At 24.3% G+C, this 115,343-nt stretch carries 110 protein-coding genes, 2 tRNA genes, 1 other RNA gene and 5 pseudogenes (2 of these 118 only partly in view); 107 read left to right on the top strand and 11 right to left on the bottom strand.

Going from position 1 to position 115,343, the window contains the following annotated elements; genetic code table 4:
- Window positions 1-301, top strand: partial view of a rod shape-determining protein gene (gene mreB / locus STAIW_RS01455; protein WP_020834093.1) — the 3' portion only. 710 nt of this gene lie to the left of the window's left edge; 301 of the gene's 1,011 nt are visible here — the last part of the coding sequence; the start codon falls outside the window, past its left edge; it ends in the stop codon at window positions 299-301.
- 171 nt (window positions 302-472) lie between these two features.
- Window positions 473-1,521: pseudogene (mreB, locus tag STAIW_RS01460) on the top strand (rod shape-determining protein MreB).
- Here the strand turns inward: mreB (STAIW_RS01460) and STAIW_RS01465 are convergent.
- Window positions 1,508-1,690 carry a ferredoxin gene (locus STAIW_RS01465; RefSeq protein WP_020834094.1) on the bottom strand — a complete coding sequence of 61 codons (183 nt, stop codon included), beginning with the start codon at window positions 1,688-1,690 and terminating at the stop codon, window positions 1,508-1,510. The pseudogene mreB (STAIW_RS01460) and the gene STAIW_RS01465 sit on opposite strands and share 14 nt — an antisense overlap.
- Window positions 1,691-1,786: 96 nt before the next feature.
- On the opposite strand from STAIW_RS01465, the gene STAIW_RS01470 reads away from it, so the two are divergent.
- From STAIW_RS01470 to STAIW_RS01495, 6 genes are read left to right on the top strand one after another with little or no spacing between them, the layout of a single operon-like run.
- Entirely contained in the window at window positions 1,787-2,464 is a 678-nt protein-coding gene (locus tag STAIW_RS01470) for a hypothetical protein (RefSeq protein WP_041618802.1), read from the top strand.
- 16 nt (window positions 2,465-2,480) lie between these two features.
- Complete coding sequence (gene cmk / locus STAIW_RS01475; protein ID WP_020834096.1) at window positions 2,481-3,143, top strand: (d)CMP kinase; 663 nt, start codon at window positions 2,481-2,483, stop codon at window positions 3,141-3,143.
- 16 nt (window positions 3,144-3,159) lie between these two features.
- On the top strand, window positions 3,160-4,473 hold the full coding sequence (gene der / locus STAIW_RS01480) for a ribosome biogenesis GTPase Der (protein ID WP_020834097.1): 1,314 nt from the start codon (window positions 3,160-3,162) through the stop codon (window positions 4,471-4,473).
- Between the two features lie 4 nt (window positions 4,474-4,477).
- Window positions 4,478-5,482 (top strand): NAD(P)H-dependent glycerol-3-phosphate dehydrogenase, encoded by a 1,005-nt coding sequence (locus tag STAIW_RS01485; protein ID WP_020834098.1) that lies wholly within the window; start codon window positions 4,478-4,480, stop codon window positions 5,480-5,482.
- 19 nt (window positions 5,483-5,501) lie between these two features.
- Window positions 5,502-5,777, top strand: a complete 276-nt coding sequence (locus tag STAIW_RS01490) for an HU family DNA-binding protein (RefSeq protein WP_020834099.1) — start codon at window positions 5,502-5,504, stop codon at window positions 5,775-5,777.
- Window positions 5,778-5,828: 51 nt separating this feature from the next.
- Window positions 5,829-6,380, top strand: a complete 552-nt coding sequence (locus tag STAIW_RS01495) for a DnaD family protein (RefSeq protein WP_020834100.1) — start codon at window positions 5,829-5,831, stop codon at window positions 6,378-6,380.
- Here the strand turns inward: STAIW_RS01495 and STAIW_RS06465 are convergent.
- Window positions 6,369-6,842: pseudogene (locus STAIW_RS06465) on the bottom strand (Holliday junction resolvase RecU). The gene STAIW_RS01495 and the pseudogene STAIW_RS06465 overlap by 12 nt on opposite strands.
- 93 nt (window positions 6,843-6,935) lie before the next feature.
- Here STAIW_RS06465 and STAIW_RS01505 point away from each other — a divergent pair.
- The 7 genes from STAIW_RS01505 to STAIW_RS01530 all read left to right on the top strand — a co-directional run bounded on the left by STAIW_RS01505 (window position 6,936) and on the right by STAIW_RS01530 (window position 13,056).
- On the top strand, window positions 6,936-7,265 hold the full coding sequence (locus STAIW_RS01505; RefSeq protein WP_020834101.1) for a DivIVA domain-containing protein: 330 nt from the start codon (window positions 6,936-6,938) through the stop codon (window positions 7,263-7,265).
- 27 nt (window positions 7,266-7,292) lie between these two features.
- Window positions 7,293-7,646, top strand: an RNA gene (rnpB, locus tag STAIW_RS05780) — RNase P RNA component class B.
- A gap of 34 nt (window positions 7,647-7,680) precedes the next feature.
- Window positions 7,681-8,136, top strand: coding sequence for a CinA family protein (locus STAIW_RS01510; RefSeq protein ID WP_020834102.1), 456 nt, complete (start codon window positions 7,681-7,683; stop codon window positions 8,134-8,136).
- Between the two features lie 50 nt (window positions 8,137-8,186).
- Window positions 8,187-9,224 (top strand): recombinase RecA, encoded by a 1,038-nt coding sequence (recA, locus tag STAIW_RS01515; RefSeq protein WP_408640667.1) that lies wholly within the window; start codon window positions 8,187-8,189, stop codon window positions 9,222-9,224.
- Between the two features lie 103 nt (window positions 9,225-9,327).
- Complete coding sequence (gene rny / locus STAIW_RS01520; protein WP_020834104.1) at window positions 9,328-10,860, top strand: ribonuclease Y; 1,533 nt, start codon at window positions 9,328-9,330, stop codon at window positions 10,858-10,860.
- A 66-nt stretch (window positions 10,861-10,926) separates the two neighbouring features.
- Window positions 10,927-12,273 (top strand): signal recognition particle protein, encoded by a 1,347-nt coding sequence (gene ffh / locus STAIW_RS01525; RefSeq protein ID WP_020834105.1) that lies wholly within the window; start codon window positions 10,927-10,929, stop codon window positions 12,271-12,273.
- A 63-nt stretch (window positions 12,274-12,336) separates the two neighbouring features.
- Window positions 12,337-13,056, top strand: a complete 720-nt coding sequence (locus tag STAIW_RS01530) for an SDR family oxidoreductase (protein WP_020834106.1) — start codon at window positions 12,337-12,339, stop codon at window positions 13,054-13,056.
- A 22-nt stretch (window positions 13,057-13,078) separates the two neighbouring features.
- Here the strand turns inward: STAIW_RS01530 and STAIW_RS01535 are convergent, their stop codons facing one another.
- Window positions 13,079-14,017, bottom strand: a complete 939-nt coding sequence (locus tag STAIW_RS01535) for a hypothetical protein (protein ID WP_020834107.1) — start codon at window positions 14,015-14,017, stop codon at window positions 13,079-13,081.
- A 55-nt stretch (window positions 14,018-14,072) separates the two neighbouring features.
- Here STAIW_RS01535 and STAIW_RS01540 point away from each other — a divergent pair, with 55 nt between their 5' ends.
- The 50 genes and pseudogenes from STAIW_RS01540 (at window position 14,073) to STAIW_RS01785 (ending at window position 66,362) form a co-directional block, all read left to right on the top strand.
- The gene (locus STAIW_RS01540; RefSeq protein ID WP_020834108.1) at window positions 14,073-14,537 is read left to right on the top strand and encodes a 23S rRNA (pseudouridine(1915)-N(3))-methyltransferase RlmH; all 465 of its coding nucleotides are present in this window, start codon (window positions 14,073-14,075) and stop codon (window positions 14,535-14,537) included.
- Window positions 14,538-14,582: 45 nt separating this feature from the next.
- A complete protein-coding gene (gene ylqF / locus STAIW_RS01545; protein WP_020834109.1) occupies window positions 14,583-15,542 on the top strand; it encodes a ribosome biogenesis GTPase YlqF in 960 nt (319 codons plus the stop codon).
- Window positions 15,536-16,177: a ribonuclease HII gene (locus STAIW_RS01550; protein ID WP_020834110.1), complete on the top strand. Its 642-nt coding sequence runs from the start codon at window positions 15,536-15,538 to the stop codon at window positions 16,175-16,177. The genes ylqF and STAIW_RS01550 overlap by 7 nt, the downstream gene beginning before the upstream one ends.
- Complete coding sequence (locus tag STAIW_RS01555; protein ID WP_020834111.1) at window positions 16,158-17,837, top strand: phospho-sugar mutase; 1,680 nt, start codon at window positions 16,158-16,160, stop codon at window positions 17,835-17,837. The genes STAIW_RS01550 and STAIW_RS01555 overlap by 20 nt, the downstream gene beginning before the upstream one ends.
- 118 nt (window positions 17,838-17,955) lie before the next feature.
- Entirely contained in the window at window positions 17,956-19,290 is a 1,335-nt protein-coding gene (locus tag STAIW_RS01560; protein WP_020834112.1) for a CoA-disulfide reductase, read from the top strand.
- A 15-nt stretch (window positions 19,291-19,305) separates the two neighbouring features.
- Window positions 19,306-21,069 carry a dicarboxylate/amino acid:cation symporter gene (locus STAIW_RS01565; RefSeq protein WP_020834113.1) on the top strand — a complete coding sequence of 588 codons (1,764 nt, stop codon included), beginning with the start codon at window positions 19,306-19,308 and terminating at the stop codon, window positions 21,067-21,069.
- A gap of 385 nt (window positions 21,070-21,454) precedes the next feature.
- Window positions 21,455-22,210 (top strand): annotated as a pseudogene (locus STAIW_RS06470) (DNA-processing protein DprA).
- A gap of 191 nt (window positions 22,211-22,401) precedes the next feature.
- A complete protein-coding gene (locus STAIW_RS01580; protein ID WP_020834114.1) occupies window positions 22,402-24,384 on the top strand; it encodes an ABC transporter ATP-binding protein in 1,983 nt (660 codons plus the stop codon).
- A 92-nt stretch (window positions 24,385-24,476) separates the two neighbouring features.
- Window positions 24,477-25,793, top strand: coding sequence for a methylenetetrahydrofolate--tRNA-(uracil(54)-C(5))-methyltransferase (FADH(2)-oxidizing) TrmFO (gene trmFO, locus STAIW_RS01585; RefSeq protein WP_020834115.1), 1,317 nt, complete (start codon window positions 24,477-24,479; stop codon window positions 25,791-25,793).
- 31 nt (window positions 25,794-25,824) lie between these two features.
- Entirely contained in the window at window positions 25,825-27,420 is a 1,596-nt protein-coding gene (locus tag STAIW_RS01590; RefSeq protein WP_020834116.1) for a hypothetical protein, read from the top strand.
- Between the two features lie 50 nt (window positions 27,421-27,470).
- Window positions 27,471-27,547 (top strand) — tRNA-Arg (locus STAIW_RS01595).
- An 87-nt stretch (window positions 27,548-27,634) separates the two neighbouring features.
- Window positions 27,635-28,414, top strand: coding sequence for a GNAT family N-acetyltransferase (locus tag STAIW_RS01600; protein ID WP_020834117.1), 780 nt, complete (start codon window positions 27,635-27,637; stop codon window positions 28,412-28,414).
- 300 nt (window positions 28,415-28,714) lie between these two features.
- A pseudogene (gene rpsP, locus STAIW_RS06745) lies at window positions 28,715-29,002 on the top strand (30S ribosomal protein S16); the annotation flags it as partial.
- A 128-nt stretch (window positions 29,003-29,130) separates the two neighbouring features.
- On the top strand, window positions 29,131-29,394 hold the full coding sequence (locus tag STAIW_RS01610) for a hypothetical protein (protein ID WP_020834119.1): 264 nt from the start codon (window positions 29,131-29,133) through the stop codon (window positions 29,392-29,394).
- Window positions 29,384-29,878: a ribosome maturation factor RimM gene (locus STAIW_RS05625; protein ID WP_020834120.1), complete on the top strand. Its 495-nt coding sequence runs from the start codon at window positions 29,384-29,386 to the stop codon at window positions 29,876-29,878. Before STAIW_RS01610 ends, STAIW_RS05625 begins: the two co-directional genes overlap by 11 nt.
- Window positions 29,878-30,609 (top strand): tRNA (guanosine(37)-N1)-methyltransferase TrmD, encoded by a 732-nt coding sequence (trmD, locus tag STAIW_RS01620; protein WP_020834121.1) that lies wholly within the window; start codon window positions 29,878-29,880, stop codon window positions 30,607-30,609. The genes STAIW_RS05625 and trmD overlap by 1 nt, the downstream gene beginning before the upstream one ends.
- A 1-nt stretch (window position 30,610) precedes the next feature.
- Window positions 30,611-31,009, top strand: coding sequence for a 50S ribosomal protein L19 (rplS, locus tag STAIW_RS01625; RefSeq protein ID WP_020834122.1), 399 nt, complete (start codon window positions 30,611-30,613; stop codon window positions 31,007-31,009).
- 106 nt (window positions 31,010-31,115) lie between these two features.
- Window positions 31,116-31,859, top strand: coding sequence for a DUF3196 family protein (locus STAIW_RS01630; RefSeq protein WP_020834123.1), 744 nt, complete (start codon window positions 31,116-31,118; stop codon window positions 31,857-31,859).
- A gap of 11 nt (window positions 31,860-31,870) precedes the next feature.
- Window positions 31,871-32,218, top strand: a complete 348-nt coding sequence (locus STAIW_RS01635; RefSeq protein WP_020834124.1) for a hypothetical protein — start codon at window positions 31,871-31,873, stop codon at window positions 32,216-32,218.
- 18 nt (window positions 32,219-32,236) lie between these two features.
- Window positions 32,237-33,526: a GTPase ObgE gene (obgE, locus tag STAIW_RS01640; protein WP_020834125.1), complete on the top strand. Its 1,290-nt coding sequence runs from the start codon at window positions 32,237-32,239 to the stop codon at window positions 33,524-33,526.
- A gap of 3 nt (window positions 33,527-33,529) precedes the next feature.
- Entirely contained in the window at window positions 33,530-34,258 is a 729-nt protein-coding gene (gene nadE, locus STAIW_RS01645; RefSeq protein WP_020834126.1) for an NAD(+) synthase, read from the top strand.
- Between the two features lie 74 nt (window positions 34,259-34,332).
- Entirely contained in the window at window positions 34,333-34,824 is a 492-nt protein-coding gene (locus tag STAIW_RS01650; RefSeq protein WP_020834127.1) for a hypothetical protein, read from the top strand.
- A 97-nt stretch (window positions 34,825-34,921) separates the two neighbouring features.
- Complete coding sequence (locus STAIW_RS01655; RefSeq protein WP_020834128.1) at window positions 34,922-35,188, top strand: TIGR04561 family membrane protein; 267 nt, start codon at window positions 34,922-34,924, stop codon at window positions 35,186-35,188.
- Between the two features lie 36 nt (window positions 35,189-35,224).
- Complete coding sequence (locus tag STAIW_RS01660) at window positions 35,225-36,766, top strand: MSC_0882 family membrane protein (protein ID WP_020834129.1); 1,542 nt, start codon at window positions 35,225-35,227, stop codon at window positions 36,764-36,766.
- Window positions 36,748-37,860 (top strand): radical SAM family heme chaperone HemW, encoded by a 1,113-nt coding sequence (hemW, locus tag STAIW_RS01665; RefSeq protein ID WP_020834130.1) that lies wholly within the window; start codon window positions 36,748-36,750, stop codon window positions 37,858-37,860. The genes STAIW_RS01660 and hemW overlap by 19 nt, the downstream gene beginning before the upstream one ends.
- Window position 37,861: 1 nt before the next feature.
- Entirely contained in the window at window positions 37,862-38,371 is a 510-nt protein-coding gene (locus tag STAIW_RS01670) for an isochorismatase family protein (RefSeq protein ID WP_020834131.1), read from the top strand.
- Between the two features lie 51 nt (window positions 38,372-38,422).
- Window positions 38,423-38,620, top strand: a complete 198-nt coding sequence (locus STAIW_RS01675; protein ID WP_020834132.1) for a hypothetical protein — start codon at window positions 38,423-38,425, stop codon at window positions 38,618-38,620.
- Between the two features lie 241 nt (window positions 38,621-38,861).
- Window positions 38,862-39,122 carry a hypothetical protein gene (locus STAIW_RS01680; RefSeq protein WP_020834133.1) on the top strand — a complete coding sequence of 87 codons (261 nt, stop codon included), beginning with the start codon at window positions 38,862-38,864 and terminating at the stop codon, window positions 39,120-39,122.
- 184 nt (window positions 39,123-39,306) lie between these two features.
- Window positions 39,307-41,454 (top strand): ATP-dependent Clp protease ATP-binding subunit, encoded by a 2,148-nt coding sequence (locus STAIW_RS01685; protein WP_020834134.1) that lies wholly within the window; start codon window positions 39,307-39,309, stop codon window positions 41,452-41,454.
- Between the two features lie 60 nt (window positions 41,455-41,514).
- Window positions 41,515-42,537 carry a heat-inducible transcriptional repressor HrcA gene (gene hrcA / locus STAIW_RS01690; protein WP_020834135.1) on the top strand — a complete coding sequence of 341 codons (1,023 nt, stop codon included), beginning with the start codon at window positions 41,515-41,517 and terminating at the stop codon, window positions 42,535-42,537.
- A gap of 1 nt (window position 42,538) precedes the next feature.
- Window positions 42,539-43,165 (top strand): nucleotide exchange factor GrpE, encoded by a 627-nt coding sequence (locus tag STAIW_RS01695; RefSeq protein ID WP_020834136.1) that lies wholly within the window; start codon window positions 42,539-42,541, stop codon window positions 43,163-43,165.
- A 20-nt stretch (window positions 43,166-43,185) separates the two neighbouring features.
- On the top strand, window positions 43,186-44,982 hold the full coding sequence (gene dnaK / locus STAIW_RS01700; RefSeq protein ID WP_020834137.1) for a molecular chaperone DnaK: 1,797 nt from the start codon (window positions 43,186-43,188) through the stop codon (window positions 44,980-44,982).
- Window positions 44,983-45,037: 55 nt separating this feature from the next.
- Window positions 45,038-46,180, top strand: coding sequence for a DnaJ C-terminal domain-containing protein (locus STAIW_RS01705; RefSeq protein WP_020834138.1), 1,143 nt, complete (start codon window positions 45,038-45,040; stop codon window positions 46,178-46,180).
- Between the two features lie 127 nt (window positions 46,181-46,307).
- Window positions 46,308-47,612 carry a hypothetical protein gene (locus STAIW_RS01710; protein ID WP_020834139.1) on the top strand — a complete coding sequence of 435 codons (1,305 nt, stop codon included), beginning with the start codon at window positions 46,308-46,310 and terminating at the stop codon, window positions 47,610-47,612.
- An 11-nt stretch (window positions 47,613-47,623) separates the two neighbouring features.
- Complete coding sequence (gene mnmA / locus STAIW_RS01715) at window positions 47,624-48,748, top strand: tRNA 2-thiouridine(34) synthase MnmA (protein WP_020834140.1); 1,125 nt, start codon at window positions 47,624-47,626, stop codon at window positions 48,746-48,748.
- Window positions 48,749-48,804: 56 nt separating this feature from the next.
- The gene (locus tag STAIW_RS01720; RefSeq protein ID WP_020834141.1) at window positions 48,805-49,416 is read left to right on the top strand and encodes a hypothetical protein; all 612 of its coding nucleotides are present in this window, start codon (window positions 48,805-48,807) and stop codon (window positions 49,414-49,416) included.
- Window positions 49,417-49,473: 57 nt separating this feature from the next.
- Entirely contained in the window at window positions 49,474-51,573 is a 2,100-nt protein-coding gene (locus tag STAIW_RS01725) for a DUF2779 domain-containing protein (protein WP_020834142.1), read from the top strand.
- Window positions 51,563-52,513: a methionyl-tRNA formyltransferase gene (fmt, locus tag STAIW_RS01730; protein ID WP_063623131.1), complete on the top strand. Its 951-nt coding sequence runs from the start codon at window positions 51,563-51,565 to the stop codon at window positions 52,511-52,513. The genes STAIW_RS01725 and fmt overlap by 11 nt, the downstream gene beginning before the upstream one ends.
- 59 nt (window positions 52,514-52,572) lie before the next feature.
- A complete protein-coding gene (gene efp, locus STAIW_RS01735; RefSeq protein WP_020834144.1) occupies window positions 52,573-53,130 on the top strand; it encodes an elongation factor P in 558 nt (185 codons plus the stop codon).
- Window positions 53,131-53,153: 23 nt separating this feature from the next.
- The gene (locus STAIW_RS01740) at window positions 53,154-53,444 is read left to right on the top strand and encodes an MMB_0454 family protein (protein ID WP_020834145.1); all 291 of its coding nucleotides are present in this window, start codon (window positions 53,154-53,156) and stop codon (window positions 53,442-53,444) included.
- A gap of 129 nt (window positions 53,445-53,573) precedes the next feature.
- Window positions 53,574-55,427, top strand: a complete 1,854-nt coding sequence (locus STAIW_RS01745) for a hypothetical protein (RefSeq protein ID WP_020834146.1) — start codon at window positions 53,574-53,576, stop codon at window positions 55,425-55,427.
- Between the two features lie 96 nt (window positions 55,428-55,523).
- A complete protein-coding gene (locus tag STAIW_RS01750) occupies window positions 55,524-56,912 on the top strand; it encodes a hypothetical protein (RefSeq protein WP_020834147.1) in 1,389 nt (462 codons plus the stop codon).
- 33 nt (window positions 56,913-56,945) lie between these two features.
- Entirely contained in the window at window positions 56,946-57,341 is a 396-nt protein-coding gene (locus STAIW_RS01755) for a hypothetical protein (RefSeq protein ID WP_020834148.1), read from the top strand.
- Window positions 57,342-57,518: 177 nt separating this feature from the next.
- Window positions 57,519-57,665, top strand: coding sequence for a hypothetical protein (locus tag STAIW_RS06170; protein ID WP_020834149.1), 147 nt, complete (start codon window positions 57,519-57,521; stop codon window positions 57,663-57,665).
- 290 nt (window positions 57,666-57,955) lie between these two features.
- Window positions 57,956-58,423, top strand: a complete 468-nt coding sequence (locus tag STAIW_RS01760) for a hypothetical protein (RefSeq protein WP_148285964.1) — start codon at window positions 57,956-57,958, stop codon at window positions 58,421-58,423.
- A 44-nt stretch (window positions 58,424-58,467) separates the two neighbouring features.
- The gene (tig, locus tag STAIW_RS01765; protein WP_020834151.1) at window positions 58,468-59,757 is read left to right on the top strand and encodes a trigger factor; all 1,290 of its coding nucleotides are present in this window, start codon (window positions 58,468-58,470) and stop codon (window positions 59,755-59,757) included.
- A 101-nt stretch (window positions 59,758-59,858) separates the two neighbouring features.
- Entirely contained in the window at window positions 59,859-62,240 is a 2,382-nt protein-coding gene (gene lon / locus STAIW_RS01770) for an endopeptidase La (RefSeq protein ID WP_020834152.1), read from the top strand.
- A 95-nt stretch (window positions 62,241-62,335) separates the two neighbouring features.
- Complete coding sequence (locus STAIW_RS01775; protein WP_020834153.1) at window positions 62,336-64,237, top strand: ABC transporter ATP-binding protein; 1,902 nt, start codon at window positions 62,336-62,338, stop codon at window positions 64,235-64,237.
- A 56-nt stretch (window positions 64,238-64,293) separates the two neighbouring features.
- Window positions 64,294-65,544, top strand: a complete 1,251-nt coding sequence (locus tag STAIW_RS01780) for a replication-associated recombination protein A (RefSeq protein ID WP_020834154.1) — start codon at window positions 64,294-64,296, stop codon at window positions 65,542-65,544.
- Between the two features lie 23 nt (window positions 65,545-65,567).
- Complete coding sequence (locus STAIW_RS01785) at window positions 65,568-66,362, top strand: hypothetical protein (protein WP_020834155.1); 795 nt, start codon at window positions 65,568-65,570, stop codon at window positions 66,360-66,362.
- Here STAIW_RS01785 and STAIW_RS01790 read toward each other — a convergent pair.
- Window positions 66,340-68,757, bottom strand: a complete 2,418-nt coding sequence (locus STAIW_RS01790; RefSeq protein WP_020834156.1) for a hypothetical protein — start codon at window positions 68,755-68,757, stop codon at window positions 66,340-66,342. The two genes, STAIW_RS01785 and STAIW_RS01790, sit on opposite strands and share 23 nt — an antisense overlap.
- 96 nt (window positions 68,758-68,853) lie before the next feature.
- Between STAIW_RS01790 and STAIW_RS01795 the strand changes: the two genes are divergently transcribed.
- Together STAIW_RS01795 and STAIW_RS01800 are read left to right on the top strand one after the other, a co-directional pair.
- Window positions 68,854-74,079: an ABC transporter permease gene (locus tag STAIW_RS01795; RefSeq protein ID WP_020834157.1), complete on the top strand. Its 5,226-nt coding sequence runs from the start codon at window positions 68,854-68,856 to the stop codon at window positions 74,077-74,079.
- Window positions 74,080-74,174: 95 nt separating this feature from the next.
- Window positions 74,175-74,699, top strand: a complete 525-nt coding sequence (locus STAIW_RS01800; protein WP_020834158.1) for a hypothetical protein — start codon at window positions 74,175-74,177, stop codon at window positions 74,697-74,699.
- A 26-nt stretch (window positions 74,700-74,725) separates the two neighbouring features.
- On the opposite strand, the gene STAIW_RS01805 is transcribed toward STAIW_RS01800, so the two are convergent.
- On the bottom strand, window positions 74,726-75,148 hold the full coding sequence (locus tag STAIW_RS01805; protein WP_020834159.1) for a hypothetical protein: 423 nt from the start codon (window positions 75,146-75,148) through the stop codon (window positions 74,726-74,728).
- A gap of 73 nt (window positions 75,149-75,221) precedes the next feature.
- Here STAIW_RS01805 and STAIW_RS01810 point away from each other — a divergent pair, with 73 nt between their 5' ends.
- From STAIW_RS01810 to rbfA, 17 genes and pseudogenes are all read left to right on the top strand, one after another.
- Window positions 75,222-75,797, top strand: a complete 576-nt coding sequence (locus tag STAIW_RS01810; protein ID WP_020834160.1) for a DJ-1 family glyoxalase III — start codon at window positions 75,222-75,224, stop codon at window positions 75,795-75,797.
- Window positions 75,798-75,895: 98 nt separating this feature from the next.
- Window positions 75,896-76,111 carry a PTS glucose transporter subunit IIA gene (locus STAIW_RS06660; protein ID WP_053228503.1) on the top strand — a complete coding sequence of 72 codons (216 nt, stop codon included), beginning with the start codon at window positions 75,896-75,898 and terminating at the stop codon, window positions 76,109-76,111.
- Entirely contained in the window at window positions 76,071-76,751 is a 681-nt protein-coding gene (locus STAIW_RS05630; RefSeq protein ID WP_053228504.1) for a PTS glucose transporter subunit IIA, read from the top strand. Before STAIW_RS06660 ends, STAIW_RS05630 begins: the two co-directional genes overlap by 41 nt.
- A 59-nt stretch (window positions 76,752-76,810) precedes the next feature.
- The gene (locus STAIW_RS01820) at window positions 76,811-77,233 is read left to right on the top strand and encodes a hypothetical protein (RefSeq protein WP_041618813.1); all 423 of its coding nucleotides are present in this window, start codon (window positions 76,811-76,813) and stop codon (window positions 77,231-77,233) included.
- 5 nt (window positions 77,234-77,238) lie between these two features.
- Window positions 77,239-78,021: a PTS transporter subunit EIIC gene (locus STAIW_RS01825; RefSeq protein ID WP_148285965.1), complete on the top strand. Its 783-nt coding sequence runs from the start codon at window positions 77,239-77,241 to the stop codon at window positions 78,019-78,021.
- 45 nt (window positions 78,022-78,066) lie between these two features.
- Window positions 78,067-78,207: a hypothetical protein gene (locus STAIW_RS06175; protein WP_169522259.1), complete on the top strand. Its 141-nt coding sequence runs from the start codon at window positions 78,067-78,069 to the stop codon at window positions 78,205-78,207.
- 486 nt (window positions 78,208-78,693) lie between these two features.
- Window positions 78,694-79,476 (top strand): glucose PTS transporter subunit IIA, encoded by a 783-nt coding sequence (locus STAIW_RS01830; protein WP_041618817.1) that lies wholly within the window; start codon window positions 78,694-78,696, stop codon window positions 79,474-79,476.
- A 24-nt stretch (window positions 79,477-79,500) separates the two neighbouring features.
- Window positions 79,501-79,842, top strand: a complete 342-nt coding sequence (locus STAIW_RS01835; protein ID WP_148285966.1) for a hypothetical protein — start codon at window positions 79,501-79,503, stop codon at window positions 79,840-79,842.
- Between the two features lie 248 nt (window positions 79,843-80,090).
- Window positions 80,091-81,101, top strand: a complete 1,011-nt coding sequence (locus STAIW_RS01840; protein ID WP_041618820.1) for a hypothetical protein — start codon at window positions 80,091-80,093, stop codon at window positions 81,099-81,101.
- A 274-nt stretch (window positions 81,102-81,375) separates the two neighbouring features.
- Window positions 81,376-82,773: pseudogene (locus STAIW_RS01845) on the top strand (glycoside hydrolase family 1 protein).
- Between the two features lie 229 nt (window positions 82,774-83,002).
- Complete coding sequence (locus STAIW_RS01850; protein WP_020834162.1) at window positions 83,003-83,698, top strand: SPE_1075/MLC_0560 family membrane protein; 696 nt, start codon at window positions 83,003-83,005, stop codon at window positions 83,696-83,698.
- 85 nt (window positions 83,699-83,783) lie between these two features.
- Entirely contained in the window at window positions 83,784-84,434 is a 651-nt protein-coding gene (locus STAIW_RS01855) for an MBL fold metallo-hydrolase (protein WP_020834163.1), read from the top strand.
- A gap of 155 nt (window positions 84,435-84,589) precedes the next feature.
- The gene (nusA, locus tag STAIW_RS01860) at window positions 84,590-85,936 is read left to right on the top strand and encodes a transcription termination factor NusA (protein ID WP_020834164.1); all 1,347 of its coding nucleotides are present in this window, start codon (window positions 84,590-84,592) and stop codon (window positions 85,934-85,936) included.
- A gap of 14 nt (window positions 85,937-85,950) precedes the next feature.
- Window positions 85,951-86,223 carry an RNase P modulator RnpM gene (gene rnpM / locus STAIW_RS01865; protein WP_020834165.1) on the top strand — a complete coding sequence of 91 codons (273 nt, stop codon included), beginning with the start codon at window positions 85,951-85,953 and terminating at the stop codon, window positions 86,221-86,223.
- Complete coding sequence (locus STAIW_RS01870; RefSeq protein ID WP_020834166.1) at window positions 86,214-86,522, top strand: L7Ae/L30e/S12e/Gadd45 family ribosomal protein; 309 nt, start codon at window positions 86,214-86,216, stop codon at window positions 86,520-86,522. Before rnpM ends, STAIW_RS01870 begins: the two co-directional genes overlap by 10 nt.
- 22 nt (window positions 86,523-86,544) lie before the next feature.
- Window positions 86,545-88,407, top strand: a complete 1,863-nt coding sequence (gene infB, locus STAIW_RS01875) for a translation initiation factor IF-2 (RefSeq protein ID WP_020834167.1) — start codon at window positions 86,545-86,547, stop codon at window positions 88,405-88,407.
- Window positions 88,408-88,411: 4 nt separating this feature from the next.
- Window positions 88,412-88,756, top strand: a complete 345-nt coding sequence (gene rbfA / locus STAIW_RS01880; protein WP_020834168.1) for a 30S ribosome-binding factor RbfA — start codon at window positions 88,412-88,414, stop codon at window positions 88,754-88,756.
- Window positions 88,757-88,784: 28 nt separating this feature from the next.
- On the opposite strand, the gene STAIW_RS01885 is transcribed toward rbfA, so the two are convergent.
- Window positions 88,785-89,450, bottom strand: a complete 666-nt coding sequence (locus STAIW_RS01885) for a hypothetical protein (protein ID WP_020834169.1) — start codon at window positions 89,448-89,450, stop codon at window positions 88,785-88,787.
- A gap of 106 nt (window positions 89,451-89,556) precedes the next feature.
- Here STAIW_RS01885 and STAIW_RS01890 point away from each other — a divergent pair, with 106 nt between their 5' ends.
- From STAIW_RS01890 to STAIW_RS01900, 3 genes are read left to right on the top strand one after another with little or no spacing between them, the layout of a single operon-like run.
- Entirely contained in the window at window positions 89,557-90,267 is a 711-nt protein-coding gene (locus STAIW_RS01890; RefSeq protein ID WP_020834170.1) for an RsmE family RNA methyltransferase, read from the top strand.
- Between the two features lie 13 nt (window positions 90,268-90,280).
- The gene (locus tag STAIW_RS01895; protein WP_020834171.1) at window positions 90,281-91,438 is read left to right on the top strand and encodes a hypothetical protein; all 1,158 of its coding nucleotides are present in this window, start codon (window positions 90,281-90,283) and stop codon (window positions 91,436-91,438) included.
- A 9-nt stretch (window positions 91,439-91,447) separates the two neighbouring features.
- The gene (locus STAIW_RS01900) at window positions 91,448-92,782 is read left to right on the top strand and encodes a hypothetical protein (protein ID WP_020834172.1); all 1,335 of its coding nucleotides are present in this window, start codon (window positions 91,448-91,450) and stop codon (window positions 92,780-92,782) included.
- 4 nt (window positions 92,783-92,786) lie between these two features.
- Here STAIW_RS01900 and STAIW_RS01905 read toward each other — a convergent pair whose 3' ends face one another.
- On the bottom strand, window positions 92,787-93,314 hold the full coding sequence (locus STAIW_RS01905) for a hypothetical protein (RefSeq protein WP_020834173.1): 528 nt from the start codon (window positions 93,312-93,314) through the stop codon (window positions 92,787-92,789).
- A 118-nt stretch (window positions 93,315-93,432) separates the two neighbouring features.
- Between STAIW_RS01905 and truB the strand changes: the two genes are divergently transcribed.
- From truB to STAIW_RS01945, 8 genes are all read left to right on the top strand, one after another.
- Entirely contained in the window at window positions 93,433-94,353 is a 921-nt protein-coding gene (gene truB, locus STAIW_RS01910) for a tRNA pseudouridine(55) synthase TruB (RefSeq protein WP_020834174.1), read from the top strand.
- Window positions 94,346-95,092, top strand: coding sequence for a nucleotidyl transferase family protein (locus STAIW_RS01915; protein WP_020834175.1), 747 nt, complete (start codon window positions 94,346-94,348; stop codon window positions 95,090-95,092). The genes truB and STAIW_RS01915 overlap by 8 nt, the downstream gene beginning before the upstream one ends.
- 121 nt (window positions 95,093-95,213) lie before the next feature.
- Complete coding sequence (rpsO, locus tag STAIW_RS01920; RefSeq protein ID WP_020834176.1) at window positions 95,214-95,480, top strand: 30S ribosomal protein S15; 267 nt, start codon at window positions 95,214-95,216, stop codon at window positions 95,478-95,480.
- A gap of 267 nt (window positions 95,481-95,747) precedes the next feature.
- The gene (locus tag STAIW_RS05635; RefSeq protein WP_020834177.1) at window positions 95,748-96,302 is read left to right on the top strand and encodes a hypothetical protein; all 555 of its coding nucleotides are present in this window, start codon (window positions 95,748-95,750) and stop codon (window positions 96,300-96,302) included.
- Between the two features lie 201 nt (window positions 96,303-96,503).
- The gene (gene miaA / locus STAIW_RS01930; RefSeq protein WP_020834178.1) at window positions 96,504-97,433 is read left to right on the top strand and encodes a tRNA (adenosine(37)-N6)-dimethylallyltransferase MiaA; all 930 of its coding nucleotides are present in this window, start codon (window positions 96,504-96,506) and stop codon (window positions 97,431-97,433) included.
- A gap of 25 nt (window positions 97,434-97,458) precedes the next feature.
- Complete coding sequence (locus STAIW_RS01935; protein ID WP_020834179.1) at window positions 97,459-98,214, top strand: MurR/RpiR family transcriptional regulator; 756 nt, start codon at window positions 97,459-97,461, stop codon at window positions 98,212-98,214.
- Window positions 98,215-98,278: 64 nt separating this feature from the next.
- Window positions 98,279-98,352 (top strand) — tRNA-Gly (locus tag STAIW_RS01940).
- A gap of 71 nt (window positions 98,353-98,423) precedes the next feature.
- Complete coding sequence (locus STAIW_RS01945; RefSeq protein WP_020834180.1) at window positions 98,424-99,128, top strand: DxFTY motif-containing membrane protein; 705 nt, start codon at window positions 98,424-98,426, stop codon at window positions 99,126-99,128.
- Here the strand turns inward: STAIW_RS01945 and STAIW_RS01950 are convergent.
- Window positions 99,121-99,906, bottom strand: a complete 786-nt coding sequence (locus tag STAIW_RS01950) for a phosphotransferase family protein (protein WP_020834181.1) — start codon at window positions 99,904-99,906, stop codon at window positions 99,121-99,123. The two genes, STAIW_RS01945 and STAIW_RS01950, sit on opposite strands and share 8 nt — an antisense overlap.
- A 64-nt stretch (window positions 99,907-99,970) precedes the next feature.
- Here STAIW_RS01950 and rdgB point away from each other — a divergent pair, with 64 nt between their 5' ends.
- From rdgB to STAIW_RS01980, 6 genes are all read left to right on the top strand, one after another.
- Window positions 99,971-100,576 (top strand): RdgB/HAM1 family non-canonical purine NTP pyrophosphatase, encoded by a 606-nt coding sequence (gene rdgB / locus STAIW_RS01955; protein WP_020834182.1) that lies wholly within the window; start codon window positions 99,971-99,973, stop codon window positions 100,574-100,576.
- Between the two features lie 23 nt (window positions 100,577-100,599).
- Complete coding sequence (locus tag STAIW_RS01960) at window positions 100,600-101,118, top strand: tRNA (cytidine(34)-2'-O)-methyltransferase (protein ID WP_020834183.1); 519 nt, start codon at window positions 100,600-100,602, stop codon at window positions 101,116-101,118.
- 35 nt (window positions 101,119-101,153) lie between these two features.
- Complete coding sequence (locus STAIW_RS01965) at window positions 101,154-102,521, top strand: DEAD/DEAH box helicase (RefSeq protein WP_020834184.1); 1,368 nt, start codon at window positions 101,154-101,156, stop codon at window positions 102,519-102,521.
- Between the two features lie 69 nt (window positions 102,522-102,590).
- Complete coding sequence (locus STAIW_RS05640; RefSeq protein WP_020834185.1) at window positions 102,591-104,129, top strand: AAA family ATPase; 1,539 nt, start codon at window positions 102,591-102,593, stop codon at window positions 104,127-104,129.
- A gap of 23 nt (window positions 104,130-104,152) precedes the next feature.
- A complete protein-coding gene (locus STAIW_RS01975) occupies window positions 104,153-105,808 on the top strand; it encodes a vWA domain-containing protein (RefSeq protein WP_020834186.1) in 1,656 nt (551 codons plus the stop codon).
- 17 nt (window positions 105,809-105,825) lie between these two features.
- Window positions 105,826-106,188, top strand: coding sequence for a hypothetical protein (locus STAIW_RS01980; RefSeq protein ID WP_020834187.1), 363 nt, complete (start codon window positions 105,826-105,828; stop codon window positions 106,186-106,188).
- A 186-nt stretch (window positions 106,189-106,374) separates the two neighbouring features.
- On the opposite strand, the gene STAIW_RS06335 is transcribed toward STAIW_RS01980, so the two are convergent.
- From STAIW_RS06335 to STAIW_RS01995, 3 genes are read right to left on the bottom strand one after another with little or no spacing between them, the layout of a single operon-like run.
- A complete protein-coding gene (locus tag STAIW_RS06335) occupies window positions 106,375-106,500 on the bottom strand; it encodes a helix-turn-helix transcriptional regulator (RefSeq protein ID WP_020834188.1) in 126 nt (41 codons plus the stop codon).
- Between the two features lie 34 nt (window positions 106,501-106,534).
- Window positions 106,535-107,017, bottom strand: coding sequence for a hypothetical protein (locus STAIW_RS01990; RefSeq protein WP_020834189.1), 483 nt, complete (start codon window positions 107,015-107,017; stop codon window positions 106,535-106,537).
- 26 nt (window positions 107,018-107,043) lie between these two features.
- A complete protein-coding gene (locus STAIW_RS01995) occupies window positions 107,044-107,667 on the bottom strand; it encodes a DUF1700 domain-containing protein (protein ID WP_020834190.1) in 624 nt (207 codons plus the stop codon).
- A 238-nt stretch (window positions 107,668-107,905) separates the two neighbouring features.
- Between STAIW_RS01995 and fib the strand changes: the two genes are divergently transcribed.
- The 6 genes from fib to STAIW_RS02025 form a co-directional block, all read left to right on the top strand.
- Window positions 107,906-109,447 (top strand): cytoskeletal motor fibril protein Fib, encoded by a 1,542-nt coding sequence (gene fib / locus STAIW_RS02000; protein WP_020834191.1) that lies wholly within the window; start codon window positions 107,906-107,908, stop codon window positions 109,445-109,447.
- Window positions 109,448-109,623: 176 nt separating this feature from the next.
- The gene (locus tag STAIW_RS02005) at window positions 109,624-110,967 is read left to right on the top strand and encodes an SGNH/GDSL hydrolase family protein (protein WP_020834192.1); all 1,344 of its coding nucleotides are present in this window, start codon (window positions 109,624-109,626) and stop codon (window positions 110,965-110,967) included.
- An 83-nt stretch (window positions 110,968-111,050) separates the two neighbouring features.
- Window positions 111,051-111,488, top strand: coding sequence for a hypothetical protein (locus STAIW_RS02010; RefSeq protein WP_020834193.1), 438 nt, complete (start codon window positions 111,051-111,053; stop codon window positions 111,486-111,488).
- A 97-nt stretch (window positions 111,489-111,585) separates the two neighbouring features.
- Window positions 111,586-113,214, top strand: coding sequence for a YitT family ABC transporter (locus STAIW_RS02015; RefSeq protein WP_020834194.1), 1,629 nt, complete (start codon window positions 111,586-111,588; stop codon window positions 113,212-113,214).
- 105 nt (window positions 113,215-113,319) lie between these two features.
- Entirely contained in the window at window positions 113,320-113,595 is a 276-nt protein-coding gene (locus STAIW_RS02020; RefSeq protein WP_020834195.1) for a hypothetical protein, read from the top strand.
- A gap of 8 nt (window positions 113,596-113,603) precedes the next feature.
- Window positions 113,604-115,343 carry the start of a protein translocase SecDF, variant type gene (locus tag STAIW_RS02025; protein WP_020834196.1) on the top strand. 2,019 nt of this gene lie beyond the right edge of the window, so 1,740 of the gene's 3,759 nt are visible here — the first part of the coding sequence; its start codon is at window positions 113,604-113,606; its stop codon lies off the right edge, out of view.

Here is a 115,343-nt window from a genome sequence, read left to right on the forward strand (position 1 = left end):
AAGAGAGATAGAAATAACTCCTCAGGAATTAAGAGAGGTCTTAAAAATTCCTTTATCAAGAATTATTGATTTAGTAGTTCAAGTTTTAGAAGAAACTCCCCCAGAATTGGCAGGAGATATTTTTAGAAATGGAATTACTTTATGTGGAGGTACAGCATTAATTAAAGGAATTGATAAGTATTTTGGTGATACTCTTCAATTACCAACAAAAGTTGGTGAACAACCTTTATTGGCTGTTATTAATGGAACTAAGAAATTTGAATCAGAAATCTTTGAACAATTGAGAAATAGACAAGAGTAATAGAAATTTAAAATATTTGTTTTATAAAACAAATATTTTTTTTATTTTAAAAATTAAAATAATTTACTGGTAAAAAAATTCTATTTGTTTTTATAAAAGACAATTTTTTTTATATAGAATGTTAGAATAATATTCGTTATAGGTCACCTATAATTTGAAATATAGGTTTTTATGAAAAAGGATGTTAAAAAGTTTGTATCCATAGATTTAGGTACTTCAAATACTTTGATTTATATAGAAAATCAAGGTATTGTTTACAATGAACCTTCAATTGTAGCTTATAAATTTAAAGAAAATCGTATTGTTGCAGTAGGTGAATCTGCATATAAAATGATAGAAAAGGGAATAAAACATTAAAAATTATTAGGCCAATGGTCGATGGAGTTATAACATATATAAAAAGTACTGAAGCACAATTAAAGTATATATTTTCAAAATTAAGAATAAATAAATTTTTAAAAGATTCAGTAATGTTGTTAGCTTGTCCATCAGCAATTACGGAATTGGAAAAATCTGCTCTTATAAAAATTGCACAAAATTTGGGAGCATCAAATGTATTTATTGAAGAAGAAGTAAAAATGGCCGCTCTTGGTGGTGGTGTTAATATTTTTACGCCTTCAGGAAAATTAATTGTTGATAGCGGAGGTGGAACAACTGATGTTGCAGTTCTTTCAGCAGGAGATATTGTTTTATCAAAATCAATTAAACAAGCAGGAAATAAATTTAACGATGAAATTCAGAAATTTATGAGGTCTCAATATGGTTTGGATATTGGGATTAAGTCAGCAGAAATAATAAAAGTAACTATTGGATCACTTGCAAAATATCCAGATGAAAAACGAATGAAAGTTTATGGACGTGATATTGTTTCGGAATTACCAAGAGAAATTGAAATTACTTCACAAGAAATTAGAGAAGTTTTAAAAGTTCCTGCTTCAAGAATTATTGATTTAATAGTTCAGGTATTAGAAGAAACTCCCCCAGAATTGGCAGGAAATATATTTAAAAATGGTTTAATTTTGTGTGGAGGAAACTGTTTGATAAAAGGAATGGATAAGTATTTTGCAGATACTCTTCAATTACCAACAAAAGTTGGTGAACAACCTTTATTGGCTGTTATTAATGGAACTAAGAAATTTGAATCATATATTTATGATTTGTATTTACGTAAAATGAAAATTAAAAAAGGTTTTTTAAAAACCTTTTTTAATTTTCATTAACTTTAACTGCACCAGTTGGACAAACCATTTGACATTCAAATAATTCTAAATCATTTTCTTTTGCTTCAGCGAATCCATCATCATCCATAAATAATGTTTCAGTTTCATCCATTTCTACACAAGCCATGCAACCAATACAAATTGATTTATCAATTCAGGTTTTTTTCATATAAAAACTTTATCTCCTTTTATAGTATTATAATAACAATAATTTTAATTATTTATAGAATTAATTTATAATATATAAGACAATGGGGTGAATAACTTGGCTATTGAAGCAAGAATGGAGCGAAATAAAGCTTTACATGAAAAAATAAAAAAAGAAATTATTTATAAAAGAACTATTCAAGATGAAAAATCAATTATAAATTCTACTTTTGAAAAATTAAAACAAATTGACTTAAATTTTTTTAAAGAAAAATTAGATATTTTTGATAAAAAACACCAAATTGAAAAACCCTATTTAGATAAAGATAAATCTAACACTCTTTTTCCTGAAGAATTAAAATATGATATAAAAAGAGAAATTTCGGAATTAAAAAAAATTAAATTAGTGGAACCTTTACAAGAAAATCATGATGATGAAGAAGAAAAAATTTATTTTAAAAATGAAAAATATGCAAGATATTTTAATGAACTTCAAAAAAATGAATTAAATTTTCAAAAGAATATTAGTAAATTAAAAGAAAAGCAAAGTAAAAAAAATATAATTAACAATGATGATATTCCAATGACAATAGTTCAACAAATTAGAAGTAAGGATAATAGAACAACTCACCAAATGTTAGTTGAAGTTCAAGATAAAGTTGAAAAGTCTCAAAATAGATTGTTAAAAACTTGAAAAGGTTATGATTCAAAATTTAGATTTAAATGAGCTAATTTTATTTTAATAATTCTAATTTTAATAATGCTTGTTTCAATAATATTGCCAATTTTTATATAATAAAGGAGTTTTTTATATGTTAAAAAAAATTAATATTGCCGTGGATGGAACTGCAGGAAGTGGTAAAAGTTCTGTAATGAATGAAGTTGCTAAAGTATTAAAAATGAATTTTATAGATACAGGTGTTATTTATAGAGCATTTACAAAATTTTGTGTTAAAAATAATATTAATTTTTTTGAACCTAAAGAAATTGAATCTCAAATTGATTTATTTAGTTATAAATATATAAATGAAAATGAAATTTTAGTTAATGGAGAAGATTATGGACCATACATTTTTGATTATGATGTTGTAGAAAATATAAAGTATATTGCTCAAAATGTAAAAGTAAGAGAATATATGGTAAATTTACAAAGACAAATGGTAATAGAAAAAAATAATATTGTAATTGGCCGAGATATAACAACTGTTGTTTTACCCGATGCTGAATTAAAAATATATTTTGATTGTTCAGTTGAAGCAAGAGCAAAAAGAAGATTTGAACAAAATATCAAGAATAATATCTTACCCAATGTATATGAAGATATTTTAAGACAAATTAAGCAAAGAGATGATTTTGACAAAAATAGAAGTACTGGTCCACTTAAAATAGATAAAGGAGCTTGAATTTTAGATACAAGTAATTTAACTTTTGAAGAATCAATGAAAGTAATTTTAAATAAAATAGAGCAAATTTAAAAAAAGGAGTAAATTTATGGTTAGAAAAGGAATTGTTGCAGTTGTTGGAAGACCAAACGTTGGTAAATCTACACTTTTTAATAGAATAATAAAAGAAAAAAAGGCAATTGTTGAAGATAAACCTGGAGTAACTAGGGATAGAATGTATGGTAATACTGAATGATTAACAATGCCTTTTATTATTGTAGACACTGGTGGTATTACATTGCAAAATACAATTTTTTCAAAAGAAATTAAAATGCAAGCTGAAATTGCAATCAAAGAAGCAGATGTAATAGTTTTTGTAATTAATTATAAAGAGGGTATTACAATAGAAGATGAAATGGTTGCAAAAATTTTGTATAAAACAAATAAGCCAGTTATTTTAACTGTAAATAAATATGACAAAAAAGAACAATATGATGAGTCATATTCTTTTATGAGTTTAGGATTTGGAGAACCTTTTTTAATTTCTTCAACTCATGGAATTGGTATTGGAGATTTATTAGACAAGATAATAAATTCAATACCAAAGTTTTCAAATCAATTGAATGAAAATGATTTAAAATTAGCAATTGTGGGTAAACCAAATGTTGGTAAGTCAAGCTTAGTTAACTCAATGATTGGTGAAGAAAGAATGATCGTTTCAGAAATCGCAGGAACCACAGTTGATGCAGTTGATAGCAAAGTAAAATTTAATAATAATGAGTATATAATTATTGATACTGCAGGTATGAGAAAAAAGAAAAAAATATATGAAAATCTTGAAAAATATAGTTATTTAAGATCTCTTTCAAGTATTAACAAATCTGATATAGTTTTATTAGTTTTAGACTCAAGTCAACCAATTACAGATCATGATACAAATATTGGAGGGTTTGCTTTTGAAGAAAATAAACCTATAATAATTATAGGAAATAAATGAGATTTAATTGAAAATAAAGAATCAAATACAATGAAGAAAAAAGAAGAAGAAATAAAAGCTTATTTTAAATATTTGAGTTATGCAAAAGTACTTTTTTTATCTGCAAAAGAAAATAAAAGAGTTCATAAAATTTATGAAATTGTTGAACTTGTAAAAACTAATATTAAGAAAAGAATTCGTACAAGTTTATTAAATGAAATTTTTAATAAAGCTCAATTAATTAATCCTGCTCCAAATCATAATGGGGGTAGATTAAAAATTTATTATGCATCACAAGTAGAAGCATATTTGCCAACCTTTGTTTTATTTGTTAATAACCCAGAATATGTACATTTTTCATATAAAAGATTTTTGGAAAATCAAATAAGATCACAATTTGATTTTACTGGTGTGCCAATAACAATTATTTTTAGAGAAAGGAAATAAAAGTATGATTAAAGAAAAAATTGCAATTATTGGAACAGGAGCTTATGGTACAGTTTTGGCAAATGTATTAGCTGATAATGGGCATGACGTAATTATGTATGGAATTGAAGAAACACAAGTGGATGATATAAACAATAATCATTTAAATTCAATGTTTTTTTCTGATTTATTACTTAATACTGAAATTAAAGCAACAATGGATTTTGCAGAAGTTATGGAAAAAGCACAAATTGTTATTTTAGGAGTTCCTACTTTTGCTTTAAATTCTGCTATTGAAAATATTATCAAATATGGAAAAAGAGAAATGCATATAATAAATGTTGCTAAGGGCTTAGATGAAGAAAATTTGGATGTTTTAAGTAAAAAAATTAAGAAAAAATTTGAAGGTACAGGTGTAATGAAAAGTTATGGTGCAATATATGGGCCCTCAGTTGCAATTGAGGTTATTATGAGAAAACCTACTTGTGTAATGAGTTGTAATGAAAATGAGCAAATTGCATTATATATGGCAAATATTTTTTCAAATGAATATTTTATAGTTAAGATATCAACAGATGTTATTGGTTGTGAAATTTCTGCAGCTTTAAAAAATACTGTCGCAATTGCAGCAGGAATGCTTCATGGTTTTGCAGGAGCAGACAATGCAAAAGCAAGTTTAATTACAATTGGAAATGCAGAAATATATACTATTGCAAAATCTTTTGGAGCAAAATTAGAAACTTTTATGAACTTTGCTACTTTAGGGGATTTAATTTTAACAGCTTCATCTTCAAAATCTAGAAATTTTTCACTTGGTGTTGAAATTGCCAAATTAGATAGTGCAGAAAAAGTTTTAAAATCTCATAAAAAAACTGTTGAAGGAGTTGCGGCTTGTAAATTAGGGTATGAAATAGCAAGAAAACAAAAAATAAATGCACCAATATTTGAAATAATGTATAGAATACTATACAATAATGATAAGCCTAGTGTATTAATCAATGAATTTTTCAAGTGCGCTAAGGTAGTATAGAATATAAGGGGTGTATACCATGACAAAAAAAGAATTGTCTGAAAAATTATCAGTTGAATTTGGTAGTACAAAATCAGAAGCTGAAAAAATGATAAATTTTATATTTGAAGAAATGACAGATGCATTAGTAAAGAAAGATGAAGTTTCAATTGCAGGATTTGGTAAATTTGTTACTTCAGAAAGAGCTGCTCGTGATGGAGTTAATCCAGCAACTGGTGCAAAAATTAAAATTCCAGCGACTACTGTAGCTAAATTTAAAGTTGCAAAACAACTAAAAGATGCTGTTGCTAAATAATAAAAAAATTAAAAGTTGCAATTGCAACTTTTAATTTTGTAAAATTTAAAAATGTTAGAATTATTTCAATCTGGAATTATAAATAAAAAAAGTTTATTAATATTAAATTATTCAAAAATTAATTTAAATGAAAAACAGTTAGCTATAGTATTAATAATTATGGAATTATCAAGTTATGAACAAAGAAATTTTACACCATCCCAAATTGAAAATTATATGAATATTACAAAGCAGGAAATTGAACAAGAAATTGCAGATTTATTAAAAAATAGATTTATTAAAATTGATCAAAAAGGAAAAAAAACAGTTTTAGATCTTTCCCCTTTATTTAATAGACTTCTTGTAAAACTTGAAGAAGAACATTCAATTCTTAAAGTAGATAGTGAATATAATTTTTTAGAAAAAATATTTAATAATAAGCTAGTAAAAGAAGAAATTTTAAAATTTGATGAATATATTGAATCAGGTATTTCAAAACCAAAAATTTTAGAATATATTCATCAGTATAGCATTACTAATGTAAAAGATTTACTTTTGAAATTAGAAGAAAAATCTAAAAAAAGCTCAGTTAAAATTACAATGTATAATTGGCTAAATGATTAAAAATATCTTCAAAATTAATAAAAATACCGTTAAGTTTAACTTCTTTAAAATTTTCAATAAAAAAGTTAAAAGGTATTTTTTATTTTCTAATTTTAATATTTCATTTATAGTAAGACAAAAGCACTTATCAAATTTATGAAAATATATAATCACAAATGCTATACTATTGTTTTGATTTACTAAAATCAATTTTTGTAATTGATTTTTCTTAATATTGTTAGTATTAAAATATTCTAGTTATGTTTCTTTTGCTTCAAATTCTAGGTAAGCGCCATTTCATAAATCTATATAATCACAAAAAAAATTTTTATTTAATTTTGATTCAACAATATTATTTTTTATTGAAATAATTGAACTATTGAGTGGCATTTTTTGAATAACTGCAGTATTTTCAATTAGTAATTTTTCAATAGTATTATTAATAATTGTTTCTAAAAACATTCCTTTATTTTTTAAAATCATTAAATCACCTCAAAATAATAATCGATAAATTTTAAAAAATGTATAAAAAAAATAAATATATCTATAAAATTAAATTAAAAGGAGAAAACTTAAATGGCAGATTATATAAAATTATCAAAACAAGAAATTTTGGATAAAGATTTTGAAGTTGAATATAAGGGTTATAAAGTAGAAGAAGTGGATTCTTTTTTAGATATGATTGCAGAAGATTATAGAATTTTTTTAGAAAGAGATAGACAAAAAGATAAAAAAATTTCTGATTTAGAAAATAATTTAAAAGTACTAAGTAATGAATTAAATGAAACTTTGGCAACTTTAAAACTAAGTGAAAGTCAAATGGAGCAGCTTGCAAGAGCAGGTTTAAATTCTTCGGCAATAATTCAAAGAATATCAAAATTAGAAAAAGAAAATTTTAATAAATAAAATAGTATAAAATAATTAATGAGATTAATTTTGAATCAACTGCTATATTTGAAAAATAATATAGAGGAAACTCCACGCTTGTACATTCTGAGATGAATGTAGTGATTGTGCTAGAGAAAAAAATAACTCTAGGTATCATATAATGATAACGACTTGAGTCAAATCTAAGGAATATTTATTCTATGATAAAACTCTTTAAAGTGCCACAGAGACGAGTAACTAGAAATAGGGAACTGGAACGGGTAAACTCCACAAGCAAGAAACCCAAATTTGGTAGGGGAACTAGAAAATCAGAAAATGAACTGAATTTTTTGGATCACATAAGTGATAGATAGATAGTTGATGCACATTTAATTGTGTTACAGAACGTGGGTTATGATAAATTAATTTCACTATATTTTTTAAGGATTTGTATATGAGAAAACTTTTAAAAAAATTATTACAAAAAAAATATACAATATCAGCTTGTGAATCATTTTCTGGTGGTATGTTTTCAAATGAAATAACAAATATAAAAGGATCAAGTGATTGATTTATGGGAAGTTTTGTTTGTTATTCAAACGATTTTAAAAATAATATTTTAAATATAGATATAGAAATAATTAAAAAATATAGTGCTGTATCATTTCAAGCAATAAATTTAATGTTAGATAATACTTTTAAATTACTTAATACAGAAGTTGTATTTGCTTTTACTGGTTATGCTACTCCAATTGATATAACAAATGGTAATTCAGGTTTAAGTTATATTGGTTTTAGATTCGAAAACAAAAATCATATATATAAATTTGAAATTAAAAAAAATATATCAAGAAAAAGATATAAAAAAATGGCAATAAAATTTATTATAAAGAAATTTTTATATAAATAATTTTATTTTTTCATAAATTCACCGATATATAAATTGAGGAGGAAATTATGTTAGAACAAGAATTAAATAAAAATAAAAATGAGGTAATTTTAAATATGGATAGAGAAAATATATATGATGATCCAGCTTTTAAATCTGTCTTAAAAGATATTGAAAAAACTTTTGGAAAAGGTTCAATTATGAAACTTGGAGATGATAATATAGTTAGTATTGAAACTATATCATCTGGAAGTTTTTTATTAGACAGGGCAATTGGAATTGGAGGATATCCAAAGGGAAGAATAATTGAAATTTATGGTCCAGAATCATCAGGAAAAACTACTTTATCATTACATGCAATTTCAGAGGCACAAAAAAATAATGGTAGAGCAGCATTTATTGATGCAGAGCACGCACTAGATCCAAGATATGCAAAAAATATTGGAGTAGATATTAAAAATTTAGTAGTAGCACAGCCAGATTCTGGTGAACAGGCACTAGATATTTTAGAAATGCTTGTAAAATCAAATACTATGGATATTATAGTCATTGATTCTGTCGCAGCACTTGTTCCAAAAACCGAACTTGATGGAGAAATGTCAGATCAACAAATTGGTTTACAAGCAAGATTAATGTCAAAAGCTTTGAGAAAACTAAATGGAATAATTTCAAAAACAAATACAACAGTAATTTTTATAAATCAATTAAGAGAAAAGGTTGGAGTAATTTTTGGAAATCCAGAGACTACTCCTGGGGGTAGGGCATTAAGATTTTATTCTTCTGTTAGATTAGAAGTAAGAAAGGGAGAAATAATAACAAATAACGGTGAAGCAACAGCTAATAAAGTAAAAATAAAAGTTGTTAAAAATAAAGTTTCTTCTCCTTTTAAAACTTGCCAAATTACAATTGGTTATAATAGGGGAATTGAAAGAGATTTGGAAATTGTGGAAATGGCTACAATTTATAATGTACTTTCAAAATCAGGTGTTTGATACTCATATAGTGATGAAAAAATTGGACAAGGGAAAGAATCAGTTAGGGAATGATTTAAAGTAAACCCTGAAAAGTATGAAGAAATTCAAAATAAATTAAAAGAAATAATAGAATAAGAATTAAAAAACTTGGAAAATTTCAAGTTTTTTTTATATTTTAATGTAGAATGATATTGTTGCAATTGCAACGTCCACAGTTTTCCAAGAATGGAGAATTTAATTGTTAGGGACAGAATTTTGAGAAAATGCATTTATTGTTGCGGTTACTTTATTAATTGTAATAATAGTTGTACTATGTACAATTATTTTATATTTAATATTATCTCGTCAACGCAATAATATTTTAAAAAAAATAAATGACGAAGGAAAAAGAATTCAAATGAAAATTATTGCAGATGCTAAAGCAGAAGCAGCAATTTTAAAATTGAATTTGGAAAATGAAATGAAAGTAAAAAATGAAAGTTTACTTTTACTTGAAAAAGAATTAAAAAATAAAAAAGATGAATTATATTTGGAAATTGATGAAATAAATAAAAAAGAACAAGATTTTATTAATGAAAAAGTAGAATTAAATAAACTAAAAAAACAATTTGAATTAGGTAAAAAAAATATTCAAATTTTATTAGAAGAAATTTCTGGGATGAGTTTTTTAGAAGCTAAAAAGGAATTATTAGATTTAGTGGAAAGCCGATATTTAAAAGATTTATCAGAAGAATTAAAAAAAGCTGAGGAAAATTTAAAATATCAATCGTATAAAAGAGCATCTAGAATATTGATTGATGCAATGCAAAAAAGCGTTGTTGAAGTCACTACTGATAAAAATACAACTTTTTTTGAAATTGAAGATGACTCTTGAAAAGGAAAAATAATTGGTAAAGAAGGAAGAAATATTAAAACATTTCAACTATTTTGTGGTGTAGATATTATGATTGATGATACACCAAATAGAATTTGAATATCTTCATTTAATCCAATTCGCAGAGAAATTGCATATTTATCTTTAACAGAACTTGTTAAAAGTGGAAGAATACAACCTGCAACTATTGAGGAGCAAATTTTAATTCAAACTGAAAAATTGGAAAAAAGCTTTTTGGAAATAGGTTATAAAACTGTAAGTGATTTAAAAATTTATGATCTTCCCGAGGAAATAGTTTATTTACTAGGCAAAATGAAATTTAGACACAGTTATGGACAAAATGCTTTACAGCATTCACTTGAGGTTGCAAGATTTTCAAGTTATATAGCAGGTCAATTAAACTTAGATGAAAATATTGCACTAAAAGCAGGTTTATTACATGATATAGGAAAAGCTGTGGATTTTGAAGTTGAAGGAACACATGTAAAACTTGGTGTAAATATTTTAAAAAAATATAATATTGATAATTTAATTATTAATGCAGTTGAGGCTCATCATAATGATGTAGAAAAAGAATCTTTTTATGCTGAAATTGTTGCAATTGCAGATACCATGAGTGCAGCAAGACCTGGAGCAAGAAATAATGATGCAAATGAATATTTTTCAAGGATGAAGCAACTAGAAGATACTTGTCTTGGAGTTGAAGGAGTTTTAAAAGCTTATGTTTTGCAATCTGGGAGACAAATAAGAGTTATGGTTAATCCATCAATAATTGATGATTACAAATTAAAAAAGTTAGCGATTATTTTAAAACAAAAAATTTCTTCAATTAATAAAACCCCAGGTGAAATAGTTATTACATTGATTAGAGAAAAAAGAGAATCGATAAAATTATAAAATATACCAATATTAATTGGTATATTTTTCTTATGCTATAATTATTAAGTGATTGGAGTTGAAAATATGGGATTTGGAGATTTTTTAAGCAATAGAATGAAAAAATCTATTGAAAAAAATTTAAAAAAAACAACTTTAAATGAAGAAAATATAAAAGAAGTTCTTAGAGAAATTAGATTAGCATTACTTGAGGCAGACGTAAACATTGAAGTGGTTAAAAAATTTATTAAGAATATTGAAACAAAAGCTTTAGGTAAATTTATTGAACAGGGTGTTAGAGCAGACCAACAAATGGTTAAATTAGTTCATGAAGAATTAGTTGAAATTCTAGGAAAAACTAATAAGCCATTAGAAATTAATAAGAAACATTCAATAATAATGATGGTTGGATTACAGGGTGCTGGAAAAACTACAACAGTAGGAAAATTATCTAATTTAATTTCAAAAAAACATAAGAAAAAAACATTAATGGTAGGATTAGATATTTATAGACCAGGTGCTATTGATCAATTACTTGAATTAGGAGAAAAAAATAATTTAGATGTTTTTGAAAAAGGAAAACAAGATCCTGTGAAAACAGCTAAACAGGCAATTGATTTTGCATCAGAGAATGGTTATGAAGTAATAATTTTAGATACTGCTGGAAGATTACAAATTGACAAAGAACTGATGAAAGAATTAAATAATATAAGAAAAATCTGTTCACCACAAGAAATTATATTAACTGTTGATGGTATGACAGGACAAGATATAATTAATGTTTCACAAGAATTTAATAAATTATTAAAATTATCAGGTGTAATTGTTACAAAATTAGATGGAGATGCTCGTGGGGGAGCAACACTTTCAATTACTGACATCACTAATTTACCAATTAAATTTATTGGTGAGGGTGAGGGAATTAATGCACTTGCTGAATTTCATCCAAAAAGAATGGCAGATAGAATTCTTGGGATGGGAGATGTTGAAACATTATTTGAAAAAGCAGCTGATGTTGTTGATCAAAGAACAATGGAAAAAACCATGAAACGAATGTTTGCAGGTCAATTTGATCTTGAGGATTTAAGAAATCAACTTGAACAAGTTGCTAAAATGGGAAATCTTGGTGGAATTATGAAAATGATGCCTGGAATGAATGGTAAAATTTCAGAACAACAAATTAATCAAGCACAGGATAGATTAAGAGTCGCTACAATTTTAATGAGTTCAATGACTATAAAAGAAAGAAGAGATCCTAGATTATTAAAGGCAATTACAAGAAAACAAAGAATAATAAAAGGTTCAGGAAGAACAGAAAAAGAATATAATGAATTAATTAATCAATTTGATAAAGGTAAAAAACAAGTTTTGGAAATGGCAAAAACTTTAAAGTCAGGAAGAATGCCAAATTTAGGTGGATTTGGAAAATTTTAAACTAGATTTAATCTAGTTTTTTTATTTTTTAATAAGAATATAATAATAGTAAGGAGAAAAATTATGAAAAAATTAGTTGTTATTACTGGAGCTTCAAGTGGGATTGGAATGCAATTGGCAAAAAAATTTGCAAAAGAAGGACATCCAATATTGCTTTTAGCAAGAAGAAAAGAAAAATTATTAGAACTAGAAATTTCAAATGCGATTTGTGAATCTGTTGATGTAAAAAATTTTAATGATTTTAAAAATGCCATTGATAGAGCAGAAAAAAAATATGGAGATGTAGATTTATTAATTAATAATGCAGGAATTATGCCATTGGATAAAATTTATTCATTAGCCATAGAAACTCAGCATGAAATGGTAGATATTAATGTAAAAGGTGTTTTGAATGGAATTAATATAGTAATAAAAAAAATGAAAGAAAAGAAAACTGGAACAATAATTAATGTAAGTTCTGTTGCTGGAAGATGAACTTCTGAAAATAGAGCAGTATATAATGGTACAAAATTTGCAGTTCATGCAATTTCTGAACAAACAAGAAAAGAGCTTGCTCCATTTAATGTTAGAGTTTTAACTGTTGCTCCAGCATTAGTGGATACAAATTTAATTAATACTACAGAAAATTCTGAAATTATTGAAAATTATTATGATTTTAAAAATAAACTTGAGGGTGGGTTAACTGCTGAACAAGTCGCAAATATTATAATTTACATGTATAATTTGCCTCAATCAGTATCTTTAAAAGAAGTAGTTTTGAGTTCAACCCAACAAGAAATATAAAAAACTAGTTATTTATAAATAACTAGTTTTTTAGTCCTATTTTTTTAACTTCTTTTTCTTTTAAAGAAATAGCTTGTAATTTTCTATTTGCTTCTTCAATTGTTTTTTGAGTTAATTCATATTCAATTCTTCTTTTTTCAGCGTCTTTAATTTCTTTTCAAAGTTCCATTTTCATAGTATCAGACATTAATAATACCATTAACATTGCAATATTAAATAAATCATCAATATTTTTTTCAACAAATTTCTTATCTTTTGGTGTAAGTTTATCTGATTTTAATTCCATTAAAATTTTTACATTTTTAAAATATTCTTCTGCAAATTCTTTACCAAATTTTTGAAATAATAATGCTTCACCTTCACGTAAAAACAATGCAATATTTTTAAATAAAGTTAATTTATGTTCTATTTCATGTTTTGCAGATGACCTAAATTGACCAATTATATTATTCAGTCTATCATCATGATATTGATCAATTAGTTCTTCTGTTACAATTCTTGAGGTTGTACTTACCAGTTTTAGAACTGGTTTTTTAGTTGCTGTTTCAGTTTCAATAAATTTATAATTCATTGCGCAAATATATTTTTTTATACGTAAAGGTAAAATGTACATATCATATGCAATATATTCAGAATATCTTCATTTTCTACTAACAATTTGTGTAATTATGTTATAAACCATTTCTAATACAGTTAAATTTAATGATCTTTCATTTAACTTAAATTCTAAATTATTTAATCTTAACAATTGAAAATATTCATATCCATAATATTCCATTGCAATCATATTAAAGTATGTTTGAATAGTTGAATTATTCATAATTGCAGAGTATGAAAATTGTATATCTGGAACTAAGGCATCCATAATATTTTCAAATTGTGGTCTATAATCTAAGATTGATTGAAATTGTTTTTTTTCGGCCATTGTATTTCCCCCAAAATCATATTTATATTTTATCATATTTTTAAATAATTATTTGCTAAGTAGTATAATAATAATAATTTAGGAGAAAACTGTGAAAATAAAAATTGTATGTTTTAATAAAATTAGTAAAGAATTTAAGGATGCATATAATATGTATTTAGAAAAATTATCAAAACATTCTAAAATTGATGTTATTCAAATTCAAGAAGTTGATTTTGGAGATATTAAATCAAATAGAGTAAGAAATGAACAAAATATTTTGGAAAAATTAAATATTTTAAATGGTTTTGAAATATTTTTACTTGATATTAATGCTCGTCAATATAGTTCTGAAGACATTGTTTCAATTTTGAAAAGAAATCAAAATTATAATTCTGCAAAATTATGTTTTATAATTGGACCAAGTGACGGTTTTAGTTCTGAATTTAGAATTAAATGGCAAAATAAATTAAGTTTTGGTCCATTAACTCTTCCTTATAATCTTGTAAGAATTATTTTATTGGAACAATTATATAGGGGATTTAAAATATCAAAAAATCAAAAATATCACAAATAGTGTTTAATTATATTAAAATAATATTGCACTACTTAAGGAGGAACTATGTTCAACGAAAAATCTAGTTTTAATTGATTTCCTGGGCATATGAATAAAAGTATTAAAGAAATTGAATCTAAAATTTCTATTGTAGATTTAGTTATTGAAATAGTGGACGCAAGATCTCCTTTTTCAACACAAAATTCTTTATTTAGAAAACTTTTAAACAAAAGACCTAGGTTAATTATTATGTCAAAGTTTGATTTAGCAGATGTTGAAGTAACAAATCAATGATTTAATTACTTTTTATCTTCTGGAAATAAACCATATTTAATTAAAGATAAACAAGCAGATATATATAATGACATTTTAAAGTTAATAAATGAAATGACAAAAGAAAACCAAAATAAACAAATTAAGAGAGGTATAGAAAAACCTCAATTAAATGTGCTTGTTGTTGGAATTCCAAATGTTGGAAAATCTACAGTTATATCAAAACTTTCAAAAGGTAAAACAGTAAAAATTGGAAATAAACCTGGAGTAACTCGTGGTTTACAAAGGATTGTAATGACACCAAATATAACTCTAATTGATACTCCAGGAATTCTACCATCAAAATTTGAGAATGAAACAATTGCATGCAATTGTGCTGCAACAAATTCTATAAAATTGGAAGTTGTTCCCAAAGAGAGACTTGCAACAAAACTTATGAGATATATTTACAATTCATATCCAGATTTAATTGAAAATACATATAAAATAAATAAAAATATTTTAAGGCCAATAAACTATGATGATACATTTATAATTTTTGAAGAAATAGCAAAAAGAAATAAATTTACAATTTTTGATAATATGGCAGATGTTGAAAGAGCAATTGAATTATTTGTTCATGATATTATAAATAATAATTTGGGGAGAATATCTTTTGAAAAACCAATTGAAATATCTGAAATAAATAAAAAAACTATTGATGAAACAGATTTGGATTTTACAGTAGAAAGTGATCTAACAGTTGAATGATAGAAAATTTAAGATATTTATTTGATAAAAATATTAAAGATAAATATAAAGTAAAATTAGTTTCAGGCTCATATGAAGTTGGAAGAAGTGCTATGGCTGGACCAATTGTTGTTGCTTCAGTAATATTAAAATTAGATTATTCAAATTTATTAATAAGAGATTCAAAATTATTATCAGAAAAACAAAGAGAAAAACTATATGATGAAATAATTGATAATTGTATTTCATATAGTATTTGTGAATATGATTCTGAGTTTGTTGATAAATTTAATCCAAAGCAGACAAGTAGAATTGGAATGATTGAAACAATTAAAAATCTAAAAGTGAAACCTGAGTTTTGTTTAATAGACGGAGAATCAATTGAATTACCAGAATATAAATGTTTAAAAATAATTAAAGGGGATAATCTAAGTTTAAGTATTGCTGCTGCAAGTATTTTAGCAAAAGTTTATAAAGATAGAATAATGATTAATTATCATTCTAAATACCCTGATTATAATTTTATAAAACACAAAGGATATTGTACAATTGAACATCAACTAAAAGTACAACAATTTGGAATATTAAATTTTTATAGGTTATCTTATAAATTAATTATGAAAATAAAAGGAGAAAATAATGAATTTTGACAAAAATAATACTATTTATCAAGAGTGAATCACTTCACAACATTTGGAAACAGAATTAAAAGAGGAATTACTAAATGCAACAGATGAAGAATTAAATGCTGCATTTAATATTAATTTAGAATTTGGAACAGCAGGAATTCGTGGTATTTTAGGTGCAGGTCCTGGTAGATTTAATTTATATACTATAAAGTTAGTTACAATAAGTTATGCCAAATTATTAATTTCAAAATACCCTGAAGAGTTAACTAGAGGTGTTGTAATTGGCCATGATAATAGAAAATTTTCAAAAGAATTTTCACAATTAGCTGCAGAAATTTTAACTAGTTTTGGTATTAAAGCATATCTATTTGAAGATAATAAAATGAAACCAACTCCAGTTGTTTCATTTTCAACAAAAGATTTAAATGCAATTGGTGGAATTGTAATTACAGCAAGTCATAATCCAGCAATATATAATGGTTATAAAATTTATGATGAATTTGGTTGTCAATTAATTGATGAAGAAACTGAAATTATTGCAAATCATATGTCTGAAATTTCAAATATTTTAAATTGAAATTACAAAGCTGATCATTCATTGATAGAAAATATTAATAATAATGTTTTAAAAAACTATAAAAAAATGATTAGTAATTTACAATTTTATAAAGATCAATCAAGAGATGGATTCAAAATGATATATTCAGCCGTTAATGGAACAGGAACAGAATTTACACCTCCACTTTTAAAAAAATTTGGTTATGAAGTAATTGAAGTGGAAGAACATGCATTTGAAGATTCTACTTTTAAAAATGTTGGAAATCCAAATCCTGAATTTGAACCAGCATGAAAAATTCCATTAGAATATGGAAAAAAACATAAAGATGCTTCTATTATAATAATTCAAGATCCAGATGCAGATAGAATTGGGTGTGCAATAAATCATAATGGTGAATGAATTAGAATTGATGGAAATCAAACTGGACCAATTCTAATTGAATGAAAATTAAGTCAAATGAAATTAAATAATTCTACTCCTCAAAATCCAGCTATGTATTCTAGTTTTGTAACAAGTGATTTGGGAGATAGAATTGCTAGTGAAACTTATGGAGTTAAAGTAATTAAGACATTAACAGGTTTTAAATGAATGGGTTCAGAAATTTTAAAAGAACCAGAAAGATTGTTAAATTTTGTTTTTGCTTATGAAGAAAGTTATGGATATGTATTAGATTCATCAACAAGGGACAAGGATGGAATTCAAGCAACAGTAATGCTTGCTGAAGCAGCATGGTATTATAAAAAACAAAACAAAACCTTAATTGATGTTTTAGATGATTTATATAAAAAATATGGCTATTATTATACATATACTGAAAATTTAAATTTTAAACCTGAAGAAATAAAATCTAAAGTGGAACCAATAATGAAAAAACTTAGAGATAATTCTTTTGATCATTTAGGTGATTTAGAATTAAAATATGCAGAAGATTATATTTATGGACTATTCGGAATGCCTGGTCAAAATTTATTGAAATTTTATTTTACAGATGGAAGTTGAATTGCAATTAGACCCTCAGGAACTGAACCTAAAATCAAAATATATTTTGTGTGTATTGATGCAAATGAATTTAAAGCTAAACAAAAATGTGAATCACTATTTAAAAATTTAAAAAAATTTTTGGAAATTTAATAAAATAAAAAAATCTTATAGTTATAATAAAGATTTTTTTATTTTTTAAACAAAATTCAATATTATACATATAATATAAATGGTATTAAAGTACCATTCTAGATATTTAGGAGTTAAAATGAGAACAATAATTATTGGTGGTAGTGCAACTGGAATGGGAGTTGCAGCAAGATTAAAAAGAAATTTACCAGATTCAGAAATAATTGTTTTTCAAGAAAAAAAATATGTTTCTCTTGGCGCTTGTGGTTTGCCATATTTTGTGGCAAATAATTTTACTGATGAAAATATATTAATAGCAAGAACAAAAGATGATTTTGAAAAGACAGGTATAAAAATTTATTCAAATATAAATGTTAATACAGTAGATTTTGAAAATAAAAAAGTTTTTTTTAATAATCAACAATTAGAATATGATAATTTGGTTATTGCTGTTGGTGCAAAACCAATTATTCCAAATATAAAAGGAATAAATGGTAAAAGTGTTTTTACATTAACTACTTTAGAAGATGGAATTATGCTAAAAAAGAAAATGGAAGAAGATAATAAAATAAAAAAAATTGCTGTAATAGGGGCAGGTTTTATTGGTTTGGAAATGTGTGAAACTTTTCGTGAATTAAATAAGGAAGTATATTTAATTGAAATGGAGAAAAGAATTTCTTCAAAGGCATTTGATGAAGAATTTTCTGATTTAATTCTTGAAAAATTAAATCAAAAAAGTATCAATGTTTTATTAAATCATCAAGTGAGTGAAATTTTATTAAATACTAATGATGAAGTTAATGGTATTTTGCTAAAAAATGGAGAGAAAATAAATGTTGATGCTGTTTTAATGGCAGTTGGATTTAAACCAAATACAGAAATTTTTAATAATTCAAAATTGGCAATTAATTCAAAAGGGGCTATCATTGTAAATACAAAAGGTGAAACAAATATTAGTTCTGTTTATTCAGCGGGAGATTGTACAACATCAAAAAATTACTTAACTGATGAAGATATTTATTCTCCACTAGCAACAGTTGCCTCAAAATTTGCCAGAGTTATTGCAGATAATATATCAGGTAGAAATGAAAATTTTGTTGGTTCAATTCAAAGTGCAATGATAAGAATTTTTGATTTAGAAGTTGCAAGAACTGGATTATCTGAAAATGATGCAAAGGAAAGAAACATAAATTTTAAATCAGTATTAATAAAGGATAAAGATCACACAGCATATACAACTAATCAAAAAGATTTATATTTAAAAATAATTATGAATAATGATTCAAAAGAAATCATTGGTGCTCAAATGGCAGGAAGTAATAATTCAATTTTAAGAATTAATGCATTATCTGCTTTGATTTGACAAAAAGCAAAATTAGATTCAGTTTTAGAACAAATTGATTTTGCATATGCACCACCATTTTCAAAAACAACAGATATAGTTCATATTGCTATGTCTAAATTAAAAAAATAGGAAAGGAATGAAAAAATGCTTTTAGCAGAAACAAATGACTTATTAAGAAATTTTCTTGCAATTAGTAGTTGACAATCGGCTGTTGCAATTTTATTTTTTTTGGCATTACAAATTGGTTTTTGATTTTTTCTAAAACGATATAAGATTGCTTTTATGTTCAGAGTTATATCTGGGATGGTAATTGGGTTAGTTTATGGAATAATATTACAAGCAATTATTGGGTTTCCAACAGGAGATGAATTTAGCAGTTTAACAAATGAAGATAATTCAATTAATTATGATAATAGATTATACTGAATAATGGAATTGAATATATGGGCTTCATTATTCAAAAATATATTTATAAATGGAGTTTACTTATTAACAGTACCAATTGTCTTTCTGGCAATTTTCAAAATTACTTCAAAACCAGGGGAAACTGGTCTTGCAAGAATTACATTAAAAGGGGTTGGTTTATTACTTTTTAATGTTGCATTAATGTTTACTATTACATTTTTCTTAGGAGTGGTTTTTAAAATTGGGAATGGTTTTGATCTTGAAGAAGGAGCTTCAATTACAGGTGCGGGAAGAGATAATGTACCAATACCACAACTTATTTGAGGATACATTCCTAACAATATTGTTGGGGCGTTAGCAAAAAATTCAATATTACCTGTAATGGTAATTGGTGCACTTACTGGAGGTTCTGTAAAAATTCTTTCAAAGAAAAAACAAGTTGAAATGGAAGCAGTAAGAAAAGCTATGAATACTGGCTGAGATATTATGATGTCAGTATTAATGACATTTATGAAAATAATGCCTTTAGCTGTTATGTCAATGATGACAGTTTCTCTTACTTCAAGAGAAATTGGAGCGCTTATAACAATAGGTAAAATTATAGGACTTGGATATTTGGGAGTTTTTATTGCAATTGGATGATTAACATTATTAATATTCTTATCAGGAGTAAAAGTTGGAAAATGATGAAAATTTGCATGAAGACCTTTAGTACAAGGATTTTCAACACAATCATCAAATGCAACACTTCCAGTAACAATGAAAACATTAAATGAAGAAATGAAAGTTGGAAGTAAACCAACAAATACAATTGCTCCGCTTTCAACAACCATGGGACTAATTGCTTGTGCTGGAGTTCAATCTGGTTTAGCAACAAGTATTTTATGAACTGCGTCAACAACAGATAGTTCAATTCATAGTATGGGATTATTTACATTTTTTATTTTGGCATTATTTGTAACAGTAATTGCATCAATTGGAATTGCAGGAGTTCCTGGTACAGCAACAGTTGTTACAGTTGGAGTTTTAGGTGGATTAGGTTTTGGAAGTTATACAAGTAGTGTATTAAACATTATTTTACCACTAGATGGATTATTTGATATGGGAAGAACTGGAGCTAATGTTTTGGGTGGAGTTGCAGTATCAACAGTTGTTGCAAAGTCTGAGGGATTAATTGAAGAAGGATCGCAATTATTAAATGAACTTGGTATTGCAAAACAAAAAGCAATAAAAATGTTAAAAGAGTCCAGAGATATTTATATTGAAAAAATTCAAACTATGAAAAATGAAATTTTTAAAAAAATAAGAATAAAAGGTATTGAAATTGAAGAAAAAAAACAATTAAATTTAAATTTAAAAGAAAATTTAAAAAAATCTAAAGAAGAGTTTTTAGCAAAAAAAATAGAAATATCTGAATCATTTAAATCTTTTAAAAAACAGTTTAATTTAAATAAGAAAAATTCAATAAAATCTATTGATACAAAATCAAAAAGAGAAAACTAAATTTGTAAAAAAATTATAATTTATTATAATTTTTTTTATTTTTTATAAAAAGATCGATATATATAATGGAGGAAGAAAATATGAATAATGTCACAATTATTGCCAATTAGAAGGCATACCACAACTTGTATTTAATACAAAAGATGGTAAAAAAAATTATATAAATTTATTATAAAAGTTCCAAGAACTTATAAATCAAAAACGGGTAATCAATTAGAAGATTATATAAATGTAAAAGTTTGGAATAATGTTTTAGGAGATGAATATGAATATTTTGATCAATCCTTTATTGGTGTTGAAGCAAAAATAGTTTCATTTGGTAATTTAGAATCAAATGGTTATGGTAATGAACTTGTTGCTAACAAAATAATTCATTTAAATTAAAATGGAAAATGTACTACTTTATTTTTCACTTAAATACAATGAAACTTGAGATAAAATTTATCAAGCATTGGAATCAAAAGAAAAAATAACTTATAAAGAGCTTGAAGATGTTACAACTAGAATTAGTAGTGATTTTATAACTATTTTAAGCCCTTTGTATCCAAACTATTTAAAAAATACTCACAAACCACCATTTGTAATTTATTACAAGGGAGATATTTCATTACTTAGCAAATATACTAAAACAGTGGCAATGGTGGGTGGTAGTGAAATTAATGATTATAGTAAAAATAATATTGAAAAATTAATTAAAGATTTTTCCAAAAATTAAATTATTATTAGTACTTTGGAGAGAATTGGAATTAATTTAGAAATATTAAACTATAGTATAGAAAACAAAAATCAAATTATTTTAGTATTAAAAAGTGATATGCAAAGTTATGTTGAAAAAAATTTAGATTTAAAAGAAAAACAAAATTTTTTAGTAATTACAGAGATATATGAGAGCGGAAAAGATTTTACTAATCAAATTGATGATTATTCATCAAGACTTATTTGTGGAATTTCAAAGGGCATTGTTTTTATTCACATTAAAAACAATGATTCATTAAATAAATTATTTTCATTTGCAATAAATGAGGGAAAAGAAATTTTTGCAATACCAGATTCATTAAACGGTTTAGATGGAACTAATAAAATGATAAAAAATGGTGCAAAATTAATAGAAAATGCAAAAGCTGTGTTAAATGATTTATAAAGTGTTATAATCAAATTGTGATAGAGATATCACACTTGTAAGGTTAAAGCCTAAACTAAATAAATTAAACTAATCATTTTATTCCCGACACACAAATGATAGAATAATTTTAATTTGGAGAGATAATTTTTATCTCTCTTTTTTATTGTTGGTGTATAATAATAATTAATGAAATTAGAAAGGGAAATTATATGAAAAAAAATAGTGAAATTAATAATTTAAATGAAACTATTAATACTGAAAAAAATTTGAAAAATAATCAGGAACCTAATTTTAATTCAAAAAAAAATAAAGGCAAAACTTTTAACGGTATAATTTTTGATTATCTAAAAAAACATCCATTTTTGGCATTTTTTTTAGTATTTTTTACACTAGCATCATCATTTACAACAATTTTAGGACCTAAAATTATTGAAAATATGATGTCATTATTAATGGCACCAGGTTCATTACCACAAGAAGGTGCAACAGAAGAAACAATAAAGCAATGATTAGCAGAATTAAATAAAACAGGAAATATATTTTTGTATGTTGATTTTTTAGAAGGAAAACCTGTTTTTTCTTCATCATTTTTGGGACTACATTTGACTTGACAAGAGTGAATATATGTACAGATTTCTTTATTTGGAGCTCTTGCAATATTTACATTTTCTTCAAACTATCTAGCAGGTTTAATGGGAAAAAATATTGAGATAAGCTTAAGAAATAGAGCATTAGAGAAACTTGTAAAACAAGATATGAGTTATTATTCTGATAAAAAAATTGGAGAAATATTGACAAAAATTGTTTCAGATACACAGATCATTGGAGATCAAGCACAACAAGTTCCAGTAACATTAATGTCTGCAACTTTTACATTTTTTGGTGCACTAATAATGATGACAACAATAAATACAAATCTAACTCTTGTTGTTGTTGTTACAATGTCAATAATTATTGCAATAATGTTTTTAACATTTGGAGTTGTGAAAAAACTTTTATTTAGAACAAGAGATTCAATTACTTCAATCAATGGAGATGTAACTGATAGAATTGGTACTGTAAGATTAATTAAAGCATCAGGTACTGAAAGTTATGAAACTAAAAGATTTAAAGAAATTCATGAAGATTATTACAAGAAATCAAGTAGCTTAATAAAATTACAATCAACAGTAATTACAGTTATGGTAGCTGGTGTTAGTTCAATTCAAATGGTTATTGTTATTGCAGCAGCACTATTGTATAATGATGAACCTCATCAATTATCAATTGTATTATCTTCATTTATAAGTAGTGTTGGAACTATGGTTGGACCATTAATGCAAGTAGCAAGAGTAACTGCAGGATTAGCTCAAGCTTCAACATCTTCAACAAGAATTGATCAAATTCTTGTTTCTGTGCCAAGAATTGATCCGCACTACAATGATAATGAAGGAATATATATTGATTCAATTGATGGAGATATTAAACTAGAAGATATTGAATTTAGATATCCAGAAAAACCTTCAAAAGTTATTTTGCCTAAATTTAGTTTTACTTTTGAAAAAGGAAAAAGTTATGCTTTTGTTGGAGAAACAGGAGCTGGGAAATCAACAATTGCAAAATTATTACTAAGATTTTATGACCCATATGAGGGAAAAGTTTTAATTAATGGGAATATTGATTTAAAAGATATTCACCTGTCAAGTTATTTAGATAAAGTAGGTTATGTTGAACAAGAACCTCAAATATTATTTGGAACAGTTATTGATAATATAAAATACGGAAGATTTGATGCAACAGATGAAGAAGCACAAGAGGCGGCTAAAAAAGCTGAATTACATGATTTGGTTATGACTTGACCAGATGGTTATGACACAATTTTAGGTGAACGTGGTTTTATGTTAAGTGGGGGTCAAAAACAAAGATTAGTAATAGCTAGAATGTTTTTAAAAGATCCACAATTACTTATTTTAGATGAAGCTACAAGTGCTTTGGATAATATTGTTGAAAAAGAAATTCAAGTAAAATTAGATGCTTTAATGGGTGGTAGAACTACAGTTACAATCGCTCATAGATTAAGTACAATTAAAAACGTTGATCAAATTATTGTTCTTGCACGTGATAAAGGAATTGCTCAAATTGGTACTTTTGATGATTTAAAATCAAAACCAGGTCATTTTAAAAAACTATATGATGCAGGTTTAATAGATTAAAAAAAGAAAGAACTTTAAAGTTCTTTCTTTTTTTTAATACTAAACTTTTAAAATACTAGTAATGATATTTTATTTTTTGTTATAATAAACAAATGGAAAAAATAGTAAATATAATTGGTGCTGGTTTAGCAGGTTGTGAAGCTGCTTGACAACTTGCAAATAGAAATATTAAAATTGTACTTTTTGAAAAAAAAAATCTTGAAAGAAATTCAGTTCAAAAGCTAGAGTATTTTGCTGAATTAGTTTGTTCAAATACACTAAGATCTACTGACTTAAAAAATGCTGTGGGAACTTTAAAAGAGGAAATGGGATTATTTAATTCTTTAATACTGGAAGCTGCACAATTTGCACAAATACCTGCTGGTGGAAGTTTAGCAGTTGATAGAGAAATTTTTTCAAAGTATATTACTGATAAAATTAATAGTCATAAAAATATTACAGTTTTACAACAAGATGTAGAAAAAATAGATAAATCAAAATTAACTTTAATTGCATCAGGACCGTTAACATCAAAAAAACTTCAAAAGGAAATAATAAACTTAATTGGTGAAGAATATTTTTATTTTTTTGATGCAGTTGCACCAATTGTAAAGAAAGATTCACTAAATATGAATATAGTTTTTAGAAAAAATAGATATGACAAAGGTGAAACAAAAGATTATATTAATTGCGGAATGAATAAAGAACAATATGAAAAGTTTTATAATGAATTAATTAATGCGGAGCTTGCAAAAATGCATTTAGATTCTGAAAAGCAAATGAAATATTTTGAAGGTTGTATGCCAGTTGAAGCAATGGCAAAAAGAGGTTATGATACATTGAGATATGGACCTTTAAAACCTGCAGGTCTTAAAAATTTAGATAATACAGAAAATTTTGCAGTAGTACAACTAAGACAGGATAATGCTATTGATGATTTATATAATATGGTTGGTTTTCAAACAAATTTAACATGTTCAGAACAAAAAAGAGTTTTTAAATTAATTCCAGGTATGGAAAATGCTGAATTTGTACGATATGGTGTAATGCATCAAAATAATTTTATTAATTCACCAAAACTTTTAAATCACTTTAATCAATTAAAAAATAATGAAAATATTTTTTTTGCTGGACAAATCACAGGAGTTGAGGGATATATTGAATCAACATCTTCTGGTATAATCGCAGCAATTAACATTGAAAAATTTTTAAATAATGAAAATTTAGTTAAATTTCCTCTTGATACAGTTATGGGAGGATTACAAAATTATATTATTTCAACTAACTCAAAAAATTTTCAACCAATGAAAGCAAATTGGAGTATTGTTGAAAATTTAGAGCTTTTTAATAAAATTAAAAAAGAGGAAAAGAAGGAATTATACTCAAAAAGAGCAATAAGTTCTATGAAAAAATTTATAAAAAATATATAGTTAGTTTAAAATTATATATAGAGAGGTAAAAATGAAAGAAACTGATAAACAAAGCATTTTTTGATATGGTTTACATAAAATTGCTTATGAAAATGCGCAATTCAAATACTATATAACTACTCAAAAAGAATTGATCTCAAAGTTATATCCAATTGTCTATATTGGAGTAACTCAATATACTCTTTATAGAGGAATAACAATTAATGAGATACCTGTTGATGAATTAAATACATATACAAGTTATATAATGGAAAATTATGAACAAATTTATAAAATAAAGTATAGATTTGTTAAAGAAAAACCAAAAAAACTTAATTTTAAGGAAAAACAAATTTATGATTTGAGTTGAGAAATAATAGCAGGTCTACTTTTGCCTTATATAAATGAATTTTGTTTTAAAAATTATGAACAATGAAAAAATTTAACGAAATCTTACATTAGAGAATGTGCAATAATTTATGAATATGATATTAATCATGAAGCAGAAGATGGAAAAATAAAAACTAGTATTGCATATCCATTTATTTTTACTTTAAATTTAATCAAAATTTATGAAAAACAAGGTTTATATCAAAGAATACAAAAATGTTATCAAAAAGAAATTTTATTAAAAAAATTTAATTCAGGAAGAGAGTGAAAACAAAAGGAACTTGATTATTTGCAAGAAACTTATGAATTAATTCAAAATGATGAAGAATGATCAATGTTTTTGAGTAATTTTTCAAATTTAAAATGAGATAGTTTTGATCTCAAAGAAAGATTTAAAGGATTATTTCAATTAACAAAATTGACAACAATTTTAATGAAAGATGAAATTTCAGCTGTTACTATGCTAGACGATGGTGCTGAATTATATGAATTAATTGAAAATTATTTACCATTATTTATTTTTGAAGATAAAATAAAAAATTCAAGTAATAATTTAAATCAAGAGTATAAAAACTCAAAAATAAAAGTTTTATCTCCTTTTAATTATCAAAATATAAATATTGAGACTTTAATTCCTTATGTTTGTTCAAAAGGTGAAAGATTTGTTGAAATTGATAAGGAGCAATTAAAAAGTTGTTCGGAGATTATTGCATCAGTTTTTTCTAATTTAAGAATGACTTTACTAATTCATGAATATCTGCCACAGTTTATTGATTCAAGAATAATAGTTCAAAAAAAACTATTAGTTAATGTTTTGAAAATATTTGAAGAAGTAAAAGAAAATAGATTTAAAAGAAAGATTGATGTTGAAAATCTTCTTGAATCTGATTTCTTTATTTCAGAAGAAGAAATAATTGATATTATTGAATTACACAGAAAAAATTTACCTGAATTTGGTGAAAATAGTTCTTTATTAAAAGTTGGGAAAATTATGAGTCTAATGTTAGGGATTGAACCAAAAACTGCTTCAAGTGTTAATTATGACTTGAGACAATTAATAAAAAATATTTTAATAATTTTTGGACCACATCCCCTAGATCATACAGTACAAACAAGAGAAAATATTAATTTTATATCAACTATTTTTGAAAAAATATGTAGAGAATATGAAAAAAAAATGAATTTAAATGACTTAGATAATCAATTTTCAAATGCATTTGAATTACCATTAAAGTTATTAAATTGAAAAAAAGACTAATAATATAGTAAAAATATAAAAAATTTGCTATTATTATCTTGTCTAATTTTGCCCACGTAGCTCAGTAGGATAGAGCATGCGCCTTCTAAGCGTAGGGTCAGAAGTTCGAATCTTCTCGTGGGCGCCATTTTAAGAAATTTATGTTAGTGTGAAAAACTAGCATTTTTTTTATTTTTTTGTAGTATCTTTTATAGTAGGAATAGGAGATGAAAATATGAAAAAAAGAATTAGCTCAAGAGTTATTGAAAATAAAAAATTCAATATTGCAGCAACAGTTTATTTGAATTACTATGTAGACCCCTTACATAAAACTATTGAAGAACAAAGTTTTGAAAATTTTATTTTTTTAAAATTTTTTACTTATCCTTCAATTATTGCATTAACAAATTGAAATAAAAAATTTAAAAATGAATGCATTAGTAAAATAAACTTATATAAACCAAATTTTTTAATTAATTTTGCGACAAGTATAAATAATGATTTTAAACTTCCACAATTAATTAGATTTAAAGTAAGATATAAATTTATGGCATTAAATTTAAAACAGTTAAAGAAATTTGTTATTGATGAAAAACCTTCATTAGATATTTTAGAAGTAAATGATGAGGAAAATTTAAATGAATTTGTTAAAGTTATAAGTGATACTACAACACTTCAAGTTTCTGATAAAGAGAAATTTTTTGGAATGTTCGAATTAAACAAAGAAGAAAAAATTAATTACTTATTGCTAGCAAAATATAACTCTGAATATTCTGGAGTAGGTCATTTGATTTATTATAATGAAAAAATAGGGATGATTGATGATATCTCAGTTAAAGAAGACTTTAGAAATAATGGTATAGCAACAATCATTATGAAATCACTAATTAATAAAGCAATTGATGATGGTTTAGATGAACTTTATTTATTTGCAAGTGAACAAGCAATTGAAATTTATAAAAAATTAGGTTTTATAGAAGATGATTTTTGGTTAGAACAATATAACATTTTATAAAATTAATTTTTGAAAAATGAATAAAAATTGAATTTAAAATAAAAAAAATAAAGGACATTAATTTAATAAAATAGATATATAATGAAAAATAAATTTTTAAAAAATCCTGCTTTAGATGTAATTTAAAAATTAATGAAGTAGAAGAATATAAAATTGATAAAAGAGAAGATATTTTTGGAAATATAGTCTACTATTATTCTCATATTAATTGTCCAAAAAATAGGTTTGTTAAGTAAAAATACTTGACAAACCTATTTTTTAGTTTAATATAATTTATGTTCTTAAATAAAAGGAGGAAATATGGTTAAATTAAGATTAAAAAGAGCAGGTAAAAAAAGAGCTGCATTTTATAGAATTGTTGCAGCAGATTCTCGTATTAAGCGTGATGGTGAATATATAGAATTAGTTGGTACATATAATCCAATAAATGGTGAAGTTAATGTTAAAAATGAAATTGCACTTAAATGATTGCAACAAGGTGCACAACCAACTGAAACTGTTAGAAATATTTTTTCAAAACAAGGGATTATGACAGAATTACATAATGTTAAATTGGAAAATAAAAAAAATGAACCAAAAACAGAAAAAAAGATAAAAAAAGTTGCTTCTAAACTAACAGTAGCTAAAAAACAAGTATCAGGAAAATCAGCAGTTGCTAAAAAACCATCTGCAACTAAAAAAACAGAAATAACTTCTGTTGAATAATTTTAAATTTTATGAAAGAAGTTTTTAATTCAGTTAATACTTTGCTAAATAATATTGTGCCTAAGGAAATTAATTATGTATTTAAGGAAAAATTTGAGACTGAAAATACATTCGAATTTATTTTATTAATAGAAAAAAATAATTTAAATTTTTTTGGAAAAAATCAAAGTGAGGGTTTATTAGAAATTATTTTAACAATTTTAAATTCAGAAATAGGCAAGTTTAAAAAGGAAATAATTATTACACTAGAGGTATTTGAAGATTATGTTTGATAATTTAATAAAAATAGGAAAAATTGTTTCTACTCATGCAATAAGAGGAGAAGTAAAATTTTTATTAGACAATAAATATTTATTATTAAAAGAAATAAAAAATATTAAAATTTTTCTTGAAGATAAGCAGGGAAAAATTGATGTCTATGAAATTGAAAAGTCATATTTTATCAATAAAAAACAAATTTTAAAGTTAAAAAATATTAATAATATAAATGAGGCTAAACCATTAATTAATAATATTGTTTATATAATTAAAAATGATGAATTAATTGAAATTAAAGAAACTTTTATAGAATTTGAAGCATTTTATAAGGAAAGCAAATATGGAATAATAATTGATGAAATGTATAATGGAGCACAAGACTTAGTGAAAGTTAAAAATCAAAAAAATGAATTCTGAATTCCTTGTGTAGAAGTTTATATTGAAAGTATAGATTATGGTAGAAAAATTATTTTTTTTAAAAATATTGAGGGTCTATTTTAATGAAATTTTCAATAATAACTTTATTTCCAAATTTGATAGAAAATTATATATCGCAATCAATTATTAAAAGAGCAATTCAAAAAAAATTTATAGATATTGAAATATTAGATATTAGAAATTTTACAAATTATTCTCATAATCAAGTTGATGACTATCAATTTGGTGGAGGAAAAGGTATGGTATTAATGGTAGAACCAATTGTAAATGCAATTGAAAGTTGCAAGACAATTGATAGTTTAATAATTTTAACAACACCTCAGGGTAAAACTTGAAATCAAAAATTTGCAAGATCATTTTCAACTGAATATAAACATTTGATTATTATTTGTGGACATTATGAAGGGTTTGATGAAAGAATCTTAAAATATATTGATCTAGAAATTTCAATTGGAGATTATATATTAACAGGAGGTGAACTTGCAAGTTTGTGTTTAATTGATTCAATTACTAGAGTAGTTGATGGTGTAATTTCAAATGAATCTCATTTAAATGAAAGTTTTGAAAATAATTTATTAGATTATCCAGTTTATACAAAACCACTTAATTTTAGAAATCAAAAAGTTCCAGAGGTCTTAACTAGTGGGCATCACGCAAAAATTGAAAAATTTAGACAAGAAGGTAGAATAAAAAACACTTATATCAAAAGACCAGATCTTTTAAAAGAAAATCAATTATCTAAAAATGAATTAACATTTTTAAAAGAATTAAAGAAATCGAAAGGAGAAAATTAAGATGAACATGTTAACAAAAAATACAAAATCATTAATTGATGAACAATTAAATTCTAATATTCCAGACTTTAGTTCAGGAGATACAATTAAAGTTAATGTAAAAATTAAAGAAGGGGAAAAATACCGTATTCAAGCATTTGAGGGTGTTGTAATAAAAACACAAGGTAGTGGAATATCATATTCTGTTTGTGTAAGAAAAAACTCAGGTGGTATTTTTGTTGAAAGAACTTTTCCAATTCATTCACCAATTATTGACTCAATTGAAGTGATTAAACGTGGTCGAGTGAGAAGAGCAAGAATTTATTACATTAGAAAATTATCAGGAAAAGCGGCACGTATTAAAGAAGTTATTAATAATAAAACAAAAGAAGTATCTGTAAAAAAAGCAATAAAGCAATAAAGAAATAAAAAATATTATTAAACCCTAAAAATATTATTTTTTTGAAGGGTTTTTTTTATCTAAAATTCATAAATAAATGTACAATATTGGTAAAAGTAGGTAAAATATGAAAAATTACTATGAAGAATTAATTAAAGAAATAGATTTAGAAATCGCAAATAAGAATTTTGAAAATGCTTTAAATTTGATTAATGAAGAATTAAATGCCCCATATATTCCTGTTGAATTTGAGAATTATTTAAATGATAAATACATAGCTATATTGGAAAATACGGAAAATAATAATTTTATAAATGAAAGATGAAATTTTGATAAAATTTTAAAATCAATCAGTCAAGTAGAAGACCAAGAAATTCACTTAATGGCATTTGATGCTTTAAGAACTATGAATATTAGAAAAATTTTACAAAACTTAAAAGAGTATTTGTTAAATGAAAAAATAAAACCATCTAATAAATCTTTTTTATTATTAATTTTAATTGAGCAATCAATAAATCAAGAAATTTTTGTTAATAAAAATGGAAATACTATTTCAATTAACCCCTCAAATTTTGATCTAATGAATTCACAAAAAATTTTAAAGAATATTGAGTTAAAATTAGAAAATTTAGTTTATGATACAAATCCAAGTCTATTTAAAATTTCGAAACATATTGCAAATAATTATTTTTATTATGTTTTTCCTAATCTAAATTTTAAAAATTACTCTTTAAATGATTTATGTGCAGCAATTATAATAAAAGCAAATGAAGCACTTGGAACAACTCTGGAAAAAGAAATTGAAGAAAAAATAATTTTTAATAAAGAAAATACAATGTTATTATTAAATGAGTTAACAGAAGTTGTTTAGGAGAAAAAAATATGCAAAAAATAGTTTTTACAGAAGAAGATTTTATTAAATTCGAAGATAGAAAAAATATAATGATGCAAATATTTGGGATTACTTGCTCTGCTTGTGGAATTGATGAAATTGCTTATGTTGCAAAAAATGCACCACAAACTTTAGGCAATGTTGCTGAAAATTTAATTAAGCAAAATCCAAATATTAGCGATGATGAATTGGATTTATTGCTTAAATCACCAATTAAAGAATGACAAGAAGTTGATGATTATAATTCAAAAATTGGAGTGCCAACCTTTGTATGTGATAATTGCTATCAACAATTAATTGATAATGAAATTTCAATATCATTAGATGCTATTGAATAAAAAAAGGAGATAATGTTCATGAAATTTGTAGATTTAGCATTTTTTAATATTAAATCGGGAAAAGGTGGAGATGGAGCAGTTTCATTTCGTCATGAACTTTATGTAGCAAATGGTGGTCCAAATGGTGGAGATGGTGGAAAAGGCGGAGACATAATTTTAATTGCAGATGAAGGAAAATCTTCTCTCTTAGACTTAAAACTTCAAAAATTTTATACTGCTCAAGATGGTTTTAAAGGTGACATTAAAAATATGCATGGTAAAAATGGTAAAGATACTATTATTAAAGTTCCAATAGGAACAGTAATTTTTAATGCAGACACAAATGAATTGCTAGCAGATTTTACGAAAAATAATCAGACAGAAATTATTGCAATTGGTGGAAAGGGAGGAAAAGGAAATGCAAGATTTGTAAATTCTAGAAATAAAGCTCCAACAATTTTTGAGGCAGGAGATCTAGGTCAAGATTTTAATATAAAAGCTGAATTAAAAGTTTTAGCAGATGTTGGATTTGTTGGTTTGCCAAATGCTGGAAAATCAACTTTACTTAGAACAATTTCAAATTCAAAACCCCAAATTGCTGATTATTCTTTTACAACTTTAAATCCACAATTAGGAGTTTCAAGAGATAAGCAAGGGAGAACCTTCACTGTTGCTGATTTACCAGGTTTAATTGAGGGAGCTAGTCTTGGTAAGGGATTAGGGCATGAATTTTTAAGACATATTGAGAGATGTAAAATTATCTGTCATGTTATTGATATGTCAGGTAATTATGCAACAGAAGATGTAATTAAAAATTATGAATTGATAAGAAAAGAGTTAATTGAATATAACTTAAATTTAGAAAAAAGACCTGAAATTATTGTTGCTAATAAAATGGATATTGAAGATTCTAATATAAATATTTTGTATTTTAAAGAAAAATATTTTAATAAAAAAATAATTGAAGTTTCAGGTTTAAATAAAATGAATATTGATAAATTATTATTTTCAATTGGTTCACTTCTTGAGGAAGTAAAAAATATTCCTTTATGAGAAATTAAAGAAGAAAATAAAGAATATAAAATATATACTTTTGAAACCGATTTAAAAGATATTCAAGTTAAAAATTTAGGGAATAAAAGATGAAAAATTGAAGGTCAAGATGTTTATAAAATTTATCAAAAAACACCAATTTCAACATATGATAATTTATTATTATTCAATGAAAAATTGAAAAAAATTGGAGTTTATGATATTTTAAGAGAAAAAGGAGCACAAAAAGGAGACATTGTAAAAATATTTGATATTGAATTGGAATGGATGGATTAATATATGGAATTAAAAGATTACTTAAATTATTTAGTTGAATGAATTAGAGAAGAAGTAAAAAAATCAAATCAAAAAGGTGTAATTGTTGGTATAAGTGGAGGAATCGATTCTGCACTTGTAGCTGCTCTTGCAAAAATAGCATTTCCTGAAAATTACTTAACTGTGTGAATGCCTTGTGATTCAAGTAAATTAGATGAGGAATGTAAAGAAGAATTAGTTAATACTTTAAAATTAAAGTCAGTAACAGTTGATTTGGCAAAAACATTTTTAACCTTGAAAGAGGATTTAAATTTTTCAGGAATTACACAATCAAAGTTAGCACTTGCAAATACAAAAGCAAGATTAAGAATGACTACTTTATATTCAATGGCCCAAACACATGAATATTTAGTATTGGGAACAGATAATGCCGATGAATGACATATAGGGTACTTTACAAAATTTGGGGATGGAGGAGTAGATTTATTGCCAATAGTTCATTTATTAAAAAGAGAAGTTAAAGAAGCTTCACAAATTTTAAATATTCCTCAGAAAATAATTAATAGAGATCCAACTGCTAGTTTATGAGAAAATCAAACTGATGAATCAGAGATTGGTTTTGGTTATGATTTAATTGATAATTACTTAAGTGGAAATGAAGTTCAAAGCGAGGTAAAAATCAGAATTGATCAATTGCATAAAATTTCAGAACATAAAAGAAATTTAGCGCCAGTACCTAAAAAAAGGAATTAAGTTTATATAATTAAAACTTTATTGTAATAATAAACTATTTTAATAGATAATTAAATTAATAAGGAGATTTTAACATGACAGAAATACAAGCAAATGAAATAAGTGAATTTATAGATCAATTACATGATGAAACAGCAGATAAAATGTTTGAAGAATTAATTGCAGGTATGAGCTTATATTTCGCAGTAGTTTTATTTGGAGAAGAAATTGATAAAAATTATGAAAGTTTAATAAAAGAAGGAAAAAGTATTGAAGAAATATCAACAGTTGTTAAAAATAGTGAGCTCGGAGAAGAAGAAATTTATTCAGCTTTAATGGGGTCCTTACAAGAAGAAAGTGATGCTGAGAATTTTGCAGCAGATTGTGTACAATCAATTGCATTCAGTCCAGAATATCCGCAAGAAGTTTTAAAAAAATTAACAGAGCTAGAAATAGAATTGAGTGACTTCTCAGCTAATTTAATAGTTACATTTAAAGATCAATTTATAGATTTTTTTGTAAATGATTTAGATGTAATTGAGTGAAAAAATGATATTATAGATGCACTTGTTGCAAGTTGAGATTAAAATGAATTAATAATTTATTTTTTTATTTATTATGTTAATATAATATTGATTGAAGATAGGGTATCTGCAATTATGGGCTCAAATAAAGGTGATATTAATGATAGCATTATTTTTAGTAGAATTTAAGGTATTAAATTTTGTTTTACCACTTTGATTAGTTTTACTAATTTTTGCTTTTATTGGTATAATTTGTCTTTTATTATATTTTTTAATTCTTTTTCAAAAAAATAGAAAGTTCTATTTTGAAAAAGAGGAAGTTTCAGCAGCAGAATTTAAAAGATTAGAAAAATTTGAAATGCAAAGAAATTACTTTGAGTTAGAAATAGCTAAAGTAAAAAAAATATTAAAAAATAAAGAGAAATAAATATTTATTTTTTGCTTATAAAAAGGGGGCGTTTTTATGAGTGGATTATTTAATCCTTTTAAAAATAATTTTAAAAATAATGACCAGCAAAATGCTGGAGATTTTAACGTTCAATCTTCACAACAACCTGTAATGACCCAAAATTCATATAATAATAATAATTTGGACGAATATCAAAGAAATTTAATTAATAAAAAAAATCAAAATGAAAATTTTATTAGGCCAAGAAAAATTGAATTTGAAAATAGCTATTTAAATCAATTAAATCAAACGCCACAATTTTCAAGACAAAATAGAGAAATTATTCAAACTAATTATATTAATTCTAATGATCCCCAATTTATGAATAATCAAAATAGATTTATGAATCAAAATCAAAATATTAGACAATCTGCAAATCAGCAATTTATGCAGAATAATTATTATCCTCAAAATAATGCTCAAAATTATAATTTAAGACAAGAATATTTAGATTTTGAAAATCAAAATTATTTTGACTATGGAAATTATAGAGATGAAAATCAAAATAATAGGATGATTTATAATTTTCAGCAACAAAGTAATTCAAATTTTTATAATCAACATAATAACTTTTATAATGAACAACCTATTTATGAAGAATTTTCAAATTATAACAATAATATGCATTTTGGTTATTCAGATTTCTCAAATAATAATCAATTTTATAATTCAAATGATAGATATAATTATAATCCAAATGTTAATTATTCATTAAATAGTGCAAATCAATACAATCCATATAGTCAATCATCTTATAGAAATAGACTACAATCATCAAATATAATTCCAAAACCAATTTCGAAAGAAATTAGAAGTGAGAAGTTTAGATTATTTTTCATGTTTATTTTTGGAACAGTAGGAATAATAACTTCATCGTTAATGTTAGCAGTTTATTATAAAACAGTTGGTACTGAAAATAAAATTATTGGCTTAGATTATACATCAGTTATGTATCCATTCTTTTCAATTTTATTATTGATTATTGCTATTGCGTTCTTTGGGGTTAGTTTAACAGACTATACTTTATTGTATTCAAATGTTAAAAAATATGAGAGAGAATTACTCTTAGGAAACGAGTCAGTTCCGTATTTTATTACAAGAAATTACAGATCACTAATTTCAAGAGCAGTATATTTAAATTGATTTTCATTTTCATTTTATATAATTAGTGCAATTATTTTAGGATGTTTATATGGTTTACAAGCTCAACATGAAACAGGCAATACAGAAATTTATATTTTATTTTGAAAAATTGGTGAATTAAAATCTCTTGAATCAGAAATTACGATAACAATAATTATTTTATTTACTGTTCTTGCAATTCATGTTGCAAATATTGTTACTTCAAGAAGCAGAAAAAATAATATTATTTCTTATTATGGTTATGAAGTAATTCCTCAACAAGAAATTAAAGAAATTAAAAAAAGAGCAAATAAAATATGCTTAATTATTTTCTTCGTAACTTTAGCAATAATTTTATTCTTAATTGTAATTCCTTGATTAATAATTAGAAAAAAAAGAGGTCAATCACTTAAACCATGAGGAACAAAGAGTTAGTAAAAAGAGATATTGATAGTTTATATGTTCACATTCCATTTTGTGAACATATTTGCTTTTATTGTGATTTTGTAAAAGTAAAAAAACCAAAAGATCCAATAGTAATTGATAAATATTTGAATATTTTAGAAAAAGAACTAGTTGATTATAAAAATAGATTAGAAAGTATAAAAAGTATTTACATTGGTGGAGGAACTCCTAGCTGTCTTGATAATGAACAAACTAAGAGAATGTGTAAAATTCTTAATAAGTATGTAAATGAAAAAAATGTTGAATTTTCTATTGAATTAAATCCAGAATCAGTAACTGAGGAAAAATTAAAAATTTATAAAAGTTATAATATAAATAGATTGAGTATTGGTGTACAAACTTTTGATAATAATTTATTAAAAAAAATTGGTAGAATTCATGATAATTCAATAGCCCTAAATGCTTTTAAATTAGCTAGAAAAGTTGGTTTTAAAAATATAAGTATAGATTTAATGTACAATTTGTATGATCAAACAAAAGAAAATATTTTAGTTGATTTAGAGTATATTAATAAACTAAAACCAGATCATATTTCTTGATATTCATTGATAATGAAGGAAAAATCAGTTTGAGGACGTAAAAATATGAAAGTTCCTGAAAACGATGAATTATTTGATGATATTGTAAATGATGGTTTGGAAAAGTTGGGCTATATTCGCTATGAAATATCAAATTATGCCAAAAAATTAGAAACTAAATCCATTCATAATATTTCATATTGAAATAATTCATTATTTGCAGGAGTTGGAATTGGTGCAACAGGTTTCGAAATGATTGATAATAAGTATTTTTTAACAAGAAATGAAGGAAATATATTAAATTATAAAAAAGAATTTGAAGAATTATCAATAGAAGAATATTATTTTCAAGTTATTATGATGAGTCTTAGATTAGTAAATGGATTAAACCTGTTAGAAGAAAAAAATAAAGAAATTTTTATTTTTTTTAAAGAAAAAATAAATTTAAAAATAAGTCAAAATTTATTAGAAATAGTGGATAATCATCTTAAATGTACAAAGAGAGGTTTTAATATCCTAAATGAGATATTAATTGATTTTTTATAAAATGAAAAAAGCATTAATTGTTGTAGACTATCAATATGATTTTGCAGATCCAAAAGGTACTTTATATGTACCAAATGGAGAAACTTTAAAAAAAGGAATTCAAAAGAAAATTATTGAGTATAAGAATAATAATAATTTTGTAATATTTTCTGGAGATTTTCATCCTAAAAATCATGTTTCATTTAAAGTTTGACCAGAACATTGTTTAATAGATTCAAAAGGTTGTTCTTTTTATATAGATTCTTCAAAAGCAGATTTAATTATAAAAAAAGGGTCAGAAAAAAATTATGATAGCTATTCAGCATTTTATATTGCAAAAGATTTGAATATTGAATCAGAATTAGATAGTTTTCTTAAGAGAAATAATATTAAAGAAATAGAAATTTGCGGATTAGCCCTTGATGTTTGCGTTAAAGATACATATGAAGATGCAAAAAATAAAAAATATAATGTAAAAGTCAATTTAGATCTTTCAAAATCTATTGACCAAAATTTTATTTTAGAAAATTAAGAATATTTAACTTTCTATTTTTTTAATCGATAGTAAAAGTGGAGGAAAAAAATGGAAAGTAAAAAAATACTTACACAAGATGATAATCTTATATTTCTAAAATTTATTAATGAAACAGGGATTATTAATTTAAAAGAATATATTTACAATTTTTTAAATGAAAAACCAACTAAAATAAAAGAAAAATATAGTTTCTTAATAAGTGAGGCAATTAAAAAAATTGTTTTAAAAAGGTTGTTTCAGAAATAGAAATTGATTTTAATAATAAGTTTATATTATATAAATTAATTGAATTTATATAATATAATACAAACTTCTTTTTTTCAAAAAATTTTAAAAATTCTGAAAGCTTAAAAATATTATTAAATGTCTTTATTATTAAGCAAGTATTTTTAAATCAATTAAGATATAATCCTGAAATTTGATTTAATTTATCAAAAACTCAAAAGAAAAAAAATAATTCTAAAAAAAGAATAGGTAAGTTAATTACATGATGAGTTTATTAATAGTTGATTTTTCTATATTTGAAAAATCAACATTAATATTTTCAAATGAACAAAAAGAAATTTTATCTTTGATATTAAAATCTGAAAATATTGAGGATTTTATGGAATTAAAAAAATACTTAAAAATAAATGTTTTTAAATATTTACCACTAAGAATTATGTTATTACAAAGAGAAATTATCAAACAAAAAAACAAATTATCTGTTAGAGAAAATTCAAAAATTACTTATAATACTTTTATGTAAATGATAAGTTTATTTGTAGTTAATAATTTAACTAAACAAAATTTGCATTAAAAAGCACTTTTAAAGTGCTTTTTAATTTTTTTAAAAAAATAGCACTTAGGTGTTGACTTTGCTAAAACTATAGGTAATATATTATTGATTAGCAATTAATTAGATAGAGTGCTAATTATAGGGAGGAATAAATATGGATTTTTTACAAAAACCAGATCCTTTAAATGATCCAGAGATTTTAAGTAAATATACTAGAGATCTTACATTGGATGCAAAAGAAGGAAAAATTGATCCAATCATTGGACGTGATGATGAAATAATGAGAGTAATAAGAATTTTAAGTAGAAAAACCAAAAATAATCCTGTTTTAATTGGTGAACCAGGAGTAGGTAAGACTGCAATTGCAGAAGGTCTTGCACAAAGAATAAATAAAGGCGATGTTCCCAGTGTTTTAAAAAATAAAAAAATTTTAGAACTAGATATGGGTAGTGTTATGGCTGGAGCTAGTTTTTTAGGTGATTACGAAGCAAGAATTAAAGGAATTATTAATGCAATTCAAAAAGAAAATGGGGAAATTATCCTATTTATTGATGAATTACATTTAATTGTTGGTGCTGGAAAAACAGGAAATGGTGGAGGAATGGATGTTTCAAATTTACTAAAACCTGCTCTAGCGAGAGGTGGAATTAAAGTAATTGGGGCAACAACTTTAAAAGAATATAGAGAGTATATTGAAAAAGATGCTGCTTTGGAGAGAAGATTTCAAAAAGTTTATGTTTCAGAACCAACTATTGATGAAACCATTTCAATTTTAAGAGGTTTAAAAGAGAGATTTGAAACTTATCACGGAGTTAGAATTCATGATAATGCTCTTGTTGCAGCAGCTCAATTAAGTGATAGATATATTTCAGATAGATTTTTACCAGATAAAGCTATTGATTTAGTGGATGAAGCAAGTGCAACAATTAAAACAGAACTTGCTTCTGTTCCAACGGAGTTATATCAAATTGATAGAAAAGTTATGCAACTTGAAATTGAGAGAGCTGCTCTTTCACAAGAAAAAGATGATAAATCAAAAGAAAAACTTCAAATTTGTGAAAAAGAATTAGTTAGTTTTAAAATAAAACAAAAAGAACTTAATGATAAGTGAGATGAAGAAAAGACACTTTTATCAAAAATAAATCAATTTAGATCAACAATTGATGGCTTGAAAATTGAATTAGAGCAAGCACAAAATGAAGGAAATTATCAAAGGGCTGGGGAAATTCAATATTCTTTGCTTCCTGCATTAGAGAAAAAATTGAATAATGCTTTGAGTGAAAACGCAGAGAAATTAATATCTGAAGAGGTAAGTGAAAATGAAATTGCATCAATTATTGCAAAGTGAACAGGGATTCAAATAGAAAATTTAATGGAATCAGAAATTCAAAAATTACTTGGATTGAGCACTACCTTAAAAAGAATGGTAAAGGGACAAAATGAAGCAATTGAGTTAGTTGCTGATGCAATAATGAGGAGCCGTAGTGGAATAAAAGACCCAAGTAAACCAATAGGTAGTTTTCTATTTTTAGGACCAACAGGAGTTGGTAAAACTGAAGTAGCAAAATCATTAGCAAAAAATTTATTTGGAAGTGAGAAAAAAATGATTAGGTTTGATATGTCTGAATATATGGAAAAACATTCAGTTTCAAAACTAATTGGTTCTCCACCAGGTTATGTTGGTTATGAAGAAGGGGGAAGATTAACTGAAGCAATTCGTCGTGCTCCCTATTCAATTATTCTATTTGATGAGGTGGAAAAAGCTCACCCAGATGTTTTTAATATTTTTTTACAAATATTTGATGACGGAAGAATTACAGATTCATTAGGTAAAACAGTTGATTTTAAAAATACCATTATTATAATGACTTCAAATATTGGTTCAGAGTACTTAATGTCAACTCCATCAGAATTAATTAATCAAGAAGTAATTGATGAACAATTAAAAAAATTTTTTAGACCAGAATTTTTAAATAGAATTGATAATATTATTAACTTTAATCCATTATCAAAAGACAATATAAAAGAAATTATTGTAAAAACTTTAAATGAATTAAAAGAAAGAGTTTTTGAAAAAAATGAATTTATTATTAATTTCACAAATCAAACAATTAAAAAAATTTTAGATGAAGGATTTAGTAAGGAATATGGTGCAAGACCAATAAAAAGATATATTGAAAAAAATATAGAGACTTTAATTGCTAGAGCAATTGTGGCAGAAGATATTGAACCAAAAAGAAATTATGTTATTGATGTCGAAAATGATATTTTTAGAATAACTAATTCAAATAAATTAAATTAGCACTTGATTAATAAGAGTGCTATTGGTAAACTAAAAATGAGTTGTCAATGGAGGTATTTAATGTTAACAAATCGACAAGAATTAATTTTACAAGCAATTATTGAAGAATACATTAAAACGGCTTTTCCTATTGGTTCAAAAAGAATACAAGAGGTATTAGAAATAGAAATATCTTCAGCAACAATTAGAAATGAATCTGCTTTTTTAGAAGAACAAGGTTTTTTAGAAAAAGCTCATACTTCTTCAGGTAAGGTTCCTTCAACAAAAGGTTATAGATATTATGTTGATAATTTAATGAAGTCAAATAATATTGATGATATTAAATTACAAATAGAAGAAATTTTTAAAAAAAGGGGTGCAAGTATTGATGAAATTTTGGAACAAACTTCAGTAATTTTAAGTGAAATGACTAAATTAGCAACAATTGTTGCAACTTCTAATGAATTAGAAGAACTTCTTTTGTCAAAAGTTGAATTAGTTCCAATTTCAAATCAAAAGGCAATTATTTTATTTGTACTTTCAAATGGACAAATTCAAAATAAAACAATTAGTTTGGACAAAATTTCATTAGAGGAATTAAGAATATCAATAGATTTATTTAATGAAAGATTAATTAATTCTAAAATTTCAGAAATTGAGACAAAGTCACAAGTAATTATTCCTATTTTGAAGCAACAAGTTAAAAAATATGAATTTATTCTACAAACCCTAGTAAATGCTTTATTGCATACAGATTCAAATAAATCTAAAACAAGGGGTGTAAAATATTTACTTGAAAATCCAGAATTTAATGATCCGTTAAAAATAAAAAAAGTTATTGAATTTATTGAAAATGCTTCACCATTTTCGTGATTTAATTATCAAAGCAAAACTGAAAATAAAGCAGCTGTTGCTATTGGATTTGAAACAGGAATTGCAAATGATGATATAGCAGTTATTGGAACAAAATTCCCCACAAAAGGTGGGGGAAAAGGTGCACTTGCACTAGTTGGGCCTAAGAGAATTGAATATGATAAAGTTTCAAAACTTTTAGAATGAATCTCAGAAAAAATTGAGGAAAAATTTTCAATAGAAGGAGAATAAAATGGATAAAAAAGAAAAAAAAATTATTTTTGATTTATTAGACGATATAAAAATAAATTTAAATATTGATTTAAAATCTGATGATAAAGATAAGAAGCTAAAAAAGGATAAAAAAAATGAAGATGAAATTGAAATAGACATTGAAAAAAAAGAATTATCAAGTGTTGAAAAACTTGAATTGGAAATTGCAAATTTAATGAATGAAATTTCAAAATTAGAGGAAGCAAAATTAATGGCTATTGCAGATAATCAAAATACTGTAAGAAGATTTCAAAATGAGACCATGCTTATCAAAAAATATGGTGGGGAAAAATTAGCAATTGAATTATTACCAGCAATTGATATGTTTAGAACTGTTTTAAAATCTTCTCCAGATAATCCTGAAATTAAAAATTATTTAATGGGATTTGAAATGATTATTAGTCAAATTGATCAAGCATTATCAAATTCTGGAATACAAATAATTGAAGTAAAATCTGGAGATGAGTTCAACCCAGAACTTCATACAGCAATTGAACAAATTGAAACAGAAGAGTTTGAATCAGGTAAAATTACTTCTGTAGTATCAAATGGATATAAATTACATGATAGAGTGATAAAACATGCAGCTGTAAAAGTTGCTAAATAAAGTAAAAGGAGATTAAAAATATGGCAAAAGAAAAAATTATAGGAATAGATTTAGGTACAACAAACTCATGTGTGGCTGTAATGGAAGGGGGACAACCAATGGTTCTTGAAAATCCAGAAGGACAAAGAACAACTCCATCAGTTGTTGCTTTCAAGAATAGTGACATTATTATTGGAGGGGCTGCAAAAAGACAAGCAGTTACAAATCCAAATACTGCAATATCAATAAAGCGTGATATGGGAACATCAAAAAAGGTAAATCTAGAAGGAAAAGATTATACACCTGAACAAATATCTGCAGAAATATTGAGATATTTAAAAAAATATGCTGAAGATAAAATTGGTTCAAAAATAACAAAGGCTGTTATTACAGTACCTGCATATTTTAACGATTCACAACGTAAAGCTACAAAAGATGCAGGTAAAATTGCAGGTTTAGAAGTAGAAAGAATTATTAATGAACCAACTGCAGCTGCATTGGCATATGGAATTGATAAACAAGATAAAGAAATGAAAGTTTTAGTATATGACTTGGGAGGAGGAACATTTGACGTTTCATTACTAGAATTAGCTGATGGAACTTATGATGTTTTGGCAACATCTGGGGATAATGAACTTGGTGGAGATGATTTTGATAAAAAAATTATGGATTGAATAGCTGCAGGAATTAAAAAAGAGCATTCAATTGATTTATCAAATGACAAAATGGCATTACAAAGATTTAAAGATGAAGCAGAAAAAGCAAAAATTAATTTATCAAGTCAATTAGAAACAGAAATTAACTTACCATTTATTGCAATGAATCAAAATGGACCAGTTAACTTTTCAACTAAATTATCACGTGCTGAATTTGAAAAAATGACAAAGGATTTAGTTGAAAGAACTAGAAAACCAGTTGAAGATGCATTAAAAGAAGCAAAATTAAAAGCAATTGAAATTGATCAAGTATTATTAGTTGGTGGTTCAACAAGAATTCCAGCTGTTAAAGAATTAGTAACATCATTATTAGGAAAAGAACCAAATAGAACTATAAACCCTGATGAAGTTGTTGCAATGGGAGCTGCTATTCAAGGTGGAGTTTTAGCAGGTGATGTTACAGATGTACTTTTATTAGATGTAACTCCATTAACTTTAGGTATTGAAACAATGGGGGGTGTTATGACACCTTTAATTCAAAGAAATACAACAATTCCAACTGAAAAAGCTCAAGTTTTTTCAACAGCTGTAGATAATCAACCAGCAGTTGACATTAATGTTTTACAAGGTGAAAGACCCATGGCAGGAGATAATAAATCACTTGGTCAATTTCAATTAACTGGAATAAAACCTGCTCCAAAAGGAGTTCCACAAATAGAAGTAACTTTTAAAATTGATGTTAACGGTATTGTTTCTGTTACGGCAAAAGATAAAGATACAAATGAAGAAAAAACAATTACAATTTCTAATTCTGGAAGTTTGAGTGAATCAGAAATTGAAAGAATGGTTAAAGAAGCCGAAGAGAATCAAGAAGCAGATAATAAAAAACGTAAAAACATTGAATTAAAAAATAAAGCAGAAAGTTATTTAAACATTATTGAAGATTCTTCAAAGGATTCTGGTGCTCAAATGACTGATGAACAGAAAAAACAATCTGAAGATCTTGCAAAAGAAATTAGAGAATTAATTGCAAAAGAAGATTATGATACTCTAGATAAAAAAATGACTGAACTTGAACAAGCAATGAAAATGGCATCAGAAATGGCTGCGGCTCAAGCACAACAAACTCAAGAAGCTAAACCAGAAGAAAATAAAGATCAAAGTCAAGAAGAAAATAAATAATTATAAAACAAATTATATTTGTTTTATTTTTTACAAATAGATAAAGAGGTATATTATGGCTAAAAAGCGTGATTATTATGAAATATTGGAAGTAGCAAAATCTGCAACCGAAGATGAAATAAAAAAAGCTTATCGTAAATTAGCTAAAAAATATCATCCAGATATTTCAAAAGAACATGATGCTGAAGAGAAATTTAAAGAAGCAACAGAAGCAGCCGAAGTTTTATTAGATAAAAATAAAAGACAAACTTATGATCAATTTGGTCATGATGGTCTAAATGGCATGGGAGCTGGTTTTGGAGGATTTGGAGGTTCTGGATCTGAATTTAGTGATTTCTTTTCAAATATGGGAGGAGCTTCAGATTTCTTTTCAGATATTTTTTCAAGCTTCTTTGGTGGTTCAAGAACTTCATCACGCGAAAATAGAAGAGGAACTTCAAGAGGTAGAGATATTGTAATTGAAGTAATTCTAGAACTTAAAGAATTATTGTTTGGAATTGACAAAGAAGTAAAACTTGATTTAATTTCAAAATGTGATGATTGTAATGGAATAGGTGTTAAATCTAAGGCAGATATAATGGAATGTGATGTTTGTCATGGTATGGGTAAAGTTTTTGTAATTCAAGATATGGGAATTGCAAAGTTTCAAACTGAGAAAATATGTCCAAAATGTAAAGGCATTGGAGAAATTACTTTAAACCCATGTAAAATTTGTCGTGGTGATGGAACAACTCTGAAAAAAGAAACAATAGTAATGCCAATACCAAAAGGTCTAATTCCAGGTCAACAAATTGTTTTAAGAAATGTTGGTAACTATTCTAAGGATGGAGGAGAAAAGGGACATTTATATGCAAATATAAATTTAAAAGCTTCAAAAAATCTTAAAATAGTTAATGAATATGATATAAAATTTAAATTTAATTTAAATTACATTGATGCTCTACTCTCAAATGAAATTTCAATTGATACATTGGATGGAGTTATTAATGTAAAAATTCCAAAAGGTATAAAAAATGGGGACTTAATTACTGTGAAAAATCATGGTTTATATAAAGGAGTTAAATCTTCACATAGAGGAAATTTATTATTAGAAGTAAATATAGTTCTTCCAAATGAAGTATCAAAATCTGAAAAAATTTCATTAGAATTGATTCAAAAAGATAGTAATTTTAAAGTTAATAATAATCTTAAAGAATAATTTAGATTTATTATTGAAATTAGAAAGCCCATATTTTTATGGGTTTTTTTAAATAAATTACAACCTTAAAATAAACTTAGTATTTATTAATTCTTTTAATAAATGTATAATTTAAAGGGGTGTAGTTATGGCAGATAAAATAAAAATAATTAAAATCAAAAAAGCATTTTCATCTGAAGATGAAAATAGTAAAAATTCAGATAAAACAAAATTTTGATTTGAAGATGATGTAAATTCAATTTCAACTGACTTTGATAAAACAATAAAAATTGAAAAAAAAAGCTTATCAAAAATTAGTCTTGTCCAAAATGCAAACTCCCATTTTTTTAGACCAGAATTTAGCTCAGATTTCAGTTTTAAAAAAAGTGATATTGAAAACTCAAAATTTGACTCTTTAAATATTTTGGATGGATTTAAAAATAAAAAACCTTCAAGTATTCGTGAAGAAATTTTAATTTTGCGAAGACAAAGTTATAAAAATGAGCAAATTGAAAAAGAAAAATTATTGGAAAAATTAAATGTGGATTTAAATTTTAAAGATAATTTTAAAAACTATAATTTAGTTGAACAAAATTCTGAATTTATAATTAATAGCAATGATAGCAATGATAGCAATGATAGCAATGATAGCAATGATAGCAATGATAGCAATGATAGCAATAGTAATACCAATAGCAGTTTAAAAACTTCATTTGAACCTAAGCAGTACCCTTTTATTGACCCAAATAACTTATTTTTAACAAAAAAAACAAAAGTTAGTAATTTAAAATTTTTTTCCAAAAATAATTGAATTTTGTTTAATAGTTCACAGCAAAAAAATGAGAATTCTACTAAAATAAATTTGAATGAAGAGAAAGAAGTCTTTTCATCAACAAATAGTAGATTCATGCCTGAGGAAAAACAAAAATTTTTAGAAAAAACTAAAACTGAAACAACTTTTTTAAATAATTTAGAAAGTAAAAATATGGAAAAAATTATTCCTAATAGGCTTAAAGAACAAACTGAACAAAATCAAGCAGAAAATAAGAAAAATATTGATATAAATTTTAATAAAAAACCTATTGAAAAAGAAATGAATTTAAATGAATTAAATAATTTTTTAGATAATTCTCATAATTTATCTTTACCAGTAATTAATGATTTTAATTACACAGTTGCAAATATGACAGATGATTTGCAAAGAGCAATAAATAAACTTGAAGAAAGCAGTGAAAAAATTAGGGAGCGAGAACGTTTTTTTGAACAAAAAAACAATACAACACAATTAATAAATAATCTTGTTCAAGACGCAAAAAAAATTCAAAATCATCAGGTGGATCCTTCAAATTTTGATGACTTTGAAAGTTGACTTGAAAAACCAAAGATGACAAAAAAAATGCAAAAATTAGCTAAAAAAGAACAAAAAAATATTAAAAAACAAAAAAAGAAATAAGAGGAGAAACTATGAAAAAACAAAAAGTAATAGTTGGATTAAGTGGAGGAGTCGACTCTTCTGTTGCTGCTGCAATTCTTCTTGAACAGGGTTACGAAGTAGAAGGTCTTTTTATGAGAAATTGAGATAGTAATTTAAATAATGATATATTGGGAAATAATCTAAATACAAGTATTTGTCCTCAAGAACAAGACTTTTTAGACGCTCAAAATGTTGCAAATAAGTTAAAAATAAAACTTCATAGAGTAGATTTTATAAAAGAATATTGAGACTATGTATTTGATTATTTTGTAACAGAATATAAAAAAGGAAGAACACCAAACCCTGATATTTTATGTAATAAATATATAAAGTTTAATAAATTTTTAAATTATTGTATTGACCAATTGGGTGCAGATTTTATTGCAATGGGTCATTATGCTGGAGTTAATTATAATAATGAACAAAAATATTATGAATTACTAAAAGGTTTTGATGAAAATAAAGATCAAAGCTATTTTCTTTGTCAATTAAATCAGAAACAATTATCAAAAACAATTTTTCCTCTTCATAAATTTAAAAAAGATGAAATTAGAAAAATTGCAAAAAAATATAATTTAATAACTGCAGATAAAAAAGATTCTACTGGTATTTGTTTTATTGGTGAGAGAAATTTTACAGAATTTCTACAAAATTATATTCCAAATAAGCCAGGAGATATAATTGATATTAAAACAGGAAAAAAAATAGGAACTCATATTGGTGTTATGTATTATACAATTGGTCAAAGAAAGGGTTTAAATCTTGGTGGTCAAAAAGAACCCTACTATGTTGCTTTAAAAGATGTAGATAAAAAAATTATTTATGTTTCACCATTAAGTGATACAAAGTACTTGGAGTCCAAAAAATGTATTGTTTCTAATTTTAATTTTATTCTAGATTATAAAAAAATCTTTAATTCAGAAAAATTTAATTGTAAAGCAAAATTTAGATATCGTCAAAAAGATATTAATGTTTCAGTTATAGTACTTGAAAAAGATAAAATTGAAATAATTTATAATGAACCAGTAAGAGCAGTTACTGAAGGGCAAGAAGCAGTTTTATATTTAAATAATATTTGTATTGGTGGGGGAACAATTGAGCAAGTTAAAATATAGTTGTTTTTAATTTAGTAAATAATGTAAAATCAAATTAGAAAAAAGAGGGATACAATATGACATCGATTGTTATTGGAGTAGTAGTTGTTATAGTTTTAATCTTTGTTATTGTTTCATCAATTACAAGTAAAAAAGCTCAAAAAGTTGAACAACAAAAAAGAAAAAAAGTTGTTAAAGAAGAAATAAAAAATTATTTATCAAAATCACAAAATATAAAAAATGTTAAATTAGAATATGAAAAGGTATATGCGAGAAAAGGTGTTGAATATAAGTATAGAGACGTTTTTGATGTTGTTGTTCAAATATTTGAAGCAAAAACCAATAAATTAATTACAACAACTGCATATGAAGTTGAAGGTATTACTACAAAAACTGCAAAAAACAGTTATACTACTGCTTGACAAGTTAATGATGAATTAAATTTGGATGAAACAAAAAAAAGAATTGCTATTGCTGAAAAAAAAATTAAATTAACAAGACAAGAAAAAATTGTTTTGAAAAAAGAAGAAAAAATAAAAGCGTTGGATCACAAAAATCAAGTAAAACAGGAGTTAAAAGTTTTAAAAGAAGAAAAGAAGGAACAAAAAAAGGAAATCAATTCTTCTGTTGAAATTGATAAAGCAATAAAATCAACAACTGTAAAATTTATTCCAAGAAGAAATAAATAATTAAAACATATTTATTAAAATATGTTTTTTGCTTATATTATAAATAGAGGTTATTTTATGAATAAAGAAATGTTAGCTGTTACAAAAGAAGATTTTAAAAGATATTTAACAGAATGTCCAAAAATAGCGTGAATTTTTCATAGTTTTGAAAATTTTCAAAAAACAGTTCAACTAAAAAAACAAAAGAAAATTGAAATACATTATAAAACCCCAACTGATAATGAAGATGATTATAATAGTTCTGCTGGTTTTGAAGTATTTGAATTATATTTTGATTTGTTAAATAAAAATGAAAATGAATTAGATGAAAACCAAATTATTCAGAGAGAAATTCTTAAAAAACAATTGAATGATACTAATGGTTTTGAAATTATAGGAATACCAGCAGAAACTATCGTTGATGGGAATGAAGTGGGTCTTGCAGCAAGAGAGTATTTCATTGAGAAATTATATAAAGAAAACCTAAAAAACAAAACTAATTATAAATATTTTGATTTAAGTAATTTAAATTATGAAGAGTCGATTGAAAAAACTAAGGAATTATTAAAAGATTTAAATTATAAATATTTATTTGAACCAACTTTTGAATTTATGAACTCCAAACTAAAAATTAGATGTGATGTTTTAATAAATCACGGTAATAATAGAATTGAGATTATTGAATTTAAAGCTTCTACTTCTTCAAAAGTTGTTCATTTTTTTGACGTTTTTTATCAAAAAAAAGTATTGGAAAAAAATAATTATATAATTGACGATATAAAAATTGGTTTAATCGAAAAAAATTACCTTAGAGGAGTAGGAATAATTTCAGAAAGAGATCACTTTGAAGTAATAGAAGAAGATATTAGTTTTGAAAATGATATTAAACTTTTTATTGAAAAATTGGTTTTACCAAATTTAGGGGAAAGCGATTTAAATTATAACCAATTAATAAAAATTACAAATCAATTAGAAAATACAGTAACAAAACCAAATTTATTAGACTTAATAAATAAATTTGAGGAAAGTGGATTTGATTTTGATGAAATTATAATAGAAATTTCAAATTCATTTAAGGATGATGAATTTCTATTTAAAAGATATTGCAAAAAATTTCATTTAAAATATAAAGCATCTCAAATTATTGAAGAAACACCTTTTTGTAAAACAACTGTTCCATATTATGATAAAAAAGAATTTAATTTGTATGAATTAACTAGATTTAAAAAAGAAGCTACTATTATAAATAATCTTTTTGAAAAACAACAAGAAATTTATATTAAAAATTTACAGGATTTAGATGATAGTAAATATATATATATGAATAAAAATATATTTGGAGCTGATCAAAAAAGAATTATTAAAGTAGTAAAAAAATATTTGGAAACTGGAATTAATGTTCCTGCAAATTTAATAAAAGAAGAAGGTTATGATAGACTATTAAATTTATTAAAAGATTATTACAAATTTCCAGTTTATATGTATGATTTTGAAACAGTTAAGTGAGCTATTCCAAAGTATGACAATTCATGAAGTTATGAACAAATTCCATTTCAATATTCAATACACGTAATTGAAGATGAAAAATTTGATTTTAATAATTCTGATTTAACTATGAAGCATATGAATTTTATTGCAAACAAACAAGAAGACCCAAGACCTGAATTTCTAGTTAATTTTGTAAGAGATTGTTTTAAGTATGGACCTGGAATTTATGTTGCTTATAATAAATCTTTTGAGAAAATGGTTTTAAAAAATTTAATATTTTTATATCCAGAATTTGAAAAACCATTAAAGTATATTTATCAAAATACAATTGATTTAATGAATTTCTTTAAAAAATCAAAAGATAACTGATTAATATATCATCCTGATTTTCGTGGTTCATATTCTATAAAAAAAACACAACCAGCTTTAGATAATAGATTAAATTATAAAGATCTAAAAATAAATAAGGGAGATAAGGCTAGTCAAACTTTTAGACAATTTTTAGATGAAGTAATTTCTATAGAAGAGTATCAAATAATTTTAAAAGAAGATATGTTAAAATATTGTGATAGAGACACACTTGCTATGGTTGTTGTTTTACAAAAAATAATTGAATTAGTAACTCAGTATGATTGTAATTTTAAAGAGAAAATTGACAGGTTATTAAGGGAGGAGGAAAATGATGTATAAAATTATATATTGTGGAACCCCTGACATTTCTGTAGAAATTCTCAAAGGTCTGGAAAAACTTAATTTAAACATAGTGGGTGTTATAACTCAACCAGATAAAGCAATTGGAAGAAAAAGAGAAGTAATTTTTTCTCCTATAAAACAATATTGTTTATTAAAAGGTTATAAAATTTTTCAACCTAATAAAATTTTAACAATTTTAGATGAATTAAAAAAATTAAATCCTGATTTTTTAGTAACATGTGCCTATGGTCAATTTATACCACAAAATATTTTGGATTTATTTAAAAATGCTATTAATGTTCATGCAAGTTTATTACCTAAATATAGAGGAGGAAGCCCAATTCAATTTGCATTAATAAATGGAGAGAAGAAAACAGGTATTTCTTTAATGAAAATGATAAAAAAAATGGATGCAGGAGAAATATATTTTCAAGATGAAATTGAAATATTTGATGAAGATGATTCAGGAACACTATTTAATAAATTAGCGATTTTTGGAAGAAAAGCTGTTGAAAAATATTTAATAAATATTTTTGAAAAAAAAATTTTGGGAAGTAGTCAAAATGAGGAAAAAGTAACTTTTGCATATAATTTATCAAGTGATCAAGAAAAAATTGATTGATCAAAATCTGCATATGAAATTAATAATTTTATAAGAGCATTAAGTCCTTCTCCAGTTGCATTTTCTTTTTTAGAAAAAGAAAGAATTAAAATCAAAAAAACAAGATTAATTAGTGTGGACGAAAAAATTACAACTTTGGATAAAATTTTTGAACCTGGTGAAATAATTTTTTTAGATAATGAAGGCATAGTTGTATATACAAAAAATGGACTTCTAAAAATACTTGAATTACAAAGAGAAGGCAAAAAAATGGTTAGGGCAGGAACTTTTAATGGACAAAATTCAATTGTAAAAGTTGGCTCAAAATTTAGATAAATTAGAAAAATGTAGAATTTTAGTTATAATTTATTTAGTAACTAATAAGGAGAATAATTATGTCAGTAAATGATTTAAGACCAGGAAGTACATTTCTTTATGAAGGAAATATTTTTGTAGTTTTGGAGAATTCTTTTTCTAAAACAGGAAGACAACAAGGAAAAGTAACAGTTAAAGTTAAAAATTTAAGAACTGGGGCAAGAGTAGAAATTACTTTTACAGGTGGGGAAAAAGTAGATAAAGCATTAATTGAAAAAAAAGATATTCAATATTTATACAATGATGGAACAAATTGTGTGTTAATGAATACGGAGACATACGAACAAGTTGAAATTAGTTCTGCAAAGTTAGAATGAGAATTGAATTTTTTAACTGATGGTGTTATGGTAAAAATGACAGAATATGATGGAGAAATTTTAGGTATTTCAATTCCTGAAAAAATTGAATTAACAATAATTGAAGCTGAACCAGCAGTAAAAGGTGATACAACAAGTGGCGCACAAAAAAAAGCTAAAGTCCAAACTGGCTTTGAAATTACTGTTCCATTATTTATAAAAGAGGGAGAAAAAGTTTTAATTAATACAAATGATGGTAAATATTCAGGTAGAGCAAATTAGTTAAACGAATTGAGGAAAGAAAAATGTATATTTCTATGGAAAGAAATTCTAGAGGCAATCTAGAAATTGAAGAACAAATATTAAATAAAATTATTGAGTTTTATGTTATTAACAATATAAAAGGTTTTGAAAAGATAGAACCTTTAATAACTTTACATCAAGAAAATCATATATTTATTACAATTAAAATTTATGTTAAAAAAAGAGATAAATTAGTAATTGATGAAGTTAAATTAAGTGAAATAATTTCAAATTCAATTGAAAATACTTTAAATTTAAAACCAAAAAATATTGCTTTTGCCTTTATAAAATAAAGGCTTTTTTTTCAAAAAATAAATTTTAAAGTATTTTAAATTTTAAAGTTTTTACTTGGTATAATAACCTTTAAATAATGACTAAAATAGTGTATAATAATTTTGTCTTAAATTAGGAGGAAATTTGGTATGGCAGCACAAAAAAAAGTTAATAATTCCAAAGAAAAATCTAAATCTATAACATTGACAAAACCTGGTACAGAATATGTTTTTCAGAAATTTAGTCCAAAAGCTTTAGCATTAATTAATAAATATAATTTACAAACAGATGATAGTTATAAAAAACTTATTTCATCTTTTGAAAGAATTGAGTCATTACCAAAAGATGATCCAAGAAGACCAAATCTTGTTGAATTATGAGAAGGCGAATTTAATAGAATTTTTAAACATTTTTGAGAAAATTTTTCTTCAGTACAAAGAGTTTCTGAAACAGGAATTGCTGGTTGAAAAGATAGACTAGATGTAAAGCCAATTTCTATGTCTCCAGATCAAAAAAGAAAAGATTTGATGTCGAGATTATCTCCAAATGGAATTTCTGTTAATAGAACTACTAAAGAGCAAATTTTAACAAAGGCTGGTTATCAACAAAATATAAAAACTGATCAATTTAATTTTACTGCAATGCCAAAAACAGGACAAAATATTTTTGAAATTGAAAATATTTTAAGTTCTTCTGATAATAAAGAATTTGGTGAACCAGAAAGTATTCTAAGTAATAATTATGCAGTTTCTAATGGAAATAAAGATATTAATTTATCTCAAGAAGAAATTAATAATATTGATCAATTGGTTTCAAATTTAGAAATTGATGAAGAAACAGAATTAATGACTTCAGAACCAGTAAGAGATCCAGGTCTTTTAGAATTTGTAAGCGATGGAAAAATTGTTAGTTCAAATGAAGAACAAATTACAAATAATGAGAATAAAGAACTAAATAGTTATTCTAAAGAATATATTGTAAATGAAAAAATGAAAAGAGATGAATTTAACAGAACTAATAACATTGAAATTAATGAAGAACAACTTGAAGAAGAAAATTATGCTTTTTTAGAGTTAGGTACTGATTTTTTTCAAGAATATATTGGAACTGAAGGATTACCTGCAAAGGAAATTACAAAAAATGGAAGTCTAAATTTTGAATATACAAAAAAAGATGAGGAAATTAATCCTGAAAAAAGAAATATTTTATCAAAAGAGGGTTTTGAAATAAATATAAATTCAGAAAAAACTGATTTAATGGGAAAACCTGCTTATAGTGTTCAGAATGGAAAAGTTGGAAGTAAGCCATTCCATGAAATTCACCCAATTGGTTACTACCCAATGAATTATGAAGCATCAAAAAGACCATCAATGCAAGATTTAATGTTATCTAATAAAAGAGAAGGTAACTCATTAGATGAAATGTCTCAAAAAATTGAATTTTTAAGAGAATTAAGAAATGAAAGACGTCATAGAATTAATATGATGAAGATTGAGCGTGCAAACAGTTATATTCTTGCACGAGCAAGAAGACTTGCAGAAAACCGTGAACTTAGAAGAATTAAAAGACGCGAAGATTTAAATTTAAAATCAATTGAAAAAGCAGAAAGAATGCGAAGATTGCAAGAGCGTCAAAAATTAATTGAGTTAATGAAAGAACGTCAATTAAAAAGAACTGAGGAAAAACGAGTTGCTACAGTTTTACGTTTAGAACGTGAAAGACGTATGGAGAGAGACGCAAAATATAGATCTGAAATAGCTCTAATTGATTCACAAATTAAACATGAACAGGAAATGATTAAGCGAACTGAATTAAAAATGAAAGCCTATTTTACAAGAGTGCATGATGATCAACTATTTGATGAATCTTTAAAAATTGCTAAAGATATTAATGAATTTAAATCATTAGAAGAAAAAGCAAATATTTTAAAATCAATTGAAGAACAAAAAAGAGCAGATAAAATTGAGAAGATTAGCAGAAAGTTTATTAAAAATATCAAATAGCATAAAGTGGGCAAGAAAATTAATATCAACTTGCCCACTTTTTTAAAAATTAAGGAAAAAATATATTTTTATGGATGAGAAGTAGGAGAATGAAATATGGCAAAAAAAATTGAAAAAAAGTCTGATATGGATTTTACTTTAATTTCAAATAAAACAAAACAACGAATTAGAGGTTTAATTGAAAAAAGATTAACCCCAAAAACAATTATTTTATTTGCTCAAGAATATGAATCATATGAAAAAGCAGTTAGAGAAGAATTAATTAAATATATTGAATTTCTTCTAAAACAAGAAGAGGAAAATTTTATTAGAGAATCTTCTTCCTATTGACAGGATCCACGCTTACAAATTATTCAGGAGAGAAAAAAAATAGAATTTACAGAAAAACAACAAAATATTAAAAAGATTCAAGATTATTTAATTTCAACAAATATAAAAAAATTTGTTGCACCACTTCCAATTAAAAATAATGAAATTAAAAAAATTGAAGTTACTCCTATTTTTAAAAGATATGAGATAGCTAACAAAATTAGTGAACAAAATAAAAAAACAAGTGATGCACCTTCAAAAGTAAATAATACTACGATTCCTACTGTGAAAAAAAATAATACAAAAGTCAAAAATAAACAAGTTAATCTGAAAAATATATCAGCAACTTCCTTAAAATCATCTTCTGTAGAACCTAAAAAAATTACAAAATCAAAACCAACTATTATAGATAATAATAAAAATAGTAAAATTGATTTTCTTTTAAAAGAGGCTCAACAAAGAGAAGCAGAAGAGATTAGAATAAAAAAAGAACAAGAAGAAAAAAATAAGCAAGCAGAAGAACAAAAAAATAAAGAGATATTGGAGCAGAATGCAATCAGGGAAAAACTTTTAAAGGAAAAACAGGAAAGTGCTAAATTAGCAAAACAAAAAAAACTTGTAAAAAAAGTAAATTCTGAAAATATAATTAAGCTTGAAAAACAAAAAAAACCAGAAATTATTATAAAACCTGTTAAATCAAAATACGAGCAAAAATTATTGGCTTCATCCTTTAAAGAATCAAATAGTCAAGGAAGAAATTATTTAAAAGAACAAGAAGAAAAAGAAAAATTATGAAAAGAACTATATGGTAAAACTAGAGAGGAAACATTAAAAGAAAGAAAAGATTCAAATATTAATATAGTTAATGAACTAAAAACTTCAAAAAAACTAGTAAATTTTGATACCGAGGAATTAACAGAATTTAAGGTTTTAAATAATACTTTTTTAATTGAAGAATACATTGATCCTAAAAGTAAATATTTTAATTTTTGAAAAAAAATGAGAAAAAAATATAAAATGTCTAATATAACTGTTTGATTAAGTTTAAATGGAAAAAAACATAAGAAAATTTTAAAAAAGAGATTAAAATTAGAAAAAAAATTAGGTAAGAAAAACATTGCCTTAAAGTCATCAAATAATACAAAAAGTGCAAGTTCACAATCTTTTAAAAAGTAAAATTTAGTTAGTAAATAAAAAGGGTAAAAAAATTTGGGTGAATGAGAAAAAATAATTTTATTAATTACATTTTTTGTATTTATTTTAATAAGCATATTATTTACAATATTAAAAGTATTTTTTTCTAAAAAGAATAAGAAAACAGTTAAACAAATTACTGAAAAAAATTATTTTATAAATGAATCACATAAAAATGAAAAATGATGAGTTTTTACAAGTGGCTTTTTCGAAAAAAAATGATTTAAAAGTCAAAATCATATTTTTAAAATTAAATATTTTAATTATAGTGAAAATTTTTCTAAGGGTTTTTTAAACTCAAGTTTTATAGAAACAAAAAAAATTTTGAAAAAATTTATTAATAGAAAAGAAATTAAAAATCTAATTCAAGACTTAAAAATTTATATAAATTGTTTGGAAAATATTTGATAAAAAAAATATAAACCTATTTTAAGAAAAATATTTTTAGAAATTTGTTAATTATCAGATTTATCGCAAAAAATTTTTTATAAAAATTACTTTAATTTTCTTTTTGAATTAAGATTTTTATTAAAAAAAGAACTTTGCAACTCTATAATTCAAAATGTAATTTTTACTTGATTTAAAAAAATGAATATTGACAACTTAAATTTTATTTTAAATTCTAATTTAAGAGAAAATATAATTGAATCATTCAAAAATGTTAGTGATAGTGCAGAAATACTTTTAGATGACCTTTGATTTAAAATAAGTAATTATAAATTTAATAGTAAATAGAAGTTGATTTTTTATATATTCAACTTTTTTTGTTAATAGATTCAATAAATAAAAGAATTTTATTAATTATTTAATATAAAATAATTAAGTTATATATAAAATATAATGTAAAGGTACAAAAAATGAAGTGTTGTAAATATATAGAATTAAATGAAAATTCCTGTTCTTGTTCAATTTTTACTAATATTTGTAAGAAGAAAATTGAATGTTGATGTTGTTTTATTGATTGATGAAAAGCACTAAATAATGATGGTTTTTCAGAAATTAATTTATTAGAAATTTCTAAGAATATGTCAAAAAATAAATATTTTCCAAAAACTTTTAGAAAAGGGTTAATTGAATTTTTAGAAAATATTGAAAATTATAAAAAACAAATTGCTGATTTAGAGAATAATTTTAAATTTTCAAATAAGGATTTTAATAATAATCCAGAAATAATTTATAATTCAATTGAAATTTCATTAATAGCAAAATTACTTTCTTTTGTTAATATTTTAGATTTATATATTGAAATTTGTAATTTATTTTTGGAAATAATGTATTTTGAAATAGTTAATCTAACTTATACAAATTTATTTAATTTTTTAGAAAATATTGATAATACAATTCCATATTTAGTTAAAATATTTTTAGGATTATCAAAAAAAATTAAAAATTCGATAGAATTTTCAACTTTAATGAATAAAATGATTAGTTTTGACAATAATTTAGTAAAATTAAGTGAGGAGTTAAACATTAAAATAGTTAATTATAAATAATTAATTTGTTATAATTAAAATTGTTATTTAAAAAGGAGAAATTTATGAAATTTAGTGCAAAAAAAATTACAGAAAAAGGTCAAGGAGTTTGAATTGTAACAATTGATGGTGAAGAATGAATAAATGCAGTTAAAAAAGGAAAAAATAAAGCTGCTTCAAATATTGAGATACCAGGTTTCAGAAAAGGAAAAGCTCCAAAAGATAAAATTGAGAAATACTTAACTCCAGTAAAATATTTAAATGCAGCAGTTCAATCTGTTATTGAACAAGCATGACAATTTGCAAGAGAACAAAAGTCTGATATTGAACCATTTAATTCACCTGTTCCAACCCCAACAAAAATTAATGAAAAATCATGTGAATTGCAATTTATTTTTGATTTAAAACCTGAAATAAAAATTGGAGATTACAAAGGTTTAAAAAATAAAGATTTGGTTAAAGAAGAAATTAAAGCAACAAGTGAAGAAATTAATAAAGCAATTGATCAATATAGAAATAGATTTGTAATGGAAAAAGAAAAACCAAATGGTTCAAAAATTGAAAAAGGTGATGTTGTAATTCTTGATTTCGAAGGTTTCATTGATGGAGTTGCTTTCAAAGGTGGGAAAGAACTTGATTTTAAATTAGTTATTGGTAGTGGACAAATGATACCTGGTTTTGAAGATTCAATGATTGGTAAAAAAGTAGGAGAAACATTTATTCAAGCAACTTTTCCTGAAGATTATATTAAGGAATTATCTGGTAAAACAGCTGAATTTAAATTAAATATAAAAGAAATTAAGGAAAGAATTTTACCAAATAAGGATGATGAATTGGTTAAAGACCTAAATTTACCGGGAATTAAAACTTTTAAAGAACTTGAAAAAAGTGTTAAAACACAAATTATAGATCAAAAATCTATTCAATTGAAAAATGAATTTGTAAATAAAGTTATTGATTTGATAAGAGAAAAATCTGTAATTGAAATTCCTCAATCAGCAATAAATAAAGAGATTGAAAATTTATACAAAGAATTTGAAGCAAAAGTTCAAAGTCAAAAAATTACTATGAAAGAATACAAAAAACAAACTGGTATGACAGATGAAGCAATAAGACTAGAATTATTTGATGATGCAAAAAAACGTATTGAAAGTTATTTAATTACAGATAAAGTTAGAAATACTGAAAAATTTGAAGTTTCAAAAGAAGAGTTAGAAGAAAAATATTTAAAATTAGCTAAGTCATTTGGTGTTGAACCCGATTATATAAGAAATTCTTTATTACCTGAAGCAAATATAAAAGAAGAGATAATAAGAGAAAAGATTATAGATTTTTTATATGTAAATAATGGATAAAATACAAAAATAATTGTATTTTTTTTATTTTTTTAGCACTTATACCTTGCAAGTGCTAAAAAATATGTTATGATAATTTTGTACCAAAGGAGGATTAAAAAATGAATACTAAAAGATTGCCAATGTTAGTTACACGAGGTAGTTATATTTATCCAACATTTGAACAAGTTCTTGAAATTGGAAGAGATAAAACTACTGTTGCTGTAAAAGAAGCAGTTGAAAAATATAAAGGAAATATTTTAATTATTTCTCAAAAAAAACCGCTAGAAGATGAACCAAAAATTGATGAATTATTTTTATTTGGTGTTCTAGCAGAAGTTAAAATAAAAAAAGAGTGAAAAGATGGTACATTAACTGTAAATATAAAATCACTTACACGTGCTGAAATTAAAAATGTCGAATTAGGTGATTTTTATTCAGCAGAATATATAGAAAAAGAAAATCTTAAAACAAATGATAAAGAAGCATTAACTAAAATTACAAAATATATTAAAGCAATGATTTCATCACAAGATGAATTTCCCTCAGAAATTGATGAAATTATAAAATCTGCATCAGTTGATGCTGACCCTAATTTTATTGTTGATAGTGCAGCACATTTAATGCCGTTTATGCCTATTGATAAAAAACAATTAATTTTAGAAGAATTAGACCCTGTTAAAAGAATTGAGATAATAAATGAATTTTTAGATGAAAAACGCCAATCAGCTGATATCGAATCATCAATTAGCAAGAAAATTAAATCAAAAGTTGATGAACAACAAAGAGAGTTTTATTTAAGAGAAAAACTAAAGGCTATTAAAGAAGAATTAGGTGACATGGATGGTGAAGGAGATGATCTTAAAAAATATAGAACTCGTCTTGAAAATGAACCCTTTCCAGAAAATATCAAAAAAAGAATTTTGCAAGAAATTGATAAATGTGAAGCTCTTCCTGCAGCATCTTCTGAAGCAAATATTATAAGAACTTATATTGATTGAATGATGCAAACACCATGATGGCAGGCAACAGAAGAAAAAACTAATTTAAAATTTGCAAAAGAAATTTTAGATAAACATCATTATGGATTAGAAAAAGTTAAAGAAAGAATTATTGAATATCTTGCTGTAAAACAAAATACAAACAAAGTTAAAGGTCAAATAATTACTTTAGTTGGTCCTCCAGGAGTAGGAAAAACAAGTCTTGGTAAATCAATTGCAGAAGCAATGGGAAGAGAATTTGTAAAAATGGCTCTTGGTGGAATTAAAGATGAATCTGAAATAAGAGGTCATAGAAAAACTTATATTGGAGCTATGCCAGGTAGAGTTATTCAAGGAATGAAAAGAGCTGGTGTAAAAAACCCTGTTTTCTTACTAGATGAAATTGATAAAATGGCAAGTGATTATAGAGGAGATCCAGCTTCTGCAATGTTAGAAGTTTTGGATCCAGAACAAAATTCAAAATTTTCTGATCATTATTTAGAAGAAGAATATGATTTAAGTGATGTTGTTTTTATTGCAACAGCAAACTATCCAGAAAATATTCCAGAAGCTTTATATGATAGAATGGAAATTATTGAATTATCAAGTTATACTGAAATTGAAAAAATGAAAATTGCAGAAGAGTATTTAGTTCCAAAAGTTTTAAGTGATCATGCGGTTTCAAAAGAACAAGTTACTTTTACAAAAGAAGGAATAAGTGAAATAATTAAACACTATACTCGTGAAGCTGGTGTTAGGCAATTAGAAAGATGAATAGCATCAATTGTAAGAAAATTTGTTGTTAAAATGCTTAACAAAGAAATTGAAAAATTAAAAGTAACTCCAGAAGTTGTAAATGAATTATTGAGAAAACGTATTTTTGAACATACAGAAAAAGAACAAGAAGCACAAGTTGGTGTTGTGACTGGACTAGCGTATACACAATTTGGTGGAGATATTCTACCTATTGAAGTAAACCATTTCCCAGGAAAAGGTGGATTAATCTTAACTGGAAAATTGGGTGATGTAATGAAAGAATCTGCAACAATTGCATATGATTTTGTAAAATCAAATTATAAAGTATTTAATATTCCAAAAGAGGTTTTTGTGGAAAATGATGTTCATATTCATGTTCCTGAAGGAGCAGTTCCAAAAGATGGACCAAGTGCAGGAATTACAATTACAACAGCAATTGTTTCTGCTTTAACAAATAGACCAGTTCCAAAAGAAATTGGAATGACAGGTGAAATTACATTAAGAGGATTGGTATTTCCAATTGGGGGTTTAAGAGAGAAATCAATTTCTGCACATAGAAGTGGTTTGAAAAAAATCTTAATACCTTATAAAAATCAAAAAGATATTGATGATATTCCTGAAGAAGTTAGAAAAGATCTTGAAATAATTCCTGTTCAAAAATATTCAGAAGTATTTGAAAATGTTTTCGATTCAAAATTAGATGAATTAATTAGAGAATTGCCTATTTCAAATTTAAAAGATTCAGAAACAGAATTAAAATCAATTTAACTTAAAAAACAATCATTTTAAAAAAATGATTGTTTTTTATACTTTTAGCATTTAATATGCTAATATTAATTTTAAATGAAAAGGAAGTGAAAATAATGATTGAAACAGTAAGCGGAGGAATGAATCCTATTAATGATGCAGCAACACATAATTCAAGTGATTTAGCTAAAAAAAATACATTTGATGCTGATAAAAAAATTTATGAGTATATTAAAAAGCGTAAAAAATTAAGCTTTTGAAAAATTGTCTCTACATATGGTTTAAAATATAAATCTCTTTTTATATCTGTTATATTTGTAGTTTTAATTACAGCTGTATTAATAAGTGCAAATTCGCTTCTTATTAATATGACTTTGAAACAAGCAATTTTTGATTATACTCCACAATCACAACAAGATCCTTCATATGATTATGGTTTACCTTGGTGGGGTTGACTTGCAATAACAGGAGCTGATTTAGTAATTTTATATACTTGTACATTTTTTAGAAACTTTTTATCAATTATGTTAGCAGTTAGAATTGAAGTAGAATTAAGAAATTTAACTATAAAAAGGTTATTAGAACAAGATATTTCTTATTATTCTGATAAAAAAATTGGTAAATTAATGACAAAACTTGTTGGAGATACCAATGTTGTTGGAAATGAAATAGCAGGATTACTTTCAATGGTTGTTCAAGCTCCTTTGGTAATAATTTTTGGAACAGTTGTTTTATTTACAATTGACATTCCTTTAGCAGGAGTTGCTTCTGCTTCTGTTTATTTACTTGCATTATTTGTAGTATTATTAGCTTTAAGTTATCAAAAAAAAGTTACTGTTGTTAGAGAAGTTATATCAGATATTAATGGTGATGTAATTGATAGAATTTCATCAATTAAATTGGTTAAATCAAGTTCAACAAGAGTTTATGAAGAAGAGAGAATTGAACAAATTCATAAACCTTATATAAAAGTTTTTAAACCAATTTCAAAAATTGATGGGGAATTACTTGCTATTTTAATTGCATCAGATGTGATAATTAATTTATTAGTAATTGTTTCTGCAGTTTTAATATATGGAACTAGTAACCCAGAAAACTTTATTATTTTGATTACACCAATATCAACTGCACTTGTAAGTTTAACAAGACCTTTATGACAAATTGCAGCAATTATTCCTGGACTTTCAAGAGCAGGAGCATCATCACAAAAAATATATGAAGTAATTTGTGATGACCCTATTCTTTCAGATAATGAACAAAATGGAACTTTATTTGATGAAAATATTTATAAACTTGAATTTAGAGGCGTTAAATTTAATTATCCAGAAAAACCTGAAATTAATATTGTTCCAAATTTAGATTTAGTTTTAGAAAAGGGAAAAAGTTATGCATTTGTTGGAGAAACTGGTAGTGGGAAATCAACAATTTCAAAATTATTACTAAGATTTTATGACCCAACAGAAGGTTCAGTTTTGGTAAACGATAAAAATTTAAAAGAATTTAATTTAAGAAGTTATTTAACTCATGTAGGATATGTTGAGCAAGAACCATCAATTATTTTTGGAGATGTTTATGATAATGTAAAATATGGTTATTTCCAAGCAACTGATGAAGAAGTTCATGAAGCTTGCAAAAAGGCTCAAATTGATAAAATAATTATGAGTTGACCACAAGGTTATAATACAATTTTGGGTGAAAGAGGACTATTACTAAGTGGTGGTCAAAAACAGCGTTTAGTTATTGCAAGAATTCTTTTAAAAAACCCTGAATTATTAGTGCTTGATGAAGCAACAAGTGCACTTGATAATATTGTTGAAAGAGAAATTCAAAGTCAATTAAATGAACTTATGAAAGATAAGACATCAGTTATTATTGCACATAGATTAACAACAATTAAACATGTTGATCAGATTTTTGTCTTAGAACCTGGAAAAGGAATAGTTCAATCAGGGACATATGAAGAACTTATAAAAATTCCTGGTAAGTTTAAAGATTTACATGATGCAGCTGTTGCATAGAAAACTAACTTATTGTTAGTTTTTTTTTATGTTATGATTCAAATAGGAGAGATAATATGAAACAAGCTTTAAGTTTTCTATTAAGACCTAAAACTATAAATGATATTATTGGTCAATCTCATTTAATTAATCAAAAATATGGTTTAGTGTCTAAAATGATAAAAAATAATTTTCTAACTAATTTAATTTTTTATGGGCCACCCGGTATTGGAAAAACATCAATGGCAATTAGTTTAGCAAATGATTTAAATTTTAAACATAAATTTTTTAATGCCTCAAAGGATAAAAAGGAAAAATTGCAATCAATTATTAACTTATCAAATCATGAAGAGCAATTAATTTTAATTATTGATGAAATTCACAGAATGAATAGAAATATTCAAGATTATTTACTTGAATTTATTGAGTCTAGAAAAGTAATTGTTTTTTTAACAACTACTGAAAATCCATATTTTGTAATTAATCCAGCAATAAGAAGTAGATGTAATATTTTAAAATTAAAGGAAATCACAAATCAAGAAATGGAGAAAGGAATTAATAGAGTTTTGCAAAATCATAATATAAACTTAGATATTGAAAAAGATGCATATCAAATGATGTGTAGTTTTGCAAATGGAGATTTAAGAATAGCATTAAATTCTGTTGAATTATTAGTAAATTTATATAAAGATCAAAAAATAAATAAGGAAATAATTTTTTCTATTTTTGATGAAGCAAGTTATAAAGGTACTGGAGAAGGAGATGAGTATCATGATTTAAAATCTGCTCTTCAAAAATCAATTAGAGGAAGTGATGTTGATGCATCACTTCATTATTGAGCAAGATTAATGCAAATAGGAGATTTTGAAACTCTTATGAGAAGAATGGTAATTATGGCCTATGAAGATATTGGTTTGGCAAATCCAACAATTCCAATAAGAGTATTTCAAGCTTGCCAAGTTTTTAGACAAATTGGAATGCCAGAGGGAAGAATTATACTTGGTTTAGCCATTGTTGAAATGGCTTTAAGTGAGAAATCAAATTCTGCATATCTTGCAATAGAAAAAGTTTTAGAAGAAGTAAAAAATGGAATTACTCCTCCAATTCCTGCGCATTTAAGAGATACACATTACAAATCTGCTTCAAAGTTTGGCTCTGGAATTGGATATAAATACCCTCATGATTATAAAAATGATTGAGTTGAACAACAATACTTACCTCTTGAAATAAAAAATAATAATTATTTTTTATTTAAACCTCATAGTAGTTATGAAAAAAAATTAATGGAAATATACATAAAATTTACAAATAAAAATAATATAAAATAATAATTATTAGAAAGGTAAAATATATGAAATCAAGCATTCAAATAAAAAAAGATTTAGCAAGTCAAGGATATATTTGAACTCCAAATTATAAAGATATTCTTGAAAAGGTATGAGCACATACAGAAACATATTTTGATGACGATGAAAAGGTATTATCAGCACTTTGGGCTTCATTTAAGAGATATGATGAACAAATGGTTGGAGTAGTTTTTATTACATCAAAAAGAACCTTTACTTTAGAAGTTGTAGATAATAACATAAATTCTCAAATAAGATATTTACCTTTTGATTCATATTCACTTCAAAAAATTCAACTTCAATTATCTAAAACAGATAATGCTTTAAGTTATGTTTCGCTTCAAAATGATAGTTTTGGAAATGGAATAACTTTTGGAACTCCAAATAAAAAAGTAGCACAACATTTTGTTGATACACTTAGAAGTAAAACTAATGGAAAAATTGAAATTCTTCCAGAAAGTGATAATCCACTTTTAGCAGAAAATGAAAAAGAGCAATTAATTGATGAAGATTTAAATAAAGCTAAACAAGTTGTTCCTCATAAGTTTGAAGAAAAACATGAAGAAATTAAACCTATGAAAGAACACGATGGTTGAAGAAAAGCACCTGTTGAAAATAAAGACAAAGAAGTAGAAATAAAAATTGTGCCTCCAAAGAAACCCTTAAAAGATAAAAAAATAAAAGCAACTGGTTATGCAAAAAATTGAAAATCAAAAATGTGACTTTTGTGATTTATTTTGCCAATAAGTTTAATTTCTATTACTTTAGCATTAATTTTTATTTTCTATCAATTGAAATAATTTTTCAATTTAATTCATTTTCTTCCAATTTTAGCTTAATTTGATAATTAAATTTTGTTTTTGAAATTGGGTCTATAAAAGTTGTAGTATAAGTAATTCCTGCCTCACTTGTAGAACTTTCAATTCCATAATAATTTTCAATATTATTTTTAAAATTTTCTTCTTTAATAAATGGTTTAAATAAGTTATTTGCAACTTCATTTTTAATTTCTGTTGTTTCTTTAAAACCATTTAAAATTTCATCAGTTAAATTTTTAACAATTTTCTGATCAAAAATTATATTTAAACCATTTAATAAAGAGTCCTCTCTAAATTTTGTTTCAGAAGAACCATTTGTTTTATATTTAACACCAATTGCTTGCATTCCTGCTTTTATTCCTTTTAGTTCAAAATCAATTTCATCATTTAATGGATCTTGTTGAACTTTAAGACCTTGATTAAGGGAAGCATAAATTAAAGCTTCTAAAGAACTATAATTTTTATCATTACCATTTCAAGGTTCACCGTTTACTAATAATTTAAATTTTCTATTATATAGAGAATTAGCAGTTTGCTTTAATCCAGATGCCAGTGTTTCAATTTCTGATTCAGTTACTCTATTATTTTTATTTTTAACAACATAAGAATTTGTATTAATTAAAAGTCAATTTATTAATTCAGAAATATTCATTTCGTCATAAATTTTACTACTAAATAATGAATATAAAGATAAATTACTTAAGTTTCCTAAGTTTGGAAGTAAGCTTCCAAGTAGTTCACCAAGAACATGTGTGTCTTTATCTCATATGCCACTAAATGCATTTTTTAAATCATTTGCAACAGCATCTGATAGTGAAATAGGAATATCAATACTCACTAACTTAGTTATTTCTTTTAATAATGAGGGTAGACCACTTAAATTTTTATTTTCTGAAATTCCATCAAGCAATGCAGATTTTAAAATCATACCTAATTGCTTGGGTCCGATATTTAAAAATTCAATATTTTGTCACTTTGCGATTCCAAACCCCAATCCAAAAATTAATGGACTTAATCCTTCTCAACTTGTTTTATCTCCAGCAAATAAAATTGACAATATTGAACCTAAATCTCATCCATTATTTGGTTCAATTATTTCAGTAATTTCTCCCCCTGAATAGAATAATAATGAAATCAATTTTTCCAATTGAAATCCTTTTTCATTATTACTAATTGAAGTTGCAGTAAAAATATTTTTTATTGTTTGTTTACTATCAAGTTTTTCATAATCTGTTGTTCTTAATTTTTTTAAAAATTCACTATTATTTTGGGTTTCATTAAATAAATTCTGACTACTTGTTGGTACAAAAGAATTAAAGTCAACTGATGATATCATTTGTAATAATCCAAAAACAATATATAAAATATCAAAAATACTTGGTAAAATACTTGATACAGAAATATTATTTAAATTTTTTAAAAATTCTCCACTTGTAGTACCTATTTTTTTTGAAAATTCTAAGTCTGGTGTTTTATATAAATCTGATTCAATTTGATCAGTTTTGTTTGCAAGTCTTGCAAAAACATTATTTAATCTAACAATTACAGAATTTGTTATATCTCCATAAGTTAAATTTTCTTTTTTATCCATTGTTAAAATTGAATTTCCCAAGTTATCTACTAAAGAATATAGGGAATTAGAATCAATTGCTTTAAAAAAGTTCACAATACCCTCAATTATTGTTGAAAAATTGAATTCTTTAATTGCATTTATAAAATTTACATTTAATAAATTTGCAATTAAACTATAAACTACATTGCTATCTGAAAGATTTGCTATTGTTTGTGAAAACATATAAGCATTATCTTCTAATACTTTTGCGATTGGTTCAAGAGAATCAGGATTTAAGCTATTTGCTAAATCATTACTTGCAATTAAAGGTAATGCTCCTTCAATTGTTCCAACAAGACTTGAATTAATTCCCCCACTTGATTTAATTGTACTTATTCCCAAAGTTAATAATCCACCAATTGAGTCCAAAGGTCCATTTGGAGATTTTACACTATCTGTCAAAAATTGTTTTTCATTTCAAGTATTAATTGTTGCTCTATCCAATTGTTGCCCTGGAAAATATGAATTTTTCAATGATTCCATAGTTGTTTGTGGACTTGTCTTAAAGTCTTTCATTAAATTTAAAGCATTATTTCCTAAAATCATTGAACTTAAATAATCATTATCTAGTGCTAAACCTCTATTTAAATCTTGAGTTGCATTTTGAATTATTGCGCCTCTTAAAAGAGTACTTGAAATATTTACTAAGTTTAAAACTTTATTTTTTACATATTGTTTTGTATTATTAACTAAGCTACAAGAAGCAACAGATGTTGTTGATGCTGCAATTGCAATCACTCCTAGTGCTGATAAAAGTTTTTTCATTTTTCCCGACTTTCTCCTTTATTTATAAAATAAGTATAAAATAATAGATAAATAATTACAAGTAATGTAAAATAATATTATAAGTCGGGGGAATTTATGAAAAAAGCAACATTTTTTTTATATTTAAAACAGGGGATAAAGGGTGTATTAAAGTTTAGGATACAATTTTATGTAATTATTATTTTGACATTTTTGTCTACTTTAATTTTAACAATTTCAATTTCAACATCTGAAAGATTGAATCAAAATTATAATCAAACAATGAATAAATATGAAAAATTTGATTATATTAATCAAAAAGCAGTTGGAATTCCAAGTGATGGTAAAGAAGCTGTTACAGTGACACCATTAATTGATTTTATAAATGATGAATTTTTAGCAGTTTATGACTCAACAGATTTGAATAATCCTGCAAACAATAAAGGAATTGAGTATAATTTTAATTTATCATATTTTAATAATCAGTATACTGATTATGGTTATAAAGAAACTTTTTTAACAAAAGCTTTTGAAGATCAAGAGGTTGAAAGTAAACTTTTTGATATGTTAAAAAATGAAAATTATTATAATAATATAGCAAGTTTTATTTTTGATTCTGCAAGAGTATATAGAGATCACCAGTTTATTGGAACACCTTTTGGTGATTTTCAAAAATTATTAATTGAAAAATCAAAAAATTATTTTTTAGATGATTTATTTCTTAGTGATGGAACAAGTAAAGAATATCTTTTTACAACTCCTTTTTATAAACTGAAGCAAAAAAATTTAATTTCTAGAGAAGATTTTACTTTAGAAATTGAAAATTATAATGATAGAAATCAATATAATAGATATTTTTATTTTGCAATTGATAATCTTGCAGGACAATTAAATGAAATGATTTCAAATTATATTAATTATTTTATAAATCAATCTAAAAAGGAATTTGAATTACAAACTGAAATAACTGATATGGAACAATTTTTTAATGAAAATTGATATTCAAAAGCAGGCTTTAAATGAATTAAAAATGGTTATACTGATCAAAATAAAATTGAACTTGCCACAACTTTGTTTATTTTTTTATTGGGAAGAGCACCAATAAATGCTTCAACTCTAAATGAAAAACAAAGTGCAATGATAGTTACATATTCTGAAAATGCTCAGCAAGAAATAAATACCCCTTGAAGAAATAGAAGAGATATGTCAGCAGAAGTAAAAAACAATGAGATATTAAATTCAAAATTTCAATTATATCAATTTGGAGCAAGAGGAAGTATAACTCAGTTATATGGAAAAATTGCAACAGAAGGAGATAATATTAATAAACTAATTGATATTCCTAAAAGAACAATTAATCCATTATTTTTAAAACATGAAAATTCTACAAATTTTATTGCAGATATAGGATCGGGTTCTAATTTTAGTGATCTTACTGCTTGAAAAGAATTTGATTTTGGTTCATTTAATAGAGCTAAGGCATATTTTTTAAGAAATGAAATTTTATCACAGGCTGTGGATTTAAAATATGAAGCAAGAGCAGAGGTAGTACTTCAAGATAATGTTTCGGAAATAAATTATAGAATAATAAATCTTGATAATACTTGAAAAGATAGAATAACTATTTATGATGGTTTTATGCCAAGAAATAAAAATGAAATTATAATTAATTCACAATTTGCAAGAAAAAATAATTTAAAACTTGGAAGCAATATTACTATTGGTGGAGGAAATTTTACTATTTCAGCTTTTGGAGTAGATCCGTTATCTTATTATCCAATTACAGATTTACTAACTCCAATACCAAATAATGAAAAATCTGCTATTGTTTTTGCAGATAATAGTGTTATTTCTGATCAAATGATAACATTTGATTTTTCAAAATATGCTACAAATTATGCATATAATATTTTAAAAAGTTCAGATTCACAGAATGCACAAAAAGGTGTGGCAGCTTTTGTAGCACATTCTTTTTCAAGTATTAAAAATTTATTATATAATTATAATTTTTTATACAATAAAAATGAAATTGATCAAAATTTTTATGATTCTTCAAAATATAATGAAAATTACACTAGTTTTAATAATTCTCCATTATCTTATAATTGAACTTTGACACCAAAAATAACTGAAGTTTTCAATATTATTTCAATATTATTTTCATCTCTAATTTGTTTAATAACATTAATTGCAGTAGTTGTTGCAGTTAAAAAAACTATTCATTTAAATTCTGGAGAAATTGGAATATTAAAATCTATGGGAGCAAAATCATCTGAAATAGCTTCGTCTTATTTATCATATGGAGTAATTGTTATGTTTATTGTTATACCAATTGCTTGGATTATTGGGTCTTTTCTTCAAGAACCAGTAGCATCATTTTTTTTACAATTTGTTAGTGGACAGTATAATTTAGCAATTTTTAAATACTTACCATTTGTTCTGGGATTTTTAATTTTTGGAGTTTTTTTAGCAATTGTTTCATACTTTACAGCATTTCTTTTGATTAGAAAACCAACTTTAGAAATATTAAAGAGAAAAGATAGTCAAAAAACAATTCTTTGAATTAGAAAATTAAAGTTGGCATTAACTAATAAAAGTAGATTTTCAATTAGATTTAGTAGTGAACTTGCAATATCAAGTTTTTCAAAGACTTTATTAACAGCTGCAACAATATTTTTTGCAGGATTCTTCGTTTCAGGATCTTTAGCAATTCCTGGAATTGTAGATAATTTTGTTAATAGTTATAATAGAAATATTAATTATTCAAATAATTCAAGAAATATAGAATTAATTGGAAATGCTCCTCTTGCAAAAACTTCGCTTTCACCAACTCAAGAAGTTGATGAATATGAAGAGAACTTATTTAATACAAATAATATTTTTGGAAGTGAAATTGAGCAGATTTCTAAATCTGTTTCTCAAATAGGCCCTTCTCCAGATAGTTCAGTAATTCCTCAAATTCTTATTTCTCCAGAAAATAATAATCAATTTTCAACATCTTGAACTTATGATAAACTTTCAAGTACATCTTCTCAATATGATTTTTTAGTTCGTGAAGAAGCAATTGATGAAGAAACAGAATTAAATTCATTGATATCAATAATTGCAAGTATTTTAGGAAATAATTTATCACAATTGGTGGGAAGTGGAATATCAATAGCAGATATTCAAAAAATGATTGAATGAACTGTTCATTCAAATTCAAGTGAATTAGAAAATAATTTTTCTGTTAGACTTAAAAAAATTTTAGAAACCTCTGATTTATTGACTAATGGTCTTCCTCAATTACTTGTAAATTTTATTAATAATTCTTCAACAACTGAGGGAAATTGAAAAGAACAAATTATAAATATTATAATTTCTCAAACACCTTCATATATAAAAAACTATGTAACAAAGAGTGAAAATAGGCTAAATAACTTTGAATTTGGATGACAAGTAAATAAATATATTCCAGGAGTGGATAATTTATATACAAGTATAAATATAAAATCACAAAATGATAAGAATTTACCAATTATTGGTTTAAATTCAAGTCAATCTGCGTATAATATTGAAAAAGTTAATAGTGACAAAATATTTAAAAGTGAATATCAAGCTCAATTAATTAATAAAGTTTTATATGGAAATACACTAGCAAATGAAGATTATGAATTAATAAGTGATATCTATGATAAAGAGACAAAACAATTATCAGTCCCTGTTATATCAAATGAACAAACAGATTTTAATATTAATAATAATTGAGATTTATTAAAAGATATTAATATAAATTCTAAAAGAATGGTAATTACAAGTACTCAAGAAAATATTCCAAATGATGCTTGAATGTATGATGATAGAGATTGAAATCACTATAAGGCATCAAATATTTTAAATGAAAACCAATTTTTAACAATGAGTTCATTACAAGGAAGTAAGTTTACTTATGCTCCAATATTTGATTATAAAAATGGAAGTACAGAAGTAAATGATTTTTCTAAATATAAGTATGCAGATCTTAAAAATAATTCCTACGCTTTTTATAATTTAACTTCAACATTTAACAAAGATGGTAGTGAAGATTTAAACTTGGAAATAAGACCATATTATCAATATGAAAATATAGTTTTATTTCTTCCTAAAAAATTTCAACTAGATTTTGAAAAAATTAAAAACTTAGGTAATTCTGATAGTTCAGCATGATGAATTGAAAATCTAGATTTCATTCCTGAAAAAACTTTAAATGCGTGAAAAAATACTGATAGTAGTTTAAAAGATGAAAATGACTTTTTCGCAATTAGACCGTATTCATTATTTTTTGACCAAAGAGGTGAATACAAAAGAGAAAATGAAAATTTATCAGGAGAAGCACTAAAGAATATTAAAGAAGCTTACAATAACTTTTTTGCAAGATCAATTAGAGAGGCAAATGGACCTATTAGTTTAAGTAATATTGATTTAAATTGAACTGGTATTTCTAATGGTAATGTTTCTAAAATTAATTTTAAAAAAGTTGGAAATATTGAGGTTTATGGTAAATCATTAATTATTGCAGATCAAAATTTAGTTAATTTAATAAATGGATTTAGTATTGATAAATATACTCCATTTAATTTACAATATGAAGACTTTAATTCACAAAATAATAGTAGTTATACACAAGATGGAGTAACTATAAATACATATGAAAAATTAAACCCAAATACTATTGTTAATAATGATAAAAGTCAATGAGTTTATGGAGAAGATGAAGTTCAAAAATCTGTTAGACCAAATATGTGATATACTGGAATTTATTCAAATGCTGAAGAACCATATTTTATTACAATACAAGCTTCATTTGCAAGAAATCCAAAAATTGGAGAAGATACTTTAAATGGTAATACTCCTTATAAAAGCTCAATTGAAATTGAATCAACAACTTTCTTAAGTCAAGAAGAGGCATTAATTAATCAAATATCTGCAATTGTACTATCAATTGGAATATTATTTATTAGTTTATTAATAGTAATTATGATTTTAACTGTAACATTAATTAATGACTTATTTGTAAATCAATATAAGCGATTTATGATTGTTATGAAATCACTTGGGTATTCAAATTTTGAAATAATTTATTACACTTTTGGTTTTGTAACTGGATTTTCAATTTTAACTTATATAAGTGGTGTTAGTTTAAGCTATGTTGCAATTTATGCAATAGTTAAAATAATTAATTCAATAATTGGAATAATTCCATTCGGAATGACTTGATGAGCGCCATTTGTAGCAACAATTTTAGTATTTGGAATGTATATAATTTCAATTACAATAACTACAAGAAGAATTAGAACAGAATCACCAAGTACATTAATGGCTTAAAAATTATTATTTATTAATAATTTTTTTCCTTAAAAAGTCACTTTATTTATAAAAAATAAATTATGGTATAATTATATAAATTAAAGGGGCAAATTATGAGTGAAAAAGTTTATCAATTAAATTCAGACCAAATTGGTGTAGTTAGTTTTTCAGAACCATGATTTTTAGGTCATATTGAAATTGAAGGAGAGACAGAACAAGTACAAATGTTTTTTCCATCTTTAGAAGAAGGACTTAAAAAATTTGCACCATTCTTTAAAAAACATGTTATTGATTTTTGAAAAGAACAAGGGGCAGAAGGCGAAAAAAAAATAAGGGATTTAAAAAATTATGTTTTAAATACGTGAATGAATCCTGGTATTGAAACAATGAGAGAAGCAATGTTTGAAAAGTATGGGCATGAAGAATTTAAAGATAAAACAGGAGTGGAATTAATTGAAGATGGTTATGATTTTTTAGCAGTTACAATTGGTCATATTTGTCTTCGTTTTAATAAAATGCATTTCTACTTTAATGGATTACATGTTTCAACAAGAACTGTTGATAAATTCTTGGCAGTTAATTTCTGATCAAAAGTTAAAGAAGAATCTTTAAATGAAAATCAAGATCAAAATATATAAATAAAAAATCTCTTAATTGAGATTTTTTATTTATATATTTTTAGTAAATCATTCTTTTTTATATTTAAATATTTATTTGTATTATTTGCCAAAACAAATATAGATCTTGCTTCTTGGTTAAAACTTGTCATTTTATTTGGTTTAAAGTTTGAATAAATAGCAATTACTTGATTATGAATATCACAAAAAACTAAATCGACATCTTCTTTAAAACCAAAGCTATTAAATCCTTTTGTATATATTAATCTAAAACCATTTTCAGATGAAATTTTTTCTTTAAAAATTAGCGAATTAAATTTTTTTGTACTATTTCTTATAGTTCTAACATTTATGTCTATAATTACTTGATTATGAACTAATTTATTTGAAAAATTTTCTCTTGAAATATCTTTTCTATTTTCTTTTTTTGCTAATCTGAAAAGAAAATAAATTTTTCTAATTAAAGACATAATAAATCACCTAATATTAATTATAACTAAAAAAATAAAGTATAATATAAAAAAAGAAAAGAGGTAATATATAATGGCAAAAGTTGCTATATTTGTTGCTAATGGTTTTGAAGATACTGAAATGGTTGCAACTTGTGATGTTTTAAGAAGAGCTGAAAAAATGTTTTCAGGAAGTTTTCCTGTTGTGGATATTGTTTCAATAAATGATTCAAAACATGTAAAAGGTGCTTGAAATATAAATGTTATTGCAGATAAAGTTATTAGTGAAATAGATTTTAATAATTATGATTGTTTAGTTCTTCCTGGAGGAAGAACTGGAGTAGATCATTTAAAAGAATCTGAAATATTAATGAATGCTCTTGAAAATCATGCAAAACAAAATAAAATAATTGCAGCGATTTGTGCTGCTCCAGAAATACTTGGAAAACTTAAATTAGTTGACAATGTGGAAATTACTCACTATCCTGGTTGTGATAAAGATTTAGATAATGCAATAAAAAAACCTCACATTGCAGCAATTAGTGATGGAAATTTTATAACAGGAAGTTCAATTGGTGCAGCACTTCAGTTTGGTTTACAAATTGTAGATCACTTTACTTCAACAGAGCAAATGCTAAAACTACATGACTCTTTAGTTTTTAATTATTAGAATAATTTAATATTAAATTAGATGAGAAAATTACTTTCTATTAGAGAAAGTAATTTTCTCATTTTAGTTTTTCATTGCTTTTTTTTTGCAAAATTCTTTTGAAAGGAAAGCAAAAAAATGGAAAAAAAATATATTCACCAGTTAATGGTGAAGTTGATTTAATTGAAAATTTAAATGATGGTGTTTTTTCTGAAAAAATGCTTGGTGATGGTTTTTACATAAAACCAAAATCAAATCATTTTTTATTCTCCAATTGAAAATGGAAAATTAAAAATGATTTTTGATACAAAGCATGCATATTATTTTGAAATTAATGAAGAAGTTAATTTTTTAATGCATATCGGTTTAGATACAGTTACATTAAAGGGCAAACCCTTTAATGTAAAAGCAAAAGTTGGACAAAATTTAGATATCAATTCTCAAATAGTGGAAGTTAATTTTGAAATGATAAAGCAAATGGACAATACAATTTCAATAGCAACACCAATTGTTATGGATTTTAATGAAAATTTAGGTTGAAATTTTAAAATTATAAAAAAAGGAATAGTCAAAAGGGGAGAAATAATTGGAGAATTTTATTATGAAAAAAACCTAGAAAATTCTGTAGATTTTAAAGATAAAATTCAATCTATTGTTAATTCAAAATCTAGATATGATCAAGCAGCACAAATAATATATAAAAGTATAGGAACTCATTCAAATTATACAAAAGTTTTTAATTGTATGACAAGATTAAGATTTGAAATAAAAAATAAGGATTTAATTAATGAATTAGAAATTAAAAAAATTCCAATGGTAAAGGGCATTATTTGATCTGGTAAACAATTGCAAATTATTATTGGTGGAGAAATATACAAAGTAAGAGAAGCTGTAGAAGATTATGTAGTAAAAACTACTTCGGGAAATAATGAAAATATAAAAATAATTAACTTACAATTGGAAGAAGACTATTAGGAGCAATAACAGGAATAATTTTTCCATCGTTGCCTATTTTAATGGCAGGTGGATTATTAATGAGATTAAAAACAATTCTTGTAGTATCTGGTGCTATTCAAGATTTATCCGTTTCTGATAGTTCAGGCATACAACCAGATTTATTTTCATATGCATTTAACATTGTTGCAGAAACAAAAATTAAATTATTTGGAATTTATATGGGTTATAATACAATGAAATATTTAGGTGGCCCAACATTGCTTGCAATTTTTATGAGTTTAGCTCTTGCTGGAGCTACATCAGTTCAATTTTTAACACAAATGTCTGCTTTTGATTTATTTTCAATAGGAACATTATCAATTAAAACAGGTATATTTACAAATTCGGTTTTACCTCACATATTTGCTGCAATTGGTTTATTTTATTTAGATAAATGAGTAAAAACTTGAATGCCCCATCAATTGATATATTGTTTAAACCATTTATTGTATTATTTGTAGTATTTATGTCAATGTTTTTTATAGCAGGTCCTATTCTTTCTTTGATAGAACAAACAATAGGTCTTGGGGTAGGATATTTATCAAAAATACCTTATGGAATTGGTACAGGAATTATGGCGTTGACATGACAACCATTAGTAATTACGGGTATGCATGTTCCAATTGTGATGCCTGTTGCAATTGGAGTTAGTCAGGGTATATATACAACATTAATGTTTCCATTAAATATAGCTACATTTACTCAAGTTGGTGTTGCTATTGCTGTTGGAATAAGAACAAAAAATATGAAATTAAGACAAGCAGCTTTTGCTGCATTACCTGGTGGTTTTGTTGGAGTAACTGAACCAATTATTTATGGTGTTAATTTACCAAAAGTAAAACCATTTATTATAGCAATAATTTCAGCATTATTTTTAGGAATACTTGCAGGAATTCTAGGAATAGAAGCAAGAACTCCTGGTGGTCTTGGAATATTTGGAATTTTAGGTACTTTAATGGAACCAAGATTAGCTGAAGAAGTTGTATCAGGACAAACTTTACTTCCAAGTACAATTAATTTATTTACAGGAGAAGCAAATTCTATGCTTTTAAATGCAATACTTTATGGATTAATGTTATTTGCTTCAATTGCAGTATCTTGTAAAATAGGAATGTTATTTTATACAGAAAGAGTTAAAGAAAGTAAACAAATAAAAAGAAATAATGAATTACTAGTTAAAATGTATGCTCTTTCAAAAAAAATTAGTATTGAAGATGCAAAAAACAAAATTGAAAAAAATTTAAAATAATTTAATTTAATATTTAATAAAGATATCATTGAAAAAATGAAGCAAGTGAAAAAAAATTATGTTCAAATAATTAAAACAACAACAAAACTTGATTCTTTAATAAAATCAAATGAAAATAAAAAACAATTTATTGCAAATAGGGTTAAAAAATATTCATCTAATATTCAAAAAAATGAAAAAAATTAAAAATTTTAATAGAAAAATATGAACTACTTTCAAATAATAAAAATATAGTAATTTTAGAAACTGAATTAAAAACACTAAATGCAAATAGAAAAAATATTGAGTGATTTGAAAATTTTCAACTTGAATGTAAAATTGAAATAACAAAAATATTTGAAGCATTAAACTTAGATACTAATAACTTAAACTTTGATTTAATAAAAGATAAATATTGAAATGCTTTGCATGTTTTGGATATAAGTTATATGATTAATGAAGTTAAAATTCCAAAAATTACAAAAAAAAATGTTTTTATCATAGAATAATTTATTTAAAATAAAAAAACACGGAGTAAATACTATGATTCATGTTTTTTTATTTTTATATGTTTTTAAATTAGATTTTTATTAAATATGTTAACAAACTACTTTCTATTAATGAAAGTAATTTTTACATTAAAACAATTGATTGTTTTTTTATTGGAAAATTCTTTTGAAAGGAGAGAAAAAAATGGAAAAAATTAAAGTATACGCTTCAGTTGATGGAGAAATAGACTTAATTGAAAATTTAAATGATGGTGTTTTTTCTGAAAAAATGCTTGGTGATGGTTTTTACATAAAACTAAGTTCACAAATATTTAAATCACCAATTGAAAATGGAAAATTAAGTTTAATTACAGATACTAAGCATGCATTCTTTTTTGAAATAGAAAAAGAAATTAGTGTATTAATGCACATTGGATTAGATACTGTTTCTTTGAAAGGAAAGCCATTCAATATTTTATCTAAATTAAATCAAAATGTTAATTTAGATACAAAAATTGTTGAAGTTGATTTGGAATTAATTGAAAAATCAGGATTAAGTAGTATTTGTCCAATTACAATAAATAGTGAAAAAATTGCATATAAATTTAATTTATTAACAAAAACAAAAAATGTAAAAACAGGAGATTTAATTGGAGAATTTGAACAAGTTGATCAAAAAGAATTAGAAAAACCTGTTATTAGTATGGAAGATTTCTTTAGTTCAGATAACACATATAGAAAAGTTGCCAAAAAATTAATAGTTGGATCTTCAAATTATGACGAAGTTTTCAACTGTATGACAATACTTCGTTTTAAAATTAGAGATACTCAAAAAGTAGATGTAGAAAAAATAAAAAAAGTAGATCTTGTTAAGGGTATTATTTGAAATGGAAAACAATTACAAGTAATTATTGGACAAGATGTTTATAAAGTAAAAGATGAGGTTCTTTTATTAAATCAACAAAACGTAGGAGATATAGTTCTTTAAGCTAAAAATGCTGTACCTTTAGGCATGAGATTTATGCAAATGTTTACAGGTATTATGGCTCCATTAATTCCAATATTTATTGGAACAGGGTTATTTCAAGCATTAATCGGAATATTAAGTTCTGATATGGCAGGAAATTTAATGCCCACAATTACTGGAAATATTTTAGATACAGCAGAGTATGGCGTGGGTTGAGCATTATTACATGCCGTTGGAAAATCATCAATAATTTTTATGGGTATTGTAATAGCATATAATGCGGGAAATTATTTTAATCTAAATAGACCAATTTCTGTTGGTATTGGTATAATTATGTCTTCACCATTATTATTTGGTACTGGAGGACCAGCATTAATGGGTAATTAATGAATTTTAGCAGATTTTGGAGATCCACTTTCAACAGGAATACCTATTTTAGATGGAATGAAATTAGAGGGGACAGATATATGAGTAATTTTACCCCTTAATGTATTGTCAATTGGACCTCAAAACCAAAAATTATTTGTAATTATTTTTACAATATTTTTAGCAAAAAAATTGATAATTGAGTAATTAAGTGAATACCAAAAGAAATTGAATTAACTTTTAGATGATTTATAGTTATTGGTCTAACAATGATACCAGCATTCTTTATTTTTGGACCAATATGATTTTATATTGAAAAACTTATAGGAATAATATTCTATTATGTTACAAAATTACCACTTGGTATTGGAGTTGGTTTAGTTGCAGCAGTTTGACAACCAGCTGTTATATTTGGTGCACATATGGCAATAGGAATGATATTTATGGTAGACCAAATGTCAAATCTTGGTTTTGGTAATTTTGGATTTACTTCATCATTAACAGTTTGAGCTCAAACTGGAGCAGTTATTGCTGTTGCAGTATTTACTAGAAATGCAACTCTAAAAAGAGAAGCAATTGGTTTAGGAATTCCTGGCATTTTTGGAATTACAGAACCAATTTTATATCAAATAAACTTACCAAAAAAAAGACCTTTAATTGCAGGGGTTATTAGTGTATTTTTTGTATCAAGTATATTAAGCGCATTAGGTGTAACTTCAAGAGTTACTTCTGGGGTTGGAATATTTGAATTATTTGGATTCTTTAGTGATGCTGGAAGTTTTGGAGTCACTGATCAAACTGGCCAACAACTTAGTGGTATTACAAATGAATTGTATATGGTTGCAGGGTCTTTTGGTTCATTTGCTTTAGCCTTTGTAATATGTATGTTTTTATATAAAGAAAGAATTCTTGAAAAAAAACAATTTTTAAAAGAAGAAAAAAAATTAGTAGAATATTTAGTATTAAAAAATTTAGTTAAAAAAGAAGAAGCAGAAGCATTATTAAAAAAATTCAGTGAATTTTCAAATACAGTACCAATTCTTGAATTTAAAAAAATTGAAAAAAAATATCAAAAAATATTATTATTAATAGAAAAAATTAATGTTTTGGATAGTAAAGAAATTAAATATAAAGATAAAATCATAAATAAAGGAAAAGAACTTTTAGCTAAAAATGATAGAGAAAAAGCTGAAATTTTATATAAAAAATTTAATATTGATAAATTTACTAAAATGAAAAAAGAACATCAAATAAAATTAACTGAATTACAAAAATTATAGGATGAACAATTTGTTATTAATTTTAGAACTGAATACTTTGAAAAATACAGTAATTTACTAAATTCAATTGATTCTTTAAAAAATAACTCAGATCTTGAATTAATTTTAACAAGATACAAAAATATTTTAAATTCATTACGTATTACATATAGATTAGATGAATATGATGAAGCTGAGATTAATTTTTCAAAAGAAATTAGAGAAATGAAAAAGATAGAAAATCAACATAAAAAGGAACAAAAAAACTTTTAACAACTTAAGGAGTATTAAAAAAATGAACAAAATACCAAATAATTTTCTTTGAGGTGCATCAAGTAGTGCATATCAAATTTAAGGAGCATATAACGAAGATGGAAAAGGATTAAGCGTTCAAGATGATACTAAAGGGTTTATTTCAAAATTTATAACTGATGAAATATCTGATTTTAAAGTTGCCGCAGACCATTATCATAATTATAAAGAAGATGTTGTTTTAATGGCTGAAATGGGATTTAAATCATATAGATTTTCAATAAATTGAACAAGAATTTTTCCAAAGGGAGTAGAAAATAAACCAAATCTAAAAGGAATAGAATTTTATAATAATTTAATAAATGAGTTAATTAAATACAATATAGAACCTTTAGTAACAATTCATCATTTTGATCAACCATTACATTTGGAAGAATTAGGTGGTTGAGCAAACAGGATGATGATTGATGCATATTTAAAATATTCAAAAACATTATTTGAAAATTTTGGAGATAGAGTGAAATATTGACAAACTATTAATGAACAAAATATGATGATTTTATTTGGACACTTATTCTCAATAAAAGCAGAAAAAGATGAAGGAACAAAAATTTATTAACAATTTCATAATATGAATGTTGCACAAGCAAAAGTTATAAATTTATTGCACTCAATATATCCAAATTCAAAAATTGGTCCAGCACCAAATATTGCTTATGTATATCCAGCAACATCAAATCCATTAGATTCAATTGCTGCAAATAATGCAAATTTAATCAGAAATTGAATTTATATTGATTGCTTAGTAAAAGGTGAATATAGTCAAATTCTTTTAAATTGATGCAAAGAAAAAAATTATCAAATTGAAATTTTTGATGGAGATATGGAAGAAATGCAAAGTTGTAAAGTTGATTTTATTGCATTTAATTATTATTCAACAATGACCGCAAAAGTTTCTGTAAAGAATTCTGAATTTAAAATGGGAAATCAACAACAAGCATTTAATATTGAAGGATTATTTCAAATTATTGAAAACCCAAATTTGGAAAAAACGCAATACGGATGAGAAATTGATCCAGTTGGATTTAGAATGACTTCAAGGGCTTTGCATGAAAGATATGGTTTGCCAATAATAATAACAGAAAATGGCTTAGGAGCAAAAGATATTTTGACAGAAGATAAAAAAGTTCATGATCAGTATAGAATAGATTATTTGAAAAAACACATTGAGCAAATTCCTAAAATAATTTCTGATGGTATTAAACTATTTGGATACAATCCTTGAAGTGCAATTGATTTAGTTTCAACACATGAAGGAATTAGTAAAAGATATGGATTTGTTTATGTAAATAGAGGTGAAAAAGATTTAAAAGACATGAAACGTTATAAAAAGGATAGTTTATATTGATATAAAGAAGTTATAAAAAATAATGGAATTTAATAAGTGATTTTAGAATAGAGAATTATATATAATTCTCTATTTTTATTTTAATGTGATATTATAAAATGATTATATGTAAAAAAAGGATATTTATATGAAATTTGATAAAAACAAATATTTATAGATTTGTATTTTTATTAATTGGAATTTATTTACACTAGGTTTAAGTTTATATTTGCCAACAGCTGTTGGTGTAATGCATTTAGATTTTACAATTTAATCTGTACTAATGGGTTGAAAAGATTTAATAGATGATAAGAATTCATCTGAATATGGAACTCTTGATGCTTCAGTTTCAAATGGTATTTACTATGAAATTGTTTTAGTTATTTATTTTTTTATTATTTCAATTATTTCAATTATATTTTTGATAATTTCAAAAAGTAAAAGAAATCAATTTTGTACAGGGAATAGTAAAATTAAATTACAAATATTTTTTATTTTTTTATCAGACATAGTTATTGTTTTTCTAGAACCACTTTTTCTAATGATGCATGAAAAACTTTATATTACTCATGAATTTGTAAAAGAAATTAAAAAACAATCATATCAGATAAAATTATGAATATTTATTTCAGGTTTTTTACTGACCGCTTTGGGCGATGCAATTTGAATTAAAACAAATATATTTTTGGGTCCTTATAATTCTATTGTCCCAAATTTTCAAAAAATGACAAAATGAAATTATATTAGCTCTAGAATATCGATTGATATTATAATTTTAATTCCAGGAATATTAATATCATTATCAATAACATCAATTAATTGAGATTTAAAATCAAAATTTTTTTTAGATTATTTAAATGTAGGTACTATATTTTTTATAATATGTTTTGGTCCAGTGGTTCATTTCATTCAAAAGTTTATTGATTTATTAATAGGAAAAATAAAAAAATCTAGATTTAGTAGGAAAATATTTTTTTAATATAAAAAGTTTTTATAAAATTAATAATTTCCTGTAATATTAGTTAAAATTAAAAAAGAATAAAAAGTAGAGAAGAGTAAAAAAAATGAATATAAAAAATTTTAGTAATACTAAAAATTTGGGAAATAGTTTTTTAATAGAATATGAAGCAAAAAAAGCTATTTTAATTGATACTGCAATGAACTCAGAAGAAATATTAAGTTATTTAAGTCAAAATCAAATTGAATTGACAGATATTTTTATTACACATGGTCATTTTGATCACTTAATAGGTTTGGAAAAAATTTTAGAGAAATTTGAAAATGTAAATGTATACATTGGTCAAAAAGATGTAATGTGTTTGTATAACAGCAAAAAAAATTTATCAATGCTTAAAAAAAATAATTGAAAATTAGAAAAAGAAATAAAAAATGTAATTGCAGTTACGTATATTAAAGAGATTATAATAGGTAGTTTAGATATTTTTATTGAATGTGTTGGTGGTCATACCCCTGGATCAATTTTTATAAAAATTAAAAATTTTAATTGATTATTTGTTGGAGATACTTTATTTAAAGAGGGATTTGGTCTAAATGGAATATTCATGCCAAGATGTAGTCAAAATAGATTTAGACAATCAATTAAGAACATTTATCAAAATAATGATAAACATACACTTATTTTTCCAGGCCATAAAGATTTTGGAATGAAATTAGAGTCAATTAAAAATAAATATCACAAGTATTTAAAACAATAGCAAAATAAAAAATATTTTATAATTTAAAAAATGCTTTTTTATTAAAAAAAGTTTATAATAATAATGTCATATTAGAAAAGAAGAGGGAACTCTTCTTTTCTATTTGCAAAATAAAATTAATGAGATTTTTATATAATATAGGAGGAAAAAATACCATGATTGATGGTGCTCAGTTACTTGATGCAATTTATGAAATTGTTCAAGATAAAAAAATAGAAAAAAGTATAATTTTTGAAGGAATTAAAGAGGGTTTTCAAAAGGCATATGAAAAATTCTTTGATCCTGAAGCAATTGTAAGAGTTGATATTGATGAAAATACAGGCCAAATTAAAGTTTTTAAAGAATTAACAGTTGTTCAAAAAATTGAAGATGAATGATTGGAAATAGGAATAAATGCTGCTAAAGAAAAATATGGAGAAGATGTTTCAATTGGTAATAATGTATATGAACCTGTTGAATTTACATTAGATTTTTCAAAATTAGCAGTTATGCAAGTTGGACAGATTATTAAACAAAAAATTCGTGAAGGTGAAAAAAATAAAATTTATCAGGAATTTTTGGAAAAAAATCATGAAATTGTTGGTGGTTTTGTAAAGGATATTACAGAAACAAGTTATTTAGTTGATATTGATGGTTCAATAGTGCCAATTTGATATAAAAAAATAATTCCAGGAGAAACTTTTGATATTGATCAGAGAATTTGTTTTTATATTGAAGAAGTTTCAAAAGATAATAAACATTCTCAAATTCAAGCATCAAGAATACACCCTGAATTTTTAGCTAAACTAATTGAAATAGAAGTTCCAGAAATACTTGAGGGAATTGTAGAAATTAAATCAGTTGCAAGAGAACCAGGAAATAGAGCAAAAATTGCTGTTTATTCTCATGAAGAAGGTGTAGACCCAATTGGTAGTTGTGTTGGAGCATCTGGAAGTAGAATTAAAAATGTTACAAAAGAATTAGCAGGAGAAAAAATAGATGTTGTTTTATATAGTGATGATAAAAAAACATTTTTAATGAATTCACTTGCACCTGTAAAAGTAATAAGTATTGAAATTGATGAAGAAAATAATGAAGGCTTTATTGTTGTTCCAAATGAACAGTTATCATTGGCAATTGGTAAAAAGGGAATGGCTGCAAGACTTGTTGCGAATTTAGTTAACATGAAAATAAATATATTTTCATTAGAAAGTGCAAATGAAAGAAAAGTTGCAGTTCATTGAAATGGGAATATTACAGAAAGTGAGTTAAATAATCCCGAATTTATTAATAAAGTAAATAAAAGAAGAGAAAAAGCTTCAAGTAATAACTTAAAAACAAATAGATTTCAAAAACCAAAAACTGAGAGTACTCAAGAAATTGATAATTCATTATTTGTAAAAGACTCTTCAATTGATGAAATTCAAGCATCAATAGCTGCTTTTGAAAATTTAAGTAATAATGAAGCATCATCATTTGATGAAATTGATGACCAATATGATGATTATTACGAAAATAATTAAAAAAATTTCAATTCATGGAAAATAAATATATTAGTCTTAGAAAAGATGTTTCATCAAATAAAATGTTTCCCAAAATAGAGTTAATTAGAATCGTTAAAACAAAAGCAGGAGAAGTTTTTATTGATAATAGTAAAAAAGCAAATGGTAGAGGTGTTTATATTAGACCAACTATTGAAGCAATAAACAAAGTTAAAAAGACTAAATCTTTAGAAAGAGGTTTAAAAACTAATCTTGATGACTCAATTTATGATATGTTAATTAAAGAGGTAGAAACTAATTGGGATTAGATGTACAAAAATTGCTAAATTCATTAGGTTTAGCTTCTTCTGCAAGTAAATTAGTTTATGGAGAAAAGCTATTTGAAAATATTAAGCAAAAAAAAATTGGTTTAGTTTTAACAACATCCGATATGGGAATAAGTCAGTTAAAAAAAATTAACAATAAATGTGTTTTTTATAAAATAAAAATTATAAATAATTTATTTAATTCAGAACAACTAAATCAAGCAATTGGTAAAAAAAATATTAAAAGTATTGGAATAAGTGATAGAAATTTTATAAAATTAGTTCTAAAAAATATTGAATAAATAAAGAAAAGGAGATGTAGATATGGCAAAAAAGGAAAAAAATAATAATCAAAAGCAAGTAGCCAAAAACAAATCCAAAGCTCATACTGCTAATCTAAAAAATCAGTTAAGAGAAACAAAAGAAACAGGTTTAATTGATGGTGTTTTTATATATACAGAACCACTTTCAATTGCAGATTTTGCAAAAAAATTAAACAAGGGGCCTGCTGAAATTGTAAAGTGATTTTTTACTAATGGAAGTATGGTAACTCAAAATCAAATTTTATCTGAAGAACAAATGGGTGAATTATGTTTAGAATTTGGATATTATTTTAAAAAGGAAATGTCTGTTACAAAAGAAAATATATTTGAAACTTTCGAACAAAAAGATGACCCAAAAGATTTAAAAACAAAACCACCTGTTGTTACAATAATGGGTCATGTTGATCATGGTAAAACAACTTTGTTGGATTCGATAAGAGATGCAAATGTAACTGAGGGTGAATTTGGAGGAATTACGCAACATATTGGTGCTTATCAAACATCAATAAAAGGTGAAAAAATAACATTTATTGATACTCCAGGTCATGAGGCTTTTACAGAAATGAGAGCAAGAGGGAGTGAAGTTACAGATATTGTTATTTTAGTTGTAGCAGCTGATGATGGAGTTATGCCACAAACTGAAGAAGCAATAGACCATGCAAAAGCAGCTGATGTTCCAATAATTGTTTTTGTAAATAAAATAGATAAACCAGATTCTGATCCAGAACGTGTAAAAATTGAATTAATGAAATTTGGTATTGTTGCAGAAGAATATGGTGGAGATATTCCATTTATTAATGGTTCAGCAAAAACTAAAATTGGATTAGATAGTCTTTTAGAAACTATTCTTTTAGTTTCAGAGTTAAAAGATTTAAAAGCAAATCCAAATAAATTTGCAACAGGAACAGTAATTGAAGCTAAATTGGATAAGAATCGTGGACCTATTGCTACAATTTTAGTTCAAAATGGTTCATTAAATTTACGAGATATTTTAATTGCTGGTGCAACTTTTGGATCTATTAAAGATATTGAGAATGAAAATCAATCAAAAATCCAAAAGGTAAAACCAGGTCAACCTGCTTTAATTATTGGATTAAATGAAGTTCCAAAGGCTGGAGATAAATTTATTGTTGTTTCAGAAGAGAAAATTGCAAGAGATATTGCAAAAGCACAATTTGAAAAACAAACAAATGATGCAAGACAAAAAAACAATAGTTTTACTCTTGATTCAATAAAAAATCAAATTGAAGCAGGAGAATTAAAATCAATTAATATTATTCTAAAAGCCGATGCTCAAGGAACAGTTGAAGCAGTTAGAAATTCAATGTTAAAAATTAATATTGAAGGTGTAAAAATAAATGTAATTCGTGCAACTGTTGGAGCAATTTCTGTAAGTGATGTTACACTTGCAATGGCTTCAAACGCTCTAATTTATGGTTTTAATGTTAGACCAACTTCACAAGTTAGACAAAAAGCAGAAGATGATGGTGTGGAAATTAGATTACATAATATTATTTATAAATTAATTGAAGAAATTGCTGAAGCAGCAACAGGAATGTTAGATCCAGTATTTGAGGAAAAAACTTTTGGTGAAGCAGAAGTTAGGCAATTGTTTAGACATTCACAAGTAGGAACAATTGCTGGATGTAGAATTATGAGTGGATTAGTTCCTAGAAACTCAAAAGTTCACATTTTAAGAGATGGAATTGTTATTTATACAGGAGAGATATCTTCTTTAAAAAATAAAAAAGATGATATAAAAGAGGCAAAAGAAGGTCAGGAATGTGGAATTACAATTAAAAACTTTAATGATTTAAAAGAAAATGATATTATAGAAGCATATAAAATAGAAGAGGTGAAATAATTTTATGTCAAAAGATATTAAAATAGAACGTACTCAATCAACTATTTTGAGAGAATTGAATTTGATTTTACAAAGAGAATTCCCAGACAGTGAATATTTAAATTCTTTAATAATTCATGAAGTTAGACTTACAAATGATATGAGTCATGCAAAAGTTTTCTATTCATTTTTAGATACTACAGCAAATGTTGAAGAAGTTGAAGATGAACTAAAACAAAATTTGAAGGAAATAAGAAAGTTACTTGCAAGTAAAGTTGAAATGAGAAGTGTACCAGAATTGAATTTTGAATTGGATAAAACATTAGAAAATGCAAATAAAATTGAAAAAATTTTAAAAGAAGTTAAATAAAAAAAGATTGCTTTAAAGCAATCTTTTTTTATTTTTGCAATCTGGATAAAATCTTTTGAATTCTACTTGTAGTGAGTGTGAATAATATAATTGCAAATAAATCAAAAATCATAAAACTTAATCAAGCGTTGAAAAAGATTATAATTCCATAACCATTACCATATTCAATATATGTCCAAATATAATTCAATATTGCTGAGCTAAAAGGAGCAAAAATGAAAATTATCATACTGGCAAATGTTGAAGCAACAGCTTTACCGTATTTGTTTTCAATATTGTATATCCTAAAAACTTTTTCATATAGTAATCAAAATAAAACTACTCAAATCATCAATCCAATAGCAGATGTAAGCCTAAATAAAGGACTTAGACCTCAGATTAAAAATTGTAATAAACCATCTAACAAACCTAGAGTCATACCCCAGTATATACCGACTACTTGAAAGCTTATAGCTATAATATAATATTTTAAAGCAAATCCCACATTTACTGATGTAATAAATAAGGGAATGATAACATTAATAAAACTAACAGCTGTAGACATACTTAGTAACAAACTGACAAGAGCTATTTTTAGAGTCTCACTCTTAATTCTTGCACGTTTGTTTGTTTTGTTAAGTTTGCTGATTTCATACTCCAAGTCTATTGTATTTATAGCTACAATATCTTGATTTAATTCATCAGTTTTTTTCATTGTAATTTTTTAAAATCTCCTATCTAAACAAACAAAAATTTGAATTCAAATTATATTCACCTCATTTAATATTATATTATAATTATTTTAGATAATGAGGGAATTTATGCATAATTACTTTACAGATAATTTAAAAGGAGATATTTTCGAATTAAGCGAAAAAAATTATCATCATTTAAAAAATGTTATTAAAATTAATATAAATGAAAAAATAGTTTGTGTATATAATTCAAACAAGTATTTATGTAAAATAGTTGAAATCTCTAATGAAATTTATTATGCTAAAATTGAAAAAAAGCTGGAATTTGAAGAATCATATATAGAAATTAATTTAATTGTTGGTATTATAAGAGAACAAAAATGGGACTTTATTTTACAAAAAGCAACAGAATTAGGTGTAACAAAAATTGTTCCTGTTGAATTTAAAAGAAATGTTGTAAAAATTGATTTTAAAAAAGAAGAAAATAAAATATCTAGATGAACAAATATTTGTAAAAGTTCAGCTGAACAATCAAAAAGAAATTTTGTTCCCATAATTGAACCAGTTATTAGAAATTTAAATGAATTAGTAAAATATAAAGCTGATTTAAATTTAGTTTGTTGAGAAGAAGAAAAAAAATTAACTTTTAAAAAGGAATTAAAAAATAAATTTAGTTCAATAAGTATTGTAATTGGACCAGAAGGTGGTATTGAAAGGGATGAACTTGATCTTTTAAAAAAAATTGGTTATAAATCAATAACATTAGGAGAAAATATTATGAGAGCAGAAACTGTTCCATTATTCATTATAAGTTGTATAAAATATGAAAAAAGTTAATGAGGGAAAATTGATGAAAAATGAAAAAAATGTCAATTTTATTATTGAAGATGTTAAATTGATTAATGATCAGTTAAAAAAAGTAGAATTAGATTATAACTTAAAAAAATTTATTGATAAAAATATTTATTTTATAAAAAAACAATTATCTGACTTTTTAATTGTAAAGAAACATGGAAGTTATGCAATAGATTCAATTTATAATTTTGATAAAAAAATTAATGTAGATTTACTAGCAATTAAATATGTCAGTAAAAAAATGTATAAAATTTATGAAAGTGAAATATCTACAAAGGAGCATTTTGCTGATTGTTGAATTTGTGAAATCAACCAATTAATTTTTAAAAAGTTGGTTAAAAAATATGAAATAAGTGATAATGTTAAAGTTGAATGGAAAACTAAAAAATATAAATTATTGAATAATAAGGAACTATTTATTTTTAATGATTCAATTGAAATTAGTTTTTATAAAAATAATTTAATTGGGTTTTCTATTATTATAAGAACAGTACTATTGCATAAAGATTATCCATTAATTATTTGTAGTAAAAATAAATATAAAAGAAGTTTTTCATTAGAATTTGTTAAAACATTTAGAATTTTAAATAAACTTTTAATGAAAAAAATGCAAATTTTATTTTATATTATTAAATTAAAAAATATAAATAAGAAGCAACGTTTAATATTTAAAATAAATATTATGTCAGACATTCAATATCAACTTTTAAAAAATGAATATTTTAGAGTTTGATTAGATAAATCTTTTGCATTTAATTTTTCTTCCAAAAAAGATGTTGACAATTTATTAGAATCAAAACTTATTTATTATAAAAAAAACAAAAAAATTTCAAAGTTTTATAATTCTTTTAAATTAGTAAATTTAATTTGAGTTTTTAATAAAACACATACTGATACAAAAAAATTCTTAGATTTTTATTTAGATTTTTGTAAAAAAATTTGAAGTAATAAACCTAATAAGATTTATTACTGATATGATACAGTAGCTTATTTAAAAAATATGCAAGGCACAACAAATATATCAATTAAAAAAAGTTCAAAAAAATATGATAATTTAGAAATGGAAATCATTTCAAGACCAATTTATCCTTTAAATAAAGAAAATGGTATATTTTTGGTTTTTTTGCAATATTATAATTTTGAGATTAATTAGGAGATAATAATGAAATTGAATTCAGAAATTTGAAAATTTAATATACAAGTCAAAAAGATTACTACTGAAAATATTGAATTTGCTAATAAAATAAATAGTTTTTTTAAATTATTAAAAAAATCTTTTAATGAGAAAAATATAAAACTACATAAAATAGGTGATTTCGCCTACAATTCATATAATGTTTTTAACAAAGTCTTAAATATAGATTTGGCAGCATTAAGATATTTTTCAAAAATTAATTCTAAACCAGTTGATTTGCAAGAGGAAGTTTTGAATATATGTAAGGATTCAAAAATTATAAATGAAATTCATACTGATAAAAATTATATAAATATTATTTTTAATTTTAAAAATATAATAATAAATTTTAGAATTATATCATTAATTTTTTTAAAAAAAGATAAGACAAAATTCTATATTGCAAATGGAAATAAAAATTTACAAGAAGATTTAGCAATTCAATTAACAAGAGATTTTAAATATGCAAATAAATTAAGTTCAGGATTATTATTTTCATTAAAAAGATTAATAAATTATGTAATGAAAAATGAATTTTGTTACACCTATAATATTGATATTTTAATTTTAAGATGATTTTATGAATTTATTTCAAAAACACTAGAAAATTTTATTCTGAATATTTATATTAATACTGAAAAAGAACTTGATATAAAAAAATTTTTATTAGTTAATAATTTTAAATTATGAATTAAAAAAAATGTGAAATTTTATGATCTTATTACTTTTATTATTCATAAATTTAATCAAACAAATACTTATTATTTTAATAGTTTTAATTTTCAGAATGAAGAAATTTTTGAAAATATTTCAAGATACTCTATAAATACAAATTCAAATTTTAAAATGCCACTTGATTATTTAACAAATATTAATATTTTTGATACAAATGATTATGATCAAAAAACATATATTCAAAATAATCTTTCAAATGTGGAAGGGCTTTCAGGAATTTCTTGAGATAAATTTAAAAATGAGGGACATAGATATATTGTTTCTCCTCTAATAAAAACAGGAATAGCAAATATAGCAATGTTTCAAAAATGATTAACAAATAAGTCCAATGAGCTATATTCAAATTTAAAATCGGAGTTAAAAAGTGAAATAAAATCTACAAAACAAAGAGAAGCAATGGCGGAATTAAATAAAATAGCAAATAATTGATTAGTAAAATATCAAAGTAAATTAAATTATCTAAAACCTTTTTTTGATAGAAAATATCCATTTGTATCATTATATAACCCTGAACAATTGGCTTCATTAATTGTTCAAACAATAGACAAAATAGATCAATCACAGTGAATAATAAAAAATGATAACTAAAATGTTATCATTTTTCTTCATCTTTTTTTGATTTTAATATTTCAGTACGTTTTTTTACGTAATCTTTTTCGACTTTTCCAATATGATGATATAAATCTCGACTTGCCTTAATCCTTAATTTTTTTAATTCTTCATCACAAAACACTCACGTTAACCAAACTATATGGAAATGTCTTAAATATTTAATTTCTTTATCATTATACATTTCATAACTTAATTTTTGTGCTTCATTTTGTGCATAATCAATTCATTTTTGTGGGTCAATATCTTCATTAAATGAATCTCTTGCTAATTCTTGATAAGTTAGTGCTTTTTTAACAATAATATCTTCTAGTGATTGAAGAGTTGAAGCAATTTCTGTAACAATTGCTTGATCAAATTCAAGGTATGAATTGAATTGATGTTTTGATAAATAAAACATTTTAGTATTTAAGTTGTTGACTGGTGTGCCACCACTACCTAAATGTTCTTTTTCAGAAATAATCTTAAACTCAGCTTCTATTTCTTTATAAAAATCTGATTTAACAAGCATAAAAACCACTTCACTTTCAATTTTTATTATTATACCATAAAAATATTTCAAATTTAATTTGGAAGCAACTAGAAGGAATGTATAATAAATCTAGTACTATTTTCAGGAGATGATAATTATGTTTCAAAAATCAGGAGTTTTTTTAGTAAATAAACCATCGGGAATTACTTCAAATGATTTAATTCAAAAAATTAAGAAGAAATTTGATTTAAAAAAAATTGGTCATGCAGGTACTTTAGATCCATTAGCAAGTGGATTAATGGTTGTATTAGTAAATCAAGCAACTAAAATTTCAAATTATCTTTTAAGTAGCGATAAGAGTTATATAGTGACTATGAAATTGTTTTTACAAACTGATAGTCAAGACATAACTGGAAAAATAGTTGAAGAAGAAGAATATAAAAAAATTTCTAAGTCCTTAGTTAAAGAAATATTAAATAAATATGATGGATATATTTATGACCAATATCCACCAATGTATTCTGCAGTTAAAATTGAAGGAAAAAAACTTTATGAATATGCAAGAAATAATCAAGAAATTTCAATTACTCCAAGAACAGTTACTATTAAAAAATGTAATTTAATAGATTTTAATCAAAAACAAGGAACGATTAAACTTTTTGTAAACTCTAGTAAAGGAACATATATTAGAAGTTTAGTAACAGATATTGCAAAAGGTTTAGGAACTAGTGCAACAGTTTTAGAGCTAGAAAGAATAGGTTCTGGAAATTTTGAACTAAATCAAGCAAAAAACATTGAAGAAATTCAAGAAAGTGACTTATTAAGTATGTATGATTCTTTAATGCAAAATGAGCATGATTTAATAGAGTATCATAAAATAAAAGATATTAAACAAGGTAGAGCAATAAATTTACCAGGAATTAATGTTCCATTAATTTTTATAATTGATGATAATAAAGAGGTTATTGCAGTTTATAAACATATTGCACATGATTTATATAAATGTCAAAGAGGACTTTGAGAAGAATCACCGTGAGAAACTTTATCAGAGGCTGAAAGAGATAATAAAAATGGTTAAAATTAATTCAGATTTGAGTGATCATCAAAATTTTAACTTTGACAATACAAAAACTATTATTTGTATTGGTTTTTTTGATGGTTTTCATAAAATACATCAAAAAATAATTCAAAAGACAAAAACACTTGCAATTCAAGAAAATAAAAAGTCAATTGTTATAACTTTTTCTCAAAAAGTTAATGATTTTCTAAAAAAAATTAATAATAATATTCAATCACAAAAAATTAAATATAAATTAATTGAAGACAATGTAAATCCTGATTATTTACTTGAAATTCAAGTAAATAATCATACTTTAATGATTTCTCCAAATGATTTTTGTAATTTTTTATTAAATAAACTTAATGCTTCAAAAATAATTGTTGGAAGTGATTTTAAGTTTGGATATATGGGTAAGGGAAATGCAGATTTTTTAAAACAATATTTTGGAAGTGAAAATATTATAATTTTTAAAAGAAATAAAGATATTTCATCAACACAATTAAAAAATTTATTTGAACAAGGTGAAATAAAAAAACTTAATAAGCTTTTAAATTATAACTTTCTTCTTGAGATTAAAAGAGAAAGTGACAATATTTATTTAATTGATAAAATATCAATTAAATTAGCAAATGGAAAATATAAAATTAATATTCTAAATCAAAGTTATATAGTTAATATTATCAATAACTCTATATTTTTTAATGAAATAACTAATTTTAATAAAGAAATTATTGAAATTTTAGAAAAAATAGAATAAAAGAGTTTTAATTTGTTATACTTAATAAGTATTGATGTTTTTACGTTGTTATGATTTCCCTAAAATTATAACTTTGTTAAAACAATTTCAATCAAGAATTAATAGGGAGAATTTTAAAAGAATGGTTTCAAAATCACAAATTGAGAAAATTGTAAAAGATTATGGTGATAATGGTAAAGATACTGGAAAAGCAGAAGTTCAAATTGCAATTTTAACAGTTGATATTCAAAACTTAACTGAACATTTAGCAATTCATAAAAAAGATATCACTTCAAGAAGAAGTTTATTAAAAAAAGTTTCTCAAAGAAGACACTTATTGAACTTTTTACTAAGTAAAGATGTTAACAGATATAAAACAATTATTGAAAAATTAGGATTAAGAAAATAGTAATTGTTAAAACTTCATTTTAATGAAGTTTTTTATTTTTTAAGAAGTTTAGATTTATTTTTTTACTTATTTGTAAAAAAATAAATCTTTAATATAAAATATTATTGTATGGATATATTTGCCCTTGCAAAAAACATAATATGTTTAATTTTTACACCTTATAGATAAATTATTTTTTTTAATGTATAATATAAACATATTTTGGTATCATAAGTAGATAAATATCAAAATTTATTAATTTTTTATTAGAAAGACGGTGTGAAATATATGGCAAATTCAAAAAAAGGACCAGATAAAGTAGCTGTTAAGAAAGCAGCTTCAAATGCAAAAAGATCAGAACACATTCAAACAAGAAAAAAAGTAACTGATCCAAAACCAACAAAAATAGTGGATAAATCAATTAAATTATCTGAAGGACAAGAAAAATTTATTTGAGAAAAAGCAGAACCAGTTTCAGCAACAAATCAAACAATTTATAGACAAGATATTGCTGGAGCGTTAATTAAATCAAATGAATTTGGTTTAGAATCAGAATTTGGTTGAGTTTATGCTTTAATTGATCCTGAGGGTGAAACAGACGATGTAAATAACGTTGTTGCATTGCACTGATTAAATGCTAGGGTAAAACGTAAAGTAGATCAACCTTGAACAGCTGTTGTTACAGGTTCAAGAGATATTTCTGGACTATTTAATTTTAAAAAAGAAGTAAAAATTCATGGAAATGCTTTGAGCAAGACAAGAAAAACAGTTTTATTCCAATCATCTGTTGTTGAACCAAAAAAAATCAATGTTGAAATAAGAACTATAACACCTAAGAAATAATAAAAAAATACCTGTTTAGGTATTTTTTTATTATATAATTATCTTGTCCTTCGGGACGCCAAGAATATTTGTTATTCTTTATGTTTGTGTGAGACATTTAAGACCGCTCAATAAATAAGTATTTCCTATCTCATGCATTTTATAGCGGGCGGAAATATTTTTTTTATTATAAATTCTTTTAATTTTGGGGGAGTGTTTTGCTTGCAAAAAATCATTTTAATAGTCGGGCCAACTGCAAGTGGAAAAACAGATTTATCAATTAAAATTGCAAAAGAATTTAATGGTGAGTGTATTAATTCAGACTCAACACAAATATATAAAGGAACAGATATAGCAACTAATAAAATAAACTCTGATGAAATGCAAGGAATAAAACACCATTTACTTTCTATTAGAGAAGTAAATGAAACTTATTCTGTTGCTGATTTTCAAAAAGAGGCTAGGGGTAAAATAAGGGATATTATATCAAGAAACAAAAATCCTATAATTGTTGGCGGAACTGGACTATATGTGAATGCTTTAATAATGGATTACAATTTTACTTCAAAAGATCATATTAGTAATTTTAATAATAAATTTTTACATTTAAGTAATCAGGAATTATGAGATTTACTAGACAAAATTGATAATTTGGAAGCAAAAAAAATTCATCCTAATAATAGGAATAGAATTATTAGAGCATTAGAAATTAACAAATTAAATGATAACATTAAAAGCAATATCATTAAAAACAATAAAAATTACATATATGATAATTTATTAATTATAGGCTTAATACCGAACAGAAGTGACTTATATAATAAGATAAATAATAGAGTATTACAATTAACTGACAGAGGACTATTTGATGAAATAAGAAGTGCTTATATAAAAAATAATTTTAATAAATCTGCTCAGGCCTTAAAATGTATTGGAGGTCCTGAAATAATAAAATTTATTGAAAAGGAAATTGACTATGAGCAATGCATAGAGTTAATGCAAAAAAATAACAGGCACTATGCAAGAAGGCAAATAACTTGATTTAAAAATCAATTAAAGGGTGTAAACTGATTTGAACATGATTATTCAAACTTTGATGATGTTTGCAATGAAATAATTATTTTTATAAAACAAAAATATAATAATTATTAATATAAAGAGTTAGGAGACTTATTTTATGTTATCTGTATATGAACGCGTAGAAAACTTAATTAAAGACAATAAGAATACAACTTTTAAGCTAATTGGAAAGCAAATATTAACAGATTGAAATATTGGAGTATTCAAAACACAGAATGAAATTTCTGAAACTTGTTTTGTTTCTTTAGCAACTGTAACTCAATTTGCAAAAGCCTGCTTATGTGAAGGTTATAAAGAGTTAATAATTAGATTAAGAGTTGAATATGAAAATGTAATGCAAAATTCTGCAAAAGTAAATTTGGGAAGTTCAGAAAATAAAAATCAAATGATTAATATAATTAATGATTGAGTTGAGCAAAATGACGAATTTATTTCAGATTTGGCAGCAAAAATTATGAAAGTTAAAAAATTATGAATTTGCCCATCATTTCAAGGAATGTATTCAGCAAAATTTTTGGAAGATGCATTAACAAATTTGGGAATTCAAGCTAAATTAATTGATTTATCAATTAATTTAGAAATTGCAAAACATGTTGATTTCAGAAATGAATTAATAGTTGTTCTTTTAACAGGAAGAGACACTGAAACTACAATAAGAACTTTAGAATATTTAATTCAATTTAAAAATGAAGTTTTTATTATTACAACACCAAGTAATATTATTGAGTGACCAGAAATTCAGAATCAAAAACATATGTTAGTAAACTTTCAAGATAATAACTTCTTTTATAAATATAGAAGTTATGCGTTAATTACTTTATTTTTTTCTTTAACAGAAAAAATTTCAATTTAATTTTTTGAAAAAAAGTATTGACATATCAAAATCAATTATGTAGTATTTAATATGTAATTGATTTGCGGGTGTAGTTTAATGGTAGAACTTCAGCCTTCCAAGCTGATTGTGAGGGTTCGATTCCCTTCACCCGCTCCATTTAGAAAAGTAAACTCCTTTTAGGGAGTTTTTTATTTTTAAAATGGAGTAAAATAAAAAAAGAGGTTAATATGATAAAAAATTTTTTTGATAATTTTAATCAAAATAGAACTCCATTTTTTATAAGTAGTTTTTTTCTTTTGGTTGAATCAATTATTCCAGGATTTGCAATTTGATTTTTAATTGGATTTGATTTTTCATTTTCAATGAACTTTAAGTTACCATCCCCAATTGGTTTATACATATTTTTTATTTGTTTGGGTTATTTTTTCTATACTTTTCTAATAACATTAATTTTCTATAAGTTAAAATTACACAAAACGGATAATTTTATTTATTCTTTGACTATAAGTTTAATTTTTATAATTATTACATCGATTGGCTCTTTTTTAGAAAATGCAACTTGAATGATTATTGTTAAATTTTTAATAGTTACATTATTAGTAGTTTTTTTAATTCCTTTATTTGTATTTATTTCAATTTTTTTTAGAAATCAGGAATTAAGAAAGCAAGAGGATCTTGAAAAGATATATAATGCATTTAAAAATAATGAAATTATTCCTACAAAAGAACTTTTAAAAGCACAAAGATATGAAAAATATTTAATAAAAAAAATGAAAGAAAAGGAAGAATTAGCTCAGTTTAAATTAGAATTGGATGAAAAATTAGAAAAGGAATTAAATAAAAAGGAATTATTGAAAAAAGAAAAATTTAAAAAAATTAATGAAAAATTAGATAAAAAAGAGCAAAAATTAAGAGATAAAGAAACTAAATAAATCTATTTTTTAATCTTAAGTATTTTTCTTGACAAATTATTTTATATATATTTTCATTTGTTTTTTCAAACATATAATTTGCTCACAAAGTTCATAATAAGTCTTGATACTCTATAATTATTTTTAAATAATTAATGTCCTCTTTTTTAATTAATTTTTTTTCTATACATTTTTTTATAAAGGAGTTTATTAAAAGATTATTATCATTAAGTGTTTCTGTGATAAAACTTGCAATATCAAAAAAAATATTGTTTAACATTACAAAATCATAATCAATTAATTTAATTTTTTTGTTTTTTATTAGTATATTTCCAGGAACTAAATCATTGTGGCTAATAACTTGCTTTAAATTTTTAGTGAATGCAATCTTTTTAATTAGTTTTTCATATTCATTAGAAAAATCATATAAAAAATTATCAATATTATTTTTAAAAATATCTAAATAATTACTATAATTAAATTTCTTTATTTTAGATTTAATTTTTATTTTATGAAATTTTTTTATTCCATAAATAACTAAATCTAAAATATCATCAGTAATATCAATTTCATTTATTGATTTAAAATTCTTTAAAATTTTAAATTTTGAAATTAGTAACCCATCTTGAAAATAAAAATCAAAAGACTTAATCATTATTTTTTGATAATTTTGTTTAAATTCTTTTAAAATAATGAATTCATTTTTTTTATCTAAATATAATTTATTTACTGCTTTTTCTTTTTTTATAAGAATGTTTTTTTCTACAGTTATTTCATTTGTTAATCCTTTAAATTTCATTTTAACTACCTTAACCTTTATAATTATTATATTATTATTTAGAACCAAAAGGAAAACAACTAATATGAAAACAATATGATTTGCTTCAAATAATGAAAACAAAATTAATGAAATGAAATATTTATTTCCAGAGATTGAAATAAAAAGTATTAAAAATTTTAATAGTAATATTGATATTCCAGAAAACGAGCCAACATTTGAAGGAAATTCATTATATAAGGCAAAATTTTTAGCTAATCTAGTTGGTGAACCTGTTATTGCAGATGATTCAGGAATTTGTATTGAAGGTTTAAATAATTTTCCAGGCATTTATTCTGCACGTTGAGCAAAACCAGAAAAAGATTGGAATATTATAAATAAAATGGTTCTAGATAAAATGTTGGAAAATAATTTAATTAATCAAGAGGATAGAAAAGCATATTTTATTTCAGTAACTTCATTTGTGGATTTAAAAAATAATATTGAAGAAATATTTATAGGTAAAACAGAAGGGATTATTGTTAAAGAACAATTAGGAGAAAATGGCTTTGCTTATGATAAAATTTTTAAACCTTTAAATTGTGAACTTACTTACGCTCAAATGTCAAAAGAAGAAAAATCTAAAATATCACATAGAAGAAAATCAATTGATCTTTTAAAAAAATTTTTAAAAGATCATAAATACTTATAATTTATAAAAGTAGGAGTTTTAAAATGAGAAAAATTAATATAGTTTTATATCAACCAGAAATTGCAGATAATGTTGGAGCTATTATGCGAACATGTGCTTTAATAAATGCAAAACTTCATTTAATTGAACCTTTTGGTTTTATCTTTGATAAAAGAAATTTTGTACGAAGTAGTGCCAATAATTTTGAAAGTTGTGAATATATAAGATATGATGATTGAAATAATTTTAAAGAATTAAATCAAAGTATTAAATTATTTTGTATGACAAGATATGGGAAAAAACCAATTAGTGATTTTAATTTTTCAAAAGAAAATGATGAAATATTTATAATGTTTGGAAAAGAATCAACAGGAATTGCAAAAGATATTTTAAAAAAAAATATAAATTATTGTTTTAGAATTCCAATGGTGCCAACAGGAAGAAGTTTAAATATAGCAAATTCAGTTGGTATTGCAGCTTATGAAGTTTTAAGACAATGGGATTATCTTAATCTTTCAAAAGTTGAGGTTGAAAAGGGAGAAGATTTTTTAGAAAAAGATTAATTACTATATAATTAGTTATATTATGGAGGTATGCTATGAAATTTTCAGATTTTGGTTTTAAAAAATTTATTAATGATGCTTTAGAAGAAATTGATTTTATTTATCCTACATCTATTCAAGAAAAAGTTATACCTCTAATTAAAAAACATAAATCAGTTATTGCACAATCTCATACAGGTACAGGTAAAACGCATTCTTTTTTATTGCCAATTTTAAATAATATTAACTATGAAGTTGATAATAAAATTCAATGTGTAATTATAACTCCAACAAGAGAATTGGCAAGGCAAATACTTGATAATACAAAAGATTTATTAAAATTTAATTCAAATGGAAATGTTTCATTATTCATTGGTGGAGATGATATTGAAAAACAAAAAGACAATTTAAAAAACAAGCAGCCAATGATTGTTATTGGAACTCCAACAAGATTAAAAAAACTTTATGAAGAAAATTTTCTTCAATTAACAACAACAAAATATTTAGTAATTGATGAATGTGATATGATTTTTGATTTAGGTTTTATTGATGAAGTAGATTTTTTAATTTCAAAAATTAATAAGGATGTTAATATTTCATTATTTTCTGCAACAATTAATAATTCTATTAAGCCATTTTTAAGAAAATATTTATCAAATTCAATTTTTATTGAAAATATAGATAAAAATCCTACAAATAAAAATATAGAACATGTTTTAATTTGAACAAGAAATAAAGAAAATAAAGAAATTTTAAATATTTTGGTAAATAAAATTAATCCATATGTTTGTATGATTTTTTTGAATAGAAAAGATAAAATTAAAGAAATAGTTTCTTGATTAAATGATTTTGGAATAAAAAATGTGGGGGAATTACATGGTGGCTTAGATCCAAGACAAAGAAGCAATATGCAAAAAAGAATTCAAAATATGGAATTCAAATGAATTGTTGCAAGTGATGTTGCTGCTAGGGGAATTGATATTGATGGAGTAAGCCAAATTATTTCAATTGATTTACCAAATGACCTTGATTATTATATTCACAGAAGTGGAAGAACAGGTAGAAAAGAATATTCTGGTCAAAGTTATGTTTTATTTAATTCAACAAATCAACATTTAGTAGATGAATTAAAATCGAAAAATATAACTTTTACAAATTTTAAATTATCAAACAATGAATTGGTTGAAATCATTGATAAAACAAAGAAAAAAGAGTACATTGCAAGTTTACCTGTAAATGTTGAAACAAATAAAATTGTTAATAAATATAAAAGTAAAAAAGTAAAACCTGGTTATAAGAAAAAGAGAAAAGCTGAAATTGAAAAAGTAAAAAAAGATATTAGAAGAAAACACATAAAAGAATCAATTGCAAAAATCAAAAAGGAAAAATACAAAAAACGTAGAGAAGAACTATTTGACAATTAATCTTTGATAGGGTTTTAATTGTTATTTTAATGATTTATAATTATATTGTTTTAAAAGGGAGTTAAAAAAATGGATATAACAGAAAGAATTAATAAGTTAATAGACCAAATTTCATATCAAGTTTATGAAAAGGAAACAATTTTTAGACTTGCTATGTTGGCTTTATTGGCAGAGGAATCAATATTTTTACTTGGTAAGCCTGGAATTGCAAAATCACTTATTTCTCGTAGAATGAAGTTTGCAATTAAAAATGGAACAAATTTTGAATATTTAATGAATAAATTTTCAACTCCAGAGGAAATCTATGGACCGGTTGATTTAAAGCTTCTAAAAGAAGGAAAATATATTAGAGTGGTTCAAGATTATCTTCCAAGTGCAAATGTTGGTTTTTTAGATGAAATTTGAAAAGCTGGACCAAGTATTCAAAATACTTTATTAACAATTATTAATGAAAAAATTTTTAGAAATGGTGGAAAAGATATCAAGGTTCCACTAAAATTGTTAATTTCAGCTTCAAATGAGTTACCAGCAGAAGGTGAAGGTCTTGAAGCTTTATTTGACCGTTTCATAATTAGATTTATTGCAGAAGGATTGAAAGATGTAAATAATTTTGAACAATTATTAGATGGTGAATCATCTTTAGATGTTGAAGTTGATCCAGAACTACAATTAACTCTTGACGAATTAAGTGTATGAAAAAAACAAATAAAAGATGTAAGAATGAGTAGAAGAACTCTTGATTTTATTCATTATTTTAGAAAAAAAATGACTTTAGAAACAAATGGTGAAGGATATATTTCAGATAGACGTTGAAAAAAAATATCAGGTCTTATTAAAACAAGTGCTTTTTATAATGGGAGAGCAAAAACAGATATTCCAGATTTATTTGTTATTCCATATTGCATATGAGATAATGAAGAGCAAGAAGAAAAATATTTTTCAATTTTTTATCAAGCATTTTTAGAACAATTTGGTTTAGAATGAAGAAATGAAAAAAGAAATTTGTTAAATCAGTTAGATTTAATAAATTCTCAAATTGGTCAAATTGAAGCCCAATACTTAAGATTAACTCCATATGATAATCCATTTAAACAAAAAATTAATCCAGGAACATATTATTTTATTAACTTTACTGATGGTGGTGATGAGTATAAAGTTTGTTTAATCTCTGCAGCTGATTGAAATAAAGTTAGAAATTTACCAAGTGAAGAATTTGAAATTGAACTTCATTTTGGGCCAAATTTAAATAAATATGTTGGTAGTCAACTTACTTTAATAAAAGCATATAAATCAGATCAAGTTTTATTTGTAAAGGAAAATAGAAGATATCAAATTCAAAATGATAATGCAGCAGAATACAACAATCAAATGGTTAATTTAAGTCAAAAGATCACTGAAATTGAAACTTTAGTTAAAGAAGTTTCTGCAAAAATGTTTAAAGAGTATAAAAAATATACAAATATGAATTGTATTTTCTTTAAAGATATTTATGATGAAAAAATTGCAGAAGCATTTGATACAAAACCAAAAAATAAATTAAGTGATTCTTCACTAGCAGAAAATGAAGTTCAAGAATTTGAAGATTTAGATATTAATATGAAAGTTTAATAAAAAAAGGGAGAAGGGCTATTATGGAATTTGATCTACAAAAACCTGTAAATGAGATCAAAAATGAAATTGAAAAATTAAGAAAAAAAGACTTTCATAATAGTGATTTTCTTTTATTCAAAAAAAATCATGAATATGCTGCAGAACAATTAGATGATAAAATAAATAATTTTTATAGTGCATCAAATTTGTCAATAATTAAGCAAGTTAAAATTCCTGAACCAATTAGAAAAGAAATTGTTTATTATAATTATATTTCAGAAAAATTTGATGAAGTTTCATTTTCTCAAAATTTAAATTTAATTCAATCAAAACTTATTGAGTTTGATTCACCATTTTCAACATATATTGACACAATGAAATGGAAAATTGATAATGGTTATTTTGAGTTAAAAGGTAGAGAATGGTATACAGAATTTTTTAGAACTTGAACATTTATGTTAACAAAAAGAATAGTTGATTTTAGAATGAAAGCAGTAGAAGATTTGAGATATAACTATTTGGTTGAAATTTATTCTATAATAAAAAATTATGGTAAATATGCAAAAATATATAAAACAATTTATGATGTTTTTGGTAAAATTGCAAATGTTGAAGATGAACTTAAAAATCAAAATATTGAATCAATTGCAAGATTTGCAGAATTTCTATATAAAGATCCCTCAATTTTAAGAATTGCAGAGTTGCTTGGTAGATTAAATGGTGAAGATGATTTAATGGAAGTTAATATTACAGAACAAATTGTTACTTACCCAACTGAAGTAAAATTACCATATAACCCAGAAGAAATTGTTGGTTTAACTGTATCTAAAGATTTAGAAAGATTATTACTAATGGAATTTGCAAATCTATTTGATGAAGAATTGGAAGTAATTTTTTATAAAAAATATATTGAATCTCAACTACAAACATTTTTATTTGAATCAAATGAACAAATAATTGAACATGAAATTGAAGAAGTTGAATATGAAGCACCAATACCACTTGAACAAGGAAAATTTATAATTTGCATTGACACTTCAACTTCAATGGAAGGTGCTGGAGAATATATTGCAAAAGCGCTTTCAATTGCTGTTGCAAAAGTAGCTTTAAAAGAAGAACGTGACTTAGTTTTTATTAATTTTGCAAACGAACATGTTGATGAATTTATAATTAATGCAAGAACTGTTAATGTCCAAAAAATGTTAGATTTTCTTGCAAAATCATTTTATGGTAAAACAAATGCAAGACCTGCTTTTCAAAAGGTAATTGAAAAAATGCATTCACAGGATTTTAAAAGAGCTGATTTATTAATGATTTCTGATTTTATGATGGACTCAGTTTCAAATTCAATTAGAGTAAAAATTGCTGATTTAAAAGATAATTATAATAGATTTCATTCACTTGTTATTGGAACAATGCCAAATGTTGAAACACAAGATATTTTTGATAATGTCATGTATTATGATCCAAACGATCCATATGCAACAACTCAAATTGTTAAATCTCTTAATGAAACATTAAGAGATTTAAGAGAGTTAAAAGAAGAAGAACTTGCTTATAGAGATGAACAATTGGCAGAAATTAATACAATTAGAGATAAAAAAAGAATGCGTGAAGTACACAAAGATGATCCAAAATCAAAAAAACTTGAAAAGAAAAAACAACAATTAAGGAAATTGGAAAAACAAAACCAATAAAAATAGATGAGGTAAGCATGATAGTAAATGAAAAATCAAATTTATTAATAGTATATTTTGAAACAGGTGAAGAGGTTATTAATCAAATTAGTAATATCATACGTGAATATAAATTAATTGATGCAAAAATTTCAGGTTATGGTTATTTGGAAAGAATTGAATATGGGGTTTTATCTCAAATTGATCCATTTTTTTTATCAAAGCATCTTCAAGAAGGTTTAATTACAGTTACAGATTTTTTAGGAATGATTGAAAATAGAGAATTTAATATTATGGTAAGCAGTGTGGACTCAAATTTTCTAAGACATCAAGGTAAATTAATTAGTGGTATTGTAATTAATTCTTTTACTTTAATTTTAGAAATTCTAACAACAGAATAAAAAGTAGTTTATATTTTATATACAAACTGCTTTTATTATTTTTCTAGAAGTTTATTAATTCGACTAATAAAACTTTCTCAAATAGATATCATTCTTGTAAGTTCTCTTTTTCCTAAAAGTGTTATTTTATAATATTTTCTTGCTGGTCCTTGTTCAGAGTTAATTAAATAATAATCACAAAATTTATTATTTAATTAACTTTTTGAAAATTGCATAAGCTGTTGACTCATTGATTTGAACAAATTCGCTAATTGCTTTATTTAATTCATATGTATAATAATCTTTTTTATTTAAAAAATATAATACTATCATTTCTAAAATCCCTTTTTTTAACTGAATATCCAAATTAATTAAAATTGAAACTGAATTGCAATTGTTCAGGTTTTCAATTCATTATTGAGTTATATCATTCTAAATTAGGGATTACTATAGAAATATTTTTTATTTTATTTTCTTCTTGAGTAACATTAAAAATAATTTTTCCATTAATAATATATTTTTCTTGTAAATTATAATTTCTTTTTATATTAAAATTAAAAGTATTTTGATTTTCATCGTTTTGATCAATAAAATCAAAATCTCTTCATTCATTAGAATTTTGCTTAAATCAAGATGTTTGATTTATTTCTTGAAAATAGTGCATTAATTTTTCTTTGTTAATTTTATTTTCATCAATAAAATTATTATCTAAGTTTATTTTTTCAATAAATTCTTCTTGATTATTAAAATTTATTAATTCTTGAGATTTTTTGTATCTATTATGAACTATATAATCAATGTATCCATTTTTATATGCAAACCCCATTGTAAACTCTAAAATAATTGCCATAACAACTTCTGAAACAATTATTTAAATTATTCAAATTTTATAGAAAATTGTTTTTGGTTTTTTCTAATTTTAAAAAAATTTGATAATTTTAAACTTGATTTATATAAAATAGTTGTTAAGAAAAAAACTAATACAGTTGCAAAAGGAACAATTGCAATTAGAAGTAATGAGATACTGGTTCCAAAATATGGGTCGTAGTTTATATAAGACATTGCTACTGCAACTATTAATGAAATTGGTGTAATAATTGCAGTTATTGCAAATGCAATTGTTAGTGTTCAGCTAACTAAACTAATCATAAAACTCAAGATTGCTGCAAAAATTTTTGAAAAACTTCATCTAGACTTTTCTTGATTATTTTCATTATCAGTTATTTCTACTTTCATAATATTTTTCTTAATTTTTTCCTTTCTTTTTGAAGAATCTTCTATATTGAATTCTTCATAAATTTCTTTAACAATTATTGGAATTGGTCTTAAATTAATTAAAATTGATTCTGGACTTTTTCCTTCACTTACTTCTTCACTAAATTGTTCTGTATAACTTAGTAAAATATCATCTCTATCTTCAATCTCTAATTTAGATAAACCATTTTTTAAAAAAAGTATTCACTTTTTAATTTTTTTTGGCAATAAAATTTTTTCTGTCATATTAATTTTCTCCTAGATTTAAACTAAACAAAGTATTCTATAATAACAAGTAGTAAAATAAAGTTAAAAATAATTTATAAAATTTAAAAGAAAATATTTTCAATTAAAAATTTTCTTATTTTTTGACTTAAAAAAATAGTGTTTTGTATAGTTTTTTAGTATAATTAAAATAATCTTTATCTATGCTAATAAAGCATAAATTGAGGTAGAAAAGAAAATATAAGAGGTGACCTAAAAAATGATTGGTATTATTTCAACAGCTTATTTTACAGTTAGAGATCGTGAAGGAATTAAAACTGTAAGAAAATATTGATGAAGAAATATGGTAATTCAACATGTTAAGTACAGAGGAAAATTTTTTGTAATTGCAACTATTGGATATGGTAAAGCGAATGCAGCCATGGCAATTACTTACTTAATGGAAGAATACCCAACTTTAGAAACAGTTCTAAACGTTGACTTAGCTTTATCAACAAATGATAAATTCGACACAACAGATACAGTTATGGCTACAAAATTTATATACAGAGATGCAGACCTAACAGTATTTAAAGATATTAAATATGGACAAATCGTTCATGAACCAGAAGCATTTGCTTTTAATACAGAACTTGAAACACAAGTTAAAAACTTTAAATTAGGAGTTTCAGATGGAATTATTGGTACAGCTGATATGTTAATTTACAACTCAAAACAATTTAAAGAAATGGTTGATAAATATGGACAAACAATTGATGTTATTGATTCAGAAGCTGGAGCACTAGCTCAAGTTGCTAAAAAATCAAGTGTTAACTTTGTAGCAATGAAAATTATGTATAATAATGCATTATCTCCATGAGATAATGATCCGTTACATAAATTTAAAATTTATGAAACAACAAATACATTAAAATATTTAGTAGCAAGATTATTTAATCTATTATCATCAAAATTATTTATTGATTTTTCAAAAAGCACTATTGATGAATTAGATGTTATTAATGAATTATTTGAAATGGAACATGATGCTTGAACAAAACGTTTCAAAAAAAATGTTTCTTCATTACTTTCAGGATTCGGACCTTCATTGATGTTGGTTGATAGTAAAGCAGCAACTCCAGAAGCAGTTGATATTGTTGAAGTTATGAAAACAAAAATTGAAGATGAAGGACCAAGTAAAATCATTTTAGGTGAAGATGAATGAAAAAATGCACCAAAAAAATGATTACGTAAATTAATGTTCTTACAAAATGTTCATGTAAATGATGATGAACTGTTATGAAATAAATCAGCAAAATATGATACTAGATCACATAAAATTAATTCAATTGAAGATGTTGCAAAAGCAATTTCAAAAGCAATTTCAGATCGCTCACAAGATAAATCATCATATACTTATGATGGTGCAACAGTTGCTAAAAAACACTTATTAGTAACAGTTGATGCTGCAATTTCATTCTATATTACAAATAATTCAACACATGAATTTGTAGAAGAACCAAAATATGGTTCAAAATTAGTTGCAAATGAATTTACAAAATTCTTAAATGAACAATTAGCAGAGGTTGATTCACCATTTGAAAAAATAATAGTGTATATTAAAATTCCTGCAATTGGAGCTTCAAAATTACCTGTATTTATTCAAACAAAATCAAAAGCAAATACTCCAATTGTTTTTGGTGGATATTCAGCAAAAGAACAAAAAACTTATACAGTTGTAGATATTACAAGAAATGATTATGACCCATTAAAAGTTGGTTCATTCAAAGTAACTATTCGTTTGAAAAATGAATTAAAATAGTAAAACAAATAAATGAAAATCACGTTGATCAATATTTCAAGGTGATTTTTTTATTAATGATTTTATAATATAAAAATCATTTTATATTATAAAATCATTTTTATATTCCTTAATTTAAAATTAATTTATAGTTGTCTAAAATATTTTAGACAATTTTTAAAATATAAGGAGTTAAAATGAAAAGAATACTATCGTTTTTAATGTCAAGTACATTAGTAATTACTTCAACAAGTCAAATAATTGCCTGTACAAATCCATTAAACTCAGAAAATTCAAAAAGTAATATAGATTATTTAAACATAGGAAAAGATATAGATACGAAATATGCATATAATGATGGAGTTAATTCAGAAGAACATGAAGGTTTTACAAATTATTATATAATTGGTGATAGTTTAAGTGACATGGATGGTTTAACTACATTTTTTAGTGATTATCTTGGAGAAACAGGAAAAACTAAGCAATCTTCAAATAAAATTAAAGAATTTAATTTAAAATTTAAAGGTGGTTATGGATTTGATGAAAATGAAAAAAGAAGAAATCCATTTACAAATGGTGAACCAGCAGGTTATGTAATTGCTAAGGAATTACATTTTGATAATCTAGAAGCAAGTAATTATTATAAAAAAATAGATTTAGATATAAAAACTGATTATGGAAATAATTATGCAGTTGGAGGAGCAACGGCTGCAAAATTTGATTCACCAACTTCAAAACTTTTATTTAATAATTTTATAATTGTTGAACAAACAAAGGCACTAATTGAACAACACAAAATTGGTGCAAATGATTTTACATTATTTCAAATCGGTCCAAATGATTTATTTGCAATAAATGAAATGACAGATGATAAAGATATCGATAAGTCAATTCAAGATGTTATGGATGCAATTACATATTCATTTTTTAGCTTATTAAATAATGGAGTAAAAAATGTTTTATTTATGACACCCCCAACACTAGATACAATTCCTCTTTACAACTCATATTCTGAAGAGCAAATAAATAAAATAAAAGAAATTGGAGAAAAATTTAATACAAATTTAATAAAAGTTATTAATCTTGTTATGAAATTCTATCCAGAAAATGTTCAATATTATGATTTATATAAAGATTTTGAAAATGTAAAAAGAGAGTATAAAGATTCAGATTTAAATACTTCTGAAAATAGTAATAAATTAATTTTGGATAAAGGATATTCAAAGGAAAAACAGCTATTACTAACAACACCAGATAAAAAACAAAATGGACAAGATTATAAATTTGAAATTAATTCATTTGATGTTAATGACTTAACTGAATTTTTACAAGAAGTTTCTAAAATTTCAGAAGAATTAAAAGGTAAATCAATTGATATTAATGGAACAATGACAATGGCGTATAATTCTGAAAACGGAGACGAAAATATAGAAAATTACTTTTTTGTAGATGATGTTCATCCTTCAAAAGGTGTTCATAAATATGTTGCAATGAAAAAAATTTTGCCAATTATTAAAGATAAGTTTATAAAAAAATCTTAGTCAATCATTTTATAATATCAATTAGTATTTTAATGATTTTTTAAGGAAATTATTTTATACTATTTATATATAGAGGTGATTCTATGACCAAGAGAAAACTTACCAGAGATGAAATTGAAAAAAGTATAGAACTTGCTTTTCAAGAATTACTAGAACTATCAACAATGGATTTAGAAAATAATTCATTTCAATTAGAAGAAGATAAACAGAAATTCAAAAAAAATATTAAAGAAAACCCAATTAAAAGTAATTCAATTGAAAAAGTAAATTCAATTCAAAAAAATTCTAAACAAACTGATTTAAAAGCAATTATAAGTTTGGCAAAACAAAAGGGTAAAGAAATAAATACTGGTAAATGAAAAGATTATGATTCAAGTAGAGAAGATGAAGTTCTTTTAAAAGCAAAAAAAGAAGGTAAATCAGCATATGATTCAGATGTTTTGAGAGAATTAATCCTGGAAAGACAAAAACAAAAAAGAAAAACAAATGATGTTAATGAAATTATTTATAAAAAAAAGTAGTATTTTTTAAGATTTAAGATATTTTTTTCAAAAAATATCTTTTTTTTGAATTAATTATAATATTATAATTCTATTGATAAAAAAAGAGAGATTTTAAATGGAAACAAAAGATTTGGTTAACAAACAATTAGCAGATGAATTAGAAACTACTTTAGAAGCTGTTGAAGAATATAATGATGAATTTTATTCATCTGATGAAAAAAAAGCAATTAAGAAAAAAGCAAAAGAACTTTCAAGAAATCATACAGAATATTTAAATACAATTGAAAATAAATTACTTTCAAAAAGAGAACAAACATTACTAGTTCAAGAATATTTTAAAACTAAATTTCTAAAAGAATTAAGAAATGTCGCATTAGCAGCACTTTTTATTACTATCGCTTTTGACTATTTTATTACAACAACTGGAAGATCGGGATTATTTCCTGCAGGTTTGGGGGCACTTGCAAGATTTTTTGCTATTTTAACTTTTCCTGACGATAGTCAATTGCAAAGTTCTTTTTACTTTATTTATTATTTTGCTTTAAATGTTCCATTAATTATTTTTGGTTACATAAAACTGGGTAAAAAATTTACTTTTATTACTTTATTATTTATTATTCTTCAAATTGGTTTTGACCAAATTATTCAAAATCTACCAGTAATAAATCCAACTGATTTTCATATAATTATTAACTATAAACTTCTTCAACAAATGCCTAATTCTTGAAATATATCTATTTGATTATTTATTTTTGGTTCACTTGGTGGATTGCTTTTAGGTTCTTCATATTCATTAGTTTATAAAATTGGTTCATCAACAGGTGGACTTGATTTTATGACAATCTACTATTCAAAAATAAAAAATAAACCAATTGGTTCAATTAATAGAAATGTAAATTTAATAATTTTGGCAACAGTTATAACTTTAAATACAATAATTTTACCTGCAGGACTAATTAACAGTGATATAAAGATAAATGTTCTAAATAATCTAGGAGTAGATAATGCATATAAACACTTTTTAAGTGATGGTAAATCAATTGTACAATCAATGTGAGATTTTGCAGCTAATGATGCAAAATATGATGGAAATTGAGCTTTGTGATTTAAAGATCAAACAGATTGAAATAATTTATCAAAAGAACAATATGAATTTTTAGTTCAATTTGTATCTCAAAGAGGATATGGGGATGATTTAAGTTTAAATATTATTGTTAAAATGAAATTTATGTTTTTATTTGGACCTTCATTATTTGCCTCAATTGTTCTTGTACTTTGTTCTTCTGTTGCAACAAACTTTTTCTACCCAAAATATAAAGTTAGAACTTACTTAATTACAACAAATCATCCAAAAGAAGTTAATTCTCTTTTATTAGAAAATGGTTTTCAAAATGATATTTTAACTTGAGATGGAACAAATAGAGTAAATGGCAACTATTTACATAGAAGTCTTATAATGGTTGCAATGTCTGTAATGGATTGAGATAAATTAGAGAAGCAACTATTTTTAGCAGATCCTCAAGCCAAAATAAATATAATAAAAACAAAAAGTGTAAAAGGTTTATTTAATTATGAAATTAAAAAGAATGATGATAGAGATATAATTCATGACAAAATTTCATCTGATGAAATGGAACTTGAGAAAATAAGACAAATTGCTATTGTTAGATTTAATAAAGAAAATGAAAAACTAACGAAAAAAATTAAAAGAAAAATAAAAACACCTTCAAAAAGTAATGAATAATTACTGAAAAATTAGTTAAAAAATAGTTATTTTATTGAATTTATAATAAAAAAAGTGTTTTTATTATAATTTTTTGTTTATAATTAATTGAGTAGTGGTGATTTAATGAATAAAAATTCTCTAGAAAAAATAATTTATAAAATGCTTGATTTAAAACTTTTAGAAGTTAAAAGAGAAATCAAGAATATCTCCTTTAATGATTTATATGGTTATTTAATGGATGTAATCTTAAAGAAAAATTCTGTAAAGGATCTCAATGATATATCATTTTATATAATGAATATAAAAATAAATAAATTATTTGAATATATGAATTTAGTAGAAATTACCCAAAAAAATGACACAGTGATAAATGATTTAAAAAGTATCTTAGAAGGATAAGTGATTCAATGTCTAACAATCAAGAAATTAAAACAAAAAAGAAAAAAATATCTTTTTTTAGATTTTTTGGAATTTTTACAATATTTATATCACTTGTTATTGGAATAGTATTCTCATCATGAAGTTTTGCTGATGGTTATAAATTAGGTTCAGATTTTAAAGGTTATTATTCTGCATTAGTTGCAGTTGACAATTTAAATTCAGAAGCAACCACTAATGGTCAACCAAATGGAGATTCTGAAGAGGGAGCAAAAGCTTTAAATAATAGATTAAATCCAATGGGAAATAATCAAATAATAATTGAAACAGCGGGGAAAAACTATTTAAAAGTTTTATCACCCGTTGATGCATATGAAAATGAAACTATTTTTAAAAATCAAATTCAAAGAAATGGTGGAATAGTTCTTTTAAGTGGTGGTTCAACTGATACTCCATTTAAAGATTTGCAAATAACAGGAGAAGGTTCTTCAATTACAAGAAAAGGAATTAATGATTACTTTTCTTCTGCTGTTTCTTCAGCAGTAACAGGTTCAAATCAGAAAGTTCCTGCAATTAATTATGACTTAAATGGAGATACATTTAAATCATTATTAACAGCTGGACAAACTGAAGAACAACAAGGAAGTGGAAGTCTAGATTTAACTATTTTGTTAGATGCTGATGGATTTTATAATGATATTAGAAACTATTATAATATAGTTTCTGGTGATGATTTTGACCAAAAAATTGAAGATTTTTATGCAAATGTTCTAGAATATTTTAAAAATATTTATAGAAGTTCAACAGATCAAGTAGTTAAAGATGCTTTATATGACTTATTTTATGGAAGATGAATAGTAAGAACACAAGGAAGTGGTATTGAAATACCGCAATATGGTTCTTTAATTGCTCCAAGAAGTGATGCAAAGATTGCAACTGCAGATGGTTTTAAAGAAATTGCTAACTCATTTACTTATATGTCAGAAACATCAAAATATGTTTATGATTCAAATGCTGTAACAGAGGACTTTACAGATGAAAATGGAAAATATTCATCAAATGTAGAACTTTATAAAGAAAGCAGTAGTTCAAGTACTCAACCTTCTGTAAGAGTAGATAAACTATTTAATAGTTTAAATCCAGAAATGATTAAATTCTTTTCAGATAAAAGTCAAGGTTCTATTGAATCAACTTTTATTGATCACTTAAGAAGTAATTACTTTTTATTTAGTGGGAGTGTTTCAGAAACTGAATCTCAAACTTCAGCTGGTTATATTAAAGACAATAGTTTAGTAACAAAAGTTGAAACTTATACTAAAGCTCAAGTTGGTGCTTCACTATTTAATGCATCAGGAAAAGGTTTTGTATTTACAGTTAATAGCATTGCGACTTTAAGTGGTCAGGTTACAAATGTAATGTTAATGATTGGAATAATCTTTATGGCAATTGTAACAATATGCATAATGATTTATATGATATTCTTCTATAGATTATTAGGATTATTTTCAATGGTTATAACATTAGCAATTATAGGTTTAACTTTGTTATCAACAGTTTGATTTGGTTTAACAATTGGTCCAGAAACTATAATTTCAATGTTTATAATAATTGCTTTAAATGTAGAAATTTTTTCACTAATTTTTGAAAATATGAAACAAAGTGTTTTTGATAAACAACGTGGCTTAAAAACAAGTTTTAATATTTCTATTAAGGAAAATTTAGGTCTAGTTTTAGATCTTGTTGTCTCATTAATAATTCCTGGTATTTGC

The sequence above is a fragment of the Spiroplasma taiwanense CT-1 genome (assembly GCF_000439435.1).
Classification (GTDB): domain Bacteria; phylum Bacillota_I; class Bacilli_A; order Mycoplasmatales; family Mycoplasmataceae; genus Spiroplasma_A; species Spiroplasma_A taiwanense.